The sequence below is a fragment of the Sphaerotilus sp. FB-3 genome (genome assembly GCF_023706025.1).
GTDB classification, from domain to species: Bacteria; Pseudomonadota; Gammaproteobacteria; order Burkholderiales; family Burkholderiaceae_C; genus Sphaerotilus; species Sphaerotilus sulfidivorans.
This window is the reverse complement of sequence record NZ_BQWE01000018.1, coordinates 1-115,343: the sequence shown is the minus strand read 5'-3', so window position 1 is coordinate 115,343 and position 115,343 is coordinate 1. Positions and strand designations below refer to the sequence as shown.

Sequence of the window (115,343 nt, the reverse complement as noted above, 5' to 3'; positions counted from 1 at the left end):
TTATCAAGCCTTGGCTTGATCGCCTTTATTCAACTAGGCCAGACCAAGGCCTAGCAACATGGGGCCGAATATCGTCGCTCGCTTCTTTGGATGGGAAGTTAAAACTCCAAGATTTACTGAAACAATTGCAGGCGCTAGATGCAGTTGATGCATGGCGTGGAGCCGCCGCCGTATGGACACACCCTGAAAATATCAAAACTCATCGGCAGCAATGCATCAGCGGCTTGGAAGCTGGCCTGAGTACCGGTAATCGCCATGCATTAGCTGTAGCACAGAAAATTGAAAATTTATTCCACAGTGACTCGAATGTCACCATTCCAACCACTATTATTCAGGATTGCCTCGCAGCCTTCGAAATAGATATAAAAAATCAGCATCATCGTCTTTTCGGATTTAATGCATGGCTGAACAAAGTAGCGCAGCACAATCCAAACCAAGCACTCGAAATCACAGAAATTTATCTATCATATGTTCAGCGAACCAAACCTTACCTACACGGCCACGACAACCAGCTGCCGCAGCTCCTACAAAGACTTTTCAGCGAAGCGGAAGAAAGTGAAGAAGAAGATCAAGGCGCCATGTTGAAACGGGTTGTCGCAGTGCAAGACATGCTGCTCAGTCTGGGGGTGACTGGCGTAGAGGAATGGCTAAAGGCAAGCGAGCGCCCATGAAAAAAGCCCGACCGGCTGACGCTGATCGGGCTTTTCTTCGCAGGCGTTGATGTGCTGCGTGGGTACCCGCTTTCGCGGGTATGACGGGAAGGTTACTTCTTGCTCGGCGGCAGGTCGGTGCAGGAGCCGTGCGCGACCTCGGCGGCCATCCCGATCGACTCACCCAGCGTCGGGTGCGGGTGGATCGTCTTGCCGATGTCCACCGCGTCGGCGCCCATCTCGATGGCCAGCGCGATCTCGCCGATCATGTCGCCGGCGTGCGTGCCGACGATGCCGCCGCCGAGGATCTTGCCGTGGCCGTGGGCCTCGGGGGAATCGTCGAACAGCAGCTTCGTGAAGCCCTCGTCGCGGCCGTTGGCGATCGCCCGGCCCGACGCGGTCCACGGGAACAGGCCCTTCTTGACCTTGATGCCCTGCGCCTTGGCCTGGTCCTCGGTCAGACCCACCCACGCCACTTCCGGATCGGTGTAGGCCACCGACGGGATGACGCGGGCGTTGAAGGCCGACTTCGCCAGCTTGTCGTCGCCCAGCAGCGTGCCGGCGATGACTTCCGCCGCGACGTGCGCCTCATGCACCGCCTTGTGCGCCAGCATCGGCTGGCCGACGATGTCGCCGATGGCGAAGATGTGCGGCACGTTGGTGCGCATCTGGATGTCGACGTTGATGAAGCCGCGATCGGTCACCGCCACGCCGGCCTTGTCGGCGGCGATCTTCTTGCCGTTGGGCGTGCGGCCCACCGCCTGCAGCACCAGGTCGTAGACGCCTTCCGACTTCGTGCCGTCCAGGCCCTCGAACTGCACCTTGATGCCTTCGGGGGTCGCTTCGGCGCCGACCGTCTTCGTCTTCAACATGATGTTGTCGAAGCGCTTGGCGTTCATCTTCTGCCAGACCTTGACCAGGTCGCGGTCGGCGCCCTGCATCAGGCCGTCCATCATCTCGACCACATCCAGGCGGGCGCCCAGCGTGCTGTAGACGGTGCCCATTTCCAGGCCGATGATGCCGCCGCCGACGATGAGCATCTTCTTCGGCACCGACTTCAGCGCCAGCGCACCGGTCGAGTCGACGATGCGCTCGTCATTGGGGAAGAACGGCAGGCGCACCGCCTGCGAACCGGCCGCGATGATGACCGACTTGAACTTCACCACCTTGGTGGTGCCGGTGCGCTCGGTGCCGGTGCCGCCGGTTTCCTCGACCTGCACATGGTACGGGTCCAGGAACTGGCCGACGCCGCGCACGGTCGTGACCTTGCGCATCTTGGCCATCGCCGCCAGGCCGCCGGTCAGCTTGCCGATGACCTTGTCCTTGTGGCCGCGCAGCTTGTCGATGTTCAGGCTCGGCGCGCCGAACTCGACGCCCAGGTCGCCCAGGTGCGAGACCTCGTCCATCACCGCCGCGACATGCAGCAGCGCCTTCGACGGGATGCAGCCGACGTTCAGGCAGACGCCGCCGAGCGTCGCGTAGCGCTCGACGATGACCGTCTTCAGGCCGAGATCGGCGGCGCGGAAGGCGGCCGAGTAGCCGCCGGGACCCGCGCCCAGCACCAGCACGTCGCACTCGACGTCGGCCGGGCCGCTGTAGCTGCCGGCCGGACCGGCCGGTGCGGCCACCGGAGCCGGTGCCGCGACCGGGGCGGCGGCCGCCGGTGCGGGAGCCGGCGCCGGAGCGGCCGCAGCCGCCTCGGCACTCTCCAGCACCAGGATCACGTTGCCCTGGTTCATCTTGTCGCCCAGCGCGACCTTCAGCTCCTTGACCACGCCGGCGTGGCTCGACGGAATCTCCATCGAGGCCTTGTCGGATTCGACCGTGATCAGGCTCTGTTCCATCTTCACCGTGTCGCCGGCCTTGACCAGCAGCTCGATGATCGCCACGTCCTTGAAGTCGCCGATGTCCGGGACCTTCACTTCGATCAGTGCCATGTCGTGTTCTCCCCGATCACAGCACGATGCGGCGGAAGTCCGCCAGCAGCGATGCGAAGTAGACGTTGAAGCGGGCGGCGGCCGCGCCGTCGATGACGCGGTGGTCCCACGACAGCGACAGCGGCAGCATCAGGCGCGGCTGGAACTGCTTGCCGTCCCACTTCGGCTCGATCTGGCTCTTGCAGACGCCCATGATCGCGACTTCCGGCGCGTTGATGATCGGCGTGAAATACCGGCCACCGATGCCGCCCAGCGACGAGATCGTGAAGCAGGCGCCGCTCATGTCGGCCGGACCCAGCTTGCCGTCGCGGGCCTTCTTGGCCAGCTCGCCCATTTCCTGGCTGATCTGGAAGATGCCCTTCTTGTCGCAGTCCTTGATGACCGGGACCACCAGGCCGTTGGGCGTGTCCGCCGCGAAGCCGATGTGGAAGTAGTTCTTCAGCACCAGCTGGTCGCCGTCCAGCGACGAGTTGAACTCGGGGAACTTCTTCAGTGCCGCGACCGCCGCCTTGATCATGAAGGCCAGCATCGTGACCTTGACGCCGGACTTCTCGTTTTCCTTGTTCGTCTGAACGCGGAAGGCTTCCAGCTCGGTGATGTCCGCGTCGTCGTGGTTGGTGACGTGCGGGATGACGACCCAGTTGCGGTGCAGGTTGGCACCCGAGATCTTCTTGATGCGCGACAGATCCTTGCGCTCGACCGGGCCGAACTTGGCGAAGTCCACCTTGGGCCAGGCGAGCAGGCCGGGGAAGGCACCGCCAGCCGCTGCGGCCGGAGCCGGTGCGGGCGCTGCAGCCTTCTGGGCCGCCGTCTGCACCGCGCCGGACATCACGCCCTTCACGAAGCCCTGGATGTCGGCCTCGGTGATGCGGCCCTTCGGACCGGTTCCCTTGACCTCGGCCAGCGGCACGCCCAGCTCGCGGGCGAACTTGCGCATCGACGGCGACGCGTGCGGCAGGTTCAGCGCCGGAGCGGTCGGGTCATGCGCCGGCACCGCTGCCGCCGGAGCGGCGACCACCGGAGCCGCAGCGGCCGGGGCCGGGGCCGGTGCAGCAGCGGGCGCCGCCACCGGAGCGGCAGCCGGTGCAGCCGCGGCAGGCGCCGGAGCGGCCACGGCACCGGCCGCGCCTTCCAGCACCGCCACCAGCGAGCCCTTGCTGACCTTGTCGCCCAGCTTGACCTTCAGCTCTTTGATCACGCCGGCATGGCTGGACGGGATCTCCATCGAGGCCTTGTCGGACTCGACGGTGATCAGGCTCTGCTCGGCCTTCACGGTGTCGCCGACCTTGACCAGCAGCTCGATGACCGCGACCGCGTCGAAGTCGCCGATGTCGGGCACGAACACCTCGACCGGGCCGGCGGCAGCAACAGCAGCAGCGACCGGGGCCGCGGCCACCGGGGCCGGAGCCGGTGCAGCCACCGGCGCCAGGGCCGGCGCGGCAGCGGCCGGAGCCGGCGCGGCGGCGGCCGCACCGGCCACCTCCAGCATCAGCACCAGCGAGCCTTCGCTGACCTTGTCGCCCAGCGCGACCTTCATTTCCTTGATCACGCCGGCGTGCGAGCTGGGAATCTCCATCGAGGCCTTGTCGGACTCGACGGTGATCAGGCTCTGCTCGGCCTTGATGGTGTCACCCGCCTTGACGAGGACCTCGATGATCGTCACTTCCTTGAAGTCCCCGATGTCGGGAACCTTCACTTCGATCAGTGCCATGGTGTCTGTCTCCGTGTTCCGTGCCGATCAGGCGTACAGCGGGTTGATCTTGTCGGCCTTGATGCCGTAGCGGGCAATCGCCTCGGCCACCTTGGCCAGCGGCAGCGTGCCCTCGTCGGCCAGCGCACGCAGCGCGGCGACGACGATGTAGTGGCGGTTGACCTCGAAGTGCTCGCGCAGCTTGGAGCGGAAGTCCGAGCGGCCGAAGCCGTCGGTGCCCAGCACCTTGTAGCTGCGGCCCTTCGGGACGAAGGGGCGGATCTGCTCGGCGTAGCTCTTCATGTAGTCGGTCGAGGCGACCACCGGGCCGGCGTGGCCCTCGAGCTGCTGGGCGACGAACGGCACGCGGGCGGCTTCCAGCGGATGCAGCAGGTTCCAGCGCTCGCAGTCCTGGCCGTCGCGGGCCAGCTCGTTGAAGCTCGGGCAGCTCCAGATGTTGGCCGAGACGCCCCAGTCCTGCTCCAGCAGCGCCTTGGCGGCGATCGACTCGCGCAGGATCGTGCCCGAGCCCAGCAGGTTGACGCGCGGCACGCCCGCGCCGCCTTCCTGCAGCAGGTACATGCCCTTGAGGATCTGCTCTTCGGTGCCCTGGCTCAGGCCCGGCATCGCGTAGTTCTCGTTGAGCAGCGTCAGGTAGAAGAACACGTTCTCCTGGTTCTCGACCATGCGCTTGAGGCCGTGGTGCAGGATCACGCCCACTTCATGCGCGAAGGTCGGGTCGTAGCTGACGCAGTTCGGGATGGTGCCGGCCAGGATGTGGCTGTGGCCGTCCTCGTGCTGCAGGCCTTCGCCGTTCAGCGTGGTCCGGCCGGACGTGCCGCCCAGCAGGAAGCCGCGCGCCTGCATGTCGCCCGCCGCCCAGGCCAGGTCGCCGATGCGCTGGAAGCCGAACATCGAGTAGTAGACGTAGAACGGGATCATGATCCGGTTCGACGTGCTGTAGGAGGTGGCGGCTGCGATCCAGCTCGACATGCCGCCGGCCTCGTTGATGCCTTCCTGCAGGATCTGGCCGGCCTTGTCCTCGCGGTAGTACATGACCTGGTCCTTGTCGACCGGCGTGTACTGCTGACCCAGCGGGTTGTAGATGCCGACCTGGCGGAACAGGCCTTCCATGCCGAAGGTGCGGGCCTCGTCGACCAGGATGGGCACGACGCGCGGACCGACGTCCTTGTCGCGCAGCAGCTGGGTCAGGAAGCGCACATAGGCCTGGGTGGTCGAGATCTCGCGGCCTTCCGCGGTGGGCTCGAGCACCGCCTTGAAGGTCTCCAGCGGCGGGATGACGAACTGCTCGTCGGCCTTGGTGCGGCGGTGCGGCAGGTAGCCGCCCAGCGCCTTGCGGCGCTCGTGCAGGTAGCGCATTTCCGGCGTGTCGTCGGCCGGCTTGTAGAACGGGATCTTCGGCAGCTCGCTGTCGGGCACCGGGATGTTGAAGCGGTCGCGGAAGGCGCGGATGTCGTCGTCCGTCAGCTTCTTGGTCTGGTGGACGGTGTTCTTGCCTTCGCCGACCTTGCCCATGCCGAAGCCCTTGACGGTCTTGATCAGCAGCAGCGTCGGCTGGCCCTTGTGCTTGACCGCGCGGTCATAGGCCGCGTAGACCTTCTGCGGGTCATGGCCGCCGCGCTTCAGGGCCCAGATCTCGTCGTCGCTCATGTGGGCGACCATCTCGAGCGTGCGCGGGTCCTTGCCGAAGAAGTGCTTGCGCACATAGGCGCCGTCGTTGGCCTTGAAGGACTGGTAGTCGCCGTCGACCGTGTCCATCATCAGCTTGCGCAGTGCACCGTCCTTGTCCTTGGCCAGCAGCTTGTCCCACTCGCTGCCCCACAGCAGCTTGATGACGTTCCAGCCGGCGCCGCGGAACTCGCCCTCGAGCTCCTGGACGATCTTGCCGTTGCCGCGCACCGGGCCGTCCAGGCGCTGCAGGTTGCAGTTGATGACGAAGATCAGGTTGTCCAGGCCTTCGCGCGCGGCCAGGCCGATCGCGCCCAGCGATTCCGGCTCGTCCATCTCGCCGTCGCCGCAGAACACCCAGACCTTGCGGTTGCTGGTGTCGGCGATGCCGCGGGCGTGCAGGTACTTCAGGAAGCGGGCCTGGTAGATCGCCATCAGGGGGCCCAGGCCCATCGAGACGGTCGGGAACTGCCAGAAGCCGGGCATCAGCTTCGGGTGCGGGTAGCTCGAGAGGCCCTTGCCTTCGACTTCCTGGCGGAAGTGCAGCAGCTGCTCCTCGGTCAGACGGCCTTCCAGATAGGCGCGCGCGTAGACGCCGGGCGACACATGGCCCTGGAAGTAGATGCAGTCGCCGCCGTGGTTCTCGCTCTCGGCGTGCCAGAAGTGGTTGAAGCCGGCGCCGAACATGTGCGCCAGCGACGCGAACGAGCCGATGTGGCCGCCGAGGTCGCCGCCGTCTTCCGGGTTGTGGCGGTTGGCCTTGACGACCATCGCCATCGCGTTCCAGCGCATGTAGGCGCGCAGGCGCTCCTCGATCTCGATGTTGCCCGGGCAGCGGGCTTCCTGGTCGACCGGGATGGTGTTGACGTAGGCGGTGTTGGCCGAGAACGGCATGTCCAGACCGCTCTGGCGCGCATGGCCGAGCAGCTCGTCGAGGAGCTGGTGGGCGCGTTCGCCGCCTTCGGCCTGGATGACCGCGCTCAGCGCGTCCAGCCACTCGCGGGTTTCCTGGGTATCCGGATCCTGGGGATTCTGGGGCAGTGCAGACATGGTGTCTCCTCGTGCTGCATCGTCGGAAAAGACCCGTCGCGGCCGCGCTCGCTGGCGTCGGGCTCCGGGCAGGCGCACCCCTCCTCGGGGCATGGGGACGGAGTCTCGCACATCGGGCGCACAATTTCAAATGATGCTTTACACATTCACATTGTGAAATTAACTGAAACCATAATGTCGCCATGAGTTCTCGCCCTCCCGAATCCGCTCCGCCCGTGGCCCCGAGCACGCGTCCGGGCCTGCGCCTGCTGCGCCGGCTGGCGGCCCGCTGGCGCCGGCTGTCGCCCTCGCGCCAGGACCGGCTCGCCACGCTGGCGCCGCTGCTGTCGGTGATGCTGTTCCTGGCGGCGATCATCACGGCCTTCTGGTACCTGCGGAACGAGGAGATCGAGCGCGAGCTGGAGTCGGTCAAGCGCGATGCCGAGCTGGTGCAGCAGCAGATCCGCCTGCGCCTGATCGAGAACCAGGAGCAGCTGGTGCGCATGGCACGCGAGGTGGTGACCCGTGCGGTCGACCGCGACGAGCTGCTGGCGCAGGCCGAGCGCATCGAGCGCGAGCGGCCTGAGATCGTCAGCCTGACCTGGCTGGGCGTGCAGCGCCAGGTGATCGCGCGCCATGTCTCGCCGGATCTGGTGGCGGCGATGCCGCGCCTGGGCATGCCCGGCGGCGACCCCGGCGATCCGGTCTCGGCCGAGCTGCGCCAGCGCGTCACCCTGGAAACCTTCCGCGACAGCCGCGAGCTGCGGCTGCCGGTCTACTCGCCGCCCTTCCGTCATGCCAACCGGCTGCTGGTCTTCCAGGTGCAGGTGCCGCTGATCGACCACGGCAACTTCGCCGGCACGCTGGTGGCCGAATACTCGGTCGAGGCGCTGCTGCGCCACTTCGTGCCGCCGGAGGTCTCGCAGCGCCATGTGATCTCGATGCTGGACGGCGACGATCAGGTCATGGCCAGCACCGCCGGCGCCGCCGCGCTCGAACGCGGCCGGCACAAGGACACCCTGCTCACCTGGAGCGTGCCGTTCGCGCCGGTCCACCACGGGGTGACGCTGCGCGGCGAGGGCTTTCGCACCTCGGCCGGCCTGATCGGCAACACGCTGTTCTGGATGGTGCTGGCGCTGTCGGCGCTGACGCTGTGGATGCTGATGGGCACCTGGCGCCACATGCGCCGGCGGCTGCAGATCCAGGGCGCGCTGGTGCAGGAGACCAACTTCCGCCGCGCGATGGAGAACTCGATGCTGACCGGCATGCGGGCGATGGATCTCGACGGCCGCATCACCTATGTCAACCCGGCCTTCTGCGCGATGACCGGCTTCTCCGAAGCCGACCTGATCGGCCGCATGCCGCCCTACCCGCACTGGCCGCCCGAGCGCATGGAGGAGAACCACCGCCTGCTGCAGCAGGAGCTGGCCGGCCGCAGCCCGGCCGGCGGCATCGAGGTCAAGGTGCAGCGCCGGGACGGCACCCGCTTCGACGCGCGCATGTATGTCTCGCCGCTGATCGACTCGCGTGGCCAGCAGACCGGCTGGATGACCTCGATGACCAACATCACCGAGGCCAAGCGCATCCGCGACCAGCTCACCGCCTCGCACGAGCGCTTCACCACCGTGCTGGAGGGGCTGGACGCGGCGGTGTCGGTGATGTCGGCGCAGACCGGCGAGCTGCTGTTCGCCAACCGCACCTACCGGCTGTGGTTCGGCGGCGAGGCGCGCTGGCATGCGCAGCTGGCCGGACGCCCGGCCAGCGGGGGCGACGAGCAGGACGACGCGGTCGATGCGATGGCCGGCGTGCCCACCGCCGAGCTGGACGAGGCCGGCGCCGAGGCCCGCGAGGTCCATGTCGAGGCGATGCAGAAATGGTTTGACGTGCGCGCGCGCTATCTGCAGTGGACCGACGGCCGCCTGGCGCAGATGCTGATCGCCACCGACGTGACCGCGCGCCGGCAGATGGAGGAGGAGACCGCCCGCCAGATCGAGCGCGCCCAGGAGACCAGCCGGCTGGTGACGATGGGCGAGATGGCGTCCTCGGTCGCGCACGAGCTCAACCAGCCGCTGGCGGCGATCACCAACTACTGCAACGGCATGCTCTCGCGGCTGCGCGCCGGCAACCTGCGCGAGGAGGATCTGGCGATGGCGCTGGAAAAGACCTCGAAGCAGGCGCAGCGCGCCGGCCAGATCATTCACCGCATCCGCCAGTTCGTGAAGCGCAGCGAGCCGCAGCGCCAGCCCGCGCGCGCCGCCGAGATCGTCGAGGACGCGCTGGAGCTGGCCACCATCGAACTGAAGCGGCGCAACGTCGCGATCCAGCGCTATGTCGCGCAGCGCCTGCCGGTGCTGCAGGTCGACCCGATCCTGATCGAGCAGGTGCTGCTGAACCTGCTGAAGAACGCCGCCGAGGCGATCGACAACGCGCAGATGCCGCCGAAGCGGCGCACCATCGAGCTGCGCGTCGTGCCGCGCCACACCGCCGAGCTCGGTGGCGTGATCGAGTTCAGCGTCACCGACGCCGGCCCCGGCATCCGCGAGGAAGTCATCGGCCGCCTCTACGAGGCCTTCTTCTCGACCAAGTCCGACGGCATGGGCATCGGGCTGTCGCTGTGCCGCTCGATCATCGAGTCGCACCAGGGCCGGATGAAAGCCGAGAACCTCTACAATGGGGACAGCATCTGCGGATGCCGTTTCTCCTTCATGTTGCCCGTCGCCGCTGCGGGCGACAGCACGTCAAAGACACCTGAGGTCCACTGAAGACATGAGCCTGATCCCGAAGAAAGGTACGGTGTACGTCGTCGACGACGACGAGGCGGTTCGCGATTCGCTGCAGTGGCTGCTCGAGGGCAAGGACTACCGGGTCAAGTGCTTCGACTCGGCCGAGGCCTTCCTGTCGCGCTTCGACCCGCGCGAGGTCGCCTGCCTGGTCGCCGACATCCGCATGGACGGCATGAGCGGCCTGGAGCTGCAGGACCGCCTGCTCGAGCGCAAGAGCCCGCTGCCGATCGTCTTCATCACCGGCCACGGCGATGTGCCGATGGCGGTCACCACGATGAAGAAGGGCGCCGAGGACTTCATCGAGAAGCCCTTCAAGGAAGACGAGCTGGTCGCGCTGGTCGAGCGCATGCTCGAGCGTGCCCGCGCCGCCTTCTCGACCCACCAGGAACAGGCCAGCCGCGAGGCGCTGCTGTCGCGCCTGACCACCCGCGAGGCCCAGGTGCTCGAGCGCATCGTCGCCGGCCGCCTGAACAAGCAGATCGCCGACGATCTGGGCATCAGCATCAAGACGGTGGAGGCGCACCGCGCCAACATCATGGAAAAGCTCAACGCCAACACCGTCGCCGATCTGCTGAAGATCGCGCTGGGCGCCGGTCAAGCCGCCAAGGCCTGAGCCCGCCCTCCCCGCTCCCGAGGCCGCTGAAGCGTCAGCGGCCTTTTTCATTGTCCTCGTCCCCCAGCTTCCTCAGCTCTTTTCCCTCCAGGAGATCCCCGTGACCGCCCAGCTCATCGACGGCAACGCCCTGTCCAAGCAACTCCGCGCCGAGGTGGCGCAACGCGCCGCAGCCCTGACCGCACGCGGCCTCAAGCCCGGTCTGGCCGTCGTCCTGGTCGGCGACAACCCGGCCAGCGCGGTCTATGTGCGCAACAAGGTCAAGGCCTGCGAGGACGTCGGCTTCCACTCGGTGCTGGAGAAGTACGAGGCCACGCTGTCGGAGGCCGAGCTGCTCGCGCGCATCGACGCGCTGAACAACGACCCGGCGATCCACGGCATCCTGGTGCAGCTGCCGCTGCCGAAGCACATCGACGACCACAAGGTGATCGAGGCGATCTCGCCGCTGAAGGATGTCGACGGCTTCCACGTCGCCTCGGCCGGCGCGCTGATGGTCGGCGAGGTCGGCTTCAAGGCCTGCACGCCCTACGGCTGCATGAAGATGCTCGAAAGCATCGGCATGGCCGACCTGCGCGGCAAGCACGCCGTCGTCATCGGCCGCTCCAACATCGTCGGCAAGCCGATGGCGATGATGCTGCTGGCGGCCAACGCGACCGTCACCATCACCCACAGCGGCACCGCCGACCTGGCCGCGATGACCCGCCAGGCCGACGTGATCGTCGCCGCGGTGGGCAAGCGCAACGTGCTGACGGCCGACATGGTCAAGCCGGGTGCGGTCGTCATCGACGTCGGCATGAACCGCAACGACGAGGGCAAGCTCTGCGGCGACGTCGACTTCGACGGCTGCAAGGAGATCGCCGGCTTCATCACCCCGGTGCCGGGCGGCGTCGGCCCGATGACGATCACGATGCTGCTGGTCAACACGATGGAGGCGGCCGAGCGCGTCGCGGCGGCCGCCGCCTGACCCATCTGTGCACTGAAGCCGTGCACAACGCACGAATCCTGTTAGGACGCAGCCGCGACACGGGCGGGGGCACACCGGTACTATTTGGCACCGATTCATTCCCTCCCCCGTCTCGATGAGCAGCCCATCCCCCCGCTATCGGCTCTCCGTCTGTCCTCACGACACGGCGAAGAACATTGCCGCCTGGTTCCTGATCAACACCTATCTGCAGAAGCGCCTCGGCCTGTCGATGCGCTTCGAGCCGAGCGACAACTTCCATGCCGAGCGCGAGCAGGTGCTGGCCGGCGGCTATCAGCTGGTCTACGCCAACCCGTTCAGTGCGCTGCAGTATGTGCAGCAGCGCGGATTCATTCCCGTCGCGCGCCCGGTCGGCGTGTTCGACGAAACCCTGCTCGTGACACGCGAGGGCATGACGCTGGAGCCCGGGCGGGCGCTGAAGGTGGCCACCGCCACCGACAAGCTGATCGTGCACTTTCTCGGCCTGACGCTGCTCGACGGGCTGGGCATCCGGATGGGCGACTGCGAGTTCGTCAGCGTCGGCACGCATCAGAAGGCGGCGCAGGCGGTGCTCGACGGCCGCTGCGATGCGGGCTTCGTCTTCAACGAGACCTGGCAGGGGCTGAGCGGCTCGACGCGCGCCGGACTGGCCGTCGCCGCGCAGACACGCAGCCGGCAGGCCTCGCACTGCTTCTGCGTCGGACCGGAGCTGGCGGAGCGCGCCGACGAGATCCGCGACCTGCTCTGCGCGATGTGCAACGACCCGGCCGGGCAGCGTGTCCTGGAGGACCTGCGCTTCACCGGCTTCGAGCCGATGCCGGCCGACGCCGTCGCGACCCTGCAGGCGCTGGTGCAGCAGTCGGCCTGACATCCTGTCACGGCAGGGCACCCTTGCGGATGCCCTGCCCGTCCCCACCTGAAGCCCCGGTCGGTTACGCTGGCCGGGGCTTCGTGCCGTCCGGCGCGTCGCCTGTCCGTCCCCATTCGCCTTCCAGCCCTGCTGCCCATGCCGATGACCGACACCGCCGCCAATCCGCTGCTGACCTCCTCCCCACTGCCGCTGTTCGACGCCATCCGCCCGGAGCATGTGAGCCCGGCGCTCGATGCGCTGCTGGCCGACGCGAATGCCGCGCTCGAGACCGCGGTCGTCGCCGACACCCCGGCCGACTACGACACGCTGTCGCGCACGCTGACCGTCGCCACCGAACGCCTGGGCTGCGCCTGGGGCGCGGTCGGCCACCTCAAGGGCGTGGCCGACACGCCGGAGCTGCGCGCCGCCTTCAACGAGAACCTGCCGCGCATCACCGAGTTCTACACCCGCCAGGGCGCCGACGAGCGGCTCTATGCCAAGTACAAGGCCATCGCCGCCAGCCCCGCCGCGGCCACGCTGAGCGCGCCGCGCCAGCAGGCGCTGTCGCACTGGCTGCGCGACTTCGTGCTGTCCGGCGCCGAGCTGCAGGGCGAGGACAAGGTGCGCTTCGCGCAGATCCAGGAGCGGCTGGCCGAGCTGAGCCAGGCCTTCTCCGAGCATGTGCTCGACGCCACCGACAGCTTCTCGTATCTGGCCACGAGCGACGAGCTGGCCGGCGTGCCCGAGGACGTCCAGGCCGCCACCCGCGCCGCGGCCGAGGCCGCCGGCCAGGACGGCCACAGGCTCACGCTGCACATGCCGGTCTACCTGCCGGTGATGCAGTACGCCGAGAACCGTGCGCTTCGCGAGCGGCTCTACACCGCCTACGTCACCCGCGCCTGCGAGGCCGGGCCGCCCGAGCGCGACAACACCCCGGTGATGGCCGAGATCCTGCGCCTGAAGCAGGAGGAGGCCGCGCTGCTGGGCTACCCGAGCTACGCCGACGTCTCGCTGGTGGCCAAGATGGCCGCGAGCCCGAAGCAGGTCACCGACTTCCTGCGCGACCTCGCCGCCCGCGCCCGCCCCTACGCCGAGAAGGACCTGGCCGAGCTGCGCGAGTTCGCCGCCAAGGAGCTGGGCCTGAGCGAGCTGCAGTCCTGGGACGTCTCCTTCGCCAGCGAGAAGCTCAAGGAGGCGCGCTACGCCTTCAGCGACCAGGAGGTGAAGCAGTACTTCACCGAGCCGAAGGTGCTCGCCGGGCTGTTCCGCATCATCGAGACGCTGTTCGAGGTGGCGATCCGCCCGGACAGCGCGCCGGTCTGGCACGAGTCGGTGCGCTTCTACCGCATCGAGCGCGGCGGCGAACTGATCGGCCAGTTCTACCTCGACCCCTACGCGCGCCCGGGCAAGCGCCCCGGCGCCTGGATGGACGATGTGAAGGGCCGCTGGCTGCGCCCGGACACCGGCGCGCTGCAGACGCCGGTGGCGCATCTGGTGTGCAACTTCTCGGCGCCGGTGGGCGGCAAACCCGCGCTGCTGACGCATGACGAGGTGCAGACCCTGTTCCACGAGTTCGGCCACGGCCTGCACCACATGCTGACGCAGGTGTCCGACCTGGGCGTGTCGGGCATCTCGGGCGTCGAGTGGGACGCGGTCGAGCTGCCGAGCCAGTTCATGGAGAACTTCTGCTGGGAATGGGAGGTGCTGAAGCACATGACCGCCCATGTGGACACCGGCGAGCCGCTGCCGCGCGCACTGTTCGACAAGATGATCGCCGCGAAGAACTTCCAGAGCGGCCTGATGACGCTGCGGCAGGTGGAGTTCGCGCTGCTCGACATGCGCCTGCATGCCGAGCCGGGCAGCGACGCACGCATCCAGCAGATCGTCGACGCGGTGCGCGACGAGGTGGCGGTGATGAAGCCGCCGGCCTTCAACCGCTTCCAGCACACCTTCTCGCACATCTTCGCCGGCGGCTACGCGGCGGGCTACTACAGCTACAAGTGGGCCGAGCTGCTCAGCGCCGACGCCTGGAGCGCCTTCGAGGAGGAAGGCGTGCTCAACCCCGAGACCGGCCGGCGCTACCGCCGCGAGATCCTGGAGGCGGGCGGCGCGCGCGACGCGATCGACAACTTCAAGGCCTTCCGCGGCCGCGAGCCGAAGATCGACGCGCTGCTGCGTCATCAGGGCATGGCATGAAGGCGGCGCGCCACCTGACGATGGTGCTGGCGGCGGGCGCGGCGCTGCTGGCCGGCTGCGCCTCGGCGCCGACGGCACCGCTGCCGACCGTGCCCACGGTCGACCTGGCGCGCTACGCCGGCGCCTGGTACGAGGTCGCCTCGCTGCCGAACCGCTTCCAGAAGCAGTGCGTCGCCGACACCCAGGCGCGCTATCGCCCGGTCGGCGACGACATCGAGGTGCGCAACCGCTGCCGCACCGCCGACGGCGCGGTCGAGGACATCACCGGCATCGCCAAGGTGGTGCCGGGCAGCGGCAATGCCAAGCTGCGGGTGAGCTTCTTCCGGCCCTTCTACGGCGACTACTGGATCCTGGCCTTCGGGCCGGACCAGCGCTGGGTGCTGGTGGGCGAGCCGAAGCGCCAGTTCGGCTGGGTGCTGTCGCGCACGCCGCAGCTGCCGCCCTCCGAGCTCGACGCCGCGCTGGCGCGCGCCGAGGCGCTGGGCTATGCCCGCCACGCCTTCAAGGCCACGCCGCAGACGCAGCCGCTGGACTGAGCGAGCACGCGAGCGACCGGCCGAACAGCCGGTCGGCCGGCCGGCTCAGGCCGCGCGCCGGCCGGTGCGGCCGGCGACCACCTGCTCGCAGACCTTCAGCGTCTCGACCGCCACGTCGTCCCAGGTGCGGCTCATCGCCGCGGCGATGCCGGCGTGGTCCCAGTCGCGGTCGAGCGCGTCGCGCAGCGCCTTCGTCAGCACGCCGGCGTCGCGCGGCGGGATCAGGATGCCGTTGCGCTCGTGCAGGATCTCGCGGGTGCCGCCGACATCGGTGGCCACCACCGGGCGGCCGCAGGCCACGCCCTCGACGACCACGTTCGGATAGCCCTCCGACCAGCTCGGCAGCGTCAGCACGTCGGCGGCGTTGATCCATTCGGCGACCTGCTCCGGTGCCTGGCCGCCGGGCAGATGCACCCGCTCGGTCAGGCCGGTCGAGCGCACCAGCTCCATCAGCTCGGTCTTCATCACGCCGTCGCCCACCAGCGCCAGCGTGACCCTCGGATCGTCCTTGGCCAGCGTCTGGAAGGCGGTGATCAGCTCGCGCATGCCCTTGGCCTCGACGAAGCGGCCGACGTACACGATCATCCTCTCGTCCGGCTTCACGCCCCACTTCGCGCGCAGCGCGGCCTGGTCGAGCGGCTTGAACACCGCGGTGTTGAAGCCGTTGATGATGGTGTGGACCCGGTCGGCGGGCGCGCCGAACTCGCGGATCGCGTACTGGCGCATTGCCTCGCTCACCGTCAGCAGCGCGTCGACACCGTCGATGGTGCGCCGCGTCATCTTCTCGTTGACGCCCGAGCGCACATGGATGTCCGAGCCCAGTGCGCCCACCACGCAGGGCACACCCAGCGCACGCGCGGTGCGCAGCGCGGCGAAGCCGTCCGGATAGACCCAGTAGGCCAGCACCAGATCGGGCTTGAAGCGGCGCACCCGCGGCGTGAGCGACCAGCTGGCGATGTGGCCGTTCCAGCCGCGGCTGATCACCGGCAGCCCCATGTAGTCGAAGGTCTCGACATCGCAGCCGTCGAGCTGGTAGTCGGGGCCGACCGAGCCGTAGATGAAGCTGCGCGGGCGCAGGCCCGGCACCTTCGGGTACTGCATCGTCTGCAGGAAGGTCTTGACGGTGGCCAGCCGACCGAGCGAGCGGGCGGTCTCGTGGATGTAGCGGCCCCGCGTCTGGTCGTGCGGGACGGGCAGCATGGGCGTGACGAGGGCGATGCGCATCGGAGAACAGCGATAAGGTGAAAAAAGAAGGCGACCGGAGCGGCCGCCCGGGATTGTCGGTGCAAACCCGCGCCCGCCGGTGAGCATCCGATGAGGCCAGGCCCGACCAGGCCGGCACTGTCTCAGCGGCGCAGCACCGGACTGTCCAGCACCAGGTCGGCGGCGGCCAGCCGCAGCGCCTTCGGGTCGAGCCCGGCCAGCGCCGGGCCGGCCGCCTCCAGCGGGCCGACCACCAGGGTGCGCAGCGCCGCGGCCGGCCAGTGGCGCTGCACGAAGCGCTGCACGTCCGCGCCCTCGACCCCGGCGATGCCGGCGGCAAAGCCGTGCAGCTCGCCCAGGCCGATGCCCTGGGCCCAGAGTTCGCCCAGCCGCGCGTTCAGGCCCTCGTCGGTATCGAGCCGGCGTGCCAGCGAGCCGATCAGCGCGGCGCGCCGGGCCGCCAGCTCCTCGGGCGTCGGCGGCTCGCGCCCGGGCGAGAGCACCCGCTCGCGCATCAGCTGCACGACTTCGGCGGCATGGCGCGGCGCGGTGCGCGCCTGGGCGATGAACAGGCCGCCGGCACGCTGCTGCTCGATGCGTGCATCGGCGCCGTAGGACAGGCCGCGGCGGATGCGCACCGCCTGGTTGAGCCGCGCCGAGTAGCCGCCGCCGACCACGGTGGCCGCCATCTGGCCGGCGCGCCGGTCCGGCGCGTCGAGCGCGACATGCGGCGCGCAGACCAGCACCGCGGTCTGCGCAGCACGCGGCAGATCGATCAGCAGCGTGGCCGGCAGCAGCGGCTGAGGCGGCGCGCTGGGCATCTCGTGCGGCATCGGCGCGTCGGCGATGCGCCAGCCGGCGAACATCGGCCGCAGCAGCGCACGCGCCTCGGCCAGGTCGATGTCGCCGGTCAGCACCACCGCGACCCGGTCGGGGCGGAACCAGCGCCGGTGCATCGTCAGCAGATCCTCGCGGCGCACCGCCGAGAGGCTCTCGGGCGTGGGCACCGCGCCGTGCAGGCTGCGGCCCCAGACGGTGCGCCGCGCCACCAGCGCCGCCAGCAGCGCCGGATCCTGCAGCCGCAGGCCCAGACCATCGAGCGCCTGGGCCCGCACCTGCTGCAGCTCGGCCGGCGGCAGCAGCGGCCGGCGCAGCAGGTCGACCAGCAGCGCCAGCGCCTGCGGCAGCAGCGGCGTCATCACCGTCATCTCCAGCCAGATCTGGCTGTCCTGCACGCCGGTGCCGATCGATCCGCCCAGCGCTTCGGCCTGGCGCGCCAGCGTCGCGCCGTCGACCGGCCGGCCCTGGCGCATCGCGCCGCGCGCGAGCATCTGCGACAGCAGCAGCGCGCAGCCGCTGCGCCCGGGCGGATCGGCCGCGCTGCCGCAGCGCACCCGCAGCGCGACGCTGACCAGCGGCAGATCGCGCCGCCCGGCCACGATCAGCGTCGGGCCGACCTCGCCGAGCAGTTCCTGCTCGACCTCCGGCACATGCACCGGCACCGGCTCGCCCGGCGGCGGCAGCAGCGACGAGGCCGGCTCGGCCAGGCTCGACGCCGGCAGGCTCTCGCGCCCGGCCTGCACCGTGGTCGCACAACCCACCAGTCCGGCCAGGCCCAGCGGCATCACCAGACCCTGGCCGCCCAGCCGCGCGCAGCGCGCCAGCCAGGCGCGGCGGTCGGCACGCGCGGGCCCGAGTCCGTCACCGTGACCGTTCGCCATCAGCGCCGCCCCCGCTGGATGTAGTGCAGCGTCACCCTGGGCTGCATCAGCAGCTGCTCGCGCAGCAGCCGGCGCACCTCGTCGGCCTGCACCGTGGCCAGGCGCTGCAGCTGCAGGTCCGCCGCCGCGGCATCGCCAGAGAGCATCTCGGCCCAGCCGGCGGCCAGCGCGCGGCCCTCGGCGGTCTGGCGGGCCGACAGCGCCTCGGTCAGCAGCCGGGTACGGGCCTTGTCGATCTCGGCGGCCGGCAGCGGGCCGGTCGCCAGCCGGTGGATCTCGCGCGAGAGCGCCTCCTCCAGCCGCACCAGCCGCGGATCCAGGCGCGGCTCGGCGCCCTGGACCGACGGACCGGCGGCGATCGCCCAGGCATTGAGCATGCCGGCATCGGCCAGCAGATCGGCGCTGAAGCCGGCGCCCTGGGCCAGACGGTCGCGCTCGACCAGCGCCGCCACCAGCCGAGAGGAATCGCCATCGCCGAGCAGCGCCGCCACCAGGCGCCAGACCGGCGCATCCGGATGGCGCGCCGGCGGCCCCGACCACATCAGCGCCACCGCCGGCGCCGGCACCTGCGCGGCGGTCAGCACCAGGCGCTGGTCGATCTGGCGCGGCGGCTCGACCACCGTGACCCGCGGCACCGGCGTGCCGGGCGCACGCAGCGGCCCGAAATGGCGCTCCACCAGCGCCGGCAGCCGCTCGAGCTCGAAATCGCCGGCCACGATCAGCACCGCGTTGTCCGGCCGGTAGTAGCTGCGGTGAAAGCGCTGCACATCCTCGAGCGTGGCCGCATCCAGGTCGTCGATGCGGCCGATGACCGGGCGCCGGTAGGGATGGACCTGCCAGAAGGCCGGCGCCATGCCGTGGAACAGCGGGCCGTAGGGATCGTCGAGCACCCGCTGGCCGAACTCGGCCTGCACCACCGCACGTTCGCTGCGCAGGTTGTCGGCATCGACCTGCAGGCCGCCCATGCGCTCGGCCTCGGCCCACAGCAGCCGCTCCAGATGCGCCGAGGGCACCAGGTTCAGATAGGCGGTGGTGTCCTCGGCGGTGAAGGCGTTGTTGTGGCCGCCGACATCCTCGGTGAGGCGGTCGAAGGCCTCGTCGGGCAGATGCCGGGTGCGCTTGAACATCATGTGCTCGAACAGATGCGCGAAGCCCGACCGGCCTGGCGGATCGTCCTTGCCGCCGACCCGGTACCAGAGCTGCACCGCCACCACGCCGGCGCCGGGGCGGCGCTCGTCGGGCAGGGCCAGCACCTGCAGCCCGTTGGCCAGCGTCCAGCGCCGCGGCTGCAGGCGCGGCAGCGCGGGCAGCGCCGGGTGCAGCGCGTCGCCGGCACGCGCCGGACCTCGCGGCAGCGCCAGCAGCGCCGGTCCGGCCAGCAGCGCCGCTGCCAGCCGCCGTCGCACGCGACTGTGTTCACCGCGGTCCGAGGCCGCGCTCCCGATGCTGCAATCCACCGTGTCCTGCCGTGTGCGGCTCCTGCGGTCCGCCGGTTGTCTCCCGGAGCGGAAGACTACACCGTGCCCGCACTCAGATCGGTGTCAGGTCGGTGTCGCCACGCTGGTGGAAGCGCAGCGCGTTGCGCCCTTCCCGCTTGGCCTGATACATCGCGGTATCGGCACGGCGCATCAGCGTGGCCTCGTCCTCGCCGTCCTCGGGAAAGACCGCGATGCCGATGCTGAAGGACACATGCAGTTCCGGCAGCGCACCGAGCCGGTAGGGCCGGGACACCTCGGACAGGATGTGGCGGGCCACCCGCTCGGCATCCAGCGCCGCCTCGATATGGGGCAGCAGCACCACGAACTCATCGCCGCCGAGGCGACACACCGTGTCGCTGGCGCGCACCGCGCCCCGGACCCGCTGCGCCACCGCCTTGAGCAGCTCGTCGCCGGCATCATGGCCGTGGCGATCGTTGATCTGCTTGAAATGGTCCAGGTCCATGAACATCAGCGCCAGCGGCTGATGCTGGCGGCGGGCGAGACGCAGGGCCTGCTGCAGCCGGTCCTGCAGCAGCAGCCGGTTCGGCAGCCCGGTCAGCGCATCATGGTGGGCACGATGCGCCAGCGTGCGCGCCAGATCATGCGCGGCGGTCATGTCCTGCAGGGTCAGCACCACGCCGTCGAAGCCCTGGCCGTCAGGGGCCGGCATCGGCAGCACGATCTCGCGCACCACCCGCCAGGAGGCGTCGCGGCGCACCAGCCGGCAGGAGGTCGGCTCGGGCCGGGTGCGGTGCGCCAGGCAGAGCGCGACCGGATCGGGCGGCGTCGGCTCGTCGTCGGCGACGCCGCGGCGCACCAGCCAGCCCGCCCAGTCGCGGCCGCGGGCCTCCTCCAGCGTCCAGCCGGTCATCGCGACCGCGGCCGGATTGAGGCTGCGCAGCCGCCCCCGCGCATCGATGCCGATCACCGCATCGCCGATGCATTCCAGCATCGCCGCGGTGCGCTGGTGCTCGGCGGCGAGCTGCTCGGCCAGACGCTTGCGGGTGACATCCTCCAGCACCGCCAGCGACCGCAGGAAGCGCCCCTGCGCATCGCGCTCGCTGGTGGCCGACAGCAGCACGTCGACCGGCCGGCCGTCGCGGGCCAGCATGCGGTACTCGACATCGCGGCACTCGCCGGTGCGCAGGAACTGCGGCAGCACCTGCTCGATGGCACGCCGGCGCGAATCGGCATCCAGGAAATCGGTCGACGGCCGGCCGATGACATCGCGCTCGTCGTAGCCCAGCCGCTCCAGCCAGAGCCGGCTGACCGCCAGCATCCGGCCGTCCGGCCCGATGGAATGCATCATCGCCGGGGTGCGCTCGTACAGCTGACGGTAGCGCTCGCGCTGCGCCTCGAGCGCGAGCCGGCGCTCGCGCGACGCCCCGACCGCCGCCGACAGCAGCAGCTCCGGCAGCAGCATCACCACCAGCGACAGGTGCAGCAGCACCTCCTGCCAGCGCGCGGTCGTCGGCGGCTCGGCCACCAGGCCGGTGGCCACCATCGCGCCGAAGACCAGCGTGACCCCGAGCACCAGCAGCTGCAGGCGCAGGAAATCCAGCAGCACCGCGCCGATCATCAGCGGCAGCGCGATGTAGACAAACGGGTGGACCAGATGCAGCAGCGCCAGCACCGTCACGCCGGCCCCGGCAAGCATCAGCACCAGGGTGTCGGCATTGCCGCGGCGTCGGTCAGGGCGCTCGGGAGCAGGGCTCGGCCACGGCTGCGCCAGCGCCGCCAGCAGCAGCGGCAGCAGCACCAGCGAGCCGATCACGCCGCCGAGCGCCTGGTTCAGCCAGATCATCGTCACCGGCATGGCAGGCAGTGCGGCCGAGGTGAGCATCAGCAGCGGCAGCGACAGGCTGGCCGACAGCAGCGCCGGCAGCAGCACCGCCACCAGCCCGACCTGCGCCAGCACCGCCGGACTGCTGCCGATCTGCTGGCGCTGCGCCACGCCCTGCAGCATCCAGGCGCCAGCCGCGGTGGCCATCAGGTGACCCGGCATCCAGGCCAGCATCAGGTCAGGCCGCCCGCCCAGCAGGCCGGCCGCCAGGGTGCCGCCCATCAGGCCGGCCAGCACCGCCACCCGTGCCGCAGGACGGCAGCACAGCAGCAGCACCATGCCGAAGGCGTCGGTGAACCAGATCGCGATCTGGCTGCCGGGCTGGCGCTCGAGCAGCAGCGTCAGCGACACCAGCAGCAGCGCACCGAGCAGCGCCAGCGCCGGCGCGCGCCAGAAGGCCGCGTCCAGACGGTCGCGCAGGGCATCCTCCAGACTGGGGCCGGACGGCTGGCGCTGCAGCTCCGGGCCCAGGGCATCGGTCGGGTTCATGCCGAAGCGGCCGGACGACTGCGCCGACGCCAGCCGATCCAGCCCGCCAGACCGACGGCCAGCAGCAGCAGCACCGCGCCCAGCCGCTCGGTCCACAGCCGCAGCCCCGAGCGCGCCGGCGCATGGGTATGCACCGACCAGCGCGCCAGCAGCGCCTGGCGCCGGTCGGCCGGAATGCGCCGCAGCGCCTCCTCGAGGGCCTCGCCGATGTCGGGCCGGTCACGGCGCCAGGCAAAGCTCAGCGCGTACTCGAAGCCGATCGGCTCGCCGACCACGAAGCCGGACAGGCCATGCTCGCGCGCGATGAAGTGCACGCTGGCGACATCGACCACCAGCGCATCGACCTCGCCGCGCAGCATCCGGCGCAGACCCTCCAGGTCGCTGTCGACCGGCTGCCAGCGCACCCGGGCATGGTGCTGGCGCACATGCGCCTCGACCGCATAGCCGCGGCCGACCGCCACCGCACGCCCCTCGAACGCCTCCAGCCCGCTCGGCGCGGTGCGTGCGACCAGCACCGCCGGCACCCGCACATAGGGTCGGGAGAAGGACAGGTACTGCGCCCGCTCCGGCGTCGGCCGCAGCGAGGACAGCAGCTCGACCTCGCCACGGCGCACCGCGGCCAGCTGCTCGGTCAGCGGGCGCGGCGGCAGCATCTGCAGCGGCAGATCGGCGTGGCGCCGCATCTCGTCGAGCAGATCGATCGACAGGCCGCGCACCCGGCCCTGGCGGTCCTGGTAGACAAACGGTCCGTAGTCGATCTCCGGCGCGAAGCGCCAGACCGTCTGGGCCTGCGGCAGCCCGGGCTGCATCAGCGCCAGCAACAGTCCCGCCAGCGGCACCATCAGCTTGGGCTTGAACGGCACGACATCCCCCTGCAGGCGAGCAGCGCCCGGCTGGAGCCGGATCATGGTCTCTCGCGGTTTCATTCTCGGCGCGAAACCGTGGCGCGTGCAAGCTGGCTCCCCCGGGGGAGCGGGGCTTCAGCGCCGGCCGCGTTCGCGCCGGGCCGGAGCGCGCCGCTCGGGCCAGTCCGCAGGCACCGGGGGCACCGCGGCGTCTGCGCCCGCTGCGCCGGGTGCTGCGCCGGCATCCGCCTCGTCGCCGGCCTTCAGCGCCAGCGCACGCGCATAGAGCTCGCCCTTGGGCGCGCCGGTGGCGCGCACCGCCAGCGCCACCGCCTGCCTGAGCGGCAGCTCCTCCAGCAGCACCTTCAGCAGCTGATCGGCCGAGGCGGCCGCCGCGCTGCCGGCCTCCTCCGCCTCGGGCGCCGGTCGGGCGTGCAGCACCAGCACGAACTCGCCGCGGCGGTGGTCGGCGCTGGCGGCCAGCCAGGCGGGAAAGGCCTCGGCCGCGAGCGTGTGGATGGACTCGAACTGCTTGGTCAGCTCGCGGCAGACGGTCAGGCGCCGCTCGGGCATCGTCTGCGCCAGCGCGGCGGCCAGCGCCTCGATGCGGTGCGGCGCCTCGAAGATCACGCAGGTGCCGGCGTCCTCGGCCAGCCGGCGCAGGTCGCGCTCGCGTGCGGTGGCCTTCGGCGAGACGAAGCCGGCAAAGCGGAAGCCCTGCCCCGCGATGTCGCCGGCCGCGCTCAGCGCCGTCACCACGCTGCTGGGACCGGGCAGCGGAATCACCCGGAAGCCCGCCTCGCGCACCGCCGCCACCAGCCGCGCGCCGGGGTCGGAGATCGCCGGCGTGCCGGCGTCGCTGACATAGGCCACGCGCTCGCCGCTCGCCAGGCGCTCGATCACGCGCGGCGCGGCCGCTTCCTCGTTGTGCTCGTGCAGCGCGATCAGTGGCTTGCCCAGGCCCAGGCGCTGCAGCAGCCCGGCGCTGACGCGGGTGTCCTCGCAGGCCACCGCGTCGACCAGCGCCAGCACATGGACCGCGCGCAGGCTGAGGTCGGCGATGTTGCCGATCGGCGTGGCCACGACATACAGTGAGGCGGCCGGATGCTGCTGCTGGCCGGCGGCCAGCGCCGCGGCCTGGACGATCGAGGAGGAGACGGACATGTCGAGAGTCACGGACGGAAACGCCGGAGGCGCCACAAGGATCGGGATCGGATCGGCCGCGGAGGACCGGGCCCTGCAGCACCTGCAGCGCCACGGGCTGGTGCTGGTGCAGCGCAATTATCGAGTGGCCGCGGGCCCGTCGGCACGCGGCGGCGAGATCGACCTGATCCTGCGCGCGCCCGACCGCGAGGGCACGCTGGTCTTCGTCGAGGTGCGCAGCCGCGGCCGCGACGACCATGGTGGGGCCGCAGCCAGCATCACGCACGCCAAGCGCCGGCGCATCATCCTGGCCGCGCGCCACTACCTGCAGCGGCTGCGGGGCGAGTGGCCGCCGTGCCGCTTCGACGTGGTGGCGATCGACGGCGACGAGCTCGAATGGCTGGTGGCGGCCTTCGACGCCGGCTGAGGAGAGGCGCCCTGCGCTTCTGAAATCCGCCCGAAACGGAGCGGCGCGCGCGCTGGCATATCATCGACGCCATGCTCGAGCAACGCATCCAACAACAGTTCTTCGACAGCGCCGATGCCAAGTACGCCGCCGCCGAAGCCCTCACCCGGCCGGTCTGCGACGCGGCCCAGATCCTGCTGAACTGCATCACCTCCGGCGGCAAGGTGCTGGCCTGCGGCAACGGCGGATCGGCCGGGGACGCCCAGCATTTCGCCGCCGAGCTGGTCGGCCGCTTCGAGCGCGAGCGCCCGGGCCTGCCGGCGATCTCGCTGGCCACCGACACATCCATACTGACCGCGGTCGGCAACGACTACGGCTACCAGCAGGTCTTCTCGAAGCAGGTCCAGGCGCTGGGCCAGCCCGGCGACGTGCTGCTGGCCATCAGCACCAGCGGCAACTCCGGCAATGTCATCGCCGCGATCGAGGCCGCGCACGAGAAGGACATGGCGGTCATCGCGCTGACCGGCAAGGGCGGCGGGCGCATCGGCGCGATGCTCTCGGACCGGGACATGCACATCTGCGTGCCGCATGACCGCACCGCACGCATCCAGGAAGTGCACCTGCTGGTCATCCACTGCCTGTGCGACGCCATCGACGTGTCGCTGCTGGGCGAAGAATGAGTCCCCTGAGCCCCCACGAAAGGACCGGGAAGATGAAGAGAACATCCCTGCACCGCGCGGTGCTGCTGTCGGCGCTGCTGGCCACGCTGCTGTCGGGCTGCGCGCCGATGCTGGTCGGCGGCGCCGCCGTCGGTGGCGCGATGGTGGCCACCGACCGCCGCAGCGCCGGCATCCAGCTCGAGGACGAAGGCCTGGAGCTGAAGGTGCGCCAGCGCATCCGCACCATCGCCGGCGAGCGCTCGCATGTCAGCATCAACAGCTACAACCGCCAGGTGCTGCTGACCGGCGAGGTCTTCAACGAGGCCGACAAGGCCGCCATCGAGCAGGCCGCCTCGAAGATCGACGGCGTGCGCTCGGTGGTCAACGATCTGGCGGTGATGTGGCCGAGCTCGACCAGCGAGCGCTCGCGCGATCTGGTGCTGGCCGGCAAGGTCAAGGCCACGCTGATCGACGCGGCCGGGCTGTCAGCGCGCGCCTTCCACATCACCGTCGAGCGCGGCGCGGTCTACCTGATGGGCCGGGTCACCGAGGAAGAGGCGCAGCGCGCCATCGACCTGACCCGCAGCGTCTCCGGCGTGACCAAGGTGGTGCGTCTGGTCGAGATCCTGACGCCGGAGCAGCTGGCCAACCTCAAGGTCCGCTGAGCGCCCCAGCCCGCTGGTGCAGGCTGGGGCCCCGACCGGCTCAGCGCAGCCGGCGGATCAGGCTGGAGGTGTCCTGGCGGCCGCCGCCCAGCGCCTGCACCTCGGCATAGAACTGGTCGACCAGCGCGGTCACCGGCAGGCGCGAGCCGTTGCGGCGCGCCTCCTCCAGCACCAGGCCGAGGTCCTTGCGCATCCAGTCGACCGCGAAGCCGAAGTCGAACCGGCCGTCCACCATCGTCGTGCCGCGGTTGTCGAGCTGCCAGCTCTGCGCCGCGCCCTTGCCGATGACCTCGAGCACCTGCTTCATGTCGAGCCCGGCGTTCTGGCCGAAGGCGATCGCCTCCGACAGGCCCTGCACCAGACCGGCGATGCAGATCTGGTTGACCATCTTCGCGAGCTGGCCAGCGCCGCTGTCGCCCAGGCGGGTGACCGCACGCGAGAAGGCCAGCGCGACCGGGCGCATCGTCTCGAAAGCCTCGGGCGTGCCGCCGCACATCACCGTCAGCACGCCGTTGACCGCGCCCGCCTGACCGCCGGACACGGGGGCATCGACGAAGTCGCAGCCCCGAGCGCGCGCCAGCAGCGCCAGCTCGCGCGCCACGTCGGCCGAGGCGGTGGTGTGATCCACCAGCAGGCCGCCCGGCTTCAGGCCGGCCAGCGCCCCCTCCTCGCCCAGCACCACCGAGCGCAGGTCATCGTCGTTGCCGACGCAGATGAAGACGATGTCGGCCTGCTCGGCCGCCTGGCGCGGCGTGGATGCGCTGGCCACCGTCAGGCCGGCGTGGGCCTCGACCCATTCGGCGGCCTTCGCGGCGGTGCGGTTGTAGACGGTGACCGAGTGGCCGGCACGGGCGAGGTGGCCGGCCATCGGCCCGCCCATCACGCCCAGGCCCAGGAAGGCGACGCGGCGGGGTTCGATCGGATCGTGGCTGCGGGTCATGGAGACAGGCTCGAAAGTGGCAACGGCCGCCATCCTACGCCCGCGAGGTGCGCGGCAGCGGCGCGCGCAGCGGGTGCGCCCCGATCGGATCATCGACCTTCCAGCCCTCCGATGCGCGCGCCTCCAGCGGCAGCGGCTCGCCGGCCTTGCGCACGCTGCGCAGCTTGATCTCCAGCCGCAGGTCCCCCAGCGAGTCGGCATGGCGCAGCGCGTCCTCCTCGCTGATGAAATGACCCTCGTAGAGGTCGAACAGCGCCTGGTCGAAGGTCTGCATGCCGTTCTCGCGGCTGCGCTTCATGATCTCCTTGATCGCCGAGACCTCGCCGCGGAAGATCAGGTCGGAAATATGCGGCCCGTTGATCAGCACCTCGACCGCGGCGATGCGGCCGCTGCCGTCCTGGCGCGGCACCAGGCGCTGCGAGATCATCGCGCGCAGGTTCAGCGACAGGTCCATCAGGAGCTGGTCGCGCCGCTCCTCGGGGAAGAAGTTGACGATGCGGTCCAGCGCCTGGTTGGCGTTGTTGGCGTGCAGCGTGGCCATGCACAGATGGCCGGTCTCGGCGAAGGCGACCGCATGCTGCATCGTCTCGCGGTCGCGGATCTCGCCCATCAGGATCACGTCGGGCGCCTGGCGCAGGGTGTTCTTCAGCGCCGCCTCCCAGCTCAGCGTGTCGATGCCGACCTCGCGCTGGGTCACGATCGAGTTCTTGTGCGGATGCACGAACTCGACCGGATCCTCGATGGTGACGATGTGGTCGTAGGCGCTGGCATTGCGGTGATCGATCATCGCCGCCAGCGAGGTCGACTTGCCCGAGCCGGTCGCGCCGACCATGATGATCAGCCCGCGCCTGGTCATCGTCAGATCCTTCAGGATCGTCGGCAGGCCGAGCGCGTCGATGCTGGGCAGATCCTTCGGGATGGTGCGCAGCACCATGCCGGTCTGGCCCTGCTGCACGAAGACATTGACCCGGAAGCGGCCGATGTCCTTCGGCGAGATCGCGAAGTTGCACTCCTTGGTGCGCTCGAACTCCGCCAGCTGCTTGTCGTTCATGATGGTGCGGGCCAGCGCCATGGTGTGCTGGCCCGACAGCGCCTGCGGCGACACCCGCACCACCTTGCCGTCGACCTTGATCGCCGGTGGACAGTCGCAGGTCAGGAACAGGTCCGAGCCGCCGCGCGAGACCAGCATCGACAGCATCTGGTTGATGAACTTGGAGGCCTGATCGCGTTCCATGGTGAATCGATGATGTCGGTTGATGTCAGGGAATGTCCGCCGAACCCGGGCGGGCGGACTCAGCCGGGAAAGTTCTCCGGCGAGCGCGCCTTGCTGCGCGCCTCGGCCGCGCTGATCAGGCCGCGGCGCAGCAGATCGGCCAGGCACTGGTCGAGCGTCTGCATGCCCTGGGCCTGGCCGGTCTGGATGATCGAGTACATCTGCGCCACCTTGGCCTCGCGGATCAGGTTGCGGATGGCCGGCGTGCCCAGCATGATCTCGTGCGCCGCCACCCGGCCGTTGCCCTCGCGGTTCTTGCACAGCGTCTGCGAGATCACCGCCACCAGCGACTCCGACAGCATCGCCCGGACCATGTCCTTGTCGCCGGCATCGAACACGTCGATGATCCGGTCGATGGTCTTGGCCGCGCTGGAGGTGTGCAGCGTGCCGAAGACCAGGTGGCCGGTCTCGGCCGCGGTCAGCGCTAGCTGGATGGTCTCCTTGTCGCGCATTTCGCCCACCAGGATCGCGTCCGGATCCTCGCGCAGCGCGCCGCGCAGCGCGCTGGTGAAGCTCTGGGTGTGGCTGTGGACCTCGCGCTGGTTGACCAGGCTTTTCTTCGACTCGTGCACGAACTCGATCGGATCCTCGATCGTCAGGATGTGGCCCTGCTCGGTCTCGTTGAGGTGATTGATCATCGCCGCCAGCGTGGTCGACTTGCCCGAGCCGGTCGGGCCGGTCACCAGCACCAGGCCGCGCGGCTTGAGCGCCAGATCGGCGAAGACCTTCGGCGCCTTCAGCTCCTCGAGCGTCAGGATCTTGCTCGGAATGGCCCGGAAGACCGCGCCCATGCCGCGGTTCTGGCGGAAGGCATTGACCCGGAAGCGCGACAGCCCGTCGATCTCGAAGGAGAAGTCGCAGTCCTGATGCTCCTCGAAGACCTTCTTCTGCGCATCGGTCATGACCGAATGCACCATCTCGTGCACCTTCGCGTGGGGCAGCGGATCGACATTCAGGCGGCGCACATTGCCATGCACACGGATCAGCGGCGGCATGCCGGCCGACAGATGCAGGTCGGACGCCTTGTTGCGGACCGCGAATTTCAGCAGCTCGGTGATCTCCATGTGATATCCATGTCTGGGTACGGGACTGCCCCGGAAAATACGAAAAACCGCAAGCCGACGATTATGACGACCCTTGATGACTCGATCCAAGTTGTACACCAGCGCCTCGAGGCGGCACGCATCCGCGCCAAACGTGCGCAAGGATCCGTGCGATTGCTGGCGGTCAGCAAGACCCGCACCGCCGACGAGGTGCGCCTGGCCCATGCCGCCGGCCTGCGCGCCTTCGGCGAGAACTACGTCCAGGAAGGGCTCGACAAGATCGCCGCGCTGGCCGACCTGCGCGCCGACCTCGAGTGGCACCTGATCGGACCGCTGCAGTCGAACAAGACCCGCGCGGTGGCCGAAGGCTTCGACTGGGTGCATTCGGTCGACCGGCTGAAGACCGCCGAGCGGCTGTCGGCGCAGCGCCCCGAGGGGCTGGCGCCGCTGCAGGTCTGCCTGCAGGTCAACATCAGCGCCGAGGACAGCAAGAGCGGCGTCGACCCGGCCGAGGTGCCGGCGCTGGCGCGCGCGGTGGCGGCGCTGCCGCGGCTGCGCCTGCGCGGCCTGATGGCGATTCCCGCGCCGGCCGAGGGCCTGCAGGCGCAGCGCGAGCCGCACCGCGCGCTGCGCGAGCTGCTCGAGCGGCTGCGCGCCGAGGGCCTGGCGCTCGACACGCTGTCGATGGGCATGAGCGACGACCTCGAGGCGGCCGTTCTCGAAGGCGCGACGATCGTGCGCATCGGCACCGCGATCTTCGGCCACCGCGCGCCGAAGGCCGCCGGCTGACGCGCCTGATCCAGATCAGCCCCGCGGGCCGCGCCAGCCGCGGCGACACGGCGACGGTCTTGAAAGCCGGCGCCGCCATCCCATCTGCCAGAGCAGGAAAGACACGGACGACGGGCCCCGGCCCGCGCCGATCCACCGCACCACGGAGGTTGCTTCCATGCTCTACAGAAGCCTGTTCCCGCGCGACCTGTTCGCCGAGTTCGACCGCCTGCAGCGCGAGCTCCAGGCCGGCGCCGACACGCCCGCCACCATCCGCGGCAGCGGCCGCGGCGGCTACCCCGCACTGAACGTCGGCACCACGCCGTCCAGCGTCGAGGTCTGGGCCTTCGCGCCCGGCCTCGAGCCCGCCTCGATCGAGGTCCAGCTGGAACGCGGCGTGCTGACGCTGGCCGGCGAGCGCGCCCCGACCCGCCCGTCCGCCGACGACAAGGCCACCCAGCATCTGGCCGAGCGCTTTTCCGGCCGCTTCCGCCGCGTCGTCAGCCTGCCCGACGACATCGACCCGGACGCGGTCGAGGCGCGCTACCGCGACGGCGTGCTGCAGGTCAGCGTGCGCCGCCGCCAGGCCGCGCAGGCCCGCCGCATCGAGGTCCAGTGAGTTCCGGCAAGTACCGGTGGTGAACACCGACACGATCGCTGACAGGAGTTGCACGATGAACACGCCGAACCGTTCCCAGAGCGCCGCACCGACACCGACCGGCGGCACCGACCCGACCCGCCCGGATCCGGCCATCGTCCCGCCGGTCGACGTCATCGAGGATGCCAGCGGCATCACGCTGTACGCCGACCTGCCGGGCGTGCCGCGCGAGGCGCTGCACCTGCGCGTCGACGGCGACCAGCTCTCGATCGAGGGCGAGGCCCGGGTGATCGCGCCGGCCGGGCTGGAGATCAGCCATGCCGAGGTCGCGCTGCCGCGCTACCGGCGCACCTTCACGCTCAGCCGCGAGCTCGACAGCGGCCGCATCGCGGCCGAGATGAGCCACGGGGTGCTGCGCGTGCGCATTCCGCGGGCCTCGCACGCGCAGCCGCGCCGCATCGAGGTCCAGGTGCAGTGAGCCCGCAGGGCCGGCCGCGGCCGGCCCGACCCCTCCCGTTTTCCTCCACCCGCTTGATCAGGAGCAGCGCATGAAGATCGACGACATCCGCGAGAACCTCGGCCAGTTCTGGGGTTCGTTCTCCGAGGGCTGGGACCGGCTGCGCCACACCGCCGCCGGTGCGCTGACCCGCTTCCGCCCGGGCGAGCAGACCCAGCTGCCCGAGCGCCACGAGATCGACGATCCGCTGCATTTCCCGGCGCAGTCCTGGGCGATGCTCGGCGGCGACGTGTTCGAGGACGAGCAGCGCCTGGTGGTGCGCATCGAGGCGCCGGGCATGCGCAAGGAGGACTTCTCGATCGAGATCGGCGGCGACACGCTGCAGGTGCGCGGCGAGAAGCGCTTCGAGCGCGAATCCACCGAGGGCCGCTGGCGCGTGCTGCAGTGCGCCTACGGCAGCTTCCAGCGCTCGGTGCCGCTGCCCGCGCCGGTGCGCGGCGAGGAGGCGAGCGCCAGCTACCGCGACGGCGTGCTGCGCATCGACCTGCCCAAGCGCGAGCCCGGCCGCCCGGGCAGCGTGCACGTCAAGGTCGACTGAGCGACGGCGCGACGGCCGCCGGCGCGGCCGTCCGGGCCTGCGGACCCGTCGGGCCCGCGGGCAGCGCCAGCATCGCCGCCGTGGCGATCTGCACCGACGACGACGGCGCGGCGGTCGCGCCGGAGGCCGGCTGCGTCCCGCTGACCCGCCCCAGATCGCCCGGACAGGGCTGGCCCTGGAAGACGAAGCCGCTGGCGCTGTCGCTGCGGCACTTGTAGACGCCCGCGGGTAGCTGGGCCAGCGCCGGCGCAGCCGCACCGGCCAGGCCCAGCAGCAGAGCGATCGCACCCGACCGGGCGCGCAGGGGCAGACAGTGGATCGTGAAGGTTCCCGAGGGCATGGCAGAGTCCAGGAATCGTTTCAAGAGACGTTTTTCGAGATTCAACCCTCCGGACGGATGATTTCGGCCCCCACACCCCTCGAACGAGGGGGTTGATCCCGGCCGATCCCGGCCAAGCCCGGTCGGATGCCGCGGCCTGCGCTCAGAGCTTGATCGCCGCGGTGTTCTTGACCTCTTCCATCACCACATAGGTGCGTGTCTCGCGCACGCCGGGCAGCGCCCAGATCACCGAGCCGATGAACTCGCGGTAGGCGGCCATGTCGGCCACCCGGGTCTTGAGCAGGTAGTCGAAGCCGCCGGCCACCAGGTGGCACTCCAGGATCTCGGGGCGCACCTGCACCGCGGCGCGGAAGGTGTCCATCACGTCCTGCACCGTGCGGTCGAGCAGCACCTCGACGAAGACCATCAGCCCGGCGTCGAGCTTGACCGGGTCGAGCCGAGCCTCGTAGCCGAGGATGAAGCCTTCGCGGGTGAGGCGGCGCACCCGCTCCAGCACCGCGGTCGGCGACAGATGCACCGCCTCGGCCAGCTTCAGGTTGGAGAGGCGCCCGTCGGCCTGCAGCAGCGCGAGGATGCGACGGTCGATCTTGTCCAGATCGGAGGAGCTGCGGTCAGTGGCCATGCCGGACATTATCCGGTCTTCGTCCCCGATTTTGGCGAGTTATTCGACATCGTGGCGAATACGCTGGAGACCTTTCCAACGCCGCCGAGACCGCCGCCATGAACGCCCTGACCGACCTCCCCGCCCCGGCCGCGCTGGCCGCCACCTTCTCCGACCGCCTGCCGGCGCCGGTGCGCGACGAGTCGCAGCAGGTCGCGCGGCTGCTGGCCGAACTGAACGGCCGGCTCGACTGGGCGGCGGTGATCGCGCTGGGCACGCCGTGGGTGGACGCGGTGCGCCGGCACCCGGCGCCGTTCTGGGCGATGGAATCGCTGCTGCGCGAATACCCGATCTCCAGCGCCGAAGGTCTGGCGCTGATGCGCCTGGCCGAGGCGCTGCTGCGCGTGCCCGACACCGAGACCGCGCTGGCGCTGACCGCCGACCAGCTCGGCCGCGCCGACTTCGCAGCGCACACCCACGACGGTCAGGACCACGCGCTGATGAGCCACCTGGCGGCGCAGGCCATCGAGCTGTCGAAGAAGATGCTGCCCGGCGACGAGGCCATCGGCCAGCGCGCCGGCCTGCTGCAGCGCCTGGGCGCCAAGACGGTGGTGGCGGCCACGGTGCGCGCGATCCAGCTGCTGGGCCGCCAGTTCGTGCTCGGCCAGAACATCGGCGAGGCGCTGGACCGCGCCGCGGCCAACCACCGCGAGCACCGCCTGCTGCGCCACAGCTTCGACATGCTGGGCGAAGGCGCACGCACCGACGCGGACGCGCAGCGCTACGCCGGGTCGTATGCCGACGCGATCCGCGCGATCGCCGCGCGGGGCCGCGCCAGCCGCCCGGAGGACGGCGACGGCATCTCGATCAAGCTCTCGGCGATCGACCCGCGCTATGAGGCGGCCCAGTTCGCCACCGTGCAGCGCCGGATGATGCCGCGCCTGCTTGCGCTGGTGGACGCCGCGGCCAGCGCCAACCTGAATCTCACCATCGACGCCGAGGAGACCGAGCGGCTGGAGCTGTCGCTGGCGGTGCTCGACGCCACCGCGGCGCATGTGGCGCAGCGCTTTCCCACCTGGCGCGGCCTGGGCCTGGCGGTGCAGGCCTACCAGACCCGCGCGCCGGAAATGGTCGAGGCGGTCATCGAGATCGCGCGCCGCCACGGCCTGCGGCTGATGGTGCGCCTGGTCAAGGGCGCCTACTGGGACGGCGAGATCAAGCGCGCGCAGGAAATGGGCCTGTCGGGCTATCCGGTCTGGACCGACAAGCGCCACACCGACCTGAGCTATCTGGCCTGCGCGCAGCGCCTGCTGGCTGCCGCCGAGATCTACCCGCAGTTCGCCACCCACAACGCCGGCACCATCGCCGCGATCCTGGAGATGGCGCGTGCGGCCGGGCGCGTCGGCGCCGATCCGGGCTTCGAGCTGCAGCGCCTGCACGGCATGGGCGAAGGCATCCACCGCGAGGTGCTCAAGCGCGCGGACGCGCCGCCGCTGCGCATCTACGCGCCGGTGGGCGAGCACCGCGACCTGCTGGCCTATCTGGTGCGCCGGCTGCTGGAGAACGGCGCCAATTCCTCCTTCGTGCACCAGCTGGCCGACGAGGCGGTGTCGATCCCGGCGCTGCTGGCCTCGCCGTTGCGCGCCGCCGCCCCCTCGACGCTGCCGCTGCCGCGCCGGCTCTATGGCGAGTCGCGTGTCAACGCGCTGGGCGTCGATCCGGGGGTCGAGCGCGAGCGCCTGCCGCTGCTGGCCCGCCTGGCGGTGCCGATGCCCGCAGCGCCGACCGACGACAGCGCCGCCTCGGCCGCGCTGGCGATGGACGCGCTGCACCGCGCCCAGCCCGGCTGGAACGCGGTGCCCCTGGGCGAGCGCTGCGCCGTGCTGCGCCGCGCCGCCGACCTGATGGAGCGCCAGATGACCGAGCTGGTGGCGCTGCTGGCGCAGGAAGGCCGCAAGACCTTCGGCGACGGCGTGGCCGAGGTGCGCGAGGCCATCGACTTCTGCCGCTACTACGCCGAGCAGGCCGAAGCCCGCCTGGCCCCGCAGGCCCTGCCCGGCCCGACCGGCGAGAAGAACGAGCTGCGCCTGCACGGCCGCGGCGTCTTCGTCTGCATCAGCCCGTGGAACTTCCCGCTGGCGATCTTCGCCGGCCAGGTGGTGGCGGCGCTGGTGGCGGGCAACACGGTCGCGGCCAAGCCGGCCGAGCAGACCCCGCGCAGCGCGCGCCGCTGCGTCGAGCTGCTGATCGAGGCCGGCCTGCCGGCGGACGCGATCCGCCTGGTCTGCGGCCCCGGCGAGACGGTGGGCGCGGCGCTGGTGGCGCATCCGCGCTGCGCCGGCGTGTGCTTCACCGGCTCGACCCAGGTCGCCAAGATCATCCAGCGCCAGCTCGCGATGGGCGACGGCCCGATCGTGCCGCTGATCGCCGAGACCGGCGGCCTGAACGCGATGATCGTCGACTCCAGCGCGCTGCCCGAGCAGGTGGTGGACGCGGTGGTGCAGAGCGCCTTCCGCTCGGCCGGCCAGCGCTGCTCGGCGCTGCGGCTGCTGCTGGTGCACGAGGGCGTGGCCGACAAGGTCACCGAGATGATCGCCGGCGCGATGGCCGAGCTGGTCTGCGGCGACCCGGCCGACGCGGCCAGCGGCTGGTCGGTCGACGTCGGCCCGGTGATCGATGCCGAGGCGCATGCCGGCCTGTCGGCGCAGGTCGCGCGGCTGGAGCGCGAGGCGCGCCGGGTCGCCCGCACCGCGATGGACGCGCGCTTCAACGCGACCCACATCGCGCCGGTGGCCTTCGAGCTGAAGTCGGTCCAGGAGATGAAGCAGGAGATCTTCGGCCCGGTGCTGCACATCGTGCGCTGGAGCGGCCCGGTGGACGCGGTGGTCGATCAGGTCAACGCGCTGGGCTACGGGCTGACGCTGGGCATCCACACCCGCATCGACGATCGCGCCCACCGCATCGCCGAGCGTGCGCGCGTCGGCAACGTCTATGTCAACCGCAACATGATCGGCGCGGTGGTGGGCGTGCAGCCCTTCGGCGGCGAAGGCCTGTCGGGCACCGGCCCGAAGGCGGGCGGCCCGCACTACCTCTACCGCTTCTGCGGCGAGCAGACGCTGACGGTGAACACCGCGGCGGCGGGGGGCAATGCGGCGCTGCTCGCGGGGGAGTGAGTGCAGCCGGCCGTGATGGCCACCATCACGCCCCCCTACACTGCCCCCATGGACACCCCCACCGCCCCACGCCGCCGCCTGCCCATCGGCATCCAGAACCTGCGCGAGATCCGCGAGGGCGGTCATTACTACGTGGACAAGACGGGGATGGCGATCGACCTGATCGCGTCCGGCAAGCACTTCTTCCTCAGCCGCCCGCGCCGCTTCGGCAAGAGCCTGCTGGTCGACACCTTCAAGGAGCTGTTCGAAGGCAACCGCCCGCTGTTCACCGGCCTGGCCGCCGAGACCCGCTGGGACTGGTCGAAGCGCCACCCGGTCATCCGCATCAGCTTCGGCAACGGCGTGCTGCACGGCCGCCGCGAGCTGGAGCGGCGCATCCGCAGCCACCTGCGCGACAACCGCGCCGCCCTGGGCCTGCCGCGCCCGGACGACATCGACCCCGAAGACACCTCCGACGACTTCGCCGGCCTGATCCAGCAGGCCCGCCGACAGCACGGCGCGGGCGTCGTCGTGCTGGTCGACGAGTACGACAAGCCGATCCTGGACAACCTCGACGACCCGGCCGTCGCCCGCGAGATGCGCGACGGCCTGCGCAACTTCTACGCCGTGCTCAAGGATGCCGACGCGCACCTGAAATTCGTCTTCCTCGCCGGCGTGTCCAAGTTCAGCAAGGTCAGCCTGTTCTCCGGACTGAACAACCTGACCGACATCACGCTCGATGCACAGTACAGCGCCCTGTGCGGCTACACCGACCACGACCTGGACACTGTGTTCGCGCCCGAGCTGCCCGGACTCGACCGCGAGGAAATCCGCCACTGGTACAACGGCTACAACTGGGCCGGCGCCAGCGTCTACAACCCCTTCGACGTGCTGCTGCTGCTGCGCAATCGGCTGTTCCGCGCCTACTGGTTCGAGACCGGCACGCCCACCTTCCTGGTGCAGCTGCTCAGCGCACGCCGCTTCTTCACGCCCGACCTGGCACGCCTGCACAGCAGCATGACGCTGCTGTCGAGCTTCGATGTCGACCACATCGCCACCGAGGCGCTGCTGTTCCAGACCGGCTACCTGACGATCCATGACGTGCGCCAGCCGGTGCTGGGCAAGTGGATGTACACGCTGGGCTATCCGAACCGCGAGGTCGAGAGCAGCCTCAACGAAGCACTGCTGCCCGCCTACGGGGTGCCGGGCGAGGCAGCCGCGGTGGCGCAGGAGGAGGTGATCGAGGCATTGCGACGCGGCGAGCCCGGCGCGCTGCAGCCGCTGCTGCACGCCCTGTTCGCCAGCATTCCCAGCGACTGGTACCGCAAGAAACCGCTGGCCGGCTTCGAGGGCCACTACGCCAGCGTGTTCTACAGCCACCTCGCCGCGCTCGGCCTGGACCTGCGCGTGGAAGATGCCACCAACCACGGCCGCATCGACCTGACGCTGAGCTTCGCCAGCCAGATCTTCCTCTTCGAGTTCAAGGTGGTCGACGACCAGCCCGACGGCAGCGCACTCGCGCAGATCCATGCCCGGGGCTACGCCGACAAGTACCGCAGCCAAGGCCAGACCCTTCACCTGATCGGCATCGAGTTCAGCCGGGCGGCGCGCAATGTCGTCGGGTTCGAGGTCGAGACGCTCCAGCCATAGACTGCCCCGTCCCCGCCGGGCGCTGTGGTCCTGGTCGGGTCAGATGCGCCCGGCCAGATGCAGCGAGGCGCGCAGCATGTCGTTGATGCGCGTCTGCCAGCCGTCGCCGCTGGCGCGCAGCGCGGCCAGCACATCGGCGTCCAGGCGCAGCTTCACCGGCTCCTTGGTGACGGCCTGCGTGGTGCCGGCGGGGCGCCCGCGGCGACGCGCCTCGATCTGCTCGGGCGTGTGGGCCAGGCCCTGCCCGGCACCCGCCTCGGCCAGCGATATGAATGACCCCATGGCGGCGTGCGCCCTGAGGACGCTCGGCGCCACAGACTCGCCCGCCCCTCGGACATACACTTCCCCGCCATGACACACGACGCCCCCACCTCCACCTCCCCCACCCTCGCCTTCATCGGCGGCGGCAACATGGCCACCGCCATCCTCGGCGGTCTGGTGCGCAGCGGCACGCCCGGCGCCAACCTGATCGTGCTCGACCCGAACGCCGAGCAGCGCGCCCGGCTGGAGCGCGACTTCGGCGTGCGCACGCTGGCCGCGGCCGACGCCACGCTGTCCGAGGCCGACGCGGTGGTCTGGGCGGTCAAGCCGCAGAGCTTCCGGGACGCGGCCGCGCCGTGCGCGCCCTTCGTGGCCGGCGCGCTGCACCTGTCGGTGATGGCCGGCATCCGCAGCGACGCCATCGCCCAGGCCACCGGCTCGGACCGCGTGGTGCGCTCGATGCCCAACACGCCGGCGCTGATCGGCCAGGGCATCTCGGGCCTGTACGCCCGCCCGGCGGTGAGCGCGGCCGAGCGCGCCCAGGTCGAGGCGATGCTTGCGCCCACCGGCGCGGTGCTGTGGGTCGCGCAGGAAAGCGATCTGGACGCGGTGACGGCGTTGTCGGGCTCCGGCCCGGCCTATGTCTTCTATTTCATCGAATCGATGATGGCCGCCGCCGAGCGCATGGGCCTGTCGGCCGAGCAGGGCAAGCAGCTCGCGCTGGCCACATTCGGCGGTGCCACCGAGCTGGCGCGCCGCTCCGACGAGACGCCGGCGGTGCTGCGCGAGCGCGTCACCTCCAAGGGCGGCACGACCTATGCCGCGCTGACCACGCTGGATGCGCGCGAGGTCAAGACGAGCTTTGTCGACGCGATGCTGGCGGCGCAGAGCCGCGCGCGTGAGCTGGGGGATGAGTTCGGGCGGTGAGATTCGAGGGGGCTGTTCGGCGGCACGAAGCGATGCAGTGCGACGCGCTCCTGAGCCCCTGCAGACGCTACCGCTACGCGCTCTGGCGCCGCTGGGGCGAAGGGCCACCCGCGATGTTCATCGGCCTGAACCCGAGCACCGCTGACGAGACCGACGACGACCCCACCATCCGGCGCTGCGTCGCGTTCGCACGATCCTGGGGTCATGGCGCGCTGTGCATGGCCAACCTCTTTGCCTACCGCGCCACGCAGCCGGCCGACATGCTGGCGCAAGACGACCCGGTCGGGCCGGAAAACGACGCCTATCTTCAGAAGCTGGCCGCCGAGGCCGGCATGGTGGTCGCGGCCTGGGGCGTTCACGGCACCCACCGCGGCCGGCACAACGTGGTGCGCGCCATGCTTCCCGCCCTGCACTACCTGCGGCTGACGAAGGACGGACACCCCGGTCATCCGTTGTATCTGCCTGCCAGCCTGCGACCGGTGGTGTGGATTAGGTGACGGTACACCGTAAACGCCCCTGCAAGTAGATAGCCGCAACAAAGACCGGTTGTAGTTTTGCAGTCCGCACCCTGTTCTCCCTGTCAGTAGCTGGTTTCGTGTGCTTTGTCTAGATTGTTTGAACGATGCTCAGGAGAGTTTCTGGAAGACCCGCCCTGAGAGGTTTTGTTGACTTCGCGGGGATGCCTTTGTAGTCCAGGTTAACCGGCGCCGGAGCGCGAAGCGCGGAGGGCACCAACACTGGCCATGAAAATGCCGAAGGCATGGCCAGTGTTGGCGTCCGCGTTGAACCGACAGTTAGGAATTGACACGCCGACCAATTTTCCGCCGGATGTCATCTTGAGCATCTAGGGATGCGATCATTTCGCCCCCTGCATTCGACAGTCTGGCTAAGTCAGGTCTGGGAATTTGACTTTGATCGGAGAAAATCAACACTGAGTCGAAAGCTGCTCGCGCCCGGAGCAACCGCTCAATGACAATTGTTGCAAGCCGAGCTTTATCTTTGCTTGGGATGCCAAAGATAAACAACGGGTCCGCTTTTCCATCAATCTTAAAGTCGATGGGGTAGTCGGCGGCATTTTCCATGCCTGGGTAGATGTAGTCCCGAGTTACCTGTTCGTCGTCAACTATTCCGGAAATTATTTCCGCCAAGTCCTCGTAAAACGTTGACTCTGTTCTGGTTCTGTTTAGAAACGTGAGATCAGTGATGCTATTGATCGCTTGGCCAAATTTGAAAATGGCTGCCCCAATTTTTCCAGGCATGGTTTCAACATACAACTCTCCATTGGATTCAAAAATCCCATGTTGAGTTAGAACTTGATCGAAAATCTTTCCTCTTGTGCCCTGCCTAAACTTGTCTATGTCATTTTCGTAGCTCAAGTGCATCATCGTATGCCCGGCATCAGATAGCTTGACAGAGCCGCTTGATAGCTCTGACAAATAAATGATGTATGGATCGCCATCCGGGAACGAAAATGGTGTCCGAATCATAAGCCGGCCACCTTTTTTGACGAGCTTGACGTCAGCGCACATCAAAGCGCATAGCGACTTTTGCAGCTCAAGTGTGTTGACGGTCATTTGAATAAATCCGGATGATCTTCTTCTGTTTTTAGGCCACTTATTTTACAGTCTGTTGTCAAACAATGCAATGCCCCGTTTACGGTGCTGTATCGCGTGGTTTCCTCGGCATAACCCTCAGGCTTTTTCCCCGCCTTGATATACCGCTCGGTTGCTCTATGGATATGACATGCAAAACCAAGCTCAGTCTCTTCGAGGTGGTTTGGATGGTAATGACTGGATCCGTTATATCGGACTAACGTTATCGCCTCGCCGCTTGGCATATGCCACAGCAGCCCACACGAAAAGTCATCGTCAACCAATTTACTTTGACGAACATACAGGGTGTATTCTTGTCCGTCGGGGCTGGCGACTTTATAGTTTCTTTGCGTGTGGCTGCCTTTATCGACCTCTTTTGATTGAGGATTGGTCACACGCTTGTTTGAAGCAAGAATCGAGCTGATTTTTTCGTCCGTCAGTGATTCGTATCCCATTGCTAGTCTCTCTCTGAAATTTCTAACTCAATTTAGACAGCAGTTCTTGTTGCCGTAACAGCCACTTGCAGACTTTCCCCTACACCTGTGCCGCGCACAAGCCCTTGTCGCACAAGGACTGTTTCAATCGTCTGCATGTTTTCACTCCCGTAAAAATCGCCCCCCAAACCCTGCAGCAGGATTTGACGTTTACGCCGTCGTTGTGACAGCGTGCCAGCATAGCGATTGCCGATTTTTTCGCCTAAGGACTTATTTCACACTCCGGCAGCCACCTCCGCCGCCACCCGCCCCGCCTGACCCAGCAGATGCTCGCGGAACACCCGCGCCACCGGGCTGAGCGCGCGGCCCTGGCGGTGGACCACATGCCAGTGCCCGACCAGCGGGAAGCCGGCCACGGGCAGCACCTGCACGCCATGCTCGCGTGCACGCCCGTGCAGCGTGTGGGCCGAGAGCACCGACAGGCCCAGGCCGCCGGCCACCGCTTCCTTGATCGCCTCGTTGCTGCCCAGCTCCAGGCGCAGCTGGGGCCGGAAACCGGCGGCGCGGAAATGCGCGTCGGCGGCCATGCGGGTGCCTGAGCCGCGCTCGCGCAGGATGAAGCGCTCGCCGGCCAGGTCGTCGAGCGTCAGCGCCTCGGCCTGCGCCAGCGGGTGATCGCCCGGCGCGATCAGCACCAGCGGGTTGGGCAGGAAGACCGCGTCGTCCAGCGCCAGATCAGTGGGCGGCATCGACATGATCGCCAGATCGTCGCGCTGCTCGCGCAGGCGCTGCACCACGCCGTCGCGGTTGAGCACCTCCAGCCGGATGTCGATGTCCGGGTACTGCGCGCAGAAGCTGCCCAGCAGGCGCGGCACGAAATACTTCGCGGTGCTCACCACCGCCACCCGCAGCCGCCCGCTGGCCAGCCCCTTCCACGCCGCGAGCTGCTGCTCCCAGTCGATCCAGTCGTCGAGCATGCGCCGGGCGGTGGCGGCCAGCGCCTCGCCGGCCTCGGTCAGCTGCACCCGCCGGCCGACCAGCGTGTAGAGCGGCAGCCCGGCCGCCTCCTGGATCTCGCGCAGCTGCATCGACGCGGTCGGCTGCGTCACATGCAGCGCGCGCGCCGCGGCGCTGACGCTGCCCTGCTCGGCCAGCGCGAGAAAGAGACGGAGCTGGCGGAAGGTGGTGTTCATAGAGTCAAGTCTATGTTGTGCCGCACAAGAATCGATTTTTCCTGAAGTCAAGGCGCTTCTAGCATCGCGGCCATGACTTCTTCTACCCAGACCCCGATGAACACCCCCCGCGGCGTGCTCGACCGCTGGATGCAGGCCGTCAACCACGGCGATGTCAAGACGCTGCTCGACCTCTACGACCCGCAGGCCGTGCTGATCCCGACCTTCTCGAACCGGCTGCTGAACACGCCCGAGAAGCTGCGCGACTATTTCGAGAAGCTCGGCAGCCGCGAGGAACTCAGCATCGCGCTGCACGAGAAGACGCTTCTGGTGCAGGAACTGCCCGGCCGGCTCTTCACGCTGGGCGGCATCTACAACTGGCGCTTCATGGTCGACGGCGAGCTGCTGAACTTCGAGGCGCGCTTCAGCTACGTCGTCGACCTCGCCCGCCCGCAGCCGATCCTGCACCACCACTCGTCGCAGATTCCGCGCATGCTGTGAGTTCGTACCGGGCCGCCTCATGGTTGCCCCGAATGGATGCACCCGCACGGTGCATGTCAGCACCTCGTCAGCCAGGCGAGGAATCCATGCACATCTTGCATGGAGTCGACGGAAACCGGATCGCCTCCTTGTCTACAGTGACGCCGATGACGTGCCGCACGAGCCCAACAGGCTCAAAAACGGCTCGATCTTCATCGAACTCGCCACAACGAGGCTTTTCATGCACGACACGCTTTCCTTCATCACGCCCGACCCGCACAGCGCCTGGGGCACCTACCTGTCCCAGGTCGACCGGGTGCTGCCCTACCTCGGCCCGCTGGCACGCTGGGGCGAGACGCTCAAGCGGCCCAAGCGCGCGCTGATCGTCGACGTGCCGATCGAGATGGACGACGGCACGGTGCGCCACTTCGAGGGCTACCGCGTGCAGCACAACCTCAGCCGCGGCCCCGGCAAGGGTGGCGTGCGCTACCACCCGGCGGTGACGCTGGAAGAGGTGATGGCGCTCTCGGCCTGGATGACGGTGAAGAACGCCGCGGTCAACCTGCCCTACGGCGGCGCCAAGGGCGGCATCCGGGTCGATCCGCGCCAGCTCTCGCACAAGGAACTCGAGCGCCTGACCCGGCGCTACACCAGCGAGATCGGCCTGGTCATCGGCCCGCAGCAAGACATCCCGGCGCCGGACGTGGGCACGAACCCGCAGGTCATGGCCTGGATGATGGACACCTACTCGATGAACGTCGGCGCCACCGCCACCGGCGTGGTCACCGGCAAGCCGGTGCATCTGGGCGGCTCGCTCGGTCGGGTCAAGGCGACCGGCCGCGGCGTGTTCGTCACCGGCCGCGAAGCCGCGCGGCGCATCCATCTGAACCTGGACGGCGCGCGGGTGGCGGTGCAGGGCTTCGGCAATGTCGGCTCGGCCGCGGCCGAGATGTTCGTCGGCGCCGGCGCGAAGATCGTCGCGGTGCAGGACCACACCGGCACGATCGCCAATCCGGCCGGCATGGACATGGGCACGCTGATGGAGGTGGTGCGCCGCGACGGCGGCGCGGGCGCCTTCACGCAAGCCGAGCGCATCGACGACGAGGCCTTCTGGGACACCGACTGCGACATCCTGATCCCGGCCGCGCTGGAAGGCCAGATCACGCTGGCGCGCGCCAACCGCCTGAAGGCGCGTCTGGTGCTGGAGGGTGCCAACGGCCCGACCCATCCGGACGCCGACGATGCGCTGGCCGAGCGCGGCATCCTGGTCGTGCCCGACGTGATCTGCAACGCCGGCGGTGTCACGGTGTCCTACTTCGAGTGGGTGCAGGACTTCTCGTCCTTCTTCTGGACCGAGGACGAGATCAACCTGCGCCTGGACAAGATCATGGTGGATGCGCTGCGCCGCATCTGGGACACCGCCGACCGCCACAAGATCACGCTGCGCACCGCCACCTTCGCGGTGGCCTGCGAGCGCATCCTGATGGCGCGCCAGGAGCGCGGGCTCTACCCCTGAAGCAGCCGCGGGTCGAAGGTGAACGGCGTGTCGTCGACGACACGCACGCGCTCGATGCCGGGATGACGCGGATTGAGCAGCAGATTGCGCTCGATCGGAATCACCGCCGACGGCACGCTCAGCGCCACGCTGCGCCGCGACATCAGCCAGTCGGTGCCGAGCGCGGCCAGCTCGTCGGGCGCCGGCACCTGGATCCAGCGGGCCGGCAGGTCGGCCACCTCGACCCGCTCGATGCCGATGTCGTCCGGCAGCTCGATCGTCAGCAGACGCAGATCGTCGGGCGCGTCGAGCGGATCGACATGCACCAGCACCTCCAGCGCAGCCAGCGCCGCCGAGCTGGCCGCATAGACGATCGGCCGCCCCCGCCGGTGCCAGCGCCCGCTGGCGTGGAGCCCGCCGATCCCTTCCAGCGCCGTCGCGGCAAACGGCTGACGGCACAGGCGCCAGACCTTCAACGCCCGCCCCGGGTCAGCTGAAGATGCCGTGATCGAGGCGCACCAGCACCTCCGCGACCTGGTGCGCGCCGATGTCGGTGTCGAGCAGGTCGAACGGCACCTCGCCGCCGAGCGCCCGGTTGGGCGACTTCAGCCAGCGACGCGCCTTCTCGGCCGAACCGAGCACCTCGGTGGCCTGCTCGATCGTGCGCGACAGTCGGTAGAGCCGGTCGGACTCCTGCGGCGTGAAGCGGTGCTCGGTCTTGCGGCGGGCCAGCGTGCGCAGCGGAATGCCGAGCACCTGGGTGATCTGCTGCGGCGCCATGTCGAGCTGCGTGGCGACCGACTCGAAGACCGAGTACGGCAGGCCCTGGCGCACGGCGTTGCGGGTGTCGATCAGGAGGTTGGCCATGTGGCCATGGTAGCACTGCCAAACGGCACGAATCCAGCGTGCCGGGATGACGGCGGGCTGCACCGGTTATCCTCGCCCGCTTGCCCGGCATCAAGCGCGCCGGACCGCTCGCCTGCTAGGGTGGACGGTCTGCACGGCTGTGCCGCCCGTGTCCCCTGCTTCGCGTCCCGCCCCTTCCCGCCAGGAAGCCGCCACCATGTCCGAGATCACCGCCGCGATCGCCTGGAACGATCAGCTCCTCAACCACCACCCCGAGATGGATGCGACGCACCGCGAGTTCGTCGACCACCTCGCGCAGGTGCAGGCCGCGCTCGCGGGCCCGCAGGACGCGCTGCTGGCGCGCTATGACGCGATGCTCGAGCACACCGTCGAGCACTTCGCGCAGGAAGACCGCTGGATGAAGGACCTGGGCTTCAGCGCCGACAACTGCCACAGCTCGCAGCACGGCCAGGTGCTGGCGGTGATGCGCGAGGTGCGCCGCCAGCATGCCGAAGGCCAGAGCGACCTGATCGGCCGGCTGCTGCCCGAGCTGATGACCTGGTTCGAGAACCACGCCCAGGCCGCCGATGCGGGACTGGCGGGCTCGATGGAGGACGTCGGCTACGACGTCAAGAGCGGCGTGATGACCAACCCGCCGCGCGGCGGCGCCACCGCCGAGAACGGCGAGCCGGTGACCGAGAACAGCGGCTGCGGCAGCTCGAGCTGCTGAGCGCCAGCCGCCCCGGCCCGCGCGCCGGGGCACATCAGGCCTCGCCGCCGCCGCCGCCTTCGCTGTCGCTGTCGCCTTCGCTCTCGCCGGAGGTGTCGCCGTCGGGCTGCGCATCGCGCGAGGAGCGGCCGCGGCGGTTGCGCTTCTTCTCCAGCCGCTCGGCCTGCAGCGCGGCCTCGGCCTGCTCGGCGGCCGCCGTCAGCGCCAGGTGCTCCTCGGGCAGCTCCAGCGTGATGCGCCCGAGCAGGCCGGCGCGGAATTCATGCAGCACGATCTCGGCGGCCTTCTGCAGATTGATGCGCCCGCCCGAGAGCACCGCGCCGCGCTTCCTGCCGATGGCGATCAGCATCTCGGCGTCGTTCATCGCCGCGGTGTCGGCCGCCTGCAGCTTGTAGCGCGCCTCGAGCGCGCCGGGATAGTCGCGGCGCAGCCGGCCGATCAGCACCTCGGCGACCACCTCTTCCTCGATCGCGTTGCGGCCGACCGCGCCGGTGGCGGCCAGGTGGAAGCCGCATTGCTCGACCAGGATCTTCGGCCACAGCATGCCGGGCGTGTCGAACAGATAGAAGTCCTTGGCCAGCGCGATGCGCTGCTCGGTCTTGGTGATGCCCGGCTCGTCGCCGGTCTTGGCGGCGCGCTTGCCGGTCAGCGTGTTGATCAGCGTCGACTTGCCGACGTTCGGGATGCCGCAGATCAGCACCCGCATCGGCTTGTCCAGGCCGGTGCGGTTGGGCTTGAGTTCGCGGCAGGCGGTGATCAGGCGCTGCGCCGGCGCGGTGACGCTGGCGTCCAGCCCGATCGCGCGGGTGCCGGGCTGGCTGTTGTAGTGCGCCAGCCAGGCCTCGGTGCGCGCCGGATCGGCCAGATCCTGCTTGTTGAGCACCTTCAGCGTCGCCCGGTCCTGGGTCAGGCTGGCGATCAGCGGATTGGCGCTGGAGCCGGGCGCACGCGCATCGAGCAGCTCGATCACCACGTCGATGCCGTCCTTCACACGCGCGAGGATGGCCTGACGCGTCAGGTGCATGTGACCGGGGAACCACTGGATGGCCATGTCGAGACTCCTTTTTCTGGCGGGCGCGGTGAGCAGGCGCGGGAGTGTGCCACCACCGCGGCGGGCCTGCGCGCGCGCAGCAGCTACGATCGGCGCATGGCAATCAAGACCTATACCCTCGAAGTCCAGCGCTACAAGGCCGCCGCGAGCACGCACGGCCTGGTCAATGTCAAGTTCGACGCCCTGCTGGTTCCCCGCAACACGCCCGAGGGCCAGGAGTCCTCGCACATGCTGAGCATGAGCGAGGCCGACGCGCGCACGCTGATGATGCTGCTGAAGGCGCAGCTCTCCGAGTTCGACAAGAAGAAGGCGCGCAGCCAGCGCTGAAGGCCAGAGCCCGACCGGGGCCGCGGGCCGCCCGCCCTCAGCCCAGATCCGGCGCGATCTGCTCGCCGTAGTCGACCAGCGCGCCGAGCAGATCCATCGCGGCCTCGTCGTCCTCGCGCTCGGCCGCCAGCGCGTCGATGCGCTCCTGGAAGCGCTGCAGCGTCATCGCGCCGGCCTGGCCCTCGATCAGCCGCGCGGCGCAGTGCGCCTGCCAGCGTGCGCGCTCCTCGTCGGTCAGCGTGGCGGGGAAGTTGCGGGCGCGGTAGCGCCAGACCACCTCGTCCAGCCGCTCGTCGTCGAAGGCCGGGGCGCGGCCCGCGCTGGCCGCCCACTGCGCCTCGCTCAGGCCGCGCAGCCGCGCGAGCCGGCGCCGGTCCTCGTGGTCCAGGAAGCCGCTGTAGAGGCTGGCGTCGGCGTCGGGCAGGCCTTCCGCCTCGGGCCGCGCGAAGACCTCGGCCCAGATGCCGCCGAGCGTGCGCACCTGCGTCGCGGCGATCTCGGCATGGCGCGCGCAGGCGTCCAGGTCCAGCCCCCAGTGCGCGGCGCGCTCAGGCGTCAGCGTCTTCAGGTTGGAGATGACGATCGGGCACTTGTTGATGTGGATGGTCTTGACCGGCAGCCGGGTCACGCCCTCGGGCAGCGCGTCGGCGCGGGTGAACAGGCGCAGGCGCAGCGTCTCGGCGTCCAGCCCCAGCAGCTCGGAGGGGTCGTGCGAGAGATCCCAGACGATCAGCTCGTTGCGGTTGGTCGGGTGGGTGGCCAGCGGCCAGACCAGTGCCAGCCCGCCGCGCTCGACGCCGTACATGCCCGAGACATGCAGCAGCGGCCGCCCCTGCGACTGCGCGCGGGTGATCTCGGCCTGCACCGCCTCCTTCCTGCGCAGGCCCAGGCAGAAGTCGAACAGCCGCGGCTGCGCCTGGCGCAGCGCCCGCGCCAGGCCGATGGTGGCGCGCACGTCCGACAGCGCGTCATGCGCGTCTTCATGCACGATGCCGTTGGCCACGCTCAGGTCTTCCAGCCGGAAGGACGGCCGCCCGTCCGGATGGCGCGGCCAGTTCATGCCTTCCGGCCGCAGCGCCCAGGCGCAGCGCACCACGTCGACCAGATCCCAGCGGCCGCAGCCGTTCTGCCACTCGCGCGCATAGGGGTCGATCAGGTTGCGCCAGAACAGGTGGCGGGTGAACTCGTCGTCGAAGCGCAGCGTGTTGTAGCCCAGCGAGACGGTGCCGGGCCGGGCCATCTCGGCCTCGATCGCGGCGGCGAAGGCGTGCTCGGGCAGGCCTTGCGCCAGCGCCTGCTGCGGCAGGATGCCGGTCAGCAGGCAGCTTTCCGGGTCCGGCAGGTAGTCCGGCGCGGGCTGGCAGAAGTGCATGACCGGCGCCCCGATCTCGCGCAGCTCGGCGTCGGTGCGGATCGCGGCGAACTGCGCGGGACGATCACGGCGGGGATCGCGCCCGAAGGTCTCGTAGTCGTGCCAGAGGAAGGTGAAGTCTGCGTCGGCCATGCCCGGCACCTTAACCGATCCGGCCGCCAGCCCCGCCGGGTGCGCACTCACGGCTCCCCGCCGATGCGCAGGAAGCTGGGAAAGCGCGGCAGGCCGTGGCGGGTCTGGCCGCGGCAGCTGTAGACGATGCGGCTGCCCACCGGCGGCGGCGCGGCGCGCTGCGCATCGCTGAAGCCGGTGCCGATCAGGAAGACGGTGCCGTCGGCATTGCGCACCTGCAGCGCGCCCATCAGGCCCGACAGCCGGCCCTCGCCCGGGGTGTGGCCGATGACCACCGCCTCGTCCTCCTGCACCGGCTTGAGCTTGAGCAGCCAGTCGGTGCGCCCGGCGACAAAGGGCGCGTCGGCACGGTGCAGCATCAGGCCCTCGCCACCGGCGGCGACCACCTCGTCGAGCCAGGCCCGCAGTGCCTCGCGGCTCTCGATGCGCCGCTGCTCGACGGCCACCAGCTGCGGCCAGTCCTGCTGCGCGACGATCTCGACCAGGCGCGCGACACGCTCGTCGAAGCGGCCGCCGCCACGCGGCAGCTCGAAGATCAGGTAGACCACCTGCGCCCAGTCGGCCTCGACCGGACGGCGCCGGCGCACCAGCGCCGAGACCGCATCGAAGCGCCCGTGCCCGCGCCCGAGCCAGAGCTCGCCATCGAGCGGCACCTGCGCCGGCAGCCGCGCCAGGAAGGCCGGTGGCGCCTGGATGATCTGGCCGTGACGGGTGCGCAGCGCGCGGCCATCCCAGACCGCACGCACGCCGTCGTACTTCTCGCTGACCAGATGGCCGGCCGGGTCGATGTCCGGCGGCGCCATGCGCGCCAGCGTGACGCCGAAGCGCTCGCCGGGCCGCGGCTCCGGATCCGTCAGCGAGGGCGGCACCGCCAGCACCTTCCAGACCACGCCGAACCAGCCGCCCAGCAGCGCCAGCCCTGAGCGCAGGCCGAGACGCCGTCCGCGCCGGTGCGCCGCCCTGTCTGCTGCCCTGTCTGCTGCGTCATCTGCCATGGGAGCCTCCTGCAGATCTGCGACGAATGTCCGCCGCCATGCCAACTTCATCACACCACCACCGATGCAGGGCATGCTGTTCGCGGTACCTGATCGCCCGGATCCCTCCATCGGGGGACAGGGAAACCAAGGTTGCAAAAATGAAACCATGGTGAACGACCGCGACAGCATGCGGACCGGAAATGAGCAGAACCGAGAATGCGCCCGCCATGCCCCGCCTCCTGTCGTCGCCTCCGGCCCGGATCCTGCTGCTGCCTGTGCTGCCTGTGCTGCCTGTGCTGCCTGTGCTGCTCCTGCTGCTGTCGCTTGTCCTGGGCAGCCTGCCCCGGCCGGTCCGAGCCGAGCCTGCGCCCTCCAGCCCGGTCACGGCGGACCCCACGCCCGCAGTCCTGCCGGCGTCAGGCGATCTGCTGGAGGCACTGCCGCCGCCGGCCGCCGGCCCGCCGGCTCCGCCACGGCAGGCCGCGCCGGACAACACCACGGACGCAGCCACGATCTGCACCGCGCTGGCACGACGCTGCGAGAGCATCGAGACCGACACGCAGGCGCGGGCACGGCAACGCCAGGAGCTGGAGCGGCTGCAGCGCCAGATCGAGCAGACCCGCCGCCTGCTCGACGACGAGCAGCGCCAGCTCGACACGCTGCGCCAGCAGGCCGACCGCGAGCTGCGCGAGCTGCAGAGCGTCCGGCGCCAGCTCGAGGTCAACCGGCGCGAGATCGAGCGCCATCTGCAGCGCCAGACGCTCGAGTCGGAGCAGCTCGAGCAGGAGCAGCTGCGCAGCGCCGAGGAGCTGCGCCGCCATGCCACGCTCGCCTCGCTGCGCGAGCACCGCCTGCTGGTGGCCGGGCTGATCCGCGCCTCGCTGGAGCTGCTTCGCCCAGGTCCGCAGCCGGCCCCCCGGCAGGATCCCGATCCCGGCCGGCTGTTCATGCATCAGGTGGCCGAGTCCGGCTTTGCGCCGGTCGATGTGCAGCAGCTGCTGCGCAGCCAGCTCGCCCGGCCGCCGCAGCCCGACAGCGCGCCGGTGCGCGAGCAGCTCGCGGCCCGGCTCGGGCTGATGCAGCGCCATCTGGCGGTGGCCGAACGCATCGCCGCCTCGCTGCGCGATCCGGCGCAGCGCGCCCGGGTGCAGGACAGCCTGAAGGCCGAACAGTCGGCCCATGCGCTGCTGCTGCGCCACGCCGCGCGGCGCTGAGGCCGGCGCCACCCGCCCGCATCTCCCCGCCATGCCAAAATCGCCCTCTGTCACTGGACGAGAAGATCATGGACATCGAACAAATCAACGCCATCGGCGCCACCCTGGCCGACCTCAGCGAGCGCACCACCGCGCTAAGGGGGTATCTTTGACTACGACCAGAAAGCCCTGAAGCTGGCCGAGGTCAACGCCGCGCTGGAGAACCCCGAGGTCTGGAACGACCCGAAGCGCGCGCAGGAACTCGGCAAGGAAAAGCGCTCGCTGGAGACCGTCGTCGAGACCATCGACCACCTGACGACCCAGCTGGCCGACAACACCGAGCTCTACGAGATGACGAAGGAGGAGAACGACATCGACTCCCTCGCCACCATCGAGGCCGAGACCGCCGCGCTGCGCGAGACCATCGAGCGGCTCGAGTTCCGCCGCATGTTCTCGAACCCGGCCGATCCGATGAACTGCTTCGTCGACATCCAGGCCGGCGCCGGCGGCACCGAGGCCTGCGACTGGGCCTCGATGCTGCTGCGCCAGTACCTGAAGTACTGCGAGCGCAAGGGCTTCACCGCCACGGTCGAGGACGTGACCGAGGGCGACACCGCCGGCATCAAGAGCGCGACCATCAAGGTCGAGGGCGACTACGCCTTCGGCCACCTGCGCACCGAGACCGGCGTGCACCGCCTGGTGCGCAAGTCGCCGTTCGACTCCTCGGGCGGGCGCCACACCTCGTTCGCGTCGCTGTTCGTCTATCCGGAGATCGACGACTCGATCGAGATCGAGATCAACCCGTCCGACGTGCGCACCGACACCTTCCGCGCCTCCGGCGCGGGCGGCCAGCACATCAACAAGACCGACTCGGCGGTGCGCCTGACGCACATCCCGACCGGCATCGTCGTGCAGTGCCAGGACGGCCGCAGCCAGCACAGCAACCGCGACGTGGCGTGGAAGCGCCTGCGCTCGCGCCTGTACGACTTCGAGATGAAGAAGCGTCTGGCCGAGCAGCAGAAGCTGGAGGACACCAAGACCGATGTCGGCTGGGGCCACCAGATCCGCTCCTACGTGCTGGACAACAGCCGCATCAAGGACCTGCGCACCAACGTGGAAATCTCCGCGACGCAGAAGGTCCTCGACGGCGATCTCGACGCCTTCATCGAGGCGAGCCTGAAGCAGGGTCTCTGAGCTGACAACCGCCGCGCAGGAATCGACGATGTTTCTCCGCTCCGCCCACATCCGGCATTACAAGAGCCTGGACGATGTCCGGGTCGAGTTCACGCAGCCGATCACGGTCATCGTGGGGCCGAATGCGGTGGGCAAGAGCAACTTCGTCGATACGCTGCGATTTTTAGCTCAATTCTGCAATCTTGAGGAAAGATACGCCCAAGTGAACACAGATGGCAGCACGGTATGGCAATCACCTATTGTGCTGCGCGGTGGCCTGCAACGAGTTAGACAGCGTGGCATCGGTGTAAAAGACAGAACGCAAATAAGCGTAAACATTGACGTATCCACACCGGATTCAATTCAAGAAACCAAAATTACGTCAACTTTGCCATCAACTGACGGCGAAGATTTCAGCTTACAGACCGAATACATACCTCCAAGGCCGGTCTGGGGCTCAAATCCATTTGATTGCTCAGATTTGGTGAAAAGCTGGCAATTCTCAAGTATTTTTCCAAATACTTTGCGGCAGCCATCTTTTTCATATCGCCCGAACCGCCTCATGGAAGACGGCTCCAACTGGGCGTCGGTCGCACGCGAACTCAAAAAAACCAAGGCTGGCAAAGTAGCACTGAACAACATATCTGAGACAATGCGCAGCATTATTCCTGGCTTCAGGGACATCAAAGTTCGCACTGTCGGCAACTATCTTGTTCCGCATTTTCTCTTCGACGATGGAGGCAAATCCGTCGAATTCGACCCGCTGCAGCTCTCCGACGGCACCCTGCGCATCTTTGGCCTGCTGCTGGCGATCTACCAATTGCCCGCCCCGACACTGCTGGTGATCGAGGAGCCCGAGCACACCGTCTATCCGGGCGCGCTGGGTGTTCTGGTCGATGCCATGCGCGAAGTCTCCGAGCAGACGCAGATCATCCTGACGACGCACAGCCCGGATCTGGTGCATTACTTCAAGCCTGACGAAATCCGCGTTGCCACGATCGAGAACGGTCACACCCGCATCGCTCCGATCTGCACCCCACAACGCGCCGCCATCGACGAACACTTGATGACCGCCGAAGATTTCATGCGCGCCGAAGGACTGCAGCCCGAACCGGCGCAGAAGCCAGCCGCATGAAACGCATCCTGCCCATCGTCGAAGGCGACGGCGACACCACGGCCGTGCCAGCTCTCGTGCGCCGCATCGCCGAGGCACGCGGCATCTACGACCTGCAACTGCTGCCCGCCCACAAACGCGGCGAGTTGCCCGCCGTGCGGCGCCATTTCGACGCCTATCTCGGGGCTGCGCTCAAGCACGAAGCTCCCATCCTGTGGGTCATGGACTACGACTGCGACCAGTGTCATGCCGTCGAGGACGATCTGGCCGATTTGCAGCAACGTGCTCGTAATACCTACAAACGCCAGCCTGTTGAATTTGCACTGATGGTCAAGGAATTCGAGTCGCTGTTTCTGTGCGATCACGAATCCACCTGCCAAGTATTTCCAGACATCCCCGCAAAAACCGCGTGGCCCGCTGACGCGGAAGTCGTGCGCGGCGCAAAGGAATGGATTTCCAAGGCCCGCCCCAAAGGCTTGGCCTACAAGGAAACCGTGCACCAGGTGAAACTGGTCCACCAGCTCGACCTGGATCGCCTGCGGCAGCGCTCATCCTCTTTCCAACGCTTCGAGCAGGCCGTGCTGCGCTTGCTCGACCTCCCTGAGGCAACATGAATTCACCCTTGGCCGCACTGCTGTTCGACATGGACGGCACCCTGATCGACAGCATGCCGCTGCACGACCGCTCCTGGGCGGTCTGGCATGCCGAGCTCGGCCTGCCCTTCGACGACGCCGGCTTCTTCGCCGCCACCGCCGGGCGCACCAACCTCGAGATCCTGCGCGACCTGTTCCCGGCGCGCGACGAGGCGGAGCTGGAGCGCCTGGCCGATCGCAAGGAGGCGATCTACCGCGAGATCGCGGTGCGCGAGCTCGAGCTGATCGCCGGCACCCGCGCGGTGCTGGCGCAGGCGCGCGAGCGCGGCCTGAAGCTGGCGATCTGCACCGCCGCGCCGCCAGCCAACATCGCGCTGGCCTGCGAGCGCTTCGGTCTGGGTGAACAGGTCGACACCATCACCAGCCCGGCCGACGGCCTGCGCGGCAAGCCGCACCCCGACATCTTCCTGGAGGCCGCCCGCCGCCTGGGCGTGGAGCCCGCGCGCTGCCTGGTCTTCGAGGACGCGCCGCTCGGCATCGAGGCGGCGCGGCGCGGCGGCATGGCCGCGGTCGCGCTGACGACCACGCTGCCGGCCGACGCCTTCGCCGGATTCCCGAACGTCGTCGCGACGATCGCGGACTTCTCCGACTATTCCCTGCCCCACAGCCTGCCCCACAGCCTGCCCAACAGCCTGGACCCCGAGACAAGCCATGCGTGAAGGTACTGACACCCTGACCCGACGCGAGGACTACGTCGCGCCGAGCCACTGGATCCGCACGGTCGACCTGAGCTTCGACCTGGAGCCGGCCAAGACCCTGGTCATCAGCCGCATGCAGGTCGAGCCCAATGCCGACCGCCCCGGCCAGCCGCTGCGCCTGGACGGCGAGGACATCACGCTCACCCGCGTGCTGGTCAACGGCGAGAGCGTGTCCTTCCACTTCGAGGAAGGCCAGCTGGTGCTCGACAAGCTGCCGGCCGAGCCCTTCCAGCTCGAGATCCGCAACACCTGCGCGCCGGAGAAGAACACCCAGCTCAGCGGTCTCTACACCTCGGGCGGCGGCTTCTTCACCCAGTGCGAGGCCCAGGGCTTTCGCCGCATCACCTATTTTCCCGACCGCCCGGACGTGATGGCGGTGTTCCGCGTCACGCTCAAGGCCGACGCGAAGCGCTTCCCGATGCTGCTGTCCAACGGCAATCTGGTGGAGTCGGGCACGCTCGACAAGGGCCGCCACTTCGCGGTCTGGCACGACCCGCACCCCAAGCCCAGCTACCTGTTCGCGCTGGTGGCGGCCGATCTGGTCTGCCGCGAGCAGAAGATCCGCACCCGCTCCGGCCAGGACCACCTGCTCCAGGTCTACGTGCGCGCCGGGGACCTGGACAAGACCGAGCACGCGATGAACTCGCTGATCGCGTCGATCGCCTGGGACGAGGTGCGCTTCGGCCTGAAGCTCGATCTCGAGCGCTTCATGATCGTCGCGGTCAGCGACTTCAACATGGGCGCGATGGAGAACAAGGGCCTGAACATCTTCAACACGAAGTTCGTGCTGGCCAGCCCCGCCACCGCCACCGACATCGACTTCGGCAATGTCGAGAGCGTGGTCGGCCACGAGTACTTCCACAACTGGACCGGCAACCGCATCACCTGCCGCGACTGGTTCCAGCTCAGCCTGAAGGAAGGCCTGACCGTCTACCGCGACCAGGAGTTCAGCCAGGACATGGCCGGCAGCCCCTCGGCGCGCGCGGTCAAGCGCATCGAGGACGTGCGCGGCCTGCGCCAGACGCAGTTTCCCGAGGACGCCGGCCCGATGGCCCACCCGGTGCGCCCGGACAGCTACCAGGCGATCGACAACTTCTACACCGCCACCGTCTACGACAAGGGCGCCGAGGTGGTGCGCATGATGGCCACGCTGGTCGGCCGCGAGGGCTTCCGCCGCGGCATGGATCTGTATTTCGCGCGCCATGACGGCCAGGCCGTGACCTGCGACGACTTCGCGCAGGCCATCGCCGACGCCAATCCCGACAGCGCGCTGGCCACCCGGCTGGACGCCTTCAAGCGCTGGTACGCCCAGGCCGGCACGCCGCGCCTGAAGGCCGCCGGCCGCTTCGACGCCGAGACGCGCAGCTGGACGCTGACGCTGTCGCAGCACACGCCCGCCACGCCGGGCCAGACCGACAAGTGGCCCTTCGTGATCCCGGTGGCCATGGGCCTGCTGCAGGCCGACGGCACGCCGGTGGCCGGCTCGGAGCGGGTGCTGGTGCTGGACTCGGCGCAGCAGTCCTGGACCTTCGACGCGCTGGACGCCGCGCCGGTGGCCTCGCTGCTGCGCGGCTTCTCGGCGCCGGTCATCCTGGAATGGGAGGCCAGCGAAGCCGAGCTGTTCACGCTGCTCGGCCACGACACCGACGCCTTCAACCGCTGGGAGGCCGGCCAGCGCCTGGCGGTGGCCCGCCTGCTCGGCGCGGTGCGCGCCGGCGCGCCGCTGGTGCTCGATGCCGCCTACCTCGACGCGATGCGCGCGGTGCTGCGTGACGCCGCGCTCGACTGCGCCTTCAAGGAGCTGGTGCTGACGCTGCCCAGCGAGGGCTATCTGGCCGAGCGCCTGGCCGAGGCCGGCGAGCCGGTCGATCCGCAGGCGATCCACGCCGCGCGCGAGGCGATGCGCGCGCAGCTCGCCCGCGAGCTGCACGAGGACTGGGCGGCGCTGTGGGACGCGCACGCCAGCACCGGCGGCTACCGGCCCGACCCGGTGTCGTGCGGACGCCGCGCACTGGCCAATCTGGCGCTGGCCAACCTGGTGCTCGACGCGGTCGCCCGCGGGGACACGGTCTGGCCGGGCCGCGCGCTGCAGCGCTTCAAGGACGCCGGCAACATGACCGACCGCCTCGGCGCGCTGGCCGCGCTGGTGCACGGCCGCTCGCCGCTGGCCGCCGGCGCGCTCGAGCGCTTCCACGCGATGTTCCGCGGCGAGGCGCTGGTGATCGACAAGTGGTTCGCGCTGCAGGCCGCCGCGCCCGAGCACGACGGCGAGGTCTTCGCGCGGATCCGCACGCTGGCGAAGCATCCGGACTACTCGCTGCGCAATCCCAACCGCGCACGCAGCCTGCTGATGACGATGACCGCGCTCAACCCCGGCGCCTTCCACCGTGCCGACGGCAGCGCCTACGCCTTCTGGGCCGAGAAGGTGCGCGAGATCGACGGCTTCAACCCGCAGCTGGCCTCGCGCCTGGCGCGGGCGCTGGACCGCTGGCGCGCGCTGGCCGAGCCCTACCGCACGCTGGCGCGCGCCGCCATCGAGCAGGTGGCCGCCAAGCCGGAACTCTCGCCCGATACCCGCGAAATCGTCACGCGTGCGCTGGCCGACTGAGGCTCGGGCTGGAAGGCGTCAGGTCGGCGCCTTCCGGAACCGGTAGGATCGCGCCCATCCTGAAACCTGCCTGTAACCCTGTCATTCCATGCCCAAACGCATCAGCCTCACTCAGTACCTGGTCGAGCAGCAGCGCGAGCACGGCCACATTCCGGCCCAGCTGCGCCTGCTGATCGAGATCGTCGCGCGCGCCTGCAAGCGCATCGCGATCGCCGTCAACAAGGGCGAACTCGGCGAGGTGCTCGGCTCGGCCGACAGCGAGAACGTCCAGGGCGAAGTCCAGAAGAAGCTCGACATCATCTCCAACGAGGTGCTGATCGAGGCCAACGAATGGGGCGGCCACCTCGCGGCGATGGCCTCCGAGGAAATGGACACCATCCATGTGGTGCCCAACCGCTATCCGCAGGGCGAGTACCTGCTGATGTTCGACCCGCTCGACGGCTCGTCCAACATCGACGTCAATGTCTCGATCGGCACGATCTTCTCGGTGCTGCGCAAGGTGAACAACACCCGCGGCGTCTCCGAGGACGACTTCATGCAGCCGGGCAAGCAGCAGGCCGCGGCCGGCTACTGCGTCTACGGCCCGCAGACCACGCTGGTGCTGACCGTCGGCCAGGGCGTGGCGATGTTCACCCTCGACCGCGAGACCGGCTCGTGGGTGCTGACGCAGAAGGACGTGTCCATTCCCGAGGACACCAAGGAATTCGCGATCAACATGTCGAACATGCGCCACTGGGCCCCACCGGTGAAGCGCTACATCGACGAGTGCCTGATCGGCAAGGAAGGCCCCAGAGGCAAGGACTTCAACATGCGCTGGGTGGCCTCGATGGTCGCCGACGTGCACCGCATCCTGACCCGCGGCGGCATCTTCATGTACCCGTGGGACAAGCGCGAACCCAACAAGCCGGGCAAGCTGCGCCTGATGTACGAGGCCAATCCGATGGCCTTCCTGATCGAGCAGGCCGGCGGCATGGCCACCAACGGCACGCAGCGCATCATGGACATCCAGCCCACCAAGCTGCACGAGCGCGTCAGCGTGATCCTGGGCTCGCGCAACGAAGTCCGCCGCGTGACCGAATACCATCTGGAAGACGCCGAAAAGACTTCCCAGGCCTAATCTTTCCGGCCTATAATGTGAGTCTTGCACCGATGCCGGTGTAGCTCAGTTGGTAGAGCAGCGCATTCGTAATGCGAAGGTCGTAGGTTCGACTCCTATCTCCGGCACCAGACTCTTGAAGGGGTGATTCCATTTCGGAATCACCCCTTTTCGTTTGGAGCGCCAGATCCGCTCAAGGCCGCGCGAGCTGCCCTTCCGCGGCCGCGGCGCTGCGCAGCAGGGCCTGGCGGACGCCGACGTCCAGCCCCTCGAAGCCGCGGGATCCGGCGGCTGCCGCGCGAGTCATCTCGACGCCCTGGCGGCTCGAGACGCGGCCCAGCACCATCAGCGCATGATCGATGTTGCTGCTGCGCACCTGCTGCAGCAGGTAGTCGGTCGAGTCCATCGTGCCCAGATGGGCCAGCCCATGCAGGGCCGACATCGCCAGCGCCGAGCGCTTCTCGCCGGTGTCGGCCTCGACGATGTGGACCAGCCCGTCGAGCGCCTCCGGCCGCGTGGCCTGCTCGAGCACCTGCAGGATGCGGCCGCGCCATTCAGGCGGCAGCCGGCCATAGTCCTCGCCCAGCGCGGTGATCGTCTCGGCGTCGGCCAGCCGGGCCAGCACGCTGATGGCGCTGCGCTCGACCGCCGGATGCGGGCTGCGCAGCAGCGCCTCACGCCAGGCCGGCAGGCTGGCCGCATCGGCCGTGTCCTCGAGCCGGCGGGCCAGCGCGATCGCGTCGTCGCCCGGAGGCAGCGCGGCCAGCCGGCCGATCTCGCCGGCGGTGGCACGGGCCGCAGGCGGCAGCGCCGGCAGCACGATCGCGGCCGATGCGCCGCTGCCGAACGGCGAGCCGGCGGTCGATCCGGCCGGGACGCTCAGGCCGTCCTGCGTCGATCCAGCCACCGCCGTGGCGCCGCCTTGGGGCGCAGCCGAAGCGGTGCGGTCGCGGGTCAGCCAGACGGCCGTGCCGGCCACCGCCGCCAGTGCCAGCCCGACCACGACCCGCCGGGCCGGCCCCACGCGGCGCGGCGCACGTGAGGACTCAGGGGATGGTGACATTCAGGCGTCCGGTGTTGTTGCTCTCGTCGAGCTCGTCGATCAGGTTCATCGGATCCATGATGATCTCGAGCACATAGTTGCCCGCCGGCACGCCGGTGATGTCGACCCACTGACCCGACAGGTTGGAGCTGTAGACATCCGCCCAGCCGGCCTGGATGCCCTGGTTGCTGCAGGTGTAGCGCGCCGAAGGGTTGGCGCCGCTGTCGATGCGGGTGATGTCCATCAGGCAGAAACCCACCTTCTTGCCGGTGCGCACCACCGCACCGCTGCTGTCGAGCAGCCGGTACTGCGCGAAGCTGCGGAAGTGGTAATGGCCGTGGCAGCCGCCCCACTCGAAGGCGCTGTTCGAGGCCGGATTGCCCAGCACCAGATCGGCAGAGCCGATGTTGCGCGTCTGGGTGTTGAAGCGCAGCAGCCGGTGCGTGCCGGCGGTGATGGTGCCCTCCTCGATCTCGCAGGCATTCGCCGCGAAGGTCTCGGTGGTGATGCGCGGATTGGCGGCGTCCATCGCGATGGTGATGTCAGGCTTGCCGGTGCTGGCGGTGCCGGACTGGGTGGCCCTGAGCGTCACGCCGGAGTAGGCGCGGTAGCCGTGCAGCATCAGGAAATAGTCGCCCGCGCGCGGCGTGGCGATCGTGACCGTCTCGGCATTGCCCGACAGGTAGGGCCGCTGGTCCCAGGTCGAAGTGGTGGCGAGCTGCCCGTACTTCACATGCAGGTCGGCATCGCCGCTGCCGCCCGAGATCGAGAAGCTCACGCTGCTGACGCCCGCCGGCACCGCGACGCGGAAATTGGCCACGCTGCCCTGGGCGCCGGCCAGATTGGCCATCGATGCGCCGATCGCCAGCGTCTGCACCGGATTGATGATGGTGTAGGTGCCGGAGCTCACGCTGCTGACCGACTGGCTGCCGGCAAAGGCCGCCGCACGCACCTGGGTGGTCGCGGTGACCAGGATCGGTGCGGTGTAGACCTCCGAGCCGGTGCTCGGGGTGCTGCCGTCCAGGGTGTAGCGGATCACCGCATCGGGCGTGGCCGAGGCCAGGCTGACGCTGACGCGGCCGGAGTGCGTGCCCGGCGCCGGGCTGAAGGTGGGCGCAGCCACCGTCGCCGCCGAGCCGCCGCCGCCGTCATGGGTGGCCTTGAGCGTCAGACCACTGTAGGCGCTGTAGCCGCGCAGCATCACATGCCAGGTGCCGGCCGCCGGTGCACTGACCGAGACCGCTTCGTTCGAGCCGCTGCGGTAGGGGCGGTAATCCCAGGTCGACAGCGTCGGCTGGGCGCCGCGCCGCACATACAGGTCGGCGTCGCCGGAACTGCCCGCGATCGAGATCGACAGCGTACGGGCGCCCGCAGGCACCTCGATCGTGTAGTGGCGCTGGCTGCCATAGGCACCGGAAATGCCGCCGACCGCGGTGCCGCTGGCCAGCGCCTGCGGCGCGGAGGCGGTCTGGGCCGCAGCGGGCACGGTGACGGTCAGTCCAGGCAGCGCCAGCGCGGCAGCCAGGAGGAGGCGGGCCAGCAGCGGTCCCGGTCGGAGTGCGGTCAGTGCTGTCAGTGCGGTCATGTCAGGGCTTGTGTCGGGCGTGCTTGTGTATCAATTCACAAATTATGTTACATGCATTTACATTGATGCACCCCTCCTTTTCGCCGATGCCTTCGCGCATGCGCTCTGCTCTGACGTCCATCCCGCTTCTCTCTGCACGGCGGATCGCCCGCCTTGCCGTGATCTGCCTGCTGCCGGCCTCGGCCGCGGCGACTCCAGCCGCGTCACCCGCAACACAGGCATCCACGCCACGGATCACGCTGCAGGTCATCGACCGGACCGGCCGGGCACTGGAGCCCGACCGGCTTGGCGCGGTGCAGGACCGGCGCGGCCGGGCGCTGTCGATCAGCCGGCTCGACCTGATGCTCTCGGGCCTGCAGCTGCAGACCGGCGATGGCCGCTGGGTGGGTCCGGCCGGCTGGCATGGCCATTTCCGCGCCACCCAGCCCGAGCGGCGCGAGCCGCTGCCGGGCCTGGCGCCGGGCCGCTACCGCGCGCTGCGCTTCGCGATCGGCGTCGCGCCCGAGGCCAACCATGCCGACCCGAACCGGCTCGCGCCCGGCGACCCGCTGCATCCGCTGGTCAACGACATGCACTGGGGCTGGACCGGCGGCTATGTCTTCGCCGCAATCGAGGGCCTGTGGCAGTTCGACCGCGCCAGCGCCGGCCGAACCGGCGGCTTCTCCTATCACCTGGCCGGTGACATCAACCGCATCGCCGTGACGCTGCCGGGCCCGCTGCAGCTGGCCGCCGGCGGCACGCTGCGCCTGAAGCTCGATGCCGGCCGGCTGCTGGCGGCGGTCGACATCTCGAAGGACGGCGACTCGACCCACTCGCGCGGCGACGACCCGCCCTCGCGGGCGCTGAGGGCGGCGCTGGCACGCGCCTTCCGGGTCGAGGCGCTGGCCCCGCAGGCGGCCGCAGACCCGCGCGGCAACGCGACCGCTTCCGGCGCAGCCCCCATCGGCACCACGCCTTACCGCTGGAGCGTGGGCGCCCACCTGCCCCGGGTCACGCTGCCGGCCGACAACCCGCTGACCGTGCAGGGCGTGGCGCTCGGACGCCAGCTCTTCGGTGATCCGCGCCTGTCACGCGACGGGCGCATCAGCTGCGCGACCTGCCATGTGCCCGACCGGGCCTTCGTCGATCCGGGCCGGGCGACCAGCCGCGGCATCGACGGCCGCGAAGGCCAGCGCAACACCCCGGCGCTGAGCAATCTGGCCTGGAGCCGCCATTTCGGCTGGGATGGCGGACGCAGCACGCTGCGCGAGCAGGCGCTGCGTCCGATCGAGCTGATGCACGAGATGGGCGACCGGCTGCCGCAGGTGGTCGAGCGGCTCGGGCGGGATGCGGCGCTGCAGGCGCGCTTCCGTCAGGCCTTCGGCGGTCCGGTCAGCGCACCGCGCCTGGGCCTGGCGCTGGAGCAGTACCTGCTGACGCTGGTGGCGCAGGACGCGAAGTTCGACCGGGTGATGCAGGGCCGCGCGCAGTTCAGCCCGGCCGAGAAGCGCGGCTTCGAGCTCTTCCTGACCGAGCACGACCCGCGCCAGGGTCTGCGCGGCGCCGACTGCTTCCACTGCCACGGCGGCAGCCTGTTCACCAGCCAGCAGTTCGCCAGCATCGGCCTGCCGCGTCTGAAGGGCCGCCCGGACGATCCTGGCCGCGCCGGCGTCACCGGGCTGGAGAGCGACCGCGGCCGCTTCCGGGTGCCGAGCCTGCGCAATGTCGAGCTGACCGCGCCCTACATGCACGACGGGCGCTTGCGCACGCTCGAGGAAGTCATCGACCACTACGACCACGGCGTCGAGCGCACCCCGAATCTCGATCCCAACCTGGCCAAGCATCCGCCTGCCGGCATGGGCCTGTCCGCCGAGGACAAGGCCGCGCTGGTGGCCTTCCTGAAGACGCTGACCGAAGTGGCGGAAACGCATCGCATCCAGCCAGGAAACTGAATTCCAGCTGAAGGATTTGTCAAGACGAATCTTCTCCAGCGCTCAGATGTAAACAATTGTTTACTCTTGGTAACCCAATGTATCAATTGGAGACATCTCATGCGCACGTCTCGCCTCGCTGCCCTGCCGCGCCCCTTGTCCTCGGAGCCGGACCGATGCCACCCGCTGGCGCTGCCGCTGATGGGCGCCTGCGCGCTGCTCACGCTGAGCGCCCTGGCGCTGGGCGGCCAGGCCGTCTTCGCGCAGACCGCCGAGCCGGTCAATGCGCCCACCTCGCTGAAGGGCGTCGCCCGGCCGGAGCCGCCCAATCTGGGCGAGTTCGTGCAGAGCAGGACCGAGGCGATCGCGCTGGGCAAGGCGCTGTTCTGGGACCTGCAGCTCGGCAGCGACGGCAAGACCGCCTGCGCCTCCTGCCACTTCCAGGCCGGCGCCGACAGCCGGAGCAGGAACCAGCTCTCGCCGGGCCTGAACCGCATGGCGTCGCTGACGTCGCCGAATCCGGACACCAGCTTCCAGCTCGGTGGCCTCAACTATCAGTTCACGCTGGCCGACTTTCCGCTGCACAGGCTGGCCGACCCGAACAACCGCAACTCGACGGTGCAGCGCTCGGTCAACGACGTGGCGGCCTCGCAGGGCGTGTTCCTGGAGCAGTTCAACGGCGTGACCGGCACGCTGTTCGGCGTGCCGACGATGCCGCCCTTGAGCAACGGCACGCTGCTGCAGGATGCCTACGCCACCTGGTACGCCTCGACCACCGAGCAGCGTGCGCTGGTGGCCGATCCGCTCTTCCGCATCGCCGGGATCAACACCCGCCGGGTCGAGCCTCGCAACACGCCCACCGTCATCAACGCGGTCTTCAACCTGCGCAATTTCTGGGATGGCCGCGCCGAGTTCGTGTTCAACGGCGTCAACCCCTTCGGTCTGCGCGACCCGAATGCACGCGTGTTCAGGAACGTGCAGAACGGCACCACCTGGTCGATGCAGCCGACCGCCGTGCGGCTGACCCATGCCAGCCTGGCCTCGCAGGCCTCGGGCCCGCCGGGCAACCATTTCGAGATGAGCGCGCAGGGCCGCAGCTTCGCCGACATCGGCCGCAAGATGCTCTATCTGCGCCCGCTGCAGACCCAGGCGGTGAGCAGCACCGACAGCGTGCTGGGCGCGCGTCGCCACGGCAGCGGCCAGGGCCTGAACGAGGCGAACTACGCCGCGATGGTGAAGAAGGCCTTCCGCCCCGAGTGGTGGAACGGCGACCGGCTGATCCAGGTGAATGCCGACGGCTCGAAGACGCTGGTGACGCTGACCTCGACGCCGGCGGCGAACCAGTACACCCAGATGCAGCACAACTTCAGCCTGTTCTTCGGACTGGCGCTGCAGCTCTACCAGGCCACGCTGGTGTCGGACGACGCGCCCTTCGACCGCTGGGCGGCGGGCACCACCACCGCGATGTCGACCTCGGCGCAGCAGGGCTTCGGCCTGTTCATGGGCAAGGGACGCTGCGTCAACTGCCACGGCGGCGCGGAGTTCACCAACGCCTCGGTGCGCAAGATGCTGGCCACCCCGATGGCACGCATGACGATGGGCAACGGCGCAACCGCCGTCTATGACGAGGGCTTCTACAACATCGGCGTGCGCCCGACGCTCGACGACCTCGGCGCCGGCGGGAAGGACCCGTTCGGCAACCCGCTGGCCCTGTCGGCGCTGGCGCAGCTCGGCCGGATGCAGGCGCTGACCGGCATCGCGCCCAATCTGGCGGTCTCCGCCACCGAGCGGATCGCGGTCAACGGCCAGTTCAAGACGCCGACGCTGCGCAATGTCGAGCTGACCGCGCCCTACTTCCACAACGGCGACTCGGCCACGCTGCGCCAGGTGATCGAGTTCTACAACCGCGGCGGCAACTTCCACGACCAGAACCTGGCTGACCTGGATGCCGACATCACCTCGCTCGGGCTGACCGAGGACGAGAAGACCGCGCTGGTGGAGTTCATGAAGGCGCTGACCGACGACCGCGTGCGCTTCCACGCCGCGCCCTTCGATCACCCCGAGCTGCGCATCCCGCACGGCCATCCCGGCTCGACCACCAGCGTCACGAACGACGGCAGCGGCCGCGCCACCGACGCGACGGTGACGCTGCCGGCGGTCGGCGCAGCGGGTTATGCCAAGGGCTCGACGCCGGCGAACTTCCTGGGCACCGGCTTCTCGGGCCAGCCGGTGGTGCAGCTGCGCACCGCCTCGGGAGCTTGCGTCAGTGCGTTCCTCAATCTGGGTCTGGCCGGCACGAAGCTGCAGGCACAGACCTGCGGCAGCGCCTCGGCACAGCGCTTCCGCCTGGTGCCGGAGGCCGAGGGCAGCCAGATCCTGGTGCCGCAGCACGCCACCGGGCTGGTGATGAAGGTCGGCTCGCTGCTGTCGACGCTCGACGGCGTGGACATCACCATCGGCCTGAACGACGGCCAGCGCGACCTGCACTGGCGGCTGGAGGAGGTCGCCGCCGGCCAGGTGATGCTGCGCAACCGCCACAGCGACAAGTGCGTCGAGATGGGCTTCGACCTGCTGCTCGGGCGCAAGGCGGAGCAGCGCACCTGCTCCAGCGTGCGCACCGACCAGCTGTTCCGGGTGACGCCGGTCTGATCCGACCGCTCAGCCGCTCAGCAGCCCCGGCAGCCCGCTGGCGCGCCGGGTGCGCCGCTGCAGCGCACGCGCCCAGACGCTGCGGTCGGGCGCCACCAGCGTGAAGGCGCCCTTGGCGCGGGTGATGCCGGTGTAGACCAGCTCGCAGCTCAGCACCGGGTTCATCTGCGGCGGCAGCACCAGCGCCACATGCGCGAACTCCGAGCCCTGCGACTTGTGCACCGTCATCGCGAAGGCGGTCTCGACCCGAGAGAGCCGGCTGGCCATCACCGAGCGCGGCGGCAGGTCGTCGCCGTCGACGAACCAGACCCGCAGGCTGCGCCCATCGGCCGAGGGCAGCGCGATGCCGACATCGCCGTTGTGCACGCCCAGCGCCGGATCGTTGCGGGTGACCATCACCGGCCGGCCGGCATACCACTCGCCGGCGGCCAGGCGCCAGCGTGCGCGCGCCCGCGCCTCGATCAGTGCGTTCAGGCCCGCCACGCCCCAGTCGCCCTCGCGCAGTGCGCACAGCAGCCGGAAGCGATCGAAGGCGCGCAGCACGCCGACCACCCAGCGCTGGTGGGCCGCCTCGTCCGGCCCGTCCGGCCCGGCACGCAGCGCCTCAAGGCACGCGGCATAGCCTTGCGGTGCGCCGGGGCGACCATCGAGCGCCAGCGCCACCACCTGCGCCAGCGCGGCCGATTCGGTCGCGCCCTCGGGCAGCGTCAGCCGCGCGACCGCGTCGTCGCGCTCGCGCAGCACCTGCGCGGCGCGGCCGACATCATTGTCGTTGACCGCCAGCGCCAGCCGGCCGATCGCGCCGCCGAAGCGCCGGCTCTCGCGCAGCATCACCGTCTGCTGCGCCAGCACCAGCGGCGGCGCGCCCGCCTCCCGGTCGCGCGAGGCCGGCAGGCACATCGCCGGCGGCAGTGCCTGGCCGGTGCAGTCGGCGATCCAGCGTGCGCTGTCGGCGTCGTAGTGGCCATGCACCGCGCCGCGGCAGAAGTCGCCCAGCACCGCGCCGGCCTCGACCGAAGCCAGCTGGTCGCGGTCGCCCAGCAGCACCAGCCGCGCCGAGGCTGGCAGCGCCGCCAGCAGCGCGGCCATCATCTCCAGATGCACCATCGAGGCCTCGTCGACCACCAGCAGGTCGACCTCGAGCGGATGGCGCGCGTCATGGCGCAGCGCGCGGGTGTCGGGCCGCGCGCCCAGCAGCCGGTGCAGCGTGGTGGCCTCGCGCAGGCGCTCGCCCAGGTCGGCCCAGTCGAGCACGCCCGGCAGCGCCTGGCCGAGCTGCTGCAGCGCCAGATCGATCGACTGCTTCAGCCGCGCCGCGGCCTTGCCGGTCGGCGCGGCCAGCGCGATGCGCAGCGTGCGCGGCGCCGGATGCAGCGCGTAGCCCAGCGCCAGCAGCCGCGCGACGGTGTAGGTCTTGCCGGTGCCGGGGCCGCCGGTGATCAGCGCCAGCCGGCCGCGCAGCGCCACCGCGCAGGCGATGCGCTGCCAGTCGGGGCCGTCCGTCGGATCGCGCGGGCTGAACAGCCGGTCGAGCCAGCGGCGCACCTCGGCCGGATCGGGCGTCGGCCAGCCGGCGGCCTCGACGGCGTCCGCCGGACGCACCCGCGCGCGCACCGCCTGCGCCACCGCCTGCTCGTCGCGCCAGTGGCGGCGCAGGTAGAGCCGGCCGTCATCCTCCAGCCGCAGCGGCGCGCCCGGCCGCCGGGCCTGCGCGGTCTCGACCGCGCCGCTGTCGCGCAGCGCCGCCATCCAGTCGGCCAGCTCGCCCGGCAGGCGCTGCAGCAGCGCCGCCAGCGCCTGCTGCGCCACGGCCGGACCGTCGAGCCAGCCCTCGTCGTCGGCGCGCGCGGCCGCGCCGGGGCGGCGCTGCGCCAGCAGCTCGGTCAGCTCGATGCAGGTGTGGCCGCGGCCCTCGCGCTGCGCCAGCAATGCGGCGGCCAGCAGCGCCGTCACCGGCGCCTGCGGGCATTCGTCGGCCAGCCAGCGCGCCAGCGCGACATCGAGCCGGCGCAGCCAGCCCTGGGCGCACCAGTCGTCGAGCAGCGCCAGCAGCTCGGCGGCCTCGGGAGCCGCCTCGGCCGGATCGACCGGTTCGGTCGGATCGGGCAGATCGAACAGGTCGGCCTGGGCCGGATCGGCGGGAAATGCGGTCGGTCGGGTCATGCGCAGGCTTCGTCGGCGTCTTCGGCCGTTTCGGGCTGGGCGCCCAGCGCCCGGTCAAGCGCCAGCAGCAGCGCCGTCGGCGGGCGCAGCAGCACGCAGCCGCGCTCGGGGCCGCGGATGCCGCGCAGGAACAGGCAGATCGCGCCGCCGAGGTGGGCTTCGGGGTCGTAGCCCGCGCCGAGCCGGCGCCCGAGCAGCCGGTGCAGCGCCAGCAGGTAGAGCACCGCCTGCAGCTCGTAGCGGTGGTCGAGCACCGCGCGCTCCAGCGTGGCGCGGTCGTAGTCCGCGTCGCGGTCGCCGAGGTGGTTGGACTTGTAGTCGATCACCCACCAGCGCCCGTCCTGCTCGAAGACCAGGTCGACGAAGCCCATCATCATGCCGTCGAGCTGGCGCGACACCAGCGCCGGGCGCTCGCGTCCGGGCAGCAGCGCCTGGCGGCACAGCCGGTCGAAGGCGGCACTGTCGAGCTGCCGGCTCGGCATCCAGAACTCCATTTCCGGCAGCAGCGCGTCGACCTGCTCCAGCGCGGCGCCGCCCAGCGGCGGCAGCGGCGCGGCCAGCACCGCGTCCATCCAGTCCAGCACCTCCTCGGTGCGCTCGCCGTGGCCGGCCCGAACGCAGCGCCGCTCGGCCATCCAGCGCACCGCCGGCTCGGCGCGGCGGCCGAAACCCTCCTGCGCCAGCAGCTGCAGCAGCTCGTGCAGGAAGTTGCCCGGCAGCGCACCGCGCGGAAAGCGATGCCAGGCCGGCTCGGCCTCGGTCTCGGCCGCAGGCTCGACGGCGGGATCGCCCGTCGGCTGCACCGCCCATTCCTCGCGCACCTGCTCCTGGCGACGCGGATCGGCCAGCAGCGCCGGCAGGCCGGAGCGGTCCCAGACCTCGGCATCCTCCTCCCCGGGCAGCGGCGACGCCGTCGCCTCCTTCAGGTCGCGCACCAGCGCGGTGAAGCTGCCGACCGCCCAGTCGCGGTCGAAGGCGGCGCGGTAGACCGGCGGCTCGGCCAGCGGATGCGCCGGCGCACGGCGCTGCAGGCGCGGGCGCTGCGTCACCGGCCGCAGCGGCGTCGCCTCGATCGCGCCGGCCACGAACGGATCGGGCGGCCGGAACGCGCACAGCGCCTGCAGGGCCTGTCCGACCTGCTCGACCGTCATCGCGGCGCCGCCGCCGAGCAGGTGGCCGAGCGCGCTCTGGTGCAGCAGATGCTCGTCCTGCGTGCGCGGCCTGCGCGCCAGGCCGACGCCCAGCCACAGCAGATGGCGCGGCCGGGTCAGCGCGACATAGAACAGCCGCAGATCCTCGCGCAGGCGCTCGCGCTCGGCCTCGTCCAGCGCCTCGCCGTCGGGCGCGAAGTCCAGCCGGCGCCGGCCCTCGGCATCGACCCGCTCGACGAACGGCGCATCGCCCTTCTTCACCGGTCGCGCCGACGCCGCGAAGGGCATCACCACCACCGGATATTCCAGGCCCTTGGACTTGTGCACCGTGACGACCTGCACCAGCTCGGCATCGCTCTCCAGCCGCACCACCCGCTCGTCGCTGCCGGCCTGACCGCCACCGCTGCCCAGGCCCGAGATCTGCTCGGCCAGCCAGCGGATCTGCGCCTGCTCGCCCTCGAGCCGGCTGCTGGCCGACTGCAGCAGCTCGCCCAGGTGCAGCAGGTTGGTCAGGCGCCGCTCGCCGTCGGCCACCTCCTGGCCGGCCAGCCAGCGCGCCGGCAGGTCCAGCAGATGCAGCGTCTGGCGCACCAGCGTCAGCACGCCCTGGCGCTGCCAGACGCGGCGCAGCTGCGCCAGCAGCGCCAGCCGCGCATCCCAGGCCACATCGTCGTGCACCAGCCGCGCCAGCTCGTCGAGCGACAGGCCCACCGTCGCGGTGGCGAAGGCCGCACGCGCCAGCCGGGTGTCCTGCGGCTCGGCCACCGCCTGCAGCCAGCGCAGCAGGTCGCGCGCCTCGGCAGTGTCGAAGACGGGATCCTGGTCGGACAGATAGACCGAGGCCACGCCGGCCCGGCGCAGCGCCCGGCGCACCGCCTCGGCCTCGCGGCGGTTGCGCACCAGCACCGCGATGTCGCCCGGCGCCAGGCGGCGCGCCTCGCCGCCGGGGCGGCGAAAGGCCAGGCTCGCGTCGTCGAGCCAGTCGACGATGCGCTCGGCGGCGCGGCGCGCCAGCGTCTCGCGCAGTTCCTCGGCCGGCAGCGGCGTCGGCAGCCACTCGATCTGCAGCGCCGGCAGCGCGGTGTCGCCACGGCCCAGCGTCTCGTCGCGCCCCTGGGCGCCGACCGGATCGAATGGCAGCGTGGCCTCGCGGCCGGCACCCGGCTCAGCCGGACCACCGAAGCCGAAGGCCTCGCCGGGCCGGCGCTGCTCGGCCTGCAGGAAGACCGCGTTGACCGCACCGACCAGCGCCTTCGTCGAGCGGTAGTTGGTGCCCAGCGCGTGGTGGCGCCCGGCGGTGGCGCGGCGCACCGCCAGGTAGCTGTAGATGTCGGCGCCGCGGAAGCGGTAGATCGACTGCTTCGGGTCGCCGATCATCAGCAGCGCGGTGGCCGGATCGTCGTCGGCGACCCGGTAGAGGCGGTCGAACAGCCGGTACTGCAGCGGCGAGGTGTCCTGGAACTCGTCGATCAGCGCGACCGGGTACTGCGCCAGGATGCCCTCGCGCAGCCGCGGGCCGGCCTCGCCCGCCAGCGCCTGCTCGAGCCGGCGCTGCAGGTCGGCGAAGCCGAACTGCGCCGAGGCGCGCTTGAGCTGGTCGAGCCGCTGCGCGATGCGCCGCGCCGCATGGCGCAGCAGGCGCGGGCCCGGCGGCTCCAGCGCCGCCAGCTCGGCCTGCAGCGCCTCGAACTCGGCGAAGGCGGCCGGGATCTCGCCGCAGTCGTGGTTCTTCTTCAGCGCCTCGCGCAGGCCGTCGGGCGTCAGCCGCCGCGCGCCGGTGTCGGGCTGCAGCACCAGCCGCTCGGCCAGCGCATCCTCGGCCCAGGCGACGATCTGGCCATGCCATTTCTCCAGCGACTTCGGATTGACCTTGACGCCGCTGAACGGCGGCTTCGGTCCGTTCTGCTGGCGGTGGATCCAGGTGAACATCGCCTCGGCCCGCTCGACCCAGCCGGCCTTGAGCGCCAGCAGCCGCGCGCGGCGCGTCTCGACCCAGTCCGGCAGCCAGTCGGGCAGCGCCTGCGCGCCGTCGGCGGCGTCCAGCAGCTCCTCATGCATCAGCAGCGGCCGGGCCTGGCGGCCCATCGCCTCGGCATCGGGCCACTGGCGGTGCAGCAGCTCCAGCGCGGCCATCGGCAGCGGATAGACCTCGCGGCGCCAGACATCGAGCACCGCCTGCTGCAGCAGCTCGGCCTCGTCGGCGACCAGCTCCTCGGTGAACAGGCTGCCGCTGTCGAAGGCATGCTCGCGCAGCGTGCGCTGGCACCAGGCGTCGATGGTGTGCACCGCCGCCTCGTCCATGCCCTCGGCCGCCAGCGCCAGCCGATGCGCGGCGCGCGAGCGGGCCGCCTCGTCGGCGCAGTCGGCGGCCAGCGCCTGCACGAAGGCGTCGCCGCTGGCCGCCAGCGCCGCGGGGTCGCGGAACAGGCGCGCCGCATCGATCAGCCGCTCGCGGATGCGCGAGGACAGCTCGCGCGTCGCCGCGCGGGTGAAGGTCATCACCAGGATCTGCGCCGGCAGCAGCGCCCGCGGCTCGCGCGTGCCGTGGTCGCCGTGGCCGAGCACCAGGCGCAGGTAGAGCGCCGCGATGGTCCAGGTCTTGCCGGTGCCGGCGCTGGCCTCGATCAGGCGCGAGCCGCGCAGCGGCAGGGTCAGCGGATCGAGCCGCGTGCTCATGCTGCGTCCTCCGCACCGGCCGCGCCGGCGCCTTCGTCCTCGTCGCCGGCCTCGGCATCGCCCAGCGGCTCGACCGTCACGCCGCCGTCGCGCACCCAGGCGTGCAGCGGACCGTAGAGCGCCAGCGTCCAGCCCTCGAAGTCCGGCGCCTCGCGCAGCGTCTCCCAGTCGGGAAAGACCCGCGCCAGCGCCGGCTCCTCGCTTTCGCCGGGCAGCGCGCGAGCGCCCTGCCCGCCCTCGAAGGCGGTGCGGGCGCGCTCGTCGGCGCGCTCCTCGTCCAGGCCATTCAGCCAGGCCAGCGAGGTGCGCAGCGCCGCCGGCAGCGGCGCCTCGCGCTGCCGGCTCCAGCCCGACAGCAGCGCCTCGACCGCCTCGCGGGCGGCCTGCGCCGACGGCGGCTGCAGCCGCAGCACCGCGTCGCGGCCGATCAGCCGGCCCTCGACCGCATGGCCGCAGGCGGCGGCCAGCAGCAGGCGCAGCCACGGCCGCAGCAGCTTGTCGGCCTGCGGCGCCAGCGCGCCCTTGTCCGGGCCGGTGGTGATCGGGCGGCACAGCCGGCGCGCCTCGATCGCCAGCCACAGCGGCGGCGCCTCGGCCGGCGCGCCGGGCTCGCGCCGCAGCGCATCGAGCCAGTCGTCGATGCGCAGATCCTGATGCTGCACCGCCAGCTGCAGCGGCCGCACCGGCTCGGACCACCGGTGGCGCGCGCGCTGCCACTCGCGCCAGACCGGCGCGCTCTGGCGCGCGAAGCGCAGCCGCCACAGCTCGCCCAGCCCGGCCAGCGGCAGCTCGCCCCGGCGCGCCAGCCGCGCGGTGCGCCGCAGCAGCTCGGCCCGGCAGGCCGCCAGCGTCATCGGCGCGCCCGTCTCCCGGCCGCGGTCCTGGTCGAGCAGCTCGCGCAACAGCAGCGTCTCGTCGAGCGCACCCAGCGCCAGCGGCTCGTCGTCGGCGGCCTGCACCGCCAACGGCGGAAACTCGACATCGAGGCGCTCGCGGAAATGGTGCTGCACCGGATTGCGCAGGAAGCGCTCCAGCCGCGCCAGCGTCAGCGGCTCGTCGTCGCGGGCGGGTGCCGGTGCCGTGGCGGCGCCCGTCGCCGGCCCGGGCAGCGCCGCGCCGGCCTGCGCATCGGCATGGGCCTGGCGCCACTCGCGCGCCCAGGTGCCCGGCGCCTCGCCGTCGCCGGCCCGCCCGGGCTCGGCGACCTCGAAATAGCGCCGGCTGAAGGGCTGCAGCGGATGCTCGGTGGTCAGCCGCGTCGACAGGCCCCCACCCCAGCCCGCGTCCAGGTGATCGCGCAACTGCGCCACCAGCACCGAGGGCGGCTGCTCGCTGTTGTCGCGCACGCTGCGCCCGGACCCGCTGATCGACAGGCCGCGGCGCGCCGCCAGCAGCGCCTCGAGCATCAGCATGCGGTCATCGTCGCGGCGGGCGCGGTCGCCGGGGCGCTGCGTGCCGGGCAGCGCCAGCAGGTCGAAGTCGCTGCGCGGTGCGCGGCGCGGGTAGTCGCCGTCGTTCATGCCCAGCAGGCAGACGATCTCGAACGGAATCGCCCGCATCGGCATCAGGGTGCAGAACACGACGCCGCCGCCCAGGAAGCGGCTGTTCAGGCTCGGCTCGTCGACGCCGGCCAGCCAGCCCTCGCGCAGCACCTCCAGCGGCACCGGCGGCGCAAAGCCGGCGTCCTCGCAGTCGTCGAGCCAGCGCCCGAGCGCCTCGGTCAGCGAGGCCAGCAGCAGCCGGTCGGTCTCGTCGACCGGCTCGAAGAAGGTCTCGAGCAGCCGCACCGCACGCTGCTGCCAGACCGGGGGCGTGGCCGGCACGGCGGCCTCGCTCCACCATCGGCGCAGCGCCGCGATCAGCGCCGCCAGCGAGCCGGCGATGCCGGCATCCAGGCCGCCGACCTCGTCGTAGGGATCGATGTGCAGCCAGGGCGAAGGGCTCCCCTCGTCGTCCATGTCCTCGTCGAGGCGGCCGTGGGCGTAGCCCAGCAGCATGCGGCGCAGCCCGAACAGGCCGCTGTTGACCTCGCCGCAGGCGCCCAGGCCGAGGCCGTCGCGCTGCGCCGCATCCAGCCCCCAGCGCACGCCGGCGCCCTCGAGCCAGCGCGCGGCGGTGGCGCGGTCCGCGTCCTGCAGCCCGAAGCGCGCCGCCAGCGCCGGCACGTCGACCAGATCGCGCAGCTCGCCGACGGTGCAGCGCTGGCGCGTGACCTTCAGCAGCCATTCCAGCGCCACCAGCATCGGCTGGCGCCCGCGCAGCTTCAGGTCGGCGATCTCGTAGGGAATGCGGCGCGCGTCGCCGGGCGCGTGCTGGCCGAAGACCGCATGGATCAGCGGTGCCCAGGGCTCGATGTCGGGCACCATCACGACGATGTCGCGCGGCGCCAGCGGCGCGCCGGGGCGGCCGTCCGGGCCCGTCGGCGGCTCGGCCAGCAGGTCCAGCAGCCGGTCGTGCAGGATCTCGATCTCGCGCATCGCGCTGTGCGCGATCGTGAAGCGGATCGATCGGTCGTCCGAGGCCAGCGGCGGCGCGGCGGCCTCGCGCTCGACGATCTCGGGCAGCGGCAGGCCGTCGCGGATCGCGCGCTGCACCCGCACCAGCAGCGGCACGCCGCGCACCGGATCGTCGGCCGCGTCCAGGTCCTCGTCGAACAGGTCGATGCGCGGCAGCTGGAAGCGCGACTGCGCGGCGGCCGCATCGTCGAAGCGGTCGAGCATGCGGATGAAGTCGCGCCCCTGCCGGCCCCAGGCGGCCAGCAGCGGATGCGCATGCGCGTGCATGCGGTCGAGCGGGATCTCGGCCAGGTCCAGCCCGCCGCGCAGCGGCTGGCGCCGTCGCAGCGTGCGCAGCAGCTCGCGGCCGTCGAGGATGTCGGCCCAGTGGAAGCGGCAGGGATTGGGCACCGCCAGCAGCACCTGCGCCCGCTGCGACAGCGCCACCAGCGCCTCCAGCGTCTGCCACGGCAGATGGCTGTGCCCGAACAGCACCACCCGGCGCGGCAGCGGCTGGCGCGGCGCGTCGCCCGCCTCGACCGCCGCGACGAAGCGCCGGTGCACATCGCTGCGCACCGCGCGCCGGCCGCCCTCGTCGAGCGACGCCAGCAGGCCGTGCCACAGCCGCGCCTGCCAGCGCTGCGCCTCGGGCAGCGCCATCTCGCGGCCGTCGCCCAGGCGCAGCACCTCGCGCCCGCGGCCCCAGTCGTCGAGCCAGTCGGCACGGTAGATCTGGTACTGGTCGTAGAGATCGGCCAGGCGCTCGGCGAGCTGCAGCCGGCGCACCGGATCGTCCAGCGCACCGCCACGCGTGGCGCCCGCCTCCAGGAACTGGCGCAGCGGCTCGAAGCCGGGCCGCTCGATCCAGCCGGGCAGCGCCTGCATCAGCCGCCAGGTCATCGGCGCCTTGTCGAAGGGCGAGCGCGCCGGCGCGCCGTCGCGGCCGAGCATCGCCCGGTACAGCCGCCACAGGAAACGCGCCGGCAGCTCCACCCGCGAGGCCGCGCAGACGCCGCTGCGCCGCGCCAGCGACATCTTCATCCACTCGGCGATGCCGTTGCTCTGCACCAGCAGCACATCGGGCTCGAGCGGATCGAGCGGCTGGCGGTCCAGCCAGGCGAACACCGCCTGCTGCAGCAGCTCGAGCCGGTTGCCGTGCAGCACCAGCAGGCCGGGCGTCAGCTCGTGACGGTGGACAGACGTTCCTTCAGGCTTCGACATGGGCCGCAGTATCGCCGCTGCGCCAACTGCGCTCAGGCCGCGCGCTGCACCGGCATCGCGTCGAGCTCGGCCTCGATCACCCGCATCGGCACCTCGCGGGCCCGCAGCTCCAGCCACTGCACCGCGCGCACCGAGGGCACCGGAATGCGGCACAGCGCCTCGCGCTCATGGCACCAGGCGTCCAGCAGCCAGATGCCGCCGTCATGGATCATGCGCAGCGGCGAGACGATGCGCTCGCGCTCGCCGCCGCCATCGTCGAGCGCGATCGTCAGCCGCAGGCGCCGGCGCTCGAGCACCGCGCCGGCCAGACGCTCGAAGCTGCGCCCGCGCACCGGCTTGCGCACCGGCGGCACCACCCGCAGCCGCCGCACCAGCTCGCGCGCCTCGCTCTCGCTGGTGCCGAGCATGCCCTGCAGCCGCTCGAGCACCGGCTGCAGATGCCGGCCCATGCTGCTCGAGCCGCCCAGGCTGTCGAGCAGCTGGTGCATCGTCAGCAGCGCATGGATCTCGCGCTCGCTGAACCACACGCCCGGCGCCGCGGGCTCGGCACCGCGCCGCAGCAGCCGACCGGTGCCGGCAAAGCGATAGCCGTTGCGCTCCCGGTCGTAGACGATGGCGGCATCCATGCGGGTGCGAAGATGGTCGAGATCGCGCTTGAGCGTGGCACGCGAGATGCCCAGCTCGGTCATCAGGTCGGCAAAGCTGACGCAGCCACGGCTGCGGATCAGCAGCTCGATCCGGCAGAAGCGTTCCGTGCGTTCCATGTGGACTTCCCCTGGTTGGTCCTGCTCGTGCGAGTCGCCGGACACACGCGCCGGGCTCACCTCATGAGCCTGATGTTAGTCGCCGTTTATTCCGATTGAGGAATCAATTGATCCCGCATTCAAGGGATGGAAGGGCTCGACAGCAACACCCGCGCCAAGTCTTTACGCCGCGTGACAAGGGGGTGCCGGGCCGGGAACAGCGCGAGACAAATGGCTACACACCCGCCAGGCGCTTCATTGCCCGGCAACAAGGCCGACAAGCAGGCAGGCCTAAACTCGTCCGATCCCCGAGATCGCCCCCACGATGATGACGACCCGCCCCACCTCGAACACGCTGGCCACCCTGACCCTGTCGGCGCTGTCGGCGCTGTTCCTGACCAGCCTGGCCCCGCAGGCCCTGGCCGGCACGGAGCGCACGCCGCTGCGGGCCGCCACCCTGCCCGCCGAGAGTGCGCAGAGCGCCGAGACCGCGCGGGTGATCGTGCGCCTGCGCACCAGCAGCCGGCTGGCCTCCACGCTGTCGGCCGGCACCCGCGCCACCGTGGCGGAGCTGCGCCAGGCCCAGGCGCTGGGCAGCCGCCTCGGCCTGACGCTGCAGGACGGCCACAGCATCGCCCCCGACATGCAGGTCATGACCGCCAGCGGCATGAGCAGCGCGACGCTGGCGCGCCGGCTCGCGGCCGACAGCGAGGTGCTGTCGGTCCATGTCGACCAGCGCCGCCGCACTCATGCCGCGGTCAGCGATCCGCTGTACGCCGGCGGCAGCGGCTTCAGCCCGGCCAGCGGCCAGTGGTATCTGCGCAGTGCCTCGAACACGCTGGTGTCGGCGATCAATGCCGAGACGGCCTGGTCGCTGACCACCGGCAGCGCCGGCGTCATCGTCGCGGTGCTCGACACCGGCGTGCGCTGGAACCATCCGGATCTCGACGGCAAGCTGGTGGGCGGCTACGACTTCATCTCCGAGTCGGTGATCGCCAACGACGGCGACGGCCGCGACAGCAATCCGGCCGATCCGGGCGACTGGATCAGCAGCACCGAGAACAGCAGCGACGCCACCCTCAAGGGCTGTGGCGTCTCCGACAGCAGCTGGCACGGCACCCAGATGGCCGGACTGATCGGCGCGTCCACCAACAATGCCAGCGGCATGGCCGGCCTGGGCCGCCATGTGCGGGTGCTGCCGGTGCGGGTGCTGGGCAAGTGCGGCGGCTATGACTCCGACATCATCGCCGGCATGCGCTGGGCCGCCGGCCTGACGGTGCCGGGCGTGCCCGCCAACCCGAATCCGGCGCGGGTCATCAGCATGAGCCTGGGCTATCCAGAGAGCGACAACGACGACGTCCCAGATTGCAACGCAGCAGACGCGTACTCGATCGCAGCCGCAGAGATCAATGCAGCAGGTGCGGTGGTAGTGGCCTCGGCCGGCAATGACAGCCGCAAGGTCAACAAGCCGGCCAACTGCCCCGGCTTCATCGCGGTGGCCGGCCTGCGTCATGCGGGCACCAAGAACGGCTTCTCCAGCCTCGGCCCGGAAGTCAGCATCGCCGCGCCGGCCGGCAACTGCGTCAACCTCGGCGGGGAATGCCTCTATCCGATCCTGAGCACCAGCAACACCGGCACCACCACCCCGTCCTGCCCCACCCACACCACCGGCGGCAGCGACGCGGCGGTAGGCACCAGCTTTGCGGCCCCGCTGGTGTCGGGCACCGCGGCGCTGATGCTGGCGGCCAACCCGGCGCTGACGCCCGCCCAGGTGCTGTCGCTGCTGAAGTCGAGTGCACGCGGCTTTCCGAGCAGCGGCGCCGGTGTCGGCGTGTCGAGCTGCGTGGCCGGCATCAGCACCGACCAGGACGAGTGCTACTGCACCACCGGCACCTGCGGCGCCGGCATGCTGGATGCGGGCGCTGCGGTGCGCGCCGCCGCCGGCACGCTGCCGATCGCGCGCATCGGCGAGACGAGCACCCGCATCGACCTCGGCAGCGCGACGCTGCTCGACGGCAGCGGCTCGAGCGTGGCGGCCGGGCGCACCCTCGCCGGCTACGGCTGGGCGCTGGGCGACAGCACGCTGGCACGCTTCAACGGCACGACCAGCGGCTCGACCGCCTCGGTCTCGGCGCTGGGCAGCGGCCTGGTGGCGGTCACGCTGACCATCGGCGACAGCGCAGGCGCCAGCGCCAGCAGCTCGGCCGTGCTGCGCACCGGCCCGGCCCCGGGCGCCACCTGCGGCACCGACAGCAGCGACGGCGCCGGCACGCCGGCGGCGACCACGCCCACCACGGAAGACAGCGGCGGCGCGCTGGGCGCAGGCTGGCTGGCCGGACTGGCGCTGGTCACCGCGCTGCTGGCGGCGGTACGCCGCCGCGCCCGGGCCTGAGCCTGAAGACGCAGGCCCAGGCGATCAGGGACTTCAGGCACTCAGCCGGGCGGCGAGCGTCTGCACATGGCCCATCGAGACCCGGTGCGCATGAATGACCGCCATCAGGCCGCTGCGGTGCAACTCCAGCACCGCCTCGTCGGGCAGCGTCGCCAGACGCTGCTCGTCGATCATGAAGAAGCCGGTCGCGTTGAGCCGCCGACCACCCGAGAGTTCGCCACGGATCTCGCCGCCGCGCAGCAGGTCCAGCGCCACCAGCCGGTCGCACAGCGCGCGGGTGCGCAGCGTGTCGCGCTCGTAGCGCTCCAGGAAGGCCAGCGTCTGCTTCAGGAACTCGGTCGGCTGGCCGTCGTCGGCGATCAGGCGCTCGCCCTCCACCGTGTTGAAGCCCGGCCAGGCCGCATCGACCGCCAGCGTCGGTGCGCCGTCGTCGGCGGTGGCGTAGGCAAACGGATAGCGGCGCAGGAAGGCGGGAATGGTCGTGCCGATCCAGCGCCCGTCGGCGTCGATGCAGAGGTTCTCGCCCTCGCTCAGGCCCAGCAGCGCCACCGGTGCGACGCGGGTGCGGCCCTCGGCGTCGCGGCCGGCCGGCACGAAGGCCAGCGGCAGCTCGCGCGCCAGCGACTCGAATTCGGCGAAGGTGACCGGCACCGCATTCAGCGCAGCGGCGATGCGCCAGTCGGTGACCGGCACGACCCGGCGGTCGGCATGCTGCTCGCGGGTCAGCAGCACCGGATGGTGGTAGAGCGTGCCGGATCCGGCGGCGGGCGATGTCATGGGGTGGGCTCCTCGACGGGTTCCTCGATGCGGCTGGCCAGCACCTTGTCGACGCGCTTGCCGTCGAGGTCGACCACCTCGAAGCGCCAGCCTTCCCATTCGACCGCGTCGGCGGTCTGCGGCAGCCGGCCCAGCAGCAGCATCACCATGCCGGCCAGGGTGTTGTAGCGGCCGCGGTCCTCGTCGGGCAGCAGCTTCAGGCCCAGGCGGTCCTTCAGCTCGGGCACCGGGATCAGGCCGTCGACCAGCCAGGAGCCGTCGGCGCGCTGCACCGCCCAGGCATCCTCGGCCTGATGCGGCGTGAACTCGCCGGTGATCGCCTCGAGCACATCGCGCAGCGTGATCACGCCCTGCACGACGCCATACTCGTCGACGACAAAGACCATCTGCACCGGCGAGCCGCGGAAATGCTCGAGCAGTTCCATGCCCGAGAGCGTCTCGGGCACGAACACCGCCGGCTGCATCGACTCGAGCAGCACGAACTCGCGGCTGCCGGCGAGCTGCATCAGCAGCTGGTGCGCGGTCACCACGCCCAGCACCTCGTCGAGGCTGCCGCGGCAGACCGGATAGCGCGAGTGGCCATGCTCGGTCAGCACCGACAGGATTTCCTCGCGCGGGGCGGCGACATCCAGCCAGGCGATGTCGCCGCGCGGGATCATCATCGAGCCGATCTGGCGGTCGTCGAGCCGGAAGACATTGCGCACCATCAGATGCTCGTGGGCCTCGATGACGCCGGCGTCCAGGCCTTCTTCCAGGCTGGCGGCGATCTCCTCCTCGGTCACGCCACGGCTGCCGGTGTCGCGCACGCCCAGCAGCTTCAGGATGGCCTGGGTCGTGCCCGACAGCAGCTTGACGAAGGGGCCGGCGGCCACCGACAGCCAGGCCATCGGCTGAGCGACCAGGCGCGCCACCGTCTCCGGATACATCTGGCCGACGCGCTTGGGCACCAGCTCGCCGAAGATGATGGTGACGAAGGTGATGATCACCACCACGAAGGCGGTGCCGATCACCGAGGCGATGTTCTCGGGCACCGGGAAGTTCTCGATGATCCAGGCCGAAAGCAGTCCCGAGAAGGCCGCCTCGCCGACGATGCCGTTGAGCACGCCGATCGAGGTGATGCCGATCTGCACCGTCGAGAGGAACTGGGTCGGGCTGTCATGCAGCGCCAGCGCGGCACGGGCGCCGGCATCGCCGGTCTCGGCCATCACCTGCAGCCGCGCCTTGCGGCTGGCGGCCAGGGACATCTCGGACATGGCGAACACGCCATTGAGCAGGATCAGCGAGAAAAGTAGAGCTAGGTCCATGACAGGCACGGCAAGGCACGCCGCGCCGGAAGTTGAGGCCCGGCGAGCGTAGCAGAATCCGGGCCATGATTTACCTGATCGGCGACCTGCAAGGCTGCTGCGACGCTTTCGAGCGACTGCTGGCCACCCTGGACTTCTCCCCCTCGCGCGACCGTCTCTATCTGCTGGGCGATCTCGTGAACCGGGGCCCGTGCTCGCTGAAGGTGCTCGAGCGCCTGGCCGGCTTCGGCGACGCCGCCACCTGCCTGCTGGGCAACCACGACCTGCACCTGCTGGCGGTGGCGCACGGGGTGCGCGCGCCGCACCGCTCCGACACGCTTGGCGAGATTCTCGCCAGCCCGCGCCGCGAGGCCTGGCTGGACTGGCTGCGCCAGCAGCGCCTGGCGGTGCAGGCGCACGGCTGGCTGATGGTGCATGCCGGCGTCGTTCCGCAGTGGGATGCGGCGCAGACGCTGGCCCTGGCCGCCGAGGCCGAGGCGCTGCTGCGCGGCCCCGACCTGCCCGGATTCCTGCAGGTGATGTACGGCAACACGCCGGCACGCTGGGACGACACGCTGGCCGGCCACGACCGGCTGCGGCTGATCATCAACGTGCTGACGCGCATCCGCTTCTGCGAGACCGACGGCACGATGGACTTCCAGCTCAAGGAAGGCGCCGATGCCGCGCCCGCGCACCTGCGCCCCTGGTTCGACATTCCCGGCCGGCGCACCGAGGGCACGCCGGTCGCGTTCGGCCACTGGTCGACGCTGGGCACGCTCGACCGCCCCGACCTGCTGGCGCTCGACACCGGCTGCGTCTGGGGCGGCCGGCTCACCGCCGCGCGCGTCGACGGCGGGCGGCGTGAACTTGTCGGCATCGACTGCGCACAGGCCCTCGCGCCGTTCTGACTACAATGGCGACCCTGCTGGAGGCGTGGCCGAGCGGTTTAAGGCACCGGTCTTGAAAACCGGCGAAGGGGGAACCCTTCCGTGAGTTCGAATCTCACCGCCTCCGCCAGCAGGCCCTACACCGGGCTGCCTCGGGCGCAGCCCCCGCCGTCAGTCAGGAAGCACCGCCGTGAACGACGCCTCCCTCCCCGGCTTCGACCAGCCCGACCTGCTCGCCTCGCTCGAGGCGATGGACGACACGACGCTCGACGCGCTCGGCTTCGGCGTCATCGGCTTTCGGCCCGACACCGTGGTGTGCCGCTACAACGCCTACGAGTCGCGCGCCGCCGGCCTGAGCCCGTCGCGGGTGCTCGGCCTGCCGCTGTTCTCGGTCGTGGCGCAGTGCATGAACAACTTTCTCGTCGCGCAGCGCTTCGACGATGCCGCCGAGGCATGTCAGCCGCTCGACGCCACCGTCGACTTCGTGCTGACGCTGCGGATGAAGCCCACGCCGGTCAAGCTCCGGCTGCTGGCCGCACCGAGTGTCGAGCAGCGCTATGTGCTGATCCTGCGCCCCTGAACCGCCAGCACCGCAGGCCCGGAGTCGCGCGATGACGGAACCCCTGAACCCGGCGGACGCGAGGACCGGCCCGGACACCGAGCACCAGGAACTGCTGCAGCTGCTCTATGCGGCGCCGGCAGGCCTGGTCCAGATCGATGACGAGGGACACATCATGCTGGCCAGCGCCGCAGCAGCACAGATGCTGCTGCCGCTGTCGGCGGGCCGCGAGCTGGCCGACCTGTTCGCGCTGCTGGCCCCGGCGATGCCCGACCTGGCCCTGCGCGCACGCGGCGGTCACCCCGGCGAGCTGCTGATCGACGGCGAGCCCCTGGCACTGCGTGTCGGCCCCGAAGGCCGGCAGCGTGCGCTGGTGCTGTCGCTGACGCTGCGCCGGCTCGCGGCGGACCGGCTGGTGGCGGTGCTGTCGGACATCACCGCCCAGGTCGAGCGCGAGCGCCGGCTGCGCCAGAGCGAGGCCTGGCTGAACGCGGCGCTGACCGGCATTCACGACCATGCAGCGGTCGGCCTGGATGCCGAGGGCCGCATCGCGCACTGGTCGGAGTCGGCCGCACGCATGACCGGCTTCGCCCGCGAGACGGTGCTGGGCAGGACGGCGACGATCTTCCATGCGGACGGCACCACCACGCCGGAGCGGCTGCTCGACCGCCTGCACGAGGCGCGCGCCGACGGCTGGAGCATGGACGAGGGCTGGCTGCTGCGCGCCGACGGCCAGCGCTACTGGGGCAGCACGATGATCGTGCCGATCAGCGGGGTCGGCGATGGCGACACGCCTGCAGGCTTCAGCCTGGTGCTGCGCGACATCAGCGACCGGCGCGACGCGCACGAGCAGCGCCGCCGCGCCAGCGAGACCGATCATCTGACCGGGCTGGCCAACCGGCGTGTCTTCTTCGAGGCCGGCCGGCGCGAGATCGAGCGTTTCCGCCGGGCGCCGCGCCCGCTGGCGCTGCTGGTGCTCGATGCCGATCACTTCAAGCGCATCAACGACCAGCATGGCCATGCCGCCGGCGACGAGGTGCTGCGCCAGCTCGCCGGCGTGATGCTGCGCTCGCTGCGCCAGGTGGATGTGCCGGCACGCATCGGCGGGGAGGAGTTCGCGGTGCTGCTGCCCTCGACCGGGCTGGAGGGCGCACGCCTGGTGGCCGAGCGGCTGCGCCGCGCGATGGCCGCCGACACGGTGACTCGGGCGGACGGCACCGTGATCCGCTACACCGTCAGCATCGGCCTGGCGCTGATGCAGGCCGGCATCGCCGGACTGGAAGAGCTGCTCGAGCGCGCCGACCGGGCGCTGTACGCAGCCAAGGCCGCCGGCCGCGACAGGCTGGTCGTCGACGGCGAATGAGCCGAGGCGCCTCAGCGCGACGCCGGCTCGGCCCGGAACGGCGCCAGCCAGGCGCGCAGCCCCGCCCCGGCGGCCTGCATCTGCAGCAGCGCCATCAGATGCTCATGCTCGGCCTGGGCGCGTGCGATCTGCAGCTGGGCATGATCGTTCTCGGCCGAGATCAGGTCGAACAGCGAGCGCCGGCCCAGCCGCGCCCACTGCTCGCGGGTGGCGCGGCGCAGCAGGTCGCTCTGCTCGAGCAGCTGGCCGATCTGCTGCTGGCGCAGCAGCGCCGCCTGCGCGGCGTCGTGCAGCACCCGGAGCTGGCGGCTGCGCTCCTCGAGGCGGGCCTCGCGCTGCATGCGCGCCGCGGTGACCCGCTCGATCGCGGCCTGCACGCCGGCGTCAGCCGCGCCGGCGTCGGCCAGCACCAGGCCCAGCGTCAGCCCGGCATTCCAGCCGGTGACCGAGCTGCCGTCGCGCCGGCTGGCCGAGGAGCCGATCTGCCAGGCCAGCTGCGGCGCATTCGCTGCACGGACAGCCTCGACCTGGCGGTCGAGCGCCTCGGCCTGGCGCTGCAGCTGGCGCAGCTCGGCCGCCTCGGGCAAGGTCTCGATCAGACCGGCCAGCGGCGGCAGCGTCTCGAAACCCGCCAGCGGACCGGGCGGCAGCTCGGCGGCCGCCTCGGCCGCCGCGTCGCCGGCCAGACTGCGCAGGCGCAGCTCCGCCTGGCGCAGCTGCGTCTGCACCTCGGTGCGCGACAGCTCGGCCTGGCGCAGGCTCTTGCCGGCCTGGATGCCCTCGCTGCCACGCCCGCGGTCCAGCGCGACGATCTCGCCGACCTGCTGCGCCAGACAGGCCATGCGCGCCACCTGCCGGTCCCAGACCTGCAGCTGGAGCCGCTGGCGACGGCGCTCCAGCGCGGCCGCCACCGCCTCGAGCGCGACCTGCTCGCGTGCGGCCTCGGCGCCCAGCGCGCCGGCCTCGGACAAGCCCTGGTAATAGGCGGACTCGGCCTGGCGCCGGCCACCGTCGAGCAGAGGCGCCGACAGGGTCAGTCCCAAGCCGTGCTGCAGGCTCGAGCCGGTCTGGCCGCTGCCGCGTGCACCGTTCCAGACGCCCGAGCCGGACAGGCTGAGCTGCGGCCGGCCACCCGCCTCGACCTGCAGACGGTCCTGACGCCAGGCGCGACTGCCCGCGAGCTGACCGGCCACCTCGGGGCTGCGGCGCACCGCCTCGTCGGCCAGCGCGGCCAGCACCGCGCGGGCATCGCGCAGCACGGTCGGCCGGGTGACGGATGCAGCCTCGCTGTCCTCGTCGCAGACGGATGACGGGGAAGACCGGGCCTGCACGCCCGGCACCAGCAGCATCAGGCCGGCCAGCACCACCGACATCAGAACCGGCCGCTTCATCAGCGCTCCCGGAAGGCCTCGCGGCCCTTGAGCATCGGCGAGATCAGGAACTCGAGCACGCTGCGCTCGCCGGTGCGGATCTCGATCGAGGCGGTCATGCCCGGCAGCACCGGCAGCGGCCGGCCGTCGGGGCCCTGCAGCGTCGAGACCCGGGTGGCCACCCGGACCCGGTAGTGGGTCTGCGGCTGACCGTTCGGGCCATTTCCGGCCTCGAGGGTGTCGGGGCTGATGTATTCGACCTCGCCCTGCAGGCCGCCGTAGCGGTAGTAGTCGTAGCTGTCGAGCTTGATGGTGGCCGGCATGCCCACCCGCACGAAGCCGACCTCCGAAGGGGCCAGCCGCGCCTCGATGCGCACCGTCTCGCCGACCGGCACCAGCTCGAGGATCGGGGCGCCCGCGCCGACGACGCCACCGCGCGTGGTGATGCGCAGGTTCTTGACGATGCCGCGCACCGGCGCCTTCAGCGTGGTGCGCTGCAGCGCATCCAGCCGCGCCACCTGCTGCTCGCCGATCTGCGCCAGCTCGCCGCGCACCCGCAGCAGATCGGTGGCCGCGTCCTGGCGGAAGCGGTTGATGCGCTCGGCCATCTGCATCTGCAGGTCGTTGCGCTGGCGGTCGAGCCGCAGCACCTCGACCTCGGACATCAGGCCGCGCGCGGCCATCTGGCGCGCGGTGGCCAGCTCGGCATCGAGCAGCGCCAGGCTGGCGCGACTGACCGCGATCGCCTCGTCGAGGCCGCGCCGCCGCGCCTGGAAGGCCTCGGTCTCGGCCGCGACCAGCCCGGCCTGGGCCCGAACCTCGCCCGGAAAGACCGGGCTGCGCCCGCCCGCCTCGGCCTCCAGCCGCGCGGCGGTGGCCTGCAGCGCGAGCTGGCGGGCCCGGCCCTCGTTCTGCTGCGCGGCGAAGCGGGTCGGATCGAGCCGCGCCAGCTCGGCGCCGGCCTCGACCAGATCGCCCTCGCGCACCAGCAGCTCGGCCAGCAGGCCGCCCTCCAGACTGGCGATGACCTGCTCATGGCCGCCAGGCGCCACCTTGCCGGGCGCCTTGGCGACGATGTCGACCCGCGCCTGCGCCGCCCACACGCCGGTGACGACCACGATGACGCACAGCAGGTAGAGCGCCCACAGCGCACGCGGCATCGGCTCGACCAGCTCGGCCTGGCGGCTGCCGTGCAGGAAGCGCTCGTCGCCGGGCATCAGCACGCCGGCGGCCAGTGGCGTCGCAGGTCGCCGGCCGCCGGCCGCGGGGAAGGAAAATCGGGGCAGAGCCATGTCAGCAGACCTCCTCGGCGCGGGGGGCGGGCACGGCGGCGGCCGCAGGCGCGGCCGCTGCGGCAGGCGCCGCGGCCGGGCGGGTGCCGCTCAGGGCCTGCAGCACCGCCTGGCGCGGGCCGTCGGCGATCAGCCGCCCGCCTTCGAGCACCGCGATGCGCTCGACCAGCTCCAGCATCGCCGGCCGGTGCGTGACCACCACCAGCGTGCAGCGCGGCAGCGCCTGGCGCAGCTGGGCGACGAACTGGGCCTCGGTCTGCGCGTCCATCGCGCTGGTGGGTTCGTCCATCAGCAGGATCTGAGGGCGCAGCAGCAGTGCCCGCGCCAGCGCGACCAGCTGCCGCTGACCGCCCGAGAGCATCGCGCCGCCCTCGCCCACCGGCATGTCCAGGCCCATCGGATGCGCGGCCACCACCCGGTCCAGCCCGGTCAGGCGCAGCACCTCGGCGAGCCGGTCGGCGCCGGCCTCGCGGCCCAGCAGCAGGTTCTCGCGCACCGTGCCGCGGAACAGCCGCGGCTCCTGCTCGACCACGCCGATGTGGCGGCGGAAATCGGCCGGATCGAGCTGGCGCAGGTCCAGCCCGTCGATCTCGACCGCGCCGGCGGTCGGCTGGTAGAGGCCGGCGAGCAGCCTCAGCACCGTCGACTTGCCACTGCCGATGCGCCCGAGCAGCGCGATGCGCTCGCCCGCCTGGATGCGCAGCGTGACCCCCGAGAGCGCCTGCGGCGCCTGGCCGGGCGGGCCGTAGGCGAAGCCGGCATCGCGCAGCGCCAGCCGGCCTTCCAGATGCGGACAGGGCAGGAAGGCGCGCTGCGGATCGCGCTCGACCGGCAGCGCCATCAGGCGGTCGAGCATGCGCAGCGCCGCACGCGCCCCCTGGTAGCGCGAGGCCAGCGCCACCACGCTGCCCAGCGGCGCGATCGCCCGGCCGGCGAACATCACCGCCGAGATCAGCGCGCCGCCGGTGAGCTGGCCGGCGCCGATCAGATGCACGCCCCAGACCAGCATCACGATGGTGACCAGCTGCTGCGCCACCATCGAGACATTGTTGACCCAGCTCGACAGCGCCCGCGCCCGCAGCGCCGACTGCGAGACCTGCGCATGCGCCTGCTCGTACTGGCGCTGCACATGGCCCTGCGCGCCGGTGGCGCGGATCGTCTCGATGCCGTCCATCGCCTCGACCAGCAGGCCCTGCATGTCGGCCATCTGGTGCTGCTGCGCCAGCATGCTGCGCCGCATCAGGCCCTGCACGCCCACCGTCATCAGCAGGATCAGCGGCACCGCGATCACCAGCACCAGCGCCAGCGGCCCGGCCAGCAGCCAGGTCGCGGCGATGAACAGCGCGATGAAGGGCAGATCGCTGACCACCGACATCGAGGCCGAGGCGGAGAACTCGCGCACCACCTCGAGCTGGGCCATGTGGTGCGCGAAGGAGCCGGCCGAATCGGGCCGGTGCTCCAGCCGCAGCCCGAGCGACTGGCGCATCAGCACGCTGCCCAGCGCCAGATCGGCACGCCGGCCGGCCTGGTCGATCAGGTGGCTGCGCAGCTGGCGCGCCACCAGATCGAAGCCGGTGGCCAGCAGCGCGCCGATGGCCAGCGACCACAGCGTGAGGGTCGCCTGGTGCGGAATGACCCGGTCGTAGACCACCATCGCGAACAGTCCGCCCGCCAGCATCAGCACATTGCTGAGCAAGGCGGCCAGCATCGCGCCGCGGTAATAGGGCAGATAGCGGCGCAGCGTGCGCCAGAACCAGTGGCCGTCCAGCGACTCGGCCGGCGCGTCGGCCGCCGAGCGCGAGGACAAGCCGCGCACGCCGAGCGACTCGCCCGGGCCGGCCAGCAGCATATCGCCGTCGTGCAGCGCGCGCAGCGCCGCATCGTCCAGACGCTGCGGGGCCGGCGTCGTGCCGCCGGCATCGAAGATCAGCAGCTCGTGGATCCGGCGGCCATCCGCCTCGACATGGCGCGCCAGCAGCACCGCGGCGCGGCCGTCGCGCAGCGGCAGCAGCACCGGCAGCAGCAGCGCCAGCACCTCGCCGGCATCGCGCCTCACCCGCCCGGCCTGCAGGCCGGCGTGCTCGAGCACCTGGCAGGCGCCGGCGGGCGTGAGCGGACGCGGCACGCCCAGGCCGTCGAGCAGCGAATCGGCGCTGCGCTCGATGCCGTGGTGGCGGCAGAGCCAGTGCACCGCGCCGAGCAGCGCGTCGGCGCTGCCGGCCGCGGCCTGCCCGGACGGTGCGGCGGCGTTCATGCGGTCTTGCGCAGCAGGCTCATCAGGTGCACGCCGCGCCATTCCTGGCTGAGGATCTGGAAGCTGCCGCGAAAGCCGTACATCGAGGCCCACCGCACCTTGTCGTCGAAGTACAGCGGGAAGGTCTCCTCGGTGATGATGTTGACGTGGGTCGGATCCCGGAAGGCCGGCCCGTGCGGGAAGGCCGGCGTGAAGGACATGAACACGCCGCCGGGCTTGAGCACCCGGTGGATCTCGTTCATCACCTCGACGAAGGCGTTGCGGCGCTGCGGCAGGTAGATCAGGCGAGGCACATGCTCGAGGAAGTCATGCGCGGTCACATAGTCGAAGCTGTCGTCCGGGAACGGAATCGGCTCGATGACCAGATCGGCCTTGACGATGTGCGCCTCGGCGTCGTCGCGCACGTCGATGCCGTAGACCTCCTGGGCGTTGAACGGGTTCTTGGGCTGCAGGCCGCAGCCGAGGTCGAGGGACTTGGTCGTCATCTGGTGTCGTCCTGTTCCGTGAATGAGGAGCGGCAGGGAAAAGCTCGGGGGCAGTCGGGCGCGCGCAGGGCCCCTCAGGCGGGCGTGGCCGGCGCGGCGGATTCGGCCAGCGGGCCGGGTTCGGTGAGCCGGGCCGGCACGGTGGTGGCCTGCAGCGGCGGCGGCATGCGGAAGAAGCGCGCCCAGAAGTTCGGGCTGTACTTCCACCAGGCGTGGCCGCCCATCGGCGGGGGGCAGTCGATCGCGTGGTAGTGCTCGGGCTGCAGCTCCCAAGAGAAGCGGGCGGCCTCGCGCTCGTTGGGCAGCACGAAGTCGGCCGACAGCAGGCCCATGATCGCGAAGTACAGGTCCTCGCTCGAGCCGGTGCGGCGGAACATCTCCAGCGCCTGCGGGAACTCGCGCAGCAGCGCCTGGCACTTGCGGATGCGCCGCAGGCTCAGGCCGCCGTTGCCCACCAGCGCGCGCACCGTCTTGGCATGCGGACCGCAGAACGGGTCGAGGTCGACCTTGACCGTCACGCCCTGGGGCCACGGCGCGCCGATGTAGTCGTAGGGGCGGCCCATCCAGTGGTCGAGATCGTCGCGCAGCAGGATCGCGTCGGTCTGCAGCACCAGCATGAACTCGTGCGCCGCGTAGCGCTCGTAGAAGGCCGGCGACAGCATCAGCAGGTTGTAGCCGGCGATCGACGCGAAATAGGCCGGATCGAAGGCCTCGAACGGAATGCCTGGGTAGCGCAGCTGGTAGTAGCCGTAGTCCAGGCCGCGCGGGCCGATGAAGCGCACGTCGCGTCCGGCCAGCAGCGGCAGCGAATGGTCGAGCGAGAACTGCTCCAGCACCGACAGCAGGGGCTGGTAGATCGGGATCAGGACGATCGTCGAGGGAGTCACGGTGGACCTCGGCAGGGTCGGTTCGGAAGCGTCGGAGGATCGGCGGGCCGGTTCAGGCCGGCCCGGACAGCGCGTCGACCGCGCTGCCGAGCCGGGAGCGGCGCCACATCGCGATGCAGGCCGCCTCGACGTCGCGGGTGAAGCCCGCCGTGTCGAACAGGGCCGAGTGCGCGCGCTGCGCCTGCAGCTTGGCCCGCAGCGCCGCGCGCCGCGCCGGGTCGCGCGCCAGCGCCAGCGCCAGCGCCTCGTAGTCGGCATGGCTGGTGGTGACCAGCTCCGGCAGGCCGGCGGCCTGCAGCAGGCTGCCGGCCACCCGCGACGGGAAGGCCTGGCCGGAGCAGGTCAGCACCGGCAGGCCCGCCAGCAGCGCGTCGGCCGCGGTGGTGTGGGCGTTGTAGGGATGGGTGTCGAGAAAGAGATCGGCGACGCGGTAGCGCGCCAGGTGGTCCTCGACCCGCGGCACGCGCTGCGCGAACACCAGCCGCGCCGGATCGACGCCGGCGGCCTGCGCGGTGGCGCGCAGATTCTTCTGCGACAGCGCGCTGCGCGACATCAGCCACAGCACGCTGCCGGGCACTGCCGCCAGCAGCCGCATCCAGATCGCGAAGACGCCGGGCAGGATCTTGTAGTCGTGGTTGAAGGAGCAGAACACCACGCCGTCTTCGGGCAGGCCGCATTCGGTGCGGGTGGGCGTGCGCTCGGCGATCTGCAGGCCGGCGGCCGGCGGCAGGTAGGCGTCGGGCAGATAGATCACCCGCTCGTCGTAGAAGCGCTGCTGATCGGGCGGGATCACATGGCGGTCGGCCAGGATGTAGTCCATGTAGCCATTGCCCAGCGTGCCGGGATAGCCCAGGTAGTTGACCTGCACCGGCGCGGGCCGGTGGCTGAAGATGTCGCTGCGCGAGTCGGCGGTGTAGCCGGCCAGGTCGATGGCGATGTCGACCTCCATCGCGCGCAGCTGGCGGGCGATGTCGATCGCACTCATGCGGCGCGCGTCGATGAAATGGTCGAAGGCCGCGACCATGCGCGCGCGCAGCCGGCTGCCGTCGTCCGGGCCGAGCGAGACCGCGATGGTCTCGAAGCGGCGGCGGTCATGGTGCTCGAAGATGCCCGCCATCAGGTGGCCGACCGGATGCTCGCGCAGGTCGGGCGACACATAGGCCAGGCGGATGCGGTCATGGCGGTAGCGCTCGCCGTTCCACAGCCGGGTGCCGGCGGGCGGATAGCGGTGGGCGGAGAAGGTGCGCGCGCAGCGCTGATGATCCTCGGCCGAGTCCGACAGGCCCATGAAGGCCAGCGACTTGCACGCGCGCTTGCCGGCGCGCACGCCCTCGATGACCTGCCGGGACAGCGCCTCGAAGCCGCTCCAGTCGCAGGCATGCAGCTGCTCGTAGACCAGCATGCCCACGCCGTAGTCATAGGCCGGATTGATCGCCTGCAGCTGGCGCAGCATCGCCACCGCCTCTTCGGTGCGGCGGAACTCGGTCAGCAGCGTGGCGCAGTTGGCCAACGCGGTCTCGTTGGCCGGCTGCAGCGCCAGCACCCGCTGGAAGCGCTCGAGCGCCGCGGCATGCTGCAGCAGCTCGCGCAGCAGCACGCCGCTGTTGATCAGCGCCTCGGTGTAGTCGGGCTTGAGGTCGATCGCGCGCTGATAGCTCGTCAGCGCCTCGTCGCGGTGGCCCACGCCCTGCAGCGCGGTCGCATGCGCGAACCACAGCGGCGCAAAGCCCGGCACATCGCGCACGCCGCGCTCGAGCAGCGTCAGCGCCTCGACCGGATCGGCACGGCGCAGCAGGATGACCGCCAGCGAGTACAGCGCGACCGGATCGGCCGGCCAGTGGCCGAGATAGAAGCGGAAGAGCTGCTCGGCCAGCTCGACGCGACCCTGGTTCTGGTGGTCGAGGGCCTGGATCAGCAGCGCACGATCGGCGACCGGCGGCGCAGCCGTCGCGGCGGCCGCAGCGGCCGGGGTCTGAGGGGGCGAGGCGGTGAGGACCATGGTGCGCCCATGGTTGCAGCGATGCCCCGCTTCAACTCGCAGAAAGCGCAAGGCAAGCCCGGCGCATTTCGGCAGTTCGGGACGGGGCCCCTGCCCCGTCCCGTGCTGCGCTCAGGGACTCAGAGCAGCGGCTGCTGGCGCAGCAGCTCGTCCAGCGCCGGGGTGGCGTTCGGCGCGATCACCGCGGCGACCACTGCCGCGCTGGCCTGCGGCGCCGCCGCCGCCACCTCGGACGCACCGGGCAGCGTGGCCGGCGCCTCGACCAGCAGTTCGTCCAGCGCCGGAGCGGGCGCCGCCTCGCCGCGAGCGAACCAGACATCGGCCATCGCATGCACGCTGCCGTCGCTGCGGGTGTAGCCCGAGACCAGACCCAGCAGATTGCCCTGATCGACCGCCGTGCCCGCCTGCGCGTTCAGGTCGAGCGAGACGATGCCCAGATCGACCAGGCCATGCAGCTCGGCCGCCGAGGACAGGCCGTCGGAGTCGGCATCCACCCAGACGCGGAGTTCGCCGAAGGCGGCGTCCTTCGCATCGAGCCGGCCGTCGCCGTTGCTGTCGAGCGCCTGCATCGCCACATAGCCGTTGCCAGCGATCTGACCGCCGTCGAGCCGGGTCGCCACGCCGAAGAGCTCGCGCCCGTCGTCGATGCGGCCGTTGCCGTCGAGGTCACGCACCAGCAGGCCGTCGGTGGCGGAGACCCAGCCGGTGGCATGGGCCTGGCCGCTGGCCAGCAGATCGAAGCGCACGCCCGCCGAGGCCGACAGCGTGCGCACCCCGTCGCCATCCAGATCGAGCACGATCGGCGACAGCGCGGCCAGCGCGGCGCGCTGCGCCTCGCTCATCGCGTCGAGGTCGGTCTGCTCGAAGGCGGCGGCCTGGGTCATCGACATCGCGGCGATGTCGCGCGTCTCCAGCACCACCACCTGCTCGGTGGTGAGCGCGACGATCTGCGCGGTCGTCAGTGCGGCCGCCTGCAGCGTGCTCATCGCGACGATGTCGGTGGTCTGCAGCGCCTGGATCTGCTCGGTCGTCAGCGCGGCGAACTGGGTGCTCGACAGCGAGGCGATCTGCGTGCTGCTCATCGCCACCAGGTCGCCCGTCTCCAGCGCCGCGATCTGGCGGGTGCTGAAGGCGGCCAGCTGCGTCGTGGTCAGCGCAGCCGCCTGGGTGCCGGTCAGCGCCGCGATGTCATCGGTCCCGAGCGCCGCGATCTGGCGGGTCGACAGCGCCACGATCTGCGCGGTGCCCAGCGCGCCGATCTGGTCGGCGCCGAGCGAGGCCAGATCGCTGGTCTCGAGCGCGGCGATCTGCACGGTGGTCAGCGCACCGAGCTGGGTCGTCGTCAGCGCGCCGAACTGCGCCGAGCTCATCGCCACGATCTGCGCGGTCGACAGGGCCCGCAGCGCCGCAGCGCCCAGGCCGGCGATGTCCGCCGTCTCGATCGCGGCGATCTGCGCGGTGCTCAGCGCCGCGACCTGTGCGCTGCCCAGCGCGGCGATCTGGCTGCTGTCGAGCGCGGCAATGTCGCGGGTCTCGATCACCGCCAGCTGGCTGGTGCGCAGCGCGGCCACCTGGACCGTCGTCAGCGCCGCCACCTGATGCGTGCCCAGCGCCACCAGATCACCCGTCTCGAGCGAGGCTACCTGGGTGGTGGTCAGCGCCTGGATCTGGTCGGTGGTCAGCGCCGCCGCCTGGAAGACCGTCAGGCCGGCGATCTGGGCGGTGGTCAGCGCCCGCACCGCGGTCGTCGACAGCGCCACCAGGTCACGGGTTTCCAGCGCCGCGAACTGCAGCGTGTTCAGCGCGGCGATCTGCGTGCCACTCAGCGCGGCCACCTGGCTGCTGGAGAGCGCGACGATGTCGGTCGTCTCGAGCGCGGCGAACTGGCGGCTGGTCAGCGCGGCGATCTGTTCGGCATTCAGCGCGGCGATCTGCGCGGTGTTCAGCGCGACGATGTCACCCGTCTCCAGCGCCGCGATCTGGCGGGTGCCGAAGGCAGCCAGCTGGGCCGAGCTCAGCGCGGCGACCTGTGCGGTCGACAGCGCCAGCACCTGCAGGGTGGACAGCGCCGCTGCACCATCCGTGCCCAGCGCGACGATGTCGCGCACCTCGAGCGCGGCGACCTGCGTGCTGGTCAGCGCGGCGATCTGCGCGGTGTCCAGCGCGGCGACCTGGGCGCTCGAGAGCGCGACGATGTCATCGGTCTGCAGTGCGGCCACCTGGCGGGTGTTGAGCACCGCCATCTGCGCAGTCGTCAGCGCGGACACCTGCAGCGTGCTGAAGGCGACGATGTCGGCCGTCTCCAGCGCGGCGACCTGCTCGGTCGTCAGCGCAGCCACCTGGCTGCTGCCCAGCGCCGCCAGATGCGTGGAGCTGAGCGCGACGATCTGGGCACTGGTCAGCGTGCGCAGCGCGTTCGTGTTGAGTGCGGTCAGATCATGGGTTTCCAGCGCGGCGATCTGGCTGCTCGAGAGCGCAGGCAGCAGGCCGGCATTGCCGAGCGCGGCGATGTCGGTGCTCTCGAGCGCGCGGATCTGGCTGGTGCTCAGCGCCGCGACCTGGGTGCTGGTGAGCTGGCCGATCTGGGCGGTGCCCAGCGCAACGATCTGGCTGGTGGAGAAGGCCCGCACCGCCGCGGTCGACAGCGCGGCGATGTCGCGCGTCTCCAGCGCCGCCACCTGCGCGTCGGTCAGCGCAGCGATCTGGGTGGTGCGCAGCACCGCGACCTGCTCGCTGGTCAGCGCGGCGATGTCGCGAGTCTCCATGGCAGCGATCTGGCGGGTGGTCAGCGCACTGATCTGCACCGTCGAGAGCGCGGCGATCTGGTTGGACGACAGCGCGGCGATGTCGGCGGTGTTCAGCGCCGCCATCTGCGCGGTGCTCAGCGCATTGAGCTGAGCAGTGGTCAGCGCGCCCGCCTGCAGCGTGGTCAGCGCACCGATCTGCAGCGTGGTGAAGGCCCGCACCGCACCCGTGCCCAGGGCGGCCAGGTCACGCGTCTCCAGCACCTGCAGCTGCACGGTGTTGAGCGCGGCCAGCTGGAGCGTGCTCATCGCACCGAACTGCACGCTGGTCATCGCGGCGATGTCGGCGGTTTCCAGCGCGACGATCTGGCGGGTGGTCAGCGCCGCGACCTGGGTGCTGGTCAGCGCGGCGATCTGGGTGGTGCCCAGCGCCACCAGATCGACGGTCTCCAGCGCCGCCACCTGCAGGCTGGTCATCGCGGCGACCTGCACGCTGTTGAGCGCGGCCACCTGGGCGGAGGTCAGCGCCACCACCTGAGCGGTGCTCAAGGCCCCGATCACGCGGGAGCTGAGCGCGACCATGTCGCGGGTTTCCAGCGCCTGGATCTGGCTGGTGGTCAGCGCCGCGAGCTGGTGAGAGCCCAGCGCGCCGATCTGATGCGTGCCCAGCGCCGAGATGTCCTCGGCCTGGAGCGAGACGATCTGGCGGGTGGTCAGCGCCGCGATCTGGCTGCTGGTCAGCGCCGCGGTCTGCAGCGTGGTCAGCGCGACCAGATCCGAGGTCTCCAGCGCGGCGACCTGATCGGTCGACAGCCCGGCCACCTGGGCCGAGGCCAGTGCCGCCACCTGCACCGAGCTGAGCGCGACGATCTGCGCGGTCGTCAGCGTGCGCACGAAGCCGGTGCTCAGCGCGGCCAGGTCACGGCTCTCGATCGCGGCCACCTGGCTGGTGGTCAGCGCGGCGATCTGCGAGGTGTTCAGCGCCGCGAGCTGCGCGCTCGACATCGCGGCGATGTCGACGCTCTGCAGCACCGCGACCTGAGCGGTGGTCAGTGCGGCCACCTGACTGGTGGTCAGCGCGGCCACCTGGGTCGAACTCAGGCCGATCACGTCGGCGCTTTCCAGCGCGGCGATCTGGCGCGTGGTCAGCGAGGCGATCTGTGCGGTGTCCAGCGCAGCGATCTGCGCGCTGCCGAAGGCGACGATCTGGCTGGTCGACAGCGCGCGCAGCTGGGTGCTGCTCAGCGCGCCCAGATCACGCGTCTCCAGCGCCTGGATCTGGGCGGACGACAGCACGCTCAGCTGGGCGGTGCTCAGCGCGCCGAGCTGGCTGCTCGACAGACCGGCCAGATCGACGGTCTGCAGCGCACCGACCTGCACGGTGGTCAGCGCGACCAGCTGGGCGGTGTTCATCGCGGCGATCTGGGCACTGCTCATCGCCACCAGGTCGGCGGTCTCGATCGCGGCGATCTGGCGGGTGGTCAGCGCCGCGACCTGGGTGCTGGTCAGCGCGGCCGCCTGCGCCGATCCAAGCGCGGCGATCTGGGTGGTCAGCAGCGAACGCAGCGCGTCGGTCGACAGCGCGACCAGGTCGCGGGTCTCGATCGCGGCGATCTGCACCGAATTCAGCGTCACCAGCTGGGCGGTGCCCAGCGCGGCGAACTGGCTGCTCGACAGCGCGACGATGTCGGCGGTCTCCAGCGCACCGATCTGGCGGGTGGTCAGCGCAGCCACCTGCGCGGTGGTCAGCGCAGCGATCTGGCCGGTGCCCAGCGCGACGATGTCGGTGGTCTCCAGCGTGCGCAGCTGGCTGCTGCTCAGCGCGGCCATCTGGCCGGTGGTCAGCGCCGCCACCTGCGCGGTGTTCAGCGCCAGGATCTGCGCGGTCGTCAGCGCCTGCAGCGAGGCGGTGTTCAGCGCCGCCAGATCACGCGTCTCCAGCGCCCCCACCTGCAGCGAGGTCAGCGCGGCCAGCTGCACCGTGCCCAGCGCGTTGAGCTGAGCGCTGCTGAGCGCGGCGATGTCGGCAGTCTCGATCGCGGCGACCTGGCGGCTGTTGAGCGCGGCCACCTGTGCGGTCGTCAGCGCCGCCACCTGCAGGCTCGAGAAGGCGGCCAGATCGGTGGTCTCCAGCGCGGCGACCTGCGTGGTGGTCAGCGCAGCGACCTGCGTGCTGCCCAGCGCGGCAGTCTGCTGGGTGTTCAGCGCCACGATCTGCTGGGTCGACAGGCTGCGCAGCGCGGCGGTGCCCAGGGCGGCCAGATCACGCGACTCGATCGCCAGCACCTGTGCGGTGCTCAGCGCAGCGAACTGCGTGGTGCTCAGCGCATTGATCTGGGCACTGCCCAGCGCAGCGATGTCGACGGTCTGCAGCGCCGCCAGCTGTCCGGTGGTCAGCGCGGCAATCTGCGCGGTCGTCAGCGCAGCGATCTGGGTCGAGCTGAGCGCGATGATGTCGGCGCTCTCGAGCGCCTGGATCTGGCCGGTGGTCAGCGCGGTGAGCTGGACGGTGTTGAGCGCCGCAACCTGCGCGCTGGAGAAGGCCTGCAGCTGCGCGGTGGACAGCGCGCGCAGCTGTGCGGTCGTCAGCGCGGCGAAGTCGCGCGACTCGATCGCCAGCACCTGCGCATTGCCCAGCGCAGCGACCTGCGCGGTGGTCAGCGCACCGATCTGCAGGCTGGAGAAGGCGGCGATGTCGGCCGTCTCCAGCGCGCTGATCAGCCGCGAGCCCAGCGCGACCACCTGCGCGGTGGAGAAGGCGGAGATCTGCGCGGTGTTCATCGCGATCAGATCGGTCGACTCGAGCGCAGCGATCTGCGTGGTCGACAGCGCCTGGATCTGCAGCGTGCCCAGCGCCAGTGCCTGTGCGGTGGTCAGCGCGGCCACCTGCGCGGTGGTCAGCGCCCGCACGCCGGCAGTGCCCAGCGCCGCCAGGTCACGGGTCTCGATGGCCGCGATCTGGGCCGCCGACAGCGCAGCGATCTGCGCGGTCGACAGCGCCTGGATCTGCGTGCTGCCCAGCGCCACCATGTCGGAGGTGTCGAGCGCGCCGAGCTGGCGCGTGCTCAGCGCCGCGATCTGGGTGCTGCGCAGTGCGCCGACCTGGGTGCTGGAGAGCGCCTCGATCTGCACAGTGCTCATCGCGCGCAGGTCGGCGGTGTCGATCGCAGCCACCTGGGCGGTGGTCAGCGCAGCGATCTGCTCGGTGGCCAGCGCGGCCACCTGGATGCTGGTCAGCGCAGCCACCTGGCCGGTCGACAGCACACGCACCGCGGAAGTCGACAGCGCGCCGATGTCGCGGCTCTCGATCGCGGCGATCTGCGCGGTCGACATCGCCACGATCTGGGCGGTCGACAGCACCGCCATCTGCGCGCTGCTCAGGGCCACCACATCCGTGGTTTCCAGCGCCAGGATCTGGCCGGTCTTCAGCGCGGCCACCTGATGGGTGCCCAGCGCGGCGATCTGCGCGGTGCTCATCGCCACCAGGTCCACGGTCTGCAGCGCGCCGATCTGGGTGGTCGTCAGCGCGGCCACCTGGGCCAGCGACAGCGAAGGCATCTGCAGCGTGGTCAGCGCAGCGATCTGCAGCGTGCTCAGCGCGGCGGCATTCTCGGCGCCCAGCGCCTGGACCTGCGCCGGCGACAGCGCGGCAATGCCGGTCGTGCCCAGCGCCAGCACCTGCGTGCTGGTCAGCGCGGCGATCTGGGTGGTGCCCAGCACCGCCAGATCATTCGTGCCCAGCGCGGCGACCTGCGCGGCGGTGAGCGCGGGAATCTGCCAGGGCCGCAGCGCAGCGACCTGCGAGGTCGACAGCGCCTGGATGTCGGCCACCGCCATCGCGGCGATCTGCTCGGAGCTGAGCGCGATGATCTGCGCGGTGTTCAGCGCGGCGAAGTCGGTCGACTCGAGCGCGACGATCTGCGCGGTGCTCAGCGCACCGATCTGCGCCGTGCCGAGGGCCGCCACCTGCGCGGTGCTCAGCGCGACGATCTGGCTGCTGGTCAGCGCGCCCAGGCCGGTGGTGCCCAGACCGACCAGATCGCGTGTCTCGATCGCGCCGATCTGGCTGGTGCTCAGCGCGGCCACCTGCGCGGTCGTCAGCGCGGCGAACTGCGCACTCGACAGCGCGACGATGTCGGCGGTCTCCAGATCGCCGATCTGGCGGGTGGTCAGCCCGGCGATCTGGTTCGTGCCGAGCGCGGCCACCTGGGTGCTGGCCAGGGCGGCCACCTGCGCGGTCGACAGCAGCGCGATCTGCTCGGCCGAGAAGGCGCGCAGCGTGGTGGTGCTCAGCGCGACCAGGTCACGCGTCTCGATCGCGCCGATCTGCGCCGCATCGAGCAGCGGGGCCTGCGCGGTGGTGAACGCGCCGATCTGCGTGCTGCCGAAGGCGGTGATGTCCGCCGCGGACAGCCCGGCGAGCTGCTCGGAGCCGAGCGAGGCGATCTGCACGGTCGTCAGCGCCGAGGTCTGCAGGGTCGACCAGACCGACACATCCTCGGAGGCCAGGCCGCCGATCTGCGCCACGGTGAGCGACACCACCTGGCCGGTGGTCAGCGCCGCGACCTGGGTCGTGCTCAGCGCAGTGATCGCCTCGGCATCGAAGCCACGCAGCGCGCTGGTGGAAATGGCCGCCAGCCCCAGGCTCTCGATCGCGGCGATCTGCTCGGCCGACAGCACCGCCACCTGCGCGGAGCTGATGCCGGCCCAGTCCTCGGTGGTCAGGGCCGCCAGCTCCTCCGGCGGCAGCTCGGCGACTTCTGCGGGGGAGAGCGTGGTGAAGATCGAAGCCATGGGGTCGGGTCCGGTGGTGTACTGATCGGTCGGCGGCCGCAGCGGCAATGAAGCAACGACCTTCTCTGCGCCCGATATCGACGGCCCCCCCCCCCCCCCCNNNNCCCCCCCCCCCCCCGAACTGGAGCCGCATCACCCGAAAAGATGAAATTCTCACTGGACAGCGGCCAGACACCACACCCGAACACGAAACAATGCAATTGCGCAGTTCAGGAAGACCGGCCTTCGGCGGGAATGACCTTGCGACTTCTGCTGTTTCAGGCTGACGTTCGGCCGAACCTTGCGCCTGCACCGGTCAAGAACAGCCCATCTTCTGCGCACTGGCTCACGACCTGAACCCCGCACCGCACAGGCCTTCGTGCAGACTTAACGTGGCTTCCCGGAATGAAAACCGCCCCTGCAATCCGGGGAAGCCGCCCGGACAGGTGCCGGATAAACTGCCGCCGGTTTGTTCCGTTTATCACCTCTTTCATTGCGAGCGCAGCCGGCCATGAACCCCGCCGCACACAGCGCTCGCGCCAGGAGTATGCAAGTCATGACATCGGCCCTGTCCACCCGCCCCACCCGTCTGAGCCGCCTTGTCCTCGTCCCGACCGTTCTCGCCTGCGCCGCGCTGCTGGCCGCCTGCGGTGGGGGTGACGGCGACAAGAAGCCGGCCACCCAGGTGGCCGCCAAGGTGAACTCCGGCGAAATCTCGGTGCATCAGGTCAACCAGGTGCTTCAGCGCCAGCCCGGCCTCAAGCCCGAGCAGGTGCAGGCGGTGAGCCGCCGGGTGCTCGACGGCCTGGTCGACCAGGAGCTGGCCATCCAGCAGGCCACCGAGCAGAAGCTCGACCGCGATCCGCGGGTCGTCTCCGCCATCGAGGCGGCCAAGCGCGACATCATCGCCCGCGCCTATGCCGACAAGATCGCCGAGAGCGTCTCCGCACCGACGCCCGAGGAGGTCAAGGCCTACTACGACAGCAAGCCCGAGCTGTTCTCCAAGCGCCGCATCTATGCGCTGCAGGAGTTCAACATCGAGGCCAATGCCGAGCAGAAGGCCGCGCTGCAGTCGAAGATCCCGGGCCTGCGCAATGGCGAGGAACTGGCCTCGGCGCTGAAGAACGCCGGCATCCGCTTCGGTGCACGCGCAGTGACGCAGGCGCCCGAGAACATCCCGATGGGCGCGCTGGCCGAGCTGGCCAAGATCGGCGAAGGCCAGTGGCTGGTCAAGGCCGGCCCGGCCGGGCTGAGCGCCGTCTTCGTCGCTGGCGCCAAGCCGGCCCCGGTGACCGAAGAAGCCGCCAAGAAGGCCATCGAGCAGTTCCTGCTGACCGACCGCAAGCGCAAGCTGGTCAGCGACAGCATCAAGAAGCTGCGCGAATCTGCCAAGATCGAGTATGTCGGTACCTTCGCCAATGCGGCGCCGGTACCGGCCGAGGCCGCCAGTGCCGCGGCGGAAGTCACCCCGACGGTGGCTCCGACCGCGCCGGCCTCGGATGCGCTCGATGCCGCCACGCTCCAGAAGGGCCTCGGGCTGAAGTAAACCCTTCGACGCACGCCACATGCCGATGACACACCGACTCCCGACCGACCTCCTGGCGCAGCTGCTGCAGCGGCTGTTCCTGTCCGTGCTGATGCTGCTGGCACCGGTGCTGGCCCATGCCCAGCTCTCCGAGGCCCAGCGCGACTATGTGCTCGGCCCCGGCGACGTGGTGCGGGTGAGCGTCTACCAGAACCAGGATCTGACCCTGGAGACGCGCATCACCGAGAGCGGCGCGATCAGCTACCCGCTGCTCGGCCAGGTCCGTCTGGGCGGCCTGTCGGTGCCTCAGGCCGAGAAGGTCATCGCCGACGGACTGAAGAACGGCAACTTCGTCCGCCAGCCGCAGGTCAGCATCCTGGTGACGCAGGTGCGCGGCAACCAGGCTTCGGTGCTGGGCATGGTCAACCGTCCGGGCCGCTACCCGATCGAGCAGAACGGCATGCGCCTGAGCGAGCTGCTGGCCACCGCCGGCGGCATCGCCCAGGGCGGCAGCGACCAGGTGGTGCTGAGCGGCATGCGCGACCGCAAGCCGCTGCGCGTTGTCATCGACGTGCCGCTGCTGTTCGCGCAGTCCGGCGGCGTCAACGACCCGGTCATCGCCAACGGCGACACGGTGTATGTCGAGCGCATGCCGATGGTCTACATCTACGGCGAAGTGCAGCGCCCCGGCGCGATGCGCCTGGAGCGCGACATGACGGTGCTGCAGGGTCTGGCCTCCGGCGGCGGCCTGACCCAGCGCGGCACCGAGAAGGGCCTGCGCCTGCACCGCCGCGGCGCCGACGGCAAGGTCCAGATCCTGCAGCCGGGCATGAACGACCTGCTGCAGAACGGCGACGTGATCTATCTGCGCGAGAGCCTGTTCTGATTCGTTTCGGCCCCTAGAAAAACGGTACGCTGCAATCGGTGGGTAACCGCAAAAGCATCTCGGTCACCTACCCACCCGCAAGTTATGTAGCTCCGATCGCACGCACTCAGCAACACAATGAAGCCATCACAATTTCTCTCCATCCTCAAAGCGCGCTGGCTTTCAGCCGTGCTAGTGATGCTGCTGACAGTCTTGGTCACGATCGGAGTGAGTCTGATGCTACCGAAAAGCTACACATCGAGCGCGACCGTCGTTCTTGACGTACGAGGAATCGATCCTATCGTTGGCGTGCCCTCCGCTGCCATGATGTCCCCTGCCTACATGGCCACCCAAGTTGACATCCTGACCAGCGACCGGGTGGCGACTGCCGTCGTCAAGAAGCTCCGTCTTGCGGAAAGTGAACAGATGCAAGCTCAATGGATAGAGGCATCCGAAGGCAAAGGCAGCTTCGAAACATGGATGGCCGATCTTCTCCAAAAGCGTCTGAGCGTGAAGCCTTCGCGCGACAGCAACGTCATCACAATCAGCTATTCCAGCCCCGATCCGCGTTTTTCACGACTGATTGTAACGACGTTCGCCGAGGCCTATATAGATGTCAATGTCAGTCTCCGCTCGAAACCTGCACGTCAGTACAGCGAGTTTTTTGAAGCCAGAAGCAAAGAACTCCGAGAATCCATCGAGCGAGCCCAAGAAAAACTCTCTTCATATCAGAAAGAGACACGTCTCACGAACTACGACGAGCGCTTCGACATTGAGACTCAGCGTCTGAATGAGCTCAATAGCCAGCTTGTAAGCATGCAGGCCCTGCTTAGCGACTCCAGTAGCAGGGCCAACCAAGCTCGGCAAAACCAAGATCAACTGATTGACATTCTGAACAACGGTCTAATCGCCTCGCTTAAAACCGACTTAAACCGGCAGGAGGCTCGACTTTCGGAGTTGAGCGCACGCCTTGGCAGCGCCCATCCGCAAGTGATGGAGCTCACAGCCAACATTGCGGAACTTCGCAACCGTATAGAGAATGAAACACGTCGCGTTGCAGGCAGCGTCGCCATCAATAATAACATCAATCGGCAACGTGAAGCTGAACTGCGCGCAGCTCTGGAAGAGCAACGAACAAAAGTCCTGCAAATGAAAGCTAAGCGCGACGAGGCGATGGTCCTGCAACGCGAGGTAGAGGCTGCGCAACGCGCCTACGATCAGGTGACTCAGAAATTCAATCAGACGGCCTTAGAAAGTCAGCTCAACCAGACTAACGTTTCCGTGCTCTCACCAGCCTCCGAGCCGATTGAGCCGTCTTCTCCGAAAATTCTGATCAACACACTGATCAGCTTGCTCGGAGGCATCGCGCTTGGTGTAACTTTTTCGCTTATACGGGAAATGATGGATCGCCGCATTCGGTCGGTCGATGACATCATGGAAAAAATGGATCTCCCCGTGATCGGCAGCATTCCTAGACCGCTTCTTTCACTCTCCGGGAAAGACAATGGAACGACCATGTCTCTGCCGGCGAATATCATGGGTCAACTGCCCGATCGAAAGCACGCTGATCATCGCCAGGTCGAAAGGTCCACCTGAATGAATTCCCTGCAGCGAACCAATCTAGCCAAATCTTTCCATGATTCCAGGATCCCCACAAACACGGAAGATAATTCCGTTTTGGTAGAGCAGGATCGCACGATAGGCCAGATCATTAAGGAATACAAGCATCTGACGCAGGATCAGATAGATGAAATACTTGCATATCAGCGCAACGAAAACATCCTTTTCGGTCAGGCAGCAGTCAAGCTGGGTATAGTATCGGATCGGGACATACTTTATGCTCTGAGTCAGCAGTTCAATTATCCCTACTCTCCCGAAAACACACAGCTTGATCATCGGGAGCTCGTGGCTGCGACTCGCCCCTTCGGCAAGCAGGCGGAGGCATTCAGAGCCATCAGAAGCCAACTGATGATGCGCATCTTTTCGCCAAACGAACCTCGCCGCGCACTAGCCATCACCAGCCCTGATCCTGGAGACGGAAAAACCTTCTTTGCCGCGAACCTGGGAATTGTCTTGGCTCAAATCGGTGGACGTACATTGCTCATGGATGCCAACCTGCGCAGCCCCCGACTTCATGAACTGTTCCGAATCCCTGAAAAATCGGGACTAACAGGCATTCTGAGCGGCCGACAAGAAGACAACGTCATCTATCAGGTGACCGACATACCAACTCTCTTTGTTATGCCTGTGGGGATCGTGCCACCCAACCCGCTCGAACTGCTGGAACGTCCAGCATTCCGACTACTCATGGGCGAATTGCTCAAGAAATTTGACAATGTCATCGTAGACACACCTGCAGGCAGCCTAGGAAGCGATGCCGTCGTAACAGCAGTCCGCAGCGGAGCTGCCGTCACGATTACACGCAAGAACAAGACAAAGATGAAAAATCTACATGAAATGACTGCACAATTGAGCGAAGCTCCCGTCAAAATGGCGGGGATCATCATGAACGACTTTTGAAATATGAAAATCTCCAGCAACCTGCCAACCAGCTTGCGGCAAACCCATTTGCTGATATTGGCAGCAGGTTTGCTATCGATGTACATTCCCACTTTTCATCACCTTTTTCAGACTATCTGGTCATCAGACAAACAGGGGCACGGCCCGGTCGTCTTTGCGATAGCCTGCTGGCTACTGTGGAAGAAATATCCAGCCATCTCTAGTTCAAGCGTGGATGGAAGTCAGATCACTGGCTACACCCTGTTCATCATCAGCCTTCTCGCCTACGTCGCTGGCAGATCACAGGACATCTACCTCTTTGAGGTCGGTTCGCTCATCGTCATTCTTGCCTCACTCATCCTCATTCTCCACGGCCATGGAGGCCTCCGTGCCGCAGCATTTCCACTGTTCTTCATGCTGTTCATCATTCCGCTTCCAGGCACAGTGGTGGATGCCCTAACGCAACCGATGAAGATGGCCGTATCCTACGTGACAGAGAGTGTTCTGCACCAAATGGGTTATCCAATCAGCAGAAATGGCGTCATCCTGCAGATCGGTCAATATCAACTGCTGGTTGCAGATGCCTGCGCCGGCCTCAATACTCTTTTCACTCTGGAAGCGCTCGGACTGCTCTACCTGAATCTCGTGAAGCATGAGTCTGCGTTCAGAAACATCATTCTGGCCATACTGATCGTTCCGATCAGTTTCATTGCCAACGTGATCCGCGTGATGACGCTCACGCTCATCACCTACCATTTTGGTGACGAAGCCGGCCAAGGATTCCTGCATGGTTTTTCGGGCATGGTCCTCTTCCTTGCTGCCTTGTCGCTGACCATTGCACTAGATGGCGTACTTCGACAGATCGGCAACCGCAAGTATGAACATCCATCCGCATCATCAAACGCATGAGGTCCATCATGAAAGTCAACCCCGTTCGTACATTGATCATGGCGTCACTGATGGCGGCTTCCTCGGTTGGTGCCTCCCGCCTCGTTCCAGAGTTGAGATTGGCTGATACACGGAAAACCGAGCACATTGCCCACCTCATTCCGATATCAATCGATGGCTGGCATCGCATAGAAGTCAGTACAGGTATCGTCAATCCTCAAGCACAGGAACTCTCACAGCAGATCTACGCTGAAACTATCACGCAGATCTATCAGGACAAGAATGGCTACAGGATCATGCTGTCGATTGCGTACGGCAAAGAACAGCAGGAATCCATGCAGGTTCACAAACCCGAGATCTGCTATCCCGCCCAAGGCTTCCAGATCAAGACCATCCGCAACGACTCCGTGGACACGCCCCAGGGCAGCATCAATGTCAGGCGCCTCGATACCCAGATGGGACTGGCTCGGCAGGAACCCGTAACCTACTGGATCACACTGGGGGACAAGGTCGTCACCCAAGGAAACGCCAAGAAAATCGAGGAAATCAGATATGCGATGAAGGGATACATCGCAGATGGCATGCTGGTTCGCATTTCAAGCATCGATCCGGATCCCGTCAGGGCCTTCGTCCGACAAGACCAGTTCATCCGCGCGTTCACTGCGGCAATGTCTCCCGAAGCGGCGACCCGCATGGCCGGCCGATCCGAACAGTGAGCAGCGCTCTTCAGGCAGCAGCATGGGGGTACGCAGGGACTATCGGAAAGTTGCTCATCCAGTTCGGGGCCCAGATCGTCATTGCCCGCATCCTGGGCCCCGATGATTACGGTCAGTTTGCCATCGGCGCCTTGACCATCAGCTTATCCAGCTATATTGCAGAAGCCGGCATCGGCAGCGCGATAGTCCAGCGCAAGAACCTAGACGCACAGACAATAAACTTCATTTTCAGTCTACAAGCGCTGATTGGCCTCTTCATGAGTCTGCTGATCTGGATCGGTGCGGGGCTATTGGGTCACTATCTCGACAGTGACCCTCAGGCCATTCTGGTCGTCCAGATCATGGGCTTGGCGTGTGTTCTCAACGCTGCGGCTTCAACGCCCAACAACCTGTTGAGACGCGCCCTCGATTACAAGCACCTGCAGTTCTGCCAGCTGGCTGGATTCAGTACGGGGTATCTGGCAATCGGCGTTCCATTGGCGGTTGCGGGATGCGGAATTTGGTCCTTGGTTGCTGCATGGCTTGTCCAAAGCAGTGTCGGGCTCCTGACGGTCTGGGCCATAGCAAAACCCGATGTGCAATTTCTTTTTAACCACCCCGACAGGACCACCATACTTCGTTTCGGCAAGCATGCGACGCTCAGCAACATCGCCAACTGGGGTAACGGGAATGGTGACAAGCTCGTCATTGCCCACGGTTTTCCGATTGCCCAACTGGGCATCTACAATGCTGCAAGCAACCTGCTGTCGACACTAATCACTCAAATCCTTTCGACCCTTCAGTCCGTCATTTTCTCGGCCACAGCGAGGAGTTCCGAAGACCCCGCGGTCGTGACGAAGACTTATCTGACTCTTCTAGAGGCTGGGTGCTTCCTGATGATGCCGCTCTTTGTCTGCATCGGTGGCTTTGATGACGCACTCCTTCAAGGCATCTACGGGCCTCAGTGGACAGATTCCGGAGCACTGATCACCCCACTGGCCACCGGAATTGCCGCCTATGGCGTCACTGGGTTGCTCACGCCACTGCTATGGTCCAACGGACAGATCGACAAGGAAAGTCGATTGCAGCTCCTATCCGCCAGTCTCATGATGGTCGTGGTTGCTGGTACGGCCGCCCTCAGTCACGACGTCGTGGCAACGGCATGGGCCGCGTGCGCAGGCCTGTGGGCTCGACTCATTCTGATCAGTTACAGCATCGCCCAATGGTTGGGCGTATCGCCAAAACGTGTCGCTCTCTTTATAGGATGCGGGGTATCCGCATCAGGCCTCGCTCAGGGTCTGGTCATCCAGGCACGACAATCCCTGGAAAGTCGTGACATGACAGGAGCTGCTCTGCTCGCTGGCCTTATCTTGGTCGCCATTCTGGTCACGATGCTGGTATGCAGTGTCCTCACACTGATCGGGCCCGAGGGGCACTTGCGTCACATTGCCATCCGGATCAGCACAAGAGCGCGGCCATCCAAATAACTAAACGAAGTCTTGCCGATTTCATGAAGCTTCCTGTCATCGCCTGCGCCGCCATCGACCATCTGCGGTCTGAAAGCGCCCTCGCCGTCTACAGGAACGTGGGTCTGGCCACGCTGGTCGGCCTCATCGCCATCTTCATCGGACTGGCGTCCGCCGTTCTTCCCGCGATTCTTTCGGCCGGACTCATCGTCCTGCCACTGGCACTCACCGCTTCTTGGCGCTGGCCGATTCTGATCGCGATTGCAACTCCCGTACTCGCTTTCGGGCTGGTCCCGTTCGCCGCCCTGGATTTCTCTCGTTTCACGGAAATCACCCTGATCCTCGGGACAGTCGTGGCGCTACTCAAGTCAGCGAACGAACACATTCGCGCCGGCAAGACACCATTCCTAGATGCCCTGCGCTACATGAAGAAGCCACTGATCTTCTTCATGGTGCTGTGGTCCATTGCACTTATTCATGGCGCCCTGATATCGAAGAATCATTTCGCGGCTTCCGACGCCAAAAGATATATCGGCTATCTGGCCCTTATTATTTTTTCCTTCATCGCCGGTAAGAAGCCTTCATTTTTACCCCGAATCATTATCGGCGCAGGAACGCTTTCCGCATTTTTCCTGATTATACAGCTGGGCACAGGATGGAAAGTTTTCGCCGGCTTCAAAGGATTCATGGAAGGTGGGGCGGGGTCAGGATTCGAAGACGTCGCACGGGGCTCCGCCATGGGAGGAGACTATCTGGTCATCTTCATGCTCTTCTATTCATTGAGCACCGCATCATTGCCCGGCGCACGGCACAGGGCACTCTTTGCAATGATGATTCCCATCTATCTGTTCGGAGCGATCGCCACCTACTCTCGCGGCATGTGGGCAGGCCTAGCCATCGCCTTCATCATTTTCCCGATCATCGAGTATAGAAATTTTTTTCGTGCCAGCCGCAGTCTCATCATCCTGACAGCGACCTGTGCAGCCATTTCTGTCACTGTGTATCCCTGGGCACCTCGTCCATTCGATGCAATCGCAGGCCGACTCCAAAGCATCACGGGCGAAGGTGGACGCGGCACTTCAGTGGGCGCACGACTTGATGAAAACGCCAAAGGCATCGAGTCCATCAAGAGCCATCCCATTCTCGGACTTGGGCATGGCGGCGAATACAAAAAGTTCACGCCACAGGCAGAACGAGGCTTCGTGAACGAAGCAACATTCATTCACAACTCATACCTGTGGATGATGGTCAAGTTCGGCATATTCGGCCTGATCTTCGTTCTCGCACTCTCCTGGAAAATCCTGTCCGAAGCATGGCGATTGCAGAACACGAAAAGTCATGACATAAGACCTTTGCGAAGTGGGGCCATCTGTTTCATGATCGCTTGGTTGACGAATGGAATGAGTTCACCTGTATGGGCACAGGCGACAGACCTCGTCGCACTCTCTCTCATCATCGTGATGATCGGGACGCTCAGGAATAACGCTCTTCGTCGGACAGGAAATCATGAAGTTCAGCATCGTGACATGCACCTGGAACAGCAGGTCCTTCATCCACCAGTCCGTTGAATCGGTACTGGGCCAGACTCACTCCGACATCGAGTTTATCTTTGTCGACGGCGGCTCCGACGATGGAACCCTTGAATACTTGCGGAGCGTCGATCGGCCCAAGACGATCCTCGAGAACGTGCGCGGTGGCATCGCGCGCGCCATGAATGTCGGAACGCAGGCGGCACACGGCGACGTGATCATGCATCTGCACTCCGATGACTACCTCCTCCACAGCAGAGCGCTTGAGCGTGCAGCTCATCTGTTCAAAACCACGGGCTGTTCATGGCTGATCGGGCGGATCCTGAACGAACGTGAGGGAGGCCTCTATCCGGAGAGCTATGTTCCACCTGCGTACAGCTACAAGAATCTTCTGAAATCCAACTTCGTTCCTCACGCATCGACTTTCGTTTCGAGAGATCTGTATCTCCGCGCAGGTGGTTTTTCGGAGAAGCTTCGCTTCGCGATGGACTACGACATGTGGCTGAGACTCGGGCGGATCGCACCGCCCCATGCCACGAGAGAAGCTTTCTCTGTCTTTCGGCGCCATGCCGACAGCACGACGGAAAAGAACAGGCTGGGTTCCTTCGACGAGGATCATGCCGTCAGGCAGCAACATCTGTCAGCCTCGGGTGCCTCGATCCTTGAGCGGTCTGTCCACCAGCTCCGCCACCACGTGCGCCGGCATCGGTTGAAGGCGCTGCTGAAACAGGCCGGCAGACCGGCTACGCCTACAAGGATCACCTCATGAGCACAGGCCAGGACAGGGTGCTGATGGTCGACATGATGAGCGGGGCCAACGATTACGGCCTGGAACTGTGCACGGCGCTGGCTCGTCGGTGCGATCTCACCGTGGTGACCGTGACCAACACCTCGATCGCTCCCGATCGGGTTACTCGTCTGCTCCCGATCTTTCCCGCCTTCGGCGCTCCCATGGGCAAGCTGACCAAGCTACGCCACAGCTTGGCGGCCTACGTGACGCTGATTCGCGAAGTGCTTCGTCACCGCCACGACATCGTTCACGTCCAATTCTTCCGCTTCCATCTAGTGGACATGCTGATCTACTGGCTGCTGAGCCACTGGATGGACCATCTGGTCTACACGGCACACAACGCCCTGCCGCACGAGTCACGCACCTGGCACCGCCTCCTTTACCGTCGCTGGTATCGACGGGTGTCTCATGTCCATGTGCTGAGCGACTACGCCAAAGCTCGAATCCAGGAATTCTCGGGCCTATCCCCAGACAAGATTTCCGTGATCCATCACGGCAACTATCAGGCCCTGCTTGAACGCAGCGGTGCGAAGATCGACGAGAACGCCACCACATCGGCACGCCCATCTTCGAGCACGGTCACCGGTCTGGTGTTCGGTCAACTTCGTGAATACAAGGGTGTCGATCTCCTGATCTCAGCCGCCAGGCACCTACCCACGGACTCCCGGTTGCATTTCATCGTGGCTGGAGGCGGCTCCCCGGCCCTCTTTGACAGCTATGCGCAGCAGGCCCGGGATAACGGGGTGGGCGAGCGGTTCTCATTCCGGTGCGGGCATCTGGAGGACTCCGACCTGATCGCGATGATCACGGCGACCGACTTTTCCCTGTTCCCCTACCGCCACATCTATCAGAGCGGTGCGCTGATGCTGGCCATGACCTGTGGCACGGCCATCATGGCAGCAGACTTGGCGGGATTTCGCGAATACACCCGAAATGGAGAGGATGCCCTGCTGTGCGACTGCACATCTCCGGAGACATTCGCCGCGGCACTGAGTCGCCTCGAGAACGATCCGGCACTGCGGCAGCATCTGCAGAAGGCATCCCGGGACGCCGCTACCGGCCGCTACAGCTGGGAACACATCGCCGACAGCCTGATCGAGCTCTACCATGCCCGGCGTTCCTGATCTCAGGACACGCACGTCTCGCATGCACCGGACTCCCGAAGGCCAGATGCAGGCCTGCAGACTGTTCATGCTGTGCCTCCTGATGGCAGCACCAGCAGGCGGCCTGTGCGGCCCTGCGGAACCGATCGTGGCACGCGTGCCTGTGGAGGACTGGGAACAGGCGCGACACCGGGTCGACAGGGAGCGGATCTGGTCCCGCTGGGTGGATGAACGACGGATCAAGGTGGACGACTGGATGATCCGCCGACAGGACCATGTGGAATGGATTTCCGGCTGGCTGCACGACTATGTGGATGCAAGCGGCAACATGCTGCCCTGGACACCGGACAACCGGCCGGCAGACGATGCCACGGTACACGCACGCCGGCTGACCGAAGGATGGAATCATGTGTTTCGCAATCAGCACGTCGATCGGATGCTGGATGCCGCCCATCTGTACCGTCTGACCGGTAAATCGCTCTATGCACGCTGGGCAGGCAGCCAGCTGGACTTCTACGCTTCCAGCTACTTACTCTGGCCAGAACAGAGGCGCCAAGGCATCTCCAGACTAATGGGGCAAAGCTTGGACGAGGCCGTTTTGCTGATCCGGCTCGCCGAGACCGCTCGGCTGCTCGGTCCCGAAGTCGACCCAGCCACACGCCGTCGCTGGCGGGACGGACTCTTCCTTCCGGCAGCAGCCAACCTGATTCGCAGTCTGAACGGTCTCAGCAACATCACCCTGTGGCAGCTGTCTGCACTGATCGTGACCGGGACGGCTCTGGAAGAGCCTGCCATGGTCCTGAAGGCCACGGATAACCTGCTTGACTTGATGCAGAGGGGCCTGACGTCCGAAGCACTCTGGCACGAAGGGTCGTTGAGCTACAACCGCTACGCTGTCCGCGCCCTGTTGCCTGGCCTCGAGGCCTTGATGCGCTCCGGAGCATCGCACGCAGCAGCAGCAAAGATCGCTCAATCCGTCAAGGACATGATCGTCACGCCAATGCAGATGCGCTTCGAGGATCGGTCGCTGCCAACGCCGGGAGACTCGACGGAGCGGCTGTTCGTGCCGGACCTCGAGATGCTGAGGCTGACACGACGCCTATTCACCCTGCCTTATGCCGATCTCAGCAAGACAATCTCATCCGCTCCCGCTTGGCCCGATCTGGTCGATCCGGCGCCCTTGTCAGGAAGCCTGTCACAAATGCCAGACGTCATCAGTCGAGTCTTTGGCGGCGCGGCAATGGGACAACTACGCAACCCCTTCTGGCAGATCTTCATGCATTGGGGGCAGACCGCTCCACAGCACGCACAGAAGGAAGCACTCAACATCGAACTCCAGGCAGGCAGTGCTCCGGTGAGCCGCGATCCCGGAACCGTTCTATATGGCTCCGAATGGCACAAGCAGTACTACACCCAGGCGGCAGCACATAACGTCGCGCTGGCCGACGAAACGGGACAAATCGGCTGGCATCCAGGGCAGCTGGTGGAATTCAGCGAGACGCCGCCACGCCTCGTTGCTCGGCAACCCCAGTACAACGCTCGGGTTTCCGTAACGCGCACACTGAGGCTGGACGCCGAAAAACTGGAAGACACGCTGGTGATCGAACCTCGCGCCGATGCGAAGGGACCCGCCGCGACCGTCGGCGGCACGTGGCATTTCGATTGCAGGATCGCCGACCTGCAGGGCACGAAGGCCCCCTCCGCAGACCTTTTCCCTGCCGTGAACGGTTTCCAGTACTGGAGCGGTGTCCATGCCGGGCAGGCGACCGATCGGATCGACTTCACGCTCGACTGCGACGGCCAGCGCGTCCTAGCAACGCTGGCCCTGGCGGGAGAATTCACCGTATTCAAGGGCATGGCCCCTGGTCCCAGGCAGAAACCTCGCCCCGCACTCTACATCCGGCAGAACGGATCGCGGGCCGTCCTGCAAACCGTTTTCAGACTCGAACCCCGGGCGAACTGATCAGACCACCATGAAGATCCTGCTTTCGGTATTCGCCTGCGCGCCCCACTCGGGCAGCGAGACAGGTGCCGGCTGGCGATGGGCGGAAGAGCTGGCACGGGCCGGCCACGACGTGGTCGCCCTGACGGACGAGAGCCGTCGACAGCTCATCGAGGCACACCTTGCCCGTCACCCGGTCGAACGACTCGAGATCGTGTATTTCCGCCCAGCTCCCATCCGTGGGCTGCAACTGAACTCCCGCACCGCCCAGTTCATCTACACGCTGTGGCAATACATGGTGCTGCCCTGCGCCCGACGCCTGCACCAGCAGCACCGTTTCGACCTGGTCATCCACCTGACCTACGGGGTCTTCAGACATCCCTCCTTCATGGGCTGGCTGGGCATTCCGTTTGTCTTCGGTCCCGTGGGCGGCGGAGAGGACGCCCCCTGGCGGCTCAAGGCCGACTACACCCCGTCTGAGAAGATCCGCGCGTTGGCGCGCGTTCTGCTGAACCAGACGGCCCGCCTCAATCCGGTTCTCCGTCTCGCACTGTCGCGAGCGACCCTGATCCTGGCACGCACAGACCACACGCGGCGGCTCCTGCCGGGCCCCTGTCAGAAACGTACCCGGCTCTACCAGGAGATCGGCATCGATCTGCGCAACCCGGAGACGGCTGCGACCACCACAGCGCGCAGCCGGGGTGCACCGTTGCAACTGCTCTTTGCAGGCCGACTGCTGTCTCTGAAGGGAATTCATTTCGCGCTCGATGCGCTGGCATTGGCGACATCGCGCGGACACGACGTCCACCTGACGATCGTGGGCAGCGGGCCGATGGAGACCTGGCTGAAGCGTCGCCAGAACCGGTATCCGCAACTGGCAGGACACGTCACCTGGATCCCTCGCATGCCACAGCCGGAACTCTTCGAGCTGTATGCCGGCATGCACGGCTTCCTGTTCCCCAGCCTGCACGACTCGGGAGGCAATGTCGTTCTGGAAGCCCTGTCCTTCGGCCTGCCCGTCATCTGCCTGGATCTCGGAGGCCCCGCCACGCTGGTGACACCTCAATGCGCCCAGATCGTCGAGGCAGCACAGGCCAGCCGTGCCGATCTGATCGAGCAGCTGGCGAGGGCCATCGGCAGACTGGAGTCAGACGACGAGCTGCGCTTGCGCATGAGCCGTGCGGCGCTGTCCCAGGCCAAGGCCATGACCTGGGAGAGTCGGCCCGCCGGAGCTCTGAAGATGCTGGAGGAATGCCTGCGCGACACGGCCGCAAGGACGCCCACATGCTGAGCCGGATCCTTGCGAGCCTACGGCGACTGCGCACCACTTGGCTGCTGCTGCACTGCCGGGCTCATCTCCAGGCGGGCCGCGATCTCCATGTCGGAACATCCACGAGACTCTGGGCGCCACGCCGCCTGGTCATCGGCCATCACGTCTACATCGGCAAGAACGTCAACATCGAGGCCAATGCCGAGATTGGAGACTTCTGTCTACTTGCCAACGCGGTGGCCATCGTCGGCCGACACGATCACGACTTCACCCGCGTCGGCTACCCCGTGCGCTTTTCACCGTGGGTGGGCAGTCGCCGTGAACCCAGCCCCTACATCGACGAGAAGGCCGTCATCGGGGCCGATGTGTGGCTCGGCTATGGCGCCATCGTTCTGACCGGCACGACGATCGGCAGGGGCTGCATTGTGGCAGCCGGCAGCGTGGTCACCTCCGATCTGCCGCCCTACACCATTGCCGCAGGTATCCCGGCACGCCCCATCGGCACGCGCTTCCCCGATCCGGCAGACCGTGCCGCGCATGAACACTCGCTCACGCACGGACGATTTTCCTTTTCAGAACGGGGCATCGACCACTCGATCATCGAACCCGTGCTCCCGCCCGGACGCCCATGACTCAACCTCGCCGCAAAGTCGTCATCCTGCAGCACCGTCTGCTGCACTACCGCCTACGCCTGTTCGAGCAACTCAGAGCGGCCTGCGCGCAACGGAGCATCGATCTCGAGCTCGTGCACGGCCAAGCCTCCCCCCGCGAAGCCATCAAACGCGACGAGGGCAGCCTGCCCTGGGCCACGCGCGTGCACAACCGCTACTTGGCGGTAGGCGCGCGCGATCTGCTCTGGCAACCTTTTCCCGAGCAGCACCGGGATGCCGATATCGTGGTCATGATCCAGGAGAACCGGATCGTCTCGAACTACGCGCTCCTGCTATCGCGACTTTGGAATCCGAGACCCCTCGCCTACTGGGGCCACGGACGCAATTTCCAGAGCGAAGCGCCAGCGGGAATCCGAGAGCGCTGGAAAGCCTTCCTCCTGCGGCAGGTCGACTGGTGGTTCACCTATACCGACCTGTCGGTTCGGGTCATCGAGGAAGCAGGATTTCCATTGGCCCGTATCACGTCGCTCGAGAATGCCATCGACACCGCCGGATTCACGACCGACCTCGAGAACTGCACGCCCGAGGAAATCGAGGCGGAGCGCCTCGACCTGGGCATTCCTGCGTGTGCACCGGTGGGTCTTTTCTGCGGCTCGCTGTATCCCGAGAAGAAGCTAGATCTGATGGTGAAGGCGGCAGACCGCATCCGCGACACCCTGCCGGAATTCCATTTGCTGGTCATTGGCGACGGACCGTCCGCCGCAGAGATGCGCGACGCCGCACGCACACGCCCCTGGCTGCACATGCGCGGCATCCGCAAGGGCCGCGACAAGGCAAGGCTGTTCCGGCTGGCACAAGTGATGTTCAACCCGGGACTGGTCGGCCTGCACATCGTGGACGCCTTCTGCGCCGGTCTGATCATGGCCACCACCAGCACGGCACGCCATTCTCCCGAAATCGCCTACCTGCGGGACGGCGTCAACGGGGTAATTGCTCAGGGCGATGATCCCCGCCAGTACGCCGAGGCCGTGTTGGATATCCTGACAGCACCGGATCGCTTGGCCACGATGCGCGCGGCCAGCCTGCGTGACAGCCAACGCTACACGCTCGACAACATGGTCCTGCGCTTCGTCGACGGCATCGAGCAGGCGCTAGGGTCAGGGCGATTGCATTAGCCAAGTCCCCGGTTGAGTGGTAACAATCCGGCCCGACCTCGCCCCCCCCCCCCAAGACACGATGCCAGACCACCCGACGACCACCCCAGGCGACAAGCTGATGCAGCGCTTTGAAGACCTGGACGATCCGCGCCGGCAGACCGGGCGCTTCCAGTACCCGCTGCAGGAACTGCTGCTGACGGCGCGGTGGCGGCCGGCGCCGAGGACTGGGTCGATGTGAGCGAGTGGGGCGAGTTCAAGCTGGAGTGGCTGCGGCGCTTCCTGCCCTTCGAGCAGGGCATCGCCTCGCACGACACGTTCAGCCGGGTGTTCGCGATGCTGGACTCGGTGCGCTTCGAGGCCTGCTTTCGCAGCTGGATGGCCCAGATCTGCCCGAGTCTGGCGCAGGAGCACATCGCCATCGACGGCAAGACGCTGCGCGGCTCGCGCACGGCTGATGGGGCGGCGCACCTGGTGACGGCCTGGCACTGCGGCAAGGGCGTGACGCTGGGGCAGATCCGGACGCAGGCCAGGAGCAACGAGATCACCGCGATCCCAGAGCTGCTGGCCGGGCTGGACCTGCGCGGCGCCACGGTGACGATGGACGCGATGGGCTGCCAGAAGGCGATCGTGCAGCAGCTGGTCGACGAGGGGGCCGGCTACATCATCGGGGTCAAGAACAACCAGCCCACGCTGGCCCAGGCGGTACAGGGCCTGCTGGAGCAGGCCCCGGCCCGGGCCGACGGGCGCACCTGGCACGAGCACAGCGAGACCGACAAGGGCCACGGACGCATCGAGACGCGGCGCTGCGTGGTCTGCCATGACCTGAGCGCTATCGCGCCGGTGCTGCAGGACCCCCCCACGTCAGAATAGTTGCCGCGTCGATAGAACCCGAAGAGGGGGCGAAGACGAGGAGAAGACGTGGCGCGATACGGCAAGGAATACAAGGACCGGGTGGTGGCAAGACTGCTGCCGCCGGAGAGTGCACCGGTGGAGCGGGTGTCCGCGGAGGTGGGCGTGAGCGCCGCGACGCTGGAGCGGTGGCGGGCCCAGGCGCTGGAATCGGCGAGCGGTGGCGGCGAGCCTGCGCGCCGGGTGTGGACGGCGGCAGCCAGGCTGCAGGCGGTGATTGCGACAGCCTCGCTGGACGAGACGGCGAAGTCGGCGTG

At 69.0% G+C, this 115,343-nt stretch carries 89 protein-coding genes, 2 tRNA genes and 1 pseudogene (1 of these 92 running past the window's edge); 54 read left to right on the top strand and 38 right to left on the bottom strand.

Going from position 1 to position 115,343, the window contains the following annotated elements:
- On the top strand, nt 1-671 hold the 3' end of the coding sequence (locus NFT33_RS11155) for an NACHT domain-containing protein (protein WP_251675334.1). The gene continues 3,895 nt to the left of window position 1, outside the view; the window shows 671 of its 4,566 coding nt (coding positions 3,896-4,566); its start codon lies off the left edge, out of view; the stop codon is at nt 669-671.
- A 92-nt stretch (nt 672-763) separates the two neighbouring features.
- On the opposite strand, the gene lpdA is transcribed toward NFT33_RS11155, so the two are convergent.
- The 3 genes from lpdA to aceE are packed head-to-tail and all read right to left on the bottom strand — an operon-like array spanning nt 764 to nt 7,016.
- Entirely contained in the window at nt 764-2,587 is a 1,824-nt protein-coding gene (gene lpdA / locus NFT33_RS11150) for a dihydrolipoyl dehydrogenase (protein WP_251675331.1), read from the bottom strand.
- Between the two features lie 16 nt (nt 2,588-2,603).
- Nucleotides 2,604-4,298: a dihydrolipoyllysine-residue acetyltransferase gene (gene aceF / locus NFT33_RS11145; protein ID WP_251675329.1), complete on the bottom strand. Its 1,695-nt coding sequence runs from the start codon at nt 4,296-4,298 to the stop codon at nt 2,604-2,606.
- Between the two features lie 27 nt (nt 4,299-4,325).
- On the bottom strand, nt 4,326-7,016 hold the full coding sequence (aceE, locus tag NFT33_RS11140) for a pyruvate dehydrogenase (acetyl-transferring), homodimeric type (RefSeq protein WP_251675326.1): 2,691 nt from the start codon (nt 7,014-7,016) through the stop codon (nt 4,326-4,328).
- Nucleotides 7,017-7,198: 182 nt separating this feature from the next.
- Here aceE and NFT33_RS11135 point away from each other — a divergent pair, with 182 nt between their 5' ends.
- The 6 genes from NFT33_RS11135 to NFT33_RS11110 all read left to right on the top strand — a co-directional run bounded on the left by NFT33_RS11135 (nt 7,199) and on the right by NFT33_RS11110 (nt 14,934).
- Complete coding sequence (locus tag NFT33_RS11135; protein ID WP_376744151.1) at nt 7,199-9,757, top strand: PAS domain S-box protein; 2,559 nt, start codon at nt 7,199-7,201, stop codon at nt 9,755-9,757.
- Nucleotides 9,758-9,761: 4 nt separating this feature from the next.
- A complete protein-coding gene (locus NFT33_RS11130) occupies nt 9,762-10,391 on the top strand; it encodes a response regulator transcription factor (protein WP_037478421.1) in 630 nt (209 codons plus the stop codon).
- A gap of 100 nt (nt 10,392-10,491) precedes the next feature.
- A complete protein-coding gene (folD, locus tag NFT33_RS11125; protein WP_149504072.1) occupies nt 10,492-11,355 on the top strand; it encodes a bifunctional methylenetetrahydrofolate dehydrogenase/methenyltetrahydrofolate cyclohydrolase FolD in 864 nt (287 codons plus the stop codon).
- A gap of 115 nt (nt 11,356-11,470) precedes the next feature.
- Nucleotides 11,471-12,220 carry a PhnD/SsuA/transferrin family substrate-binding protein gene (locus NFT33_RS11120; protein WP_251675323.1) on the top strand — a complete coding sequence of 250 codons (750 nt, stop codon included), beginning with the start codon at nt 11,471-11,473 and terminating at the stop codon, nt 12,218-12,220.
- 138 nt (nt 12,221-12,358) lie between these two features.
- Nucleotides 12,359-14,398: a M3 family metallopeptidase gene (locus NFT33_RS11115; RefSeq protein WP_251675321.1), complete on the top strand. Its 2,040-nt coding sequence runs from the start codon at nt 12,359-12,361 to the stop codon at nt 14,396-14,398.
- Entirely contained in the window at nt 14,395-14,934 is a 540-nt protein-coding gene (locus tag NFT33_RS11110) for a lipocalin family protein (protein ID WP_251675318.1), read from the top strand. Before NFT33_RS11115 ends, NFT33_RS11110 begins: the two co-directional genes overlap by 4 nt.
- Nucleotides 14,935-14,979: 45 nt before the next feature.
- On the opposite strand, the gene NFT33_RS11105 is transcribed toward NFT33_RS11110, so the two are convergent.
- From NFT33_RS11105 to rsmI, 6 genes are all read right to left on the bottom strand, one after another.
- The gene (locus tag NFT33_RS11105) at nt 14,980-16,134 is read right to left on the bottom strand and encodes a glycosyltransferase (protein WP_251675316.1); all 1,155 of its coding nucleotides are present in this window, start codon (nt 16,132-16,134) and stop codon (nt 14,980-14,982) included.
- 146 nt (nt 16,135-16,280) lie between these two features.
- Nucleotides 16,281-17,858, bottom strand: a complete 1,578-nt coding sequence (locus NFT33_RS11100) for a M16 family metallopeptidase (RefSeq protein ID WP_251675314.1) — start codon at nt 17,856-17,858, stop codon at nt 16,281-16,283.
- A complete protein-coding gene (locus NFT33_RS11095) occupies nt 17,858-19,264 on the bottom strand; it encodes a M16 family metallopeptidase (protein WP_251675312.1) in 1,407 nt (468 codons plus the stop codon). Before NFT33_RS11095 ends, NFT33_RS11100 begins: the two co-directional genes overlap by 1 nt.
- A gap of 124 nt (nt 19,265-19,388) precedes the next feature.
- On the bottom strand, nt 19,389-21,668 hold the full coding sequence (locus NFT33_RS11090) for a sensor domain-containing diguanylate cyclase (protein WP_251675310.1): 2,280 nt from the start codon (nt 21,666-21,668) through the stop codon (nt 19,389-19,391).
- Entirely contained in the window at nt 21,665-22,576 is a 912-nt protein-coding gene (locus tag NFT33_RS11085; protein ID WP_251675308.1) for a transporter substrate-binding domain-containing protein, read from the bottom strand. Before NFT33_RS11085 ends, NFT33_RS11090 begins: the two co-directional genes overlap by 4 nt.
- 72 nt (nt 22,577-22,648) lie before the next feature.
- Nucleotides 22,649-23,677: a 16S rRNA (cytidine(1402)-2'-O)-methyltransferase gene (rsmI, locus tag NFT33_RS11080; RefSeq protein ID WP_251675306.1), complete on the bottom strand. Its 1,029-nt coding sequence runs from the start codon at nt 23,675-23,677 to the stop codon at nt 22,649-22,651.
- Here rsmI and NFT33_RS11075 point away from each other — a divergent pair.
- The 3 genes from NFT33_RS11075 (at nt 23,676) to NFT33_RS11065 (ending at nt 25,386) form a co-directional block, all read left to right on the top strand.
- Nucleotides 23,676-24,083 carry a YraN family protein gene (locus NFT33_RS11075; RefSeq protein WP_173807485.1) on the top strand — a complete coding sequence of 136 codons (408 nt, stop codon included), beginning with the start codon at nt 23,676-23,678 and terminating at the stop codon, nt 24,081-24,083. The two genes, rsmI and NFT33_RS11075, sit on opposite strands and share 2 nt — an antisense overlap.
- Nucleotides 24,084-24,154: 71 nt before the next feature.
- The gene (locus NFT33_RS11070; RefSeq protein WP_220786986.1) at nt 24,155-24,742 is read left to right on the top strand and encodes a phosphoheptose isomerase; all 588 of its coding nucleotides are present in this window, start codon (nt 24,155-24,157) and stop codon (nt 24,740-24,742) included.
- Nucleotides 24,743-24,774: 32 nt separating this feature from the next.
- Nucleotides 24,775-25,386 (top strand): BON domain-containing protein, encoded by a 612-nt coding sequence (locus NFT33_RS11065; protein ID WP_251675303.1) that lies wholly within the window; start codon nt 24,775-24,777, stop codon nt 25,384-25,386.
- 40 nt (nt 25,387-25,426) lie between these two features.
- Here the strand turns inward: NFT33_RS11065 and NFT33_RS11060 are convergent, their stop codons facing one another.
- The 3 genes and pseudogenes from NFT33_RS11060 to NFT33_RS11050 form a co-directional block, all read right to left on the bottom strand.
- Nucleotides 25,427-26,326, bottom strand: coding sequence for an NAD(P)-dependent oxidoreductase (locus NFT33_RS11060; RefSeq protein WP_251675301.1), 900 nt, complete (start codon nt 26,324-26,326; stop codon nt 25,427-25,429).
- Nucleotides 26,327-26,474: 148 nt separating this feature from the next.
- A pseudogene (locus tag NFT33_RS11055) lies at nt 26,475-27,560 on the bottom strand (PilT/PilU family type 4a pilus ATPase); the annotation flags it as partial.
- A gap of 59 nt (nt 27,561-27,619) precedes the next feature.
- On the bottom strand, nt 27,620-28,663 hold the full coding sequence (locus NFT33_RS11050; RefSeq protein ID WP_220786982.1) for a type IV pilus twitching motility protein PilT: 1,044 nt from the start codon (nt 28,661-28,663) through the stop codon (nt 27,620-27,622).
- 63 nt (nt 28,664-28,726) lie between these two features.
- Here NFT33_RS11050 and NFT33_RS11045 point away from each other — a divergent pair, with 63 nt between their 5' ends.
- From NFT33_RS11045 to NFT33_RS11030, 4 genes are all read left to right on the top strand, one after another.
- Entirely contained in the window at nt 28,727-29,431 is a 705-nt protein-coding gene (locus tag NFT33_RS11045; protein WP_251675297.1) for a YggS family pyridoxal phosphate-dependent enzyme, read from the top strand.
- A gap of 157 nt (nt 29,432-29,588) precedes the next feature.
- Nucleotides 29,589-30,029: an Hsp20/alpha crystallin family protein gene (locus NFT33_RS11040; protein ID WP_173807478.1), complete on the top strand. Its 441-nt coding sequence runs from the start codon at nt 29,589-29,591 to the stop codon at nt 30,027-30,029.
- Nucleotides 30,030-30,063: 34 nt separating this feature from the next.
- Nucleotides 30,064-30,486 (top strand): Hsp20/alpha crystallin family protein, encoded by a 423-nt coding sequence (locus tag NFT33_RS11035; protein WP_376744152.1) that lies wholly within the window; start codon nt 30,064-30,066, stop codon nt 30,484-30,486.
- Between the two features lie 70 nt (nt 30,487-30,556).
- On the top strand, nt 30,557-31,063 hold the full coding sequence (locus NFT33_RS11030) for an Hsp20/alpha crystallin family protein (RefSeq protein ID WP_220786979.1): 507 nt from the start codon (nt 30,557-30,559) through the stop codon (nt 31,061-31,063).
- Here the strand turns inward: NFT33_RS11030 and NFT33_RS11025 are convergent.
- A complete protein-coding gene (locus tag NFT33_RS11025) occupies nt 31,050-31,403 on the bottom strand; it encodes a hypothetical protein (RefSeq protein ID WP_251675295.1) in 354 nt (117 codons plus the stop codon). The genes NFT33_RS11030 and NFT33_RS11025 overlap by 14 nt on opposite strands.
- A 142-nt stretch (nt 31,404-31,545) precedes the next feature.
- On the bottom strand, nt 31,546-32,025 hold the full coding sequence (locus NFT33_RS11020) for an Lrp/AsnC ligand binding domain-containing protein (RefSeq protein WP_149504089.1): 480 nt from the start codon (nt 32,023-32,025) through the stop codon (nt 31,546-31,548).
- A gap of 98 nt (nt 32,026-32,123) precedes the next feature.
- Between NFT33_RS11020 and NFT33_RS11015 the strand changes: the two genes are divergently transcribed.
- Together NFT33_RS11015 and NFT33_RS11010 are read left to right on the top strand one after the other, a co-directional pair.
- Nucleotides 32,124-35,177, top strand: a complete 3,054-nt coding sequence (locus NFT33_RS11015; RefSeq protein ID WP_251675293.1) for an L-glutamate gamma-semialdehyde dehydrogenase — start codon at nt 32,124-32,126, stop codon at nt 35,175-35,177.
- A 48-nt stretch (nt 35,178-35,225) separates the two neighbouring features.
- Nucleotides 35,226-36,806, top strand: coding sequence for an ATP-binding protein (locus NFT33_RS11010; RefSeq protein WP_251675291.1), 1,581 nt, complete (start codon nt 35,226-35,228; stop codon nt 36,804-36,806).
- 39 nt (nt 36,807-36,845) lie between these two features.
- Here NFT33_RS11010 and NFT33_RS11005 read toward each other — a convergent pair whose 3' ends face one another.
- Complete coding sequence (locus NFT33_RS11005; RefSeq protein ID WP_251675288.1) at nt 36,846-37,088, bottom strand: BrnA antitoxin family protein; 243 nt, start codon at nt 37,086-37,088, stop codon at nt 36,846-36,848.
- A gap of 69 nt (nt 37,089-37,157) precedes the next feature.
- Here NFT33_RS11005 and proC point away from each other — a divergent pair, with 69 nt between their 5' ends.
- Together proC and NFT33_RS10995 are read left to right on the top strand one after the other, a co-directional pair.
- On the top strand, nt 37,158-37,994 hold the full coding sequence (proC, locus tag NFT33_RS11000) for a pyrroline-5-carboxylate reductase (RefSeq protein ID WP_251675286.1): 837 nt from the start codon (nt 37,158-37,160) through the stop codon (nt 37,992-37,994).
- Nucleotides 37,995-38,026: 32 nt separating this feature from the next.
- Nucleotides 38,027-38,491: a DUF1643 domain-containing protein gene (locus tag NFT33_RS10995; protein WP_259373334.1), complete on the top strand. Its 465-nt coding sequence runs from the start codon at nt 38,027-38,029 to the stop codon at nt 38,489-38,491.
- A gap of 297 nt (nt 38,492-38,788) precedes the next feature.
- Here NFT33_RS10995 and NFT33_RS10990 read toward each other — a convergent pair whose 3' ends face one another.
- The 3 genes from NFT33_RS10990 to NFT33_RS10980 all read right to left on the bottom strand — a co-directional run bounded on the left by NFT33_RS10990 (nt 38,789) and on the right by NFT33_RS10980 (nt 41,213).
- Nucleotides 38,789-39,568, bottom strand: coding sequence for a DUF1828 domain-containing protein (locus tag NFT33_RS10990; protein ID WP_251675282.1), 780 nt, complete (start codon nt 39,566-39,568; stop codon nt 38,789-38,791).
- On the bottom strand, nt 39,565-40,041 hold the full coding sequence (locus NFT33_RS10985; RefSeq protein WP_251675280.1) for a hypothetical protein: 477 nt from the start codon (nt 40,039-40,041) through the stop codon (nt 39,565-39,567). Before NFT33_RS10985 ends, NFT33_RS10990 begins: the two co-directional genes overlap by 4 nt.
- Nucleotides 40,042-40,295: 254 nt before the next feature.
- Nucleotides 40,296-41,213, bottom strand: coding sequence for a LysR family transcriptional regulator (locus NFT33_RS10980; RefSeq protein WP_251675278.1), 918 nt, complete (start codon nt 41,211-41,213; stop codon nt 40,296-40,298).
- A 96-nt stretch (nt 41,214-41,309) separates the two neighbouring features.
- On the opposite strand from NFT33_RS10980, the gene NFT33_RS10975 reads away from it, so the two are divergent.
- Both NFT33_RS10975 and NFT33_RS10970 read left to right on the top strand, forming a co-directional pair.
- Nucleotides 41,310-41,693 carry a nuclear transport factor 2 family protein gene (locus NFT33_RS10975; protein ID WP_251675276.1) on the top strand — a complete coding sequence of 128 codons (384 nt, stop codon included), beginning with the start codon at nt 41,310-41,312 and terminating at the stop codon, nt 41,691-41,693.
- Between the two features lie 220 nt (nt 41,694-41,913).
- The gene (locus NFT33_RS10970) at nt 41,914-43,188 is read left to right on the top strand and encodes a Glu/Leu/Phe/Val family dehydrogenase (protein ID WP_251675274.1); all 1,275 of its coding nucleotides are present in this window, start codon (nt 41,914-41,916) and stop codon (nt 43,186-43,188) included.
- Here NFT33_RS10970 and NFT33_RS10965 read toward each other — a convergent pair.
- Nucleotides 43,179-43,643, bottom strand: coding sequence for an RES family NAD+ phosphorylase (locus tag NFT33_RS10965; RefSeq protein WP_149504100.1), 465 nt, complete (start codon nt 43,641-43,643; stop codon nt 43,179-43,181). The genes NFT33_RS10970 and NFT33_RS10965 overlap by 10 nt on opposite strands.
- A gap of 13 nt (nt 43,644-43,656) precedes the next feature.
- Nucleotides 43,657-44,034 (bottom strand): type II RES/Xre toxin-antitoxin system antitoxin, encoded by a 378-nt coding sequence (gene parS / locus NFT33_RS10960; RefSeq protein ID WP_149504101.1) that lies wholly within the window; start codon nt 44,032-44,034, stop codon nt 43,657-43,659.
- 196 nt (nt 44,035-44,230) lie between these two features.
- On the opposite strand from parS, the gene NFT33_RS10955 reads away from it, so the two are divergent.
- On the top strand, nt 44,231-44,743 hold the full coding sequence (locus tag NFT33_RS10955; RefSeq protein WP_251675272.1) for a hemerythrin domain-containing protein: 513 nt from the start codon (nt 44,231-44,233) through the stop codon (nt 44,741-44,743).
- Between the two features lie 34 nt (nt 44,744-44,777).
- Here NFT33_RS10955 and ylqF read toward each other — a convergent pair whose 3' ends face one another.
- Nucleotides 44,778-45,794 carry a ribosome biogenesis GTPase YlqF gene (gene ylqF, locus NFT33_RS10950; RefSeq protein WP_220786966.1) on the bottom strand — a complete coding sequence of 339 codons (1,017 nt, stop codon included), beginning with the start codon at nt 45,792-45,794 and terminating at the stop codon, nt 44,778-44,780.
- A 96-nt stretch (nt 45,795-45,890) separates the two neighbouring features.
- Between ylqF and NFT33_RS10945 the strand changes: the two genes are divergently transcribed.
- The gene (locus NFT33_RS10945) at nt 45,891-46,121 is read left to right on the top strand and encodes a hypothetical protein (RefSeq protein ID WP_251675270.1); all 231 of its coding nucleotides are present in this window, start codon (nt 45,891-45,893) and stop codon (nt 46,119-46,121) included.
- Between the two features lie 37 nt (nt 46,122-46,158).
- Here NFT33_RS10945 and sbcB read toward each other — a convergent pair whose 3' ends face one another.
- Together sbcB and NFT33_RS10935 are read right to left on the bottom strand one after the other, a co-directional pair.
- The gene (gene sbcB / locus NFT33_RS10940; protein WP_251675268.1) at nt 46,159-47,625 is read right to left on the bottom strand and encodes an exodeoxyribonuclease I; all 1,467 of its coding nucleotides are present in this window, start codon (nt 47,623-47,625) and stop codon (nt 46,159-46,161) included.
- Nucleotides 47,626-47,672: 47 nt separating this feature from the next.
- The gene (locus NFT33_RS10935; RefSeq protein ID WP_251675266.1) at nt 47,673-48,620 is read right to left on the bottom strand and encodes a DNA ligase; all 948 of its coding nucleotides are present in this window, start codon (nt 48,618-48,620) and stop codon (nt 47,673-47,675) included.
- A 209-nt stretch (nt 48,621-48,829) separates the two neighbouring features.
- Here NFT33_RS10935 and NFT33_RS10930 point away from each other — a divergent pair, with 209 nt between their 5' ends.
- The 8 genes from NFT33_RS10930 to NFT33_RS10895 all read left to right on the top strand — a co-directional run bounded on the left by NFT33_RS10930 (nt 48,830) and on the right by NFT33_RS10895 (nt 57,268).
- On the top strand, nt 48,830-49,816 hold the full coding sequence (locus tag NFT33_RS10930; RefSeq protein WP_251675264.1) for a coiled-coil domain-containing protein: 987 nt from the start codon (nt 48,830-48,832) through the stop codon (nt 49,814-49,816).
- Nucleotides 49,817-49,884: 68 nt separating this feature from the next.
- A protein-coding gene (gene prfB / locus NFT33_RS10925; RefSeq protein WP_251675262.1) for a peptide chain release factor 2 occupies nt 49,885-50,989 on the top strand; the annotation gives its coding sequence in 2 pieces (ribosomal slippage) (nt 49,885-49,965 and nt 49,967-50,989; 1,104 coding nt in all).
- 28 nt (nt 50,990-51,017) lie between these two features.
- Nucleotides 51,018-52,103, top strand: a complete 1,086-nt coding sequence (locus tag NFT33_RS10920) for an AAA family ATPase (RefSeq protein WP_251675260.1) — start codon at nt 51,018-51,020, stop codon at nt 52,101-52,103.
- Nucleotides 52,100-52,696: a DUF4276 family protein gene (locus NFT33_RS10915; protein ID WP_220786960.1), complete on the top strand. Its 597-nt coding sequence runs from the start codon at nt 52,100-52,102 to the stop codon at nt 52,694-52,696. Before NFT33_RS10920 ends, NFT33_RS10915 begins: the two co-directional genes overlap by 4 nt.
- Complete coding sequence (locus NFT33_RS10910) at nt 52,693-53,394, top strand: HAD family hydrolase (protein WP_251675258.1); 702 nt, start codon at nt 52,693-52,695, stop codon at nt 53,392-53,394. Before NFT33_RS10915 ends, NFT33_RS10910 begins: the two co-directional genes overlap by 4 nt.
- Entirely contained in the window at nt 53,387-56,041 is a 2,655-nt protein-coding gene (pepN, locus tag NFT33_RS10905) for an aminopeptidase N (RefSeq protein ID WP_251675256.1), read from the top strand. The genes NFT33_RS10910 and pepN overlap by 8 nt, the downstream gene beginning before the upstream one ends.
- Nucleotides 56,042-56,129: 88 nt before the next feature.
- Nucleotides 56,130-57,158, top strand: coding sequence for a class 1 fructose-bisphosphatase (locus tag NFT33_RS10900; RefSeq protein WP_220786957.1), 1,029 nt, complete (start codon nt 56,130-56,132; stop codon nt 57,156-57,158).
- 34 nt (nt 57,159-57,192) lie between these two features.
- Nucleotides 57,193-57,268 (top strand) — tRNA-Thr (locus NFT33_RS10895).
- A gap of 62 nt (nt 57,269-57,330) precedes the next feature.
- On the opposite strand, the gene NFT33_RS10890 is transcribed toward NFT33_RS10895, so the two are convergent.
- Nucleotides 57,331-58,200, bottom strand: a complete 870-nt coding sequence (locus tag NFT33_RS10890) for a HEAT repeat domain-containing protein (RefSeq protein WP_251675254.1) — start codon at nt 58,198-58,200, stop codon at nt 57,331-57,333.
- Nucleotides 58,184-59,764 carry a pre-peptidase C-terminal domain-containing protein gene (locus NFT33_RS19255; RefSeq protein ID WP_309296141.1) on the bottom strand — a complete coding sequence of 527 codons (1,581 nt, stop codon included), beginning with the start codon at nt 59,762-59,764 and terminating at the stop codon, nt 58,184-58,186. The genes NFT33_RS10890 and NFT33_RS19255 overlap by 17 nt, the downstream gene beginning before the upstream one ends.
- 158 nt (nt 59,765-59,922) lie before the next feature.
- On the opposite strand from NFT33_RS19255, the gene NFT33_RS10870 reads away from it, so the two are divergent.
- Both NFT33_RS10870 and NFT33_RS10865 read left to right on the top strand, forming a co-directional pair.
- Nucleotides 59,923-61,695 carry an MbnP family protein gene (locus tag NFT33_RS10870; protein ID WP_251675251.1) on the top strand — a complete coding sequence of 591 codons (1,773 nt, stop codon included), beginning with the start codon at nt 59,923-59,925 and terminating at the stop codon, nt 61,693-61,695.
- A gap of 99 nt (nt 61,696-61,794) precedes the next feature.
- Nucleotides 61,795-64,323 (top strand): cytochrome c peroxidase, encoded by a 2,529-nt coding sequence (locus NFT33_RS10865; protein ID WP_251675249.1) that lies wholly within the window; start codon nt 61,795-61,797, stop codon nt 64,321-64,323.
- Nucleotides 64,324-64,332: 9 nt separating this feature from the next.
- Here the strand turns inward: NFT33_RS10865 and recD are convergent, their stop codons facing one another.
- The 4 genes from recD to NFT33_RS10845 are packed head-to-tail and all read right to left on the bottom strand — an operon-like array spanning nt 64,333 to nt 74,793.
- Entirely contained in the window at nt 64,333-66,486 is a 2,154-nt protein-coding gene (recD, locus tag NFT33_RS10860; protein ID WP_251675247.1) for an exodeoxyribonuclease V subunit alpha, read from the bottom strand.
- Entirely contained in the window at nt 66,483-70,313 is a 3,831-nt protein-coding gene (gene recB / locus NFT33_RS10855) for an exodeoxyribonuclease V subunit beta (protein WP_251675245.1), read from the bottom strand. The genes recD and recB overlap by 4 nt, the downstream gene beginning before the upstream one ends.
- Nucleotides 70,310-74,029, bottom strand: coding sequence for an exodeoxyribonuclease V subunit gamma (recC, locus tag NFT33_RS10850; protein WP_251675244.1), 3,720 nt, complete (start codon nt 74,027-74,029; stop codon nt 70,310-70,312). Before recC ends, recB begins: the two co-directional genes overlap by 4 nt.
- 32 nt (nt 74,030-74,061) lie before the next feature.
- On the bottom strand, nt 74,062-74,793 hold the full coding sequence (locus NFT33_RS10845; protein WP_251675243.1) for a helix-turn-helix transcriptional regulator: 732 nt from the start codon (nt 74,791-74,793) through the stop codon (nt 74,062-74,064).
- A 304-nt stretch (nt 74,794-75,097) separates the two neighbouring features.
- Here NFT33_RS10845 and NFT33_RS10840 point away from each other — a divergent pair, with 304 nt between their 5' ends.
- On the top strand, nt 75,098-77,164 hold the full coding sequence (locus tag NFT33_RS10840; protein ID WP_251675242.1) for a S8 family peptidase: 2,067 nt from the start codon (nt 75,098-75,100) through the stop codon (nt 77,162-77,164).
- 33 nt (nt 77,165-77,197) lie between these two features.
- Here NFT33_RS10840 and NFT33_RS10835 read toward each other — a convergent pair whose 3' ends face one another.
- Both NFT33_RS10835 and NFT33_RS10830 read right to left on the bottom strand, forming a co-directional pair.
- Nucleotides 77,198-77,941 (bottom strand): SapC family protein, encoded by a 744-nt coding sequence (locus tag NFT33_RS10835; RefSeq protein WP_251675241.1) that lies wholly within the window; start codon nt 77,939-77,941, stop codon nt 77,198-77,200.
- Entirely contained in the window at nt 77,938-79,245 is a 1,308-nt protein-coding gene (locus NFT33_RS10830; RefSeq protein ID WP_251675240.1) for a hemolysin family protein, read from the bottom strand. Before NFT33_RS10830 ends, NFT33_RS10835 begins: the two co-directional genes overlap by 4 nt.
- A gap of 65 nt (nt 79,246-79,310) precedes the next feature.
- Here NFT33_RS10830 and NFT33_RS10825 point away from each other — a divergent pair, with 65 nt between their 5' ends.
- The 4 genes from NFT33_RS10825 (at nt 79,311) to NFT33_RS10810 (ending at nt 82,033) form a co-directional block, all read left to right on the top strand.
- Complete coding sequence (locus tag NFT33_RS10825) at nt 79,311-80,132, top strand: symmetrical bis(5'-nucleosyl)-tetraphosphatase (RefSeq protein WP_251675239.1); 822 nt, start codon at nt 79,311-79,313, stop codon at nt 80,130-80,132.
- Nucleotides 80,133-80,151: 19 nt separating this feature from the next.
- Nucleotides 80,152-80,241: transfer RNA gene (locus tag NFT33_RS10820), tRNA-Ser, on the top strand.
- Nucleotides 80,242-80,301: 60 nt separating this feature from the next.
- The gene (locus NFT33_RS10815) at nt 80,302-80,691 is read left to right on the top strand and encodes a nitrogen regulation protein NR(II) (protein ID WP_251675238.1); all 390 of its coding nucleotides are present in this window, start codon (nt 80,302-80,304) and stop codon (nt 80,689-80,691) included.
- 31 nt (nt 80,692-80,722) lie between these two features.
- Complete coding sequence (locus tag NFT33_RS10810) at nt 80,723-82,033, top strand: GGDEF domain-containing protein (protein WP_251675237.1); 1,311 nt, start codon at nt 80,723-80,725, stop codon at nt 82,031-82,033.
- Between the two features lie 11 nt (nt 82,034-82,044).
- Here the strand turns inward: NFT33_RS10810 and NFT33_RS10805 are convergent, their stop codons facing one another.
- The 7 genes from NFT33_RS10805 to NFT33_RS10775 form a co-directional block, all read right to left on the bottom strand.
- Complete coding sequence (locus NFT33_RS10805; protein ID WP_251675236.1) at nt 82,045-83,424, bottom strand: TolC family protein; 1,380 nt, start codon at nt 83,422-83,424, stop codon at nt 82,045-82,047.
- Nucleotides 83,424-84,695, bottom strand: a complete 1,272-nt coding sequence (locus NFT33_RS10800) for a beta-barrel domain-containing protein (protein WP_251675235.1) — start codon at nt 84,693-84,695, stop codon at nt 83,424-83,426. Before NFT33_RS10800 ends, NFT33_RS10805 begins: the two co-directional genes overlap by 1 nt.
- 1 nt (nt 84,696) lies before the next feature.
- Entirely contained in the window at nt 84,697-86,949 is a 2,253-nt protein-coding gene (locus tag NFT33_RS10795; protein WP_251675234.1) for a type I secretion system permease/ATPase, read from the bottom strand.
- Complete coding sequence (locus NFT33_RS10790; protein WP_037477993.1) at nt 86,946-87,434, bottom strand: class I SAM-dependent methyltransferase; 489 nt, start codon at nt 87,432-87,434, stop codon at nt 86,946-86,948. Before NFT33_RS10790 ends, NFT33_RS10795 begins: the two co-directional genes overlap by 4 nt.
- Before the next feature lie 74 nt (nt 87,435-87,508).
- The gene (locus tag NFT33_RS10785) at nt 87,509-88,321 is read right to left on the bottom strand and encodes a DUF5672 family protein (RefSeq protein WP_251675233.1); all 813 of its coding nucleotides are present in this window, start codon (nt 88,319-88,321) and stop codon (nt 87,509-87,511) included.
- 52 nt (nt 88,322-88,373) lie between these two features.
- Complete coding sequence (locus tag NFT33_RS10780; protein ID WP_251675232.1) at nt 88,374-90,320, bottom strand: O-linked N-acetylglucosamine transferase, SPINDLY family protein; 1,947 nt, start codon at nt 90,318-90,320, stop codon at nt 88,374-88,376.
- Between the two features lie 119 nt (nt 90,321-90,439).
- Nucleotides 90,440-97,858 (bottom strand): heme utilization protein, encoded by a 7,419-nt coding sequence (locus NFT33_RS10775; protein ID WP_251675231.1) that lies wholly within the window; start codon nt 97,856-97,858, stop codon nt 90,440-90,442.
- 535 nt (nt 97,859-98,393) lie between these two features.
- On the opposite strand from NFT33_RS10775, the gene NFT33_RS10770 reads away from it, so the two are divergent.
- The 17 genes from NFT33_RS10770 to NFT33_RS10690 all read left to right on the top strand — a co-directional run.
- Complete coding sequence (locus NFT33_RS10770) at nt 98,394-99,383, top strand: EpsD family peptidyl-prolyl cis-trans isomerase (RefSeq protein WP_149504131.1); 990 nt, start codon at nt 98,394-98,396, stop codon at nt 99,381-99,383.
- Nucleotides 99,384-99,408: 25 nt separating this feature from the next.
- Nucleotides 99,409-100,248 carry a polysaccharide export protein EpsE gene (gene epsE / locus NFT33_RS10765; RefSeq protein WP_251675230.1) on the top strand — a complete coding sequence of 280 codons (840 nt, stop codon included), beginning with the start codon at nt 99,409-99,411 and terminating at the stop codon, nt 100,246-100,248.
- A 117-nt stretch (nt 100,249-100,365) separates the two neighbouring features.
- Nucleotides 100,366-101,823 carry a chain length determinant protein EpsF gene (epsF, locus tag NFT33_RS10760; protein WP_251675229.1) on the top strand — a complete coding sequence of 486 codons (1,458 nt, stop codon included), beginning with the start codon at nt 100,366-100,368 and terminating at the stop codon, nt 101,821-101,823.
- Nucleotides 101,824-102,747 (top strand): polysaccharide biosynthesis tyrosine autokinase, encoded by a 924-nt coding sequence (locus tag NFT33_RS10755; RefSeq protein WP_251675228.1) that lies wholly within the window; start codon nt 101,824-101,826, stop codon nt 102,745-102,747.
- Nucleotides 102,748-102,750: 3 nt separating this feature from the next.
- Nucleotides 102,751-103,635 carry an exosortase B gene (gene xrtB / locus NFT33_RS10750; RefSeq protein ID WP_251675227.1) on the top strand — a complete coding sequence of 295 codons (885 nt, stop codon included), beginning with the start codon at nt 102,751-102,753 and terminating at the stop codon, nt 103,633-103,635.
- Between the two features lie 8 nt (nt 103,636-103,643).
- Nucleotides 103,644-104,330, top strand: a complete 687-nt coding sequence (gene epsI, locus NFT33_RS10745) for an exosortase-associated protein EpsI, B-type (protein WP_251675226.1) — start codon at nt 103,644-103,646, stop codon at nt 104,328-104,330.
- The gene (locus NFT33_RS10740; protein WP_259373333.1) at nt 104,327-105,796 is read left to right on the top strand and encodes an oligosaccharide flippase family protein; all 1,470 of its coding nucleotides are present in this window, start codon (nt 104,327-104,329) and stop codon (nt 105,794-105,796) included. Before epsI ends, NFT33_RS10740 begins: the two co-directional genes overlap by 4 nt.
- A 23-nt stretch (nt 105,797-105,819) precedes the next feature.
- Nucleotides 105,820-107,343 (top strand): O-antigen ligase family protein, encoded by a 1,524-nt coding sequence (locus tag NFT33_RS10735; protein WP_251675224.1) that lies wholly within the window; start codon nt 105,820-105,822, stop codon nt 107,341-107,343.
- Nucleotides 107,282-108,073, top strand: coding sequence for a glycosyltransferase family 2 protein (locus NFT33_RS10730; protein WP_251675223.1), 792 nt, complete (start codon nt 107,282-107,284; stop codon nt 108,071-108,073). The genes NFT33_RS10735 and NFT33_RS10730 overlap by 62 nt, the downstream gene beginning before the upstream one ends.
- Nucleotides 108,070-109,218, top strand: a complete 1,149-nt coding sequence (locus tag NFT33_RS10725) for a glycosyltransferase family 4 protein (protein WP_251675222.1) — start codon at nt 108,070-108,072, stop codon at nt 109,216-109,218. The genes NFT33_RS10730 and NFT33_RS10725 overlap by 4 nt, the downstream gene beginning before the upstream one ends.
- A gap of 67 nt (nt 109,219-109,285) precedes the next feature.
- The gene (locus tag NFT33_RS10720; RefSeq protein WP_251675221.1) at nt 109,286-111,160 is read left to right on the top strand and encodes a heparinase II/III domain-containing protein; all 1,875 of its coding nucleotides are present in this window, start codon (nt 109,286-109,288) and stop codon (nt 111,158-111,160) included.
- Nucleotides 111,161-111,170: 10 nt separating this feature from the next.
- A complete protein-coding gene (locus NFT33_RS10715) occupies nt 111,171-112,430 on the top strand; it encodes a glycosyltransferase family 4 protein (RefSeq protein ID WP_251675220.1) in 1,260 nt (419 codons plus the stop codon).
- Nucleotides 112,424-113,041, top strand: a complete 618-nt coding sequence (locus tag NFT33_RS10710) for an acyltransferase (protein ID WP_251675219.1) — start codon at nt 112,424-112,426, stop codon at nt 113,039-113,041. The genes NFT33_RS10715 and NFT33_RS10710 overlap by 7 nt, the downstream gene beginning before the upstream one ends.
- Entirely contained in the window at nt 113,038-114,195 is a 1,158-nt protein-coding gene (locus NFT33_RS10705) for a glycosyltransferase family 4 protein (RefSeq protein ID WP_251675218.1), read from the top strand. The genes NFT33_RS10710 and NFT33_RS10705 overlap by 4 nt, the downstream gene beginning before the upstream one ends.
- A 61-nt stretch (nt 114,196-114,256) precedes the next feature.
- Nucleotides 114,257-114,415: a transposase family protein gene (locus NFT33_RS10700; RefSeq protein WP_251675217.1), complete on the top strand. Its 159-nt coding sequence runs from the start codon at nt 114,257-114,259 to the stop codon at nt 114,413-114,415.
- Nucleotides 114,382-115,047, top strand: a complete 666-nt coding sequence (locus tag NFT33_RS10695) for an ISAs1 family transposase (RefSeq protein WP_251675216.1) — start codon at nt 114,382-114,384, stop codon at nt 115,045-115,047. Before NFT33_RS10700 ends, NFT33_RS10695 begins: the two co-directional genes overlap by 34 nt.
- A 48-nt stretch (nt 115,048-115,095) precedes the next feature.
- A partial coding sequence (locus tag NFT33_RS10690; protein WP_251675214.1) for a transposase occupies nt 115,096-115,343 on the top strand: 248 nt, incomplete at its 3' end.

Bases quoted from the DNA above. Each gene is read 5' to 3' on its own strand.
- NFT33_RS10990 (WP_251675282.1), bottom strand. From the start codon at position 39,568: ATGACCGTCAACACACTTGAGCTGCAAAAGTCGCTATGCGCTTTGATG.
- NFT33_RS11045 (WP_251675297.1), top strand. From the start codon at position 28,727: ATGACGACCCTTGATGACTCGATCCAAGTTGTACACCAGCGCCTCGAG.
- epsE (WP_251675230.1), top strand. From the start codon at position 99,409: ATGACACACCGACTCCCGACCGACCTCCTGGCGCAGCTGCTGCAGCGG.
- NFT33_RS11010 (WP_251675291.1), top strand. From the start codon at position 35,226: ATGGACACCCCCACCGCCCCACGCCGCCGCCTGCCCATCGGCATCCAG.
- NFT33_RS10700 (WP_251675217.1), top strand. From the start codon at position 114,257: ATGCCAGACCACCCGACGACCACCCCAGGCGACAAGCTGATGCAGCGC.
- NFT33_RS10780 (WP_251675232.1), bottom strand. From the start codon at position 90,320: ATGGTCCTCACCGCCTCGCCCCCTCAGACCCCGGCCGCTGCGGCCGCC.
- pepN (WP_251675256.1), top strand. From the start codon at position 53,387: ATGCGTGAAGGTACTGACACCCTGACCCGACGCGAGGACTACGTCGCG.
- NFT33_RS11075 (WP_173807485.1), top strand. From the start codon at position 23,676: ATGTCGAGAGTCACGGACGGAAACGCCGGAGGCGCCACAAGGATCGGG.
- NFT33_RS10730 (WP_251675223.1), top strand. From the start codon at position 107,282: ATGAAGTTCAGCATCGTGACATGCACCTGGAACAGCAGGTCCTTCATC.
- NFT33_RS10800 (WP_251675235.1), bottom strand. From the start codon at position 84,695: ATGGCTCTGCCCCGATTTTCCTTCCCCGCGGCCGGCGGCCGGCGACCT.
- NFT33_RS11100 (WP_251675314.1), bottom strand. From the start codon at position 17,858: ATGGCGAACGGTCACGGTGACGGACTCGGGCCCGCGCGTGCCGACCGC.
- NFT33_RS10980 (WP_251675278.1), bottom strand. From the start codon at position 41,213: ATGAACACCACCTTCCGCCAGCTCCGTCTCTTTCTCGCGCTGGCCGAG.
- NFT33_RS10825 (WP_251675239.1), top strand. From the start codon at position 79,311: ATGATTTACCTGATCGGCGACCTGCAAGGCTGCTGCGACGCTTTCGAG.
- NFT33_RS10835 (WP_251675241.1), bottom strand. From the start codon at position 77,941: ATGACATCGCCCGCCGCCGGATCCGGCACGCTCTACCACCATCCGGTG.
- NFT33_RS10705 (WP_251675218.1), top strand. From the start codon at position 113,038: ATGACTCAACCTCGCCGCAAAGTCGTCATCCTGCAGCACCGTCTGCTG.
- sbcB (WP_251675268.1), bottom strand. From the start codon at position 47,625: ATGGCCGACGCAGACTTCACCTTCCTCTGGCACGACTACGAGACCTTC.
- aceF (WP_251675329.1), bottom strand. From the start codon at position 4,298: ATGGCACTGATCGAAGTGAAGGTTCCCGACATCGGGGACTTCAAGGAA.
- NFT33_RS11110 (WP_251675318.1), top strand. From the start codon at position 14,395: ATGAAGGCGGCGCGCCACCTGACGATGGTGCTGGCGGCGGGCGCGGCG.
- NFT33_RS10710 (WP_251675219.1), top strand. From the start codon at position 112,424: ATGCTGAGCCGGATCCTTGCGAGCCTACGGCGACTGCGCACCACTTGG.
- NFT33_RS10935 (WP_251675266.1), bottom strand. From the start codon at position 48,620: ATGGCAGATGACGCAGCAGACAGGGCAGCAGACAGGGCGGCGCACCGG.
- NFT33_RS11130 (WP_037478421.1), top strand. From the start codon at position 9,762: ATGAGCCTGATCCCGAAGAAAGGTACGGTGTACGTCGTCGACGACGAC.
- NFT33_RS10900 (WP_220786957.1), top strand. From the start codon at position 56,130: ATGCCCAAACGCATCAGCCTCACTCAGTACCTGGTCGAGCAGCAGCGC.
- NFT33_RS10955 (WP_251675272.1), top strand. From the start codon at position 44,231: ATGTCCGAGATCACCGCCGCGATCGCCTGGAACGATCAGCTCCTCAAC.
- NFT33_RS11115 (WP_251675321.1), top strand. From the start codon at position 12,359: ATGCCGATGACCGACACCGCCGCCAATCCGCTGCTGACCTCCTCCCCA.
- NFT33_RS11120 (WP_251675323.1), top strand. From the start codon at position 11,471: ATGAGCAGCCCATCCCCCCGCTATCGGCTCTCCGTCTGTCCTCACGAC.
- NFT33_RS10845 (WP_251675243.1), bottom strand. From the start codon at position 74,793: ATGGAACGCACGGAACGCTTCTGCCGGATCGAGCTGCTGATCCGCAGC.
- NFT33_RS11050 (WP_220786982.1), bottom strand. From the start codon at position 28,663: ATGGAGATCACCGAGCTGCTGAAATTCGCGGTCCGCAACAAGGCGTCC.
- NFT33_RS11040 (WP_173807478.1), top strand. From the start codon at position 29,589: ATGCTCTACAGAAGCCTGTTCCCGCGCGACCTGTTCGCCGAGTTCGAC.
- NFT33_RS10970 (WP_251675274.1), top strand. From the start codon at position 41,914: ATGCACGACACGCTTTCCTTCATCACGCCCGACCCGCACAGCGCCTGG.
- NFT33_RS10735 (WP_251675224.1), top strand. From the start codon at position 105,820: ATGAAGCTTCCTGTCATCGCCTGCGCCGCCATCGACCATCTGCGGTCT.
- NFT33_RS10715 (WP_251675220.1), top strand. From the start codon at position 111,171: ATGAAGATCCTGCTTTCGGTATTCGCCTGCGCGCCCCACTCGGGCAGC.
- NFT33_RS10995 (WP_259373334.1), top strand. From the start codon at position 38,027: ATGCAGTGCGACGCGCTCCTGAGCCCCTGCAGACGCTACCGCTACGCG.
- NFT33_RS10795 (WP_251675234.1), bottom strand. From the start codon at position 86,949: ATGAACGCCGCCGCACCGTCCGGGCAGGCCGCGGCCGGCAGCGCCGAC.
- NFT33_RS11105 (WP_251675316.1), bottom strand. From the start codon at position 16,134: ATGCTGCCCGTCCCGCACGACCAGACGCGGGGCCGCTACATCCACGAG.
- epsF (WP_251675229.1), top strand. From the start codon at position 100,366: ATGAAGCCATCACAATTTCTCTCCATCCTCAAAGCGCGCTGGCTTTCA.
- NFT33_RS10945 (WP_251675270.1), top strand. From the start codon at position 45,891: ATGGCAATCAAGACCTATACCCTCGAAGTCCAGCGCTACAAGGCCGCC.
- NFT33_RS10985 (WP_251675280.1), bottom strand. From the start codon at position 40,041: ATGGGATACGAATCACTGACGGACGAAAAAATCAGCTCGATTCTTGCT.
- NFT33_RS10840 (WP_251675242.1), top strand. From the start codon at position 75,098: ATGATGACGACCCGCCCCACCTCGAACACGCTGGCCACCCTGACCCTG.
- epsI (WP_251675226.1), top strand. From the start codon at position 103,644: ATGAAAGTCAACCCCGTTCGTACATTGATCATGGCGTCACTGATGGCG.
- NFT33_RS11085 (WP_251675308.1), bottom strand. From the start codon at position 22,576: ATGATCCGGCTCCAGCCGGGCGCTGCTCGCCTGCAGGGGGATGTCGTG.
- NFT33_RS11030 (WP_220786979.1), top strand. From the start codon at position 30,557: ATGAAGATCGACGACATCCGCGAGAACCTCGGCCAGTTCTGGGGTTCG.
- recC (WP_251675244.1), bottom strand. From the start codon at position 74,029: ATGTCGAAGCCTGAAGGAACGTCTGTCCACCGTCACGAGCTGACGCCC.
- NFT33_RS10930 (WP_251675264.1), top strand. From the start codon at position 48,830: ATGCCCCGCCTCCTGTCGTCGCCTCCGGCCCGGATCCTGCTGCTGCCT.
- NFT33_RS11090 (WP_251675310.1), bottom strand. From the start codon at position 21,668: ATGAACCCGACCGATGCCCTGGGCCCGGAGCTGCAGCGCCAGCCGTCC.
- rsmI (WP_251675306.1), bottom strand. From the start codon at position 23,677: ATGTCCGTCTCCTCCTCGATCGTCCAGGCCGCGGCGCTGGCCGCCGGC.
- aceE (WP_251675326.1), bottom strand. From the start codon at position 7,016: ATGTCTGCACTGCCCCAGAATCCCCAGGATCCGGATACCCAGGAAACC.
- NFT33_RS10790 (WP_037477993.1), bottom strand. From the start codon at position 87,434: ATGACGACCAAGTCCCTCGACCTCGGCTGCGGCCTGCAGCCCAAGAAC.
- NFT33_RS10915 (WP_220786960.1), top strand. From the start codon at position 52,100: ATGAAACGCATCCTGCCCATCGTCGAAGGCGACGGCGACACCACGGCC.
- NFT33_RS11070 (WP_220786986.1), top strand. From the start codon at position 24,155: ATGCTCGAGCAACGCATCCAACAACAGTTCTTCGACAGCGCCGATGCC.
- NFT33_RS10755 (WP_251675228.1), top strand. From the start codon at position 101,824: ATGAATTCCCTGCAGCGAACCAATCTAGCCAAATCTTTCCATGATTCC.
- NFT33_RS10890 (WP_251675254.1), bottom strand. From the start codon at position 58,200: ATGTCACCATCCCCTGAGTCCTCACGTGCGCCGCGCCGCGTGGGGCCG.
- NFT33_RS11065 (WP_251675303.1), top strand. From the start codon at position 24,775: ATGAAGAGAACATCCCTGCACCGCGCGGTGCTGCTGTCGGCGCTGCTG.
- NFT33_RS10770 (WP_149504131.1), top strand. From the start codon at position 98,394: ATGACATCGGCCCTGTCCACCCGCCCCACCCGTCTGAGCCGCCTTGTC.
- NFT33_RS10865 (WP_251675249.1), top strand. From the start codon at position 61,795: ATGCGCACGTCTCGCCTCGCTGCCCTGCCGCGCCCCTTGTCCTCGGAG.
- NFT33_RS11005 (WP_251675288.1), bottom strand. From the start codon at position 37,088: ATGGGGTCATTCATATCGCTGGCCGAGGCGGGTGCCGGGCAGGGCCTG.
- proC (WP_251675286.1), top strand. From the start codon at position 37,158: ATGACACACGACGCCCCCACCTCCACCTCCCCCACCCTCGCCTTCATC.
- NFT33_RS11015 (WP_251675293.1), top strand. From the start codon at position 32,124: ATGAACGCCCTGACCGACCTCCCCGCCCCGGCCGCGCTGGCCGCCACC.
- NFT33_RS10975 (WP_251675276.1), top strand. From the start codon at position 41,310: ATGAACACCCCCCGCGGCGTGCTCGACCGCTGGATGCAGGCCGTCAAC.
- NFT33_RS11025 (WP_251675295.1), bottom strand. From the start codon at position 31,403: ATGCCCTCGGGAACCTTCACGATCCACTGTCTGCCCCTGCGCGCCCGG.
- ylqF (WP_220786966.1), bottom strand. From the start codon at position 45,794: ATGGCCATCCAGTGGTTCCCCGGTCACATGCACCTGACGCGTCAGGCC.
- NFT33_RS19255 (WP_309296141.1), bottom strand. From the start codon at position 59,764: ATGACCGCACTGACAGCACTGACCGCACTCCGACCGGGACCGCTGCTG.
- recB (WP_251675245.1), bottom strand. From the start codon at position 70,313: ATGAGCACGCGGCTCGATCCGCTGACCCTGCCGCTGCGCGGCTCGCGC.
- NFT33_RS10920 (WP_251675260.1), top strand. From the start codon at position 51,018: ATGTTTCTCCGCTCCGCCCACATCCGGCATTACAAGAGCCTGGACGAT.
- NFT33_RS10725 (WP_251675222.1), top strand. From the start codon at position 108,070: ATGAGCACAGGCCAGGACAGGGTGCTGATGGTCGACATGATGAGCGGG.
- xrtB (WP_251675227.1), top strand. From the start codon at position 102,751: ATGAAAATCTCCAGCAACCTGCCAACCAGCTTGCGGCAAACCCATTTG.
- NFT33_RS10910 (WP_251675258.1), top strand. From the start codon at position 52,693: ATGAATTCACCCTTGGCCGCACTGCTGTTCGACATGGACGGCACCCTG.
- NFT33_RS10810 (WP_251675237.1), top strand. From the start codon at position 80,723: ATGACGGAACCCCTGAACCCGGCGGACGCGAGGACCGGCCCGGACACC.
- NFT33_RS11135 (WP_376744151.1), top strand. From the start codon at position 7,199: ATGAGTTCTCGCCCTCCCGAATCCGCTCCGCCCGTGGCCCCGAGCACG.
- parS (WP_149504101.1), bottom strand. From the start codon at position 44,034: ATGGCCAACCTCCTGATCGACACCCGCAACGCCGTGCGCCAGGGCCTG.
- NFT33_RS10720 (WP_251675221.1), top strand. From the start codon at position 109,286: ATGCTGTGCCTCCTGATGGCAGCACCAGCAGGCGGCCTGTGCGGCCCT.
- NFT33_RS11020 (WP_149504089.1), bottom strand. From the start codon at position 32,025: ATGGCCACTGACCGCAGCTCCTCCGATCTGGACAAGATCGACCGTCGC.
- recD (WP_251675247.1), bottom strand. From the start codon at position 66,486: ATGACCCGACCGACCGCATTTCCCGCCGATCCGGCCCAGGCCGACCTG.
- NFT33_RS10830 (WP_251675240.1), bottom strand. From the start codon at position 79,245: ATGGACCTAGCTCTACTTTTCTCGCTGATCCTGCTCAATGGCGTGTTC.
- NFT33_RS10805 (WP_251675236.1), bottom strand. From the start codon at position 83,424: ATGAAGCGGCCGGTTCTGATGTCGGTGGTGCTGGCCGGCCTGATGCTG.
- NFT33_RS10775 (WP_251675231.1), bottom strand. From the start codon at position 97,858: ATGGCTTCGATCTTCACCACGCTCTCCCCCGCAGAAGTCGCCGAGCTG.
- NFT33_RS11060 (WP_251675301.1), bottom strand. From the start codon at position 26,326: ATGACCCGCAGCCACGATCCGATCGAACCCCGCCGCGTCGCCTTCCTG.
- lpdA (WP_251675331.1), bottom strand. From the start codon at position 2,587: ATGGCACTGATCGAAGTGAAGGTCCCGGACATCGGCGACTTCAAGGAC.